Raw genomic sequence first — 115,343 nt, 5'->3', positions numbered from 1 at the left:
CTCGTCTCCGTGTCTTTTTATGACCTCATTACTACGTAATTTTGTCAGTAAAAAGACACTTCATCTCGCCCTGTGGGACCAAAAGCCATTTAACTGTTTTTTTAAGATATTGAAATATATTGTTATTCTTAAGATTATGCTTTTTTGGAGGTGCGTTACACTATAAAAAAACAGGCGTTACACTATAAAAAATGTGCATTACACGATAGAAAGCAGCGTTACACTATAAAGCTGTCTAAAACGTGTCATCTAGATGAGGTAATAGCATCTCGTTTGAGAGACTCGGCTAAGATGAGGTATCAAAATTTAAAAAATATATTTAGTGGTATAACCACTTTTTTGAATTTTTATTACATAATAAAACTGTTGTATTGTTTTTAAAATATATTAACTTTTTTATATATAAAAGAGTTAGTAAAATGTTTTATCTTGATTTAAGACATAATCGGAAAAAAGATAGGAAATCTTCTTATAATGCCTATTGCTATATAAGTAGGATTAAGCATTTTGAGCTTAATAAGGGTGATTTAAATGAAGAGTTAGAGTTTAAAATTTCAGGGAATATGCCTGAGTGGGCGAAAGATGATCCAGAGAAATTTTGGAGTGCAGTGGATAAATATGAAAAAAAAGAAATTAGGGCATCTTGTAGTATTACAGTTGCTTTACCTAAAGAATTATCTAAAGAACAAAGAATAGAATTATCAAAGAATTTAGTGAGTGCTTTTTTTTGTGATGAATTTAAGCTCCCTTATAGCTGGGCTATTCATAGTCATAAAGGTACTTTAGATGGTGAATCTGATCAACCGCATTTGCACCTAATATATTCTGAAAGAACAACACTTGGAAATATAGAAAGGCCACCAGCATTGTTTTTTGAGCAATACCGGCCTAAAAATCCTGAACGAGGTGGTGCTCAGAAGATTACAGCTGATGTGTTGGGGTTAGGACAAAATCAAATTAGACATTACCGCGAGTTGACAGAACAGTTGATAAACGAGTCACTAGAAAAGTATGCTCCGATGAAAACAGTTCGTATAAAGGGCATTGAAGTCCAAGTGCCTAGTCAAGTTTCATGCCTATCTAATGCTAGCTACAATAAGAAATTTGGCACAAAACTAAAAGATGTGCCTCAGATTGAACGTTGGAAGCTTTACAGTGCTGATCCCATAATTCAAATGGATATAAAGCCATTAATTGAAAAAGTGAAGAAAATTCGAGAAGAAAACTTATATGAGCTTTATAAAAATGAATATGAATTGGAACTCAAACGTATTCATAAAATGAAAGCAGAAATCAACAAGACCAAATCAAACAATAATGATTGGGATTATGGCATGTAGATATAGTATAAGTGTAAGAGTATCTATAGTCGGTAATGGTTATTTTACAAATATAATATTTAAGTTGAATCTATTAATAATTTTAAAATAGCCTGACCACAGTTACCACAGTTACCACAGTTACCACAGTTACCACAGTTACCACAGTTACCACAGTTACCACAGTTACCACAGTTACCACAGTTACCACAGTTACCACAGTTACCACAGTTACCACAGTTACCACAGTTACCACAGTTACCACAGTTACCACAGTTACCACAGTTACCACAGTTACCACAGTTACCACAGTTACCACAGTTACCACAGTTACCACAGTTACCACAGTTACCACAGTTACCACAGTTACCACAGTTACCACAGTTACCACAGTTACCACAGTTACCACAGTTACCACAGTTACCACAGTTACCACAGTTACCACAGTTACCACAGTTACCACAGTTAAAAATACCTGCAGATGCAGGTATTATTCAGAACAATGTTTTAGAAAGAGAAATTGCTCAGATACAGTCTTTCGGGCTGGCTTAATTCCTTTTTACCAAAATACTCAAGAATCAATTCTTTATATGATTCATCTTCATTAAAGAAGTCATATAAATGGTAATCCCCCCTAAAAATAAAAGGATCTAAAAGTAGAATTTTCTCTTAAGATACGAGCAGGAGATTCTGCATGAAAACATCTAAATTTACTGACAGCCAGATCATGTCCATTTTAAAACAGGCGGAGTCTGGCACACCTGTAGCCACCCTTTGCCGTGAACACGGCATGAGTAATGCTACCTTTTATAAATGGCGTGCCAAATATGGCGGTATGGATACCTCATTGATGGCTCGACTGAAAGAGCTGGAAGCAGAAAATACCAGACTAAAAAAAATGTATGCTGAAGAGCGATTAAAGGCAGAGATTGTTCAGGAAGCAATGTCAAAAAAGTGGTGAAGCCATCTTGCCGACGTCAGATGGCTCAACAAGCCGTTGCCCTGCATGCGGTTAGTATCCGTTTAGCTTGCTCTGCATTTGGCATTAGTGAAACCTGCTACCGTTATCAGGTTAAACTTTGCGATGACAATGCATTAATTGCTAAACAGCTCATTGAACTCACTGAGGAAAATTCCGATTGGGGATTTGGTCTGTGCTTCTCATATTTACGACATGTTGAGAATCACTGCTGGAATCACAAGCGGGTTTACCGCATTTACTGTGAGTTGGCACTAAATCTGCGTATTAAACCGAGAAGAAGACTAAAACGGCACGCGCCTGAACCATTGAAAGAACCAATCCGAGAAAATCAGGTCTGGTCATTAGATTTTATGCATGATCAGCTGATCGATGGTCGAAAGTTCCGATTATTAAATGTGATTGATGACTACCGTCGAGAAGGCTTAGCGATTGAAGCAGGATTCTCATTACCTACAATCCGAGTTATTCGTACGTTGAATCAGTTGCTGGAGTGGCGAGAAAAGCCGTTAGTTATTCGGTGTGACAATGGCCCGGAGTTTATCAGTCATGAATTTGTACGCTGGGCAACTGAACAAGGTATTCGTATTGAATATATTCAACCAGGTAAGCCACAGCAGAATGCGTATATTGAACGTTATAATCGGACTATACGTTATAGCTGGCTAAGCAAGCATCTATTTGACACACTGGAAGAAGTACAAGATTATGCAACGAGTTGGCTGTGGCATTACAACTATGAAAGACCACACCAAGCAAACAAAGGAAGGCCACCTCTAATGGCTGCTTAACCTCTACTTTTAACTTCGGTTATTTATGGGAGGATTACCCAATGTCCTGTGATCCACTCGTTAAAATAGAAATATTCCTATCTAAATTATCCCAGCCATTTTCTTTTAATACCTTGGCGATATTGGTAACTTTTTTAAATTTTTTCATGAGTCTCCGGAGTCATGATATTCGATTTGTAATTTTTAACCCAAGAATTTTAATTTGTATATATATTTATTTAATTCAATATCTTAGGTTATTTTTTCAAAAATCTTTTGATGGGATTATTTTGTGTTATAAAGAATTCAAATAATGACCTATTCTTAAGGATTTTACTATTGATTTATTCATCCTGAATAATAGGAAAATGGATAAAAGAATAGGACATGTTGATCAAATATTAACCATTTATTGGTGATCATTCGTTGTTTTTTTAGTCAGTTTATGTTTTTAGAAAGTTGTTTTTTTGGGTGGTAAATTGATCACCTATAGTCATTTTTTCATTTTTCTGCATCAAATTAATCATCCAAATTTTAAAACATGTAGTTTTCTGGTTTTTAAGCAAGCAGAAAAGACATGGATTCAAATACACCGACATTTGATCAACAGCGTACATATTCATCGCAAACTTTATCTTCATCAGCACAGGAAAGCCGTTATTCTTTAGATATTAATAAGAGAATATTCCCCGACAGTCGTGAAGTAAAAACATCATTAGACTGGCGTACTTCTAACCGCATATTTAAAGCTAAGCTCCAAGAAATCATTCAAAAAACACTTAAAAATAAGCAAGGAAATCAAATTCAGCAGTGTGGTAAAGCAGTAAAGTGGCTTAATTCAAATGTGGATGTTTTTTATCATGTAGATTCTAAGAAAGTCATATTCAGCAATATACTAGACTGTCGTAAGGGTTGGACATGTCCACGTTGTGCAAGTCGATTGGCTGCTCAAAAGAAAGCAGAATTATTACAACTTCAAAAAGTGGTGCGTAATGAGGGCTTACATGTTTATATGATGACATTAACGATTCCACACTCATTGAAAGATAATTTAAGTGATTTACTAGAACGTCTCAGCCGTGTTCAAAGTAAGTTTACAGATGCACTTCGGGGGAAAAAATGGAAACGCATATTTCCTAAAAATGGTCATATCACAGTGCTTGAAATTACCTATTCAGCGAGTTTTGGGTGGCATCCGCATTTGCATGTTCTAGTGATTTCTGAGCAATATTATACAGACAAAGAAATTAAAACGATTGAAAAAGAGTTATATGAAACCTGGTCTGCAAAATGCCAAATTAGTGGTGTTCAAAAACCGCATAAAAAATTTGGGGTTAAATTACAAAATTGTGCATCGGAAGCAGAGCGATTAGACACTAAAGTGATTCATTACTTGGTTAAGCATGGATTTATAAATGAAATTGATGAGAGGAGAATAGAGGAGAAGATGACCCACGGCGAAAGCCTAACCATTTGGGAAATTGCACTTTTATCTCAACATGTGGATCAACATATTGCTAGAAAATATGGATTGATTCTGCGGGAATATACTCGGTCAATGGTGAATAAACACTTTATAAGATGGTCAAAATTACTCACTGATTATCTCAAAAACAATGGATATGATTTTAAAGATAGGGTAGTTCAAAAATTAAAAAAACAAATACAAAAACAAGTATGGCTAGCAAGGAGGAAGTTGGTTGCTCAAATTGATCACCCTTTATGGCTAAGGATTTGTCGAAAGCCTTATGTGCTACAGCATCAACTTCTACAGAGTGTAGAGTTAGACCTCAAATATGGCATTGCTGAATGTCGTATATACCCAAGAACAGATCGATTACTTAAATATATTCGGCAATCAAAGCTCTATGATTGATGTCAATTGATGGCTTAAAAGTAAGATGCAAGGACTTATGTTGATAGCTAAATTAGGCTGTTGAATCGCTATTTCAAATAAAACCAAAGCCCATCAATTTTAGTATCAGGATCAATCTGAACATCGATAAAATGACTATATTTCATGTTCTCTGCATTACGTTCATGATGAGAAAAAAATGCACCTTGTAGCGCATCACAGTGATAACAGCCATTAGATAAATAGGCTTCGCCTCGTGTCTTACTAAAACGCTTTTTGAGCAGCCCGTACTGGTATGACTGAATAAGGCTAGGTTGATTTAAAATTTCGCTATGTGTATGTGAGAGGTCTTCTACATCTAAGCGGTATATTTTCGTAAATCCCTTGTCATGTGGAATAAAGTAATTAATTTCCATGATGGTATTGGTTGGCTTTTTACATTTCCAACATTGGATTGTATTCATTGCAAATTGCAGTGAGCGGGCTGCATTGGGTTTTAATGAATATTGAACGTCGCCAGACATCAAGGCTTTAAAAAAATCTATAAACTCAACTTCAACTAAATCCGAGTTATCCCAATTGTAAAATGCGCCACTTGTAATGAATTGATGATTTTCTCGATTAAGCCATATAGAAAAAACAGGCAGGTCATAGCTTTGATAATCTAAGACATCCCATTTATTTTTTTGTGTTGTACGTATAAACCAGACGGTACGGATACCTGAAGCAATATACTTTTCTTGACGGCGCTTGGTTTCTTCAATATTTTGCGGTGACCACTGAATCTCAATGGCGATTTTTGCTTTGTTTTTTTCAGCGTAAATGTCTGCAATCCAAATTTCACCTGATGGCGTTTGACCACGAAACTCAGGTGTGACAGTCCATCCATTCTCATATAAGTATTTTAAGATGAGATATTTACAGAACTGATGCTCACGGCTTTCACCAGTAGGGATGCTACAAGTACTAGAAGGATGATGAGCAAAATATTGTGTACCTAGTTTACTCTTTTTAGGTATGGCACGAGTCTGACAGCAAGGCATATGCATGCTTAGATTTTTATATTTATATTTGAGTCTATCCCACTGCTCATCGTTGAGCATAAAGCTAAAAATTTCTTTATTTTCAATAATACTTAAAAAACCCATATGTACTACTAATTAATATTCTTTTGCACAGTCTATCTCTAGCAAAACATGTTGTAAATCAGGCACAATCATCACTATAAATTTCAAGTTTTATAGCCTTAGGGCAAGCGGTATTTTTTAATGACAAATAATAATTTTTCACAGGTAGCAGCATTCATTTGGTCGGTAGCAGATTTACTGCGTGGTGACTTTAAACAATCCCAATATGGTCGTGTGATTTTACCTTTTACCTTACTGCGCCGTCTTGAGTGTGTGTTGGCGCCAACTAAAGCCGAAGTGCTTGCTGCGAATGAAAAAATAAAACAAATGCCTTTACCAGAAGAAGCCAAAGAAAAAATGCTTCTCAAGGCAACAGGTGGACTGTCATTCTTTAATACCTCTGAATTGGATTTAGGTAGTCTGGGGCAAAAAGACATCCGTGCCAACCTGAACAACTACATTCAGAACTTTTCTAAAGATGCCCGAGAAATCTTTGAACACTTCAAATTTGACGAATTTATTGGTCTACTGGATGATGCCAACTTACTTTATAAAGTGGTGCAAAAGTTTGCTGCAACCGATTTAAGTTATAGCGCCGTATCGAACCATGAAATGGGCTTGGTGTTTGAAGAATTAATTCGCCGTTTTGCTGAAAGCTCCAATGAAACTGCAGGGGAACATTTTACCCCACGTGACATCGTACGTTTAACGACTGGTTTGGTCTTTAGCAAAGATGATGATGCTTTGACTAAAGAAGGCATTATCCGCACCGTATATGATCCCACGGCGGGTACGGGTGGCTTTTTATCCTCGGGTTCAGAATATGTCTATGAGCATAACCCTGAAGCGGTAATGCGGGTTTTTGGTCAGGAACTCAACCCAGAGTCATACGCGATCTGTAAAGCGGATATGCTGATCAAGGGGCAGGATGTACGTAACATCAAACTGGGTAATACACTCTCCAATGACCAGCTTGCCAAAGAAAAGTTTGATTACATGCTGTCAAATCCACCATTTGGTGTGGATTGGAAGAAGATCGAACAAGACATCAAAGATGAGCATGAGCAAAAAGGTTTTGAAGGTCGTTTTGGTGCAGGCTTGCCACGTGTGTCGGATGGTTCTTTGCTGTTCCTGATGCATCTGATTAGCAAGATGCGTGATACTGACAGCAATGGCCAGGGGAGTCGTATCGGCATTATCCTGAATGGTTCGCCGTTGTTTACCGGAAGTGCAGGTAGTGGTGAAAGTGAAATCCGCCGTTATATCCTAGAAGCCGATTTGTTAGAAGCGATTATCGCGCTACCAACCGACATGTTCTATAACACTGGTATTGCGACCTATGTGTGGGTACTGAGCAATAAGAAAGATGCTGAGCGTAAAGGCAAAGTGCATTTGATTAATGCTACTAGCCTCAGTTCAAAAATGCGTAAGTCTTTAGGCTCGAAGCGTAATTATTTAACCGATGAAGAAATCCGTACCATTACCCAAAACTACGGCGCATTTGAAGCGGTAGATACCTTAGCTCATGATGGTGAAAGTGATCAGAAAAAGCCTTTCTCAAGTAAAATCTTTAACAGTTACGAATTTGGCTACCGCCGTGTGACCATCGAGCGTCCTTTGCGTTTATCGGCTCAGGTGAGTGATGCTGCTGTAGCATCCTTACGTTTTGCACCGAAGCCATTTAATGCCGTGATGCAAAAGCTGTATGAGCAATACGGCGCAACATGGACAGCAGACAGTTATGGTCAATTGACTGAGTATGAAGCCGAGATTCGTGCGCTGATTAAAGCTGAATTTAGCGAACTAAAAGAAAAAGACATTAAGACTGTACTTGAGCCAAAGCTTTGGTTAGAACAACGTCAGTTATTCAATAAAGCCCAAGCCTTACAAGCCAAAATTGGTACGGCGCAATGTGATGACTTTAATGCCTTTGATGATGTCCTCAAACAAGCACTCAAAGATGCCAATGTGAAGCTTGAGAGCAAAGAGAAGAAGCAATTTATTGATGCGATCACCTGGAAGAATGCCGAAGCTGAACCTGTCATCAATAAAGTGGTGAAAGGCTCAGAAAATCCGCTTTATGGTCAGTTTGCTTATAAAGGCAAAGTGGTTGAGTTTGTGCAGGATGGTGATTTGCGTGATGCAGAAAATATTGCCTTAAATCCAAATGTCAGCACCACCGATTTAATCGAGTCTTATTTTAAGCGTGAAGTTCAACCGCATGTGCCTGATGCGTGGATCAATGCCGATAAGCGTGATGCTCAGGATGGTGAAATTGGCATTGTGGGTTATGAGATTCCGTTTAACCGTCATTTTTATGTGTATGAACCGCCACGTGATTTAAGTGAGATTGATGCGGATTTAGATGCGGTGAGCCGTGAAATTATGGCACTTCTGCAAGAGGTGCATTCATAATGGCAAAGTATCAGAAATATGCTGAATATAAAGATTCAGGTGTTGAGTGGTTGGAGCAAGTTCCTAAAAATTGGGAAATCATCAAGATTAAGCACCTTAGTTCAGTGAAACGTGGAGCTAGTCCAAGACCAATTGATGATCCTAAATATTTTGATGATAATGGGGAGTATGCATGGGTCAGAATTGCTGATGTTTCAGCTTCAGATACTTACCTTTTAAATACTACTCAAACGATGTCTGATTTAGGTAGTTCTTTAAGCGTAAAGTTAGAGCCGAATGAATTATTTTTAAGTATCGCTGGTACAGTTGGAAAGCCATGTATTAATAAAATTAAGGCATGTATTCACGATGGTTTTGTTTATTTCCCTGATTTAAAAATTCCTAATAAGTTTTTGTTTTATGTGTTTGCAGGAGAACAAGCTTATAAAGGGCTTGGTAAAATGGGAACTCAATTAAATCTAAATACTGATACTGTTGGTGATATTAAAGTTGCTTTACTCAAATCTATTGAAGATATTCAAAATATTATTAATTTCCTCGACCATGAAACCGCAAAAATTGACAGCTTAATTGCCAAGCAAGAAAAGCTGATTGAACTGCTTAAAGAAAAGCGTCAAGCGGTGATTAGTCATACAGTGACCAAAGGTTTAAATCCTAATGTAGTAATGAAAGATTCAGGTGTGGAATGGTTAGGGCAAGTGCCTGAGCATTGGGAAGTTTCAAGATTTAAATTTGTATGTTCAAGCATTATTGCAGGACCATTCGGTTCTAGTATTACAAAGGATATGTATGTACCTAAGGGGTATAAAGTTTATGGTCAAGAACAAGTAATTCCAAATGACTTTGAAATTGGTGATTACTACATTTCTGAAAAAAACTACATAGAACTGAACCGTTATGCAGTATATCCAAAAGATATTTTGATTAGCTGTGTAGGTACGTTCGGCAAAATTGCTGTCTTTCCTGAAAATGCAGAAAAAGGGATTATTAATCCTCGACTAATAAAAGCAACAGTATCTAATAAATTTAATCCGTATTTCTTTCGAGAATATCTCAAAAGTGATGCTGTCTTTAAACAGTTCGAACAACTGTCTAGAGGTGGAACTATGGGGGTGATTAATATTGGTATTCTGAATGAGATTATTGCTGTAATTCCTCCAATAAAAGAACAGGATGATATTTATAATTTCATTCAGAAACAAAAACATAAATTCAATAACTTAATTAATAAAGCTGAATCAGCCATTCAACTGATGCAAGAACGCCGTACAGCCCTTATTTCTGCTGCGGTTACAGGCAAAATTGACGTTCGTAATTGGCAAAACCCCAACTATAACAACAATGAAGCGAATACGGAGCTTGGCGCATGAGAAAGGATGCAACTTTAGAAACCGAGTTCCAACAAGACATTATTCGCCAAATGCAGTCGCACGGTTGGCAACTTGGCTCAGGTATAGGCTATAACCGTGAAAAAGCTTTGTATGAACAGGATGTTTTAGACTTCGTACAAAAGACCCAAGACAAAGAGTGGCAGAAATTTAAAAACATCTTCCCCAATGATACCGAACGCCATTTTTTAGATACCGTGGAGGCTCAGCTTAAAAAAGCCGACATCAATGCCACCGATGTTGAATCTCGCAGTTATGGCACATTGGGCGTATTACGGCATGGTATCCGTACCCGTGGGGTACGTTTCTCATTTTGCCAGTTTAAACCTGAGCATGGCTTAAACCCTGAACTGAATCAACGCTATCAGCAAAACATCTGCCGTGTGGTGCCTGAGTTGGTCTATAGCCCATACGCCAGCAAAGCCGAACTAGAGGCAACAGGCAAACAAGCCAAAAAATGGCGCACTGATCTGGTCCTGTTTATCAATGGTTTTCCAGTGGCAACTCTAGAACTCAAGTCTGAGTTTAAACAGGCTGTGCAAAATGCCATGACACAGTATAGAAAGACTCGCTTACCCAAGGACCCTGAAACCAACAAGCCTGAACCCTTACTGATGTTTAAACGTGGGGCATTGGTGCATTTTGCCGTGAGTCAGTATGAAGTGTATATGGCGACACATTTAAATGGTGACAGTACCTATTTCCTGCCATTTAACAAAGGTACTTCAGCCCAGGGTGCAGGCAATGACATTCCTGATGATCCTAATCAGTATGCAGCAGGCTATTTATGGAATGAAGTACTCACACCTGATAGCTTGCTGAATATTGTTGGTAACTTTATCCATCTTCAGATTGAAGAAAAGGAAGACTGGGAAGGTCGTATATACAAAAAAGAGAGCCTGATATTCCCACGTTATCATCAGTGGAAAGTGGTCACCAAACTGGTTGAGGACTCATTAGCTGAAGGCACAGGACAGAAATACCTGATTCAGCACAGCGCAGGTTCGGGTAAATCTAACTCGATTGCATGGACGGCGCATCAGTTGTCCAGTCTGTATGATGCTCAGAATAAGAAGATGTTCGATTCTGTCATTGTGGTGACAGACCGAACCATTCTGGATGCACAGCTACAGGATACCATCTATCAGTTTGAACATGCAGATGGCGTCGTGGGGCGGATTAACAATAAAGAAGGTGATGGCTCTAAATCCGAGAAACTGGCAAAAGCCTTGGAAATGGCGCAGCCGATTATCATCGTCACCATTCAGACTTTCCCGTTTGTACTGCGTGCTATTGAAAACAGTACCAGCTTAAAAGAGCGTAAATACGCCGTCATTGCCGATGAGGCACATTCTTCACAAAGCGGTTCTACGGCGCGTCAGCTCAAAGAAACCCTAATGCTTGAAGAGCGTGAAGAAGATGAACAGCTTTCTTCGGAAGATGTACTTGATGCGGTGATGGCATCACGTAAGGGTAGTGCAAACCTAAGCTTCTATGCTTTTACTGCAACGCCTAAGGATAAAACCTTACAGCTGTTTGGTCGTGTGCCTGACCCGACTATGCCGCCGTCTAAGACCAACAAACCTGAAGCTTATCATGTCTATTCAATGCGCCAAGCCATTGAAGAAGGCTTTATTTTGGATGTACTGAAAAACTACACCAACTATAAAGTGGTCTATAAGCTTAAGCAGAAGATTGAAGAAAAAGACGATAGCGTAGATGCCAAAAAAGCCAAGATTAAGCTCAATCAATGGGTGCGCTTGCATGATTACAACATCTCGCAAAAAGTAGCGGTCATCATTGAGCATTTTAAAAAGAATGTCATGGGCTTACTCAACAATCAAGCTAAAGCCATGGTAGTGACCAGTTCACGTAAAGAGGCAGTACGCTATAAACAAGCCTTTGATAAATACATCACTGAGCAGAAATACCAAAACATTCAGGCGATGGTGGCCTTCTCAGGTGAAGTTGAATTTCATGAGAATGATTCGGATAGTAGTCATCTATTGGGTCAAAAGTTCACTGAAAGCAATATGAATCCAAACTTGAAAGGCCGTGAAATGCGTAAAGCATTCGATAGCGATGATTTTCAGGTGATGATTGTGGCAAACAAGTTCCAGACCGGCTTTGACCAGCCGAAGCTGTGCGCCATGTACGTAGATAAAAAGTTGGGTGGAGTTGAGTGCGTACAGACCTTATCTCGTTTGAATCGTACTTATCCGGGTAAAGCAGAAACAGGTACCTTTGTTCTGGATTTCTTTAATGAACCGCAAGATATTCTGGATGCCTTCCAGCCTTACTACCAAACGGCAGAACTGGCAGATGTGTCCAATCCTGATCAGGTGTACGATCTGGCCAACAAGTTGAAGTCAGCAGGTATTTTCCTTATGACTGAGGTAGAGCAGTTTACAGAAGCTTTCTATAGCAAGAACAAATCCAATGCAGCACTTGCCAATATCTGTAAGCCTGCGATGCAACGCTGGCAACATCGTTACACGGCAGCCGTGAATGATTATGATGTCACTAAGAATCGTTTAGAAATTACCAAGCGAACCAATGAGCCTGTACTCATTGCCAATGCCGAAAAAGAATTTACAGAAGCAAAAAAAGCACGTGATGCTTTAGAAATCTTTAAAAAGGATTTGGGGAGTTTTACCCGTTTCTATGAATTCATGTCTCAGATTGTCGAGTACGATGATAAAGATCTTGAAAAGTTGAGTCTGTTTGCACGTACCTTACGTCCAATGCTTCGTGAACAAGTAGCGGATGAAGATGTGATTGACCTGAGTAATGTGGAAATGACGCATTACCGTTTGTCTAAGCTCCGTCAGCAAGATATTCAGTTACAAGCGGATAGCACTGAACATAAGCTAGAACCTGCTAATGATGTAGGTACAGCAAAAGCAAAGGATAAGAAAGAAGATTTCTTATCGCAAATTTTGCGCCGTGTGAATGATCTCTTTGTGACAGATAATTTGACCGATCAAGACATGATTAATTATGCATATACGGTTGCAGATAAAATGGCTGAGAACACACGTATGATGACGCAAATTCACAATAACCCACGTGAACAAGCGATGTTAGGCGAGTTTGACACGGCGCTAGATGATGCAGTGCTAGATAGTAATGCTGCTCATATGGAGCAAATGACACAGCTTATGAGTGATCCTGCGAAAATGAAGCAATTTGCACATATTATTTACGATGTGTTGGTTAGTAGAAATCAATAGCAACTAAGTAAATCAAAAATATATTTAGAGTATAGAAATGAATTTTTGGCATATGCAGTTACATCCTAACGATAAATCTGCATTTAATCGTACTGAGATAAAAAACCTTCTCATCTCTAAGAAGGTTATTGGTTTGGGCAAAAAGTGGGATAATGATAGAGGACAACCGCAAAAGTTTTCCACAGTAATGCAGGTAGGGGACATTATCCTTATTAGAAGTGAGGGGCCTCTTGCATTAGTAAAGGTGATAGGTCAATGTTATGAAAATACAGATGATAGTATTTGGTTTGATCTAATTAGAGATGTCGAAATATTATCTTTGGATGGAAACATTTATAAAAATCAGTATAAGGCTGTATTTAGTTCCAGTTGGAACGATTCATTATATTTATCAACAACTATTGAAGTAGCAAATAGCTCAAAATTTATTAAATTTTGGTATCAAGATATATTTGGGAAAATTGAGATGGATAATGCAATTAATTTACTTTCTAGCAAGCATCAGATTGTATTACAAGGTCCTCCCGGTACTGGTAAAACTCGCTTAGCTAAATTGATTGCTGAAAAATTAATTCAACCATCGGTTATTGGTAGCCCAGAAGAAATTGTTGATAAACTACTAAGAGAATTTGATTCATCTAGTAATCAGGTTATAGCAGTTAGAGAGCAACATCGAAATATTCTCTCTGAATTCTTAGAGCAATTTCCTAAAGAACAATTAAATCAATTGTCATTAGATCAATATTGTACTGGGACAGGAGGGCGTAATAACTTTTGTTGGTGGATAGAAAGAGGGCTTCAGCCATTAGGATATTACTTCCCTGGCTCATCTCGTACATACCAAATATATTGGAAAAAAAGTACGCAGGAATATAGTAAACATGGATTTATTAAAAACGTCACTGATGATGACGTTGCTATGAAAGAAGTGGCACAAAAACTTCATAATTTGGTAAATCAGAGAAATCTTGATGAATTAGCAAAATATTTCGGTGATAGTTTCATGTTAAAAATTTTAAATACATACTATCCAACAGAGTATTTTCCTATAAATAGTGAAAAAATGATTAATCATGCTTTAAAAATTTTTAAAGTTGATTACTCAGCTCTAAATGTATTTGATAAAAATAAAAAACTATATGAGATTTATATAAATAAAAAAGAAAAATTTAATTTAGACATGACACCATTTGAATTTTCCAATTTGCTATCTTCTACGTTTAATTTAAAAGAAGGAAAGGATATTACTGAAAAAAATGAAGTGATAAGCCAAGGAGAGTATCAAATTGTACAATTCCATCCGGCGTATTCTTATGAGGATTTTGTCAGAGGGATTGTGGCGAAAACAGATGAAAATGGAAATATTGCTTATAACGTCGAAAACAAAGTTCTAGCGGCTTTTGCAAAGAAAGCTCAAGATAATCCAAATGGAAAATATGTATTAATTATTGATGAAATAAATCGAGCCAATTTGCCATCAGTACTTGGGGAGTTGATTTATGCTTTAGAGTATAGAGGCGAAGCTGTAACAACGATGTATGAGCTTGAGGAAGACAGACAAATAATTTTGCCAAAGAATTTATACATTATTGGTACTATGAATACGGCTGACCGATCGGTAGGTCATATTGATTATGCAATAAGAAGACGATTTGCATTTGTTGATGTACAACCTAATGAGACTATTATTGAAAATCAAAAAGCTAAAAATATTTTCAAATATTTAGATTTATTATTCAAAGAGCATCTATCACCCGACTTTAAAAAAGATGATGTCATGATTGGGCATAGTTATTTCTTAGTACAAGATGATAACCAACTAAGAATGAAATTAGATTATGAAATTAAACCAATTTTAAAAGAATATTTGAAAGATGGAATTTTACTAGATTCTGCTGAAGTGCATATTGACAATTTAAAGGTCTAAAGTGAATTTACATCAAACATTTGAACACTTACCTCTCAATATTACAGTAGATAATTTGGCAGATGCGAAAGAAATACATTTTTGTCATAACAAGGAAAAAAAGTGTATAGAGCTTGAATTTTCTCAAGCTGGGATTATCTTGCACACCAATTATTATATTGGTGTTGATTGGCTCAAAAAAAATGATACGGCAGTTTATGTAGCCCCAAAATTGAATGAGGCGACAAGAGAAACTGACTATTTTAAAATGTTATTCTCATGTTTGAAGCATTCAGAAATAGCAGAGCTTTCTAAGAGCTTGTATGATATTAAATTTGATGAACCATATATCGAGATTAATCAAAAACAGGATTTAATTACTCCACTATTAATGATTAAGTATTTGCAAATTCTCAAATCTATAGTACGTAAAGGGTTGAAAAAATCCTATTATCAAGTAGAGCAAAATTTAAGTTCTAGGATTAAAGGTAAGGTACTTGTTTCAAAGACTTTAAAGCAAAATATCTTAAAGAATAGACCAAATAAGACCATATGTAATTTCGAGGTTTATGGTGTTGATTCTATTGAAAATAAAATTCTAAAGTCTGCTTTGAAATTAACAGATAAATATTTAATGAATTATAGACAATTCTCTGAGTATTTTGTGCCGCTCTTAAATTTTTCTAAGCCAGCTTTTCATGAAGTAGATGATTCAAATTTTGATTTGAATATACTTAAAAAAACTAAACCGAATGCTTTTTATAAGGAATATAAAGATGCTCTTGATTTAGCGAAAATGATTATTAGGAGGTTTGGTTATAATCTTAAAAAGGTCGATGAAAAGGTGGTAAGCGTTCCACCTTTTTGGATTGATATGCCTAAACTTTTTGAATTTTATGTATTAGGGTTATTAAAAGAACGATATGGCAGTCAAATTAAATTCCAAGCCAAGGGTAATTATGGTGAGCCAGATTTTCTTTTGGTATCTCAATCTGAAAAGATGGTGATTGATACAAAATATAAAAAGATTTATCAAAATAATGAACAACAGCAAGATCGTTATAATTCTGATGATATACGACAAATAGCTGGGTACGCACGTGATAAAAAGATATTACAATGCCTTGGCTATAAAAATGAAGAAATACAAAATGTTGTTGTAGATTGTTTAATTATATATCCAGATCAGTACGCTGATGAAAAATTACCTGAGTCTTTAAAAGAACAGCCAATTGAGCAGTTCATAAAATTTTATAAAGTACCTGTAAAACTACCTACTTTATAAATCGGAAGAGATTTTTTGTACAATTAGGTTCAGAAAGGGCTCTTGAGCAATATAATTTACAGATGAAGAAGCCAGCGCCTAAAATGTACTAGCTTACAACCAATTGCTCCACAATTGTCAGTAACAAATACTCGTAAATGATCTGCCACACTTTATTTACACAGTATCATTATTCATCAAAGTAAAACAATAAAAATTTAAGTTAATTCATTGGTTTATGGTTAATGGGTTTTGGTAGGGTTGAACTCTAGCGAGTTCAACTCCCGCCATATTTTAAAGTGTAGAGAACAAAACTTTTTAGTTCGGTTTACTATCTATACATTCTAGTTGACTTGTCTGTTAAATATTCACGATTGAAAATAATATTTTTCACATCGTCAGAAAGAATATGATTTTCAATTTTCTGCATAGCATCCCTTAAGTCTTTCGCATCAATCTGTGTGTAATCAGCTGTAATATCTGAGTCATCTTGATAAGAATGATTGATCAAAGCCTTAACGGTATACATCCCAATACCACAACGGTTTGCAATAGACGTAAATGTGCGTCTTAAATCATGAAAGGTAAATGCTATTCCTGTAGTTTTGGTAATCTTATGACGAACATGCCTGCGATCTTTGATATGGTTTTGATTATTCGTTGCTGGGAAGACATACTTAGAGCCGTTCGAATATTTATTTCGTTGTTTAAAGATATGCAGTAGTGTTTCACCTAAAGGTAAGAGTAGGTCTTCTCCATTTTTGGGATTAATAATTTTTAAGGTCCCGTACTTTAAGTCAATATTAGCCCATGCAAGTTGCTCAACTTCAGTGCGCCTAAGACCAGTGAGTACAAATGTTAGAAGGAAGTCTTGATTCAAATACCCATATTCATTCGCTTTTTCATTTCCTCGCCATTGGGTTTGAACGATCGCTGATACCCAATCTGCTTGTTGTTCACTGTTGATATAATTTTTTCTAGGTTTTAATTTGTTAAAAAGGTCATTCTGATAAAGAATCTGAACTGGACTAAATTCTGTGATAAGTGGTTGGTTATTATTAGTCAGTCTTTTTCGGTGGTAGTTATAAATTGCAGAAAATAGCTTAAGGGTAATATTGGCATGAGACTTATTGGTTTGCGATATTTCAGCATGCTTACCAACCACCATTTGCATAGTTATCTCTGTAATTTTTAAATGGTGCCAATCTTTTAAGTACAGATTCATATCTCGATCATATATAGCAACTGTATTAGGCTTTAACTCTGATTTGGCTTCGATATAGTGCCTATACGCATCTATTACAGTCGGAATTTTTTGATGGTTTATACGTTCCTGAGAAGCTTTTTGACGTAGCTGTTCTTTTTTTTCATTAGGGTTTATGCCTTGGGACATCTCTAGAAGATACTCGGTCGCTTTTTGCCTTGCTGTTTCCGGTGTATAAAGACCATGGTCACCAATAGTCACACGACAGGGGGAACCATTTGGCATCTTCTTTTCCACAGTATAGACAAGAGAATGACGAGTTGCTCTGATGGCAAAGCCAACAAGTTTGTTATCTCGATAAAAGATTTGTTTCCCATTCGTGATATCAAAGCAATATTGTTTTGACTGTTTTAGTGTTTCATCCACATGTGGGTCGTTCAATTCTTTAATCAGATTTTTAACGAACGATAGGGTAATGAGAACTTTTTTGTTTGACACTTTTTCATTTCCTAACAGCACCAGCTGCATAAGTGATTAGATCTTTGGTATACATGGAGTATACAAAGCGCTAGAAAATGAAAATTGATTTGGTGGGGATTTTTGAAATTTTGTTCGTGGTTGTTATAAAACAATCACTTAAAAGCACTCCGAAGATGCCGCTGCATGTCGTTACCCTGAACCCGATGAGTTCAAGGTGGACGCGACGTATACTTGCTGGGCTTCCCACTCAGGGTGGGCATGCACTCTAAATATACAGAACGCAATCCATAAGTTTAAGTATCGGCAGGGGAATAGACCTGCTGGCGAACACCTCAGAGTTAGACTCAGTATAAAGGATTCAGCTTTAGACGCAAACCTATCGGCCTACAGAACTGTAAATTTAAGTGTCATTTGCACAGGCTTTATGCAAGTCAAAGCCTTATTCGGTCAGTGTTTCGACTTCTTCCAGAATTGTGGCCAGCAAGCGTTCACAATGGGCATATTCCTGCAGGGACTTGTTCATTGACAGCACTTCCTGCATCAGCTCTAAAGCCACCATAATAATCAGCTTGCTTGGTTCCATACGTGGTGCTTTACGACGGAATTCATCATATTTTTCATTCAGCAATTCTGCTGCACGTTCCAGATCCGGCCGTTTTTCAAGAGTCGTGGCCAGCTTGAAACTGTGTCCTAAAACGCGTAAATCTACAGGAATTTGTTCACTCATGCTTAAGCTTCCTCGCTGACATCAGTTGGATGGGCCAATTGCTGAATTTCCTGGGCATTCTGGTCTTGTGCAGTTCCTAAAATGGCCAGACGCTGAATAATTGCCTCAACTTTGGCTTTGGCATGCTCATTCTTCTGCAATAAACGCTCACGTTCTTGCTGCAAAGATTGCACATTCTGCAAAGTCTGACGCTGTTCATTCTGCAGTTTTTCTTTAATGACGCGTAGCTCGTTACGTTCGGCCAGCAATTCCTGAAAGCGGTTTTTAAGATCGGTGCAGCTTTTTTCCAGACGGCTATAACGGTCCGCCAATGCGGTCGCATCCTGATTTAACTGCTGAAATTGGGCCTGACTGGTGCTGAGCTGTTCACTTAAAGACTCAATTTCTTCTTGTTTTTGGGTAATCACCCCATTTCTTTGCACAATTTGTGCATGATGCTGCTCTTCAGCCTGTTGCTTGGCTTCAGCTAAAGATTGAGTTTCACTCTCATAATGCGCAAGTCGTGTTTTTAAAACACCAATATGCGCCTGTAGACGCTGTAATTCTTCTAACATATCGTGGTCGCACAGTCTTGCAAACAAAGGTAATATATACGAAGTATAGAGATTGGATAAGCGAATGCAAGACGATATTTCAGGTTGGTCCGAATGGTACCGCAATTTTTCTATGATTGAAGAAATTTCAAGTCCAAGTGAGTTACATGGTTTACTGACCGGTATAGTTTGTGTGACAAATGCACCAACTGAAGCCGAGTGGCAACAGATTCTGGCAACCCTGAATGTGCCCGAACTCAGCCCGGAAGCGCTGGATATTTTAACCGGTGAAGCGGAAGATGTAGCGCATGCTTTATCTGAAGATGAACTGGATTATCTGCCCCTGTTACCGGATGATGAACACGTATTACAAGAGCGGGTACAGGCGCTGGCTGACTGGTGTGCCGGCGTGGTACTGGGCTTTGGCCTGGCGTCCGGACATATCCGCAGCGATGAGCTGGAGCTGATTGAACATCTGCAAGATGTGGCAGCAGTCGAGTTTGAAGACTCGGACAATGACGAAGAAGGCGAAGAAAGCTATCAGGAATTATATGAATTTGTCCGCCTGATTCCGGTCAGCCTGTCGGTTGGCCGCAAGAAAATAGCGGTTGATGAAAGTTCTTTGTTACAAAACGTACATGCCAAGTCACGTCAGGTGGCTGCGCCAGAAAGCGGCAGTATTGTTGAAATGTTTACCCCACATCGTCCGAGCTGATTCGGGCGATACCATCCTCCCTTTATTTAGGCTGCGAAGAAAAATTAATGAAGAAACTGACCCAGGTAGAATTTAAAGAACGTCGTGACCGTCTGGCTGAACTGATGGGACCACACAGTATTGCCATTATTGCCACCAGTCCGGTGGCCATGCGTAACCGGGATGCTGACTATAAATATCGAACGGACAGCAGTTTCTTCTACTTGACCGGCTTTGCAGAACCTGAAGCGGTCGCGGTCATTGAAACCTATGAATCTATAGATGAAGGCTATACCTATAGCCTGTTTTGCCGCGAACGTAACCGGGAGATGGAAATCTGGAATGGCTATCGTGCTGGTATTGATGGTGCCATTGAACAGTATGAGGCCGATGAAGCCTATGCCATTGACCTGCTCGATGAAGAAATTCTGGAAAAACTGCTGGATAAAGACCAGCTCTTTTACCGTATTGGACAGAATGCCGAATTTGATGCGCGGGTGGCCAAATGGATTGCAGCTGCCAATGGCGAAAGCCGCCGTGGCACCTCGGCACCAGCGCAGGTGGTGCAGCTCGACCGTCTGGTCGATGAAATGCGTTTGCACAAAGACACCAAAGAGCTGGAACTGATGCAAATTGCGGCAGATATTTCTGCCGAAGCGCATACCCGGGCCATGCAAACGGTACGCCCCGGCATGATGGAATATGCGCTGGAAGCCGAACTGAACTATGTATTTGGCCGAAATGGCTGTGTTCCATCTTATAACAGTATTGTTGGCGGCGGTGAAAATGCCTGCATTCTGCACTATGTAGAGAACGACAAAGAACTGAAAGATGGCGATTTGGTGTTAATTGATGCCGCCTGTGAATATCAGTTCTATGCTTCAGATATTACCCGGACCTTTCCGGTGAATGGCAAATTCAGCCCCGAGCAAAAAGCGCTGTATAACCTTGTACTAGATGCTCAGCTTGCAGCAATTAATGCCGTACAGATTGGCAACTCCTATAAAGAACCGCATTATGTTGCGGTACGTATTCTGGTGCAGGGCCTGCTTGATTTAGGCATTATGCAGGGTGATCTGGACGAGATTATTGCGTCAGAAAGCTATCGTCAGTTCTATATGCATGGTACAGGCCACTGGCTGGGCATGGATGTGCATGATGTCGGAACTTATAAGGTTGATGGCGAATGGCGTGCTTATGAAGCCGGTATGGTGGTTACGGTTGAGCCGGGTCTATACATTGCCCCGGATGATGAAACGGTAGATCCAAAATGGCGTGGCATTGGCATCCGGATTGAAGATGATATTGTCGCGACCAAAAATGGACCACTGAACTTAACTGCGAAAGTAGTGAAAACTGTAGACGAGATTGAAGCGTTGATGGCTGCGACCAAATAAAAGCCGTACAGCTCAAAAGCCGGTCAGAAGATCGGCTTTTTTGATTTTGAATTAGCGTTAATGGATTAAATAGAGATAGACATCCAGACTAATTAACGAAAATATGCCAAACCCATTTAAAAATATTGCCAACGCTATGAGGAAATACATAGCCTAAAACAAAACAGCAAATGACTGTAAAAATTACAATATGGGTTGAGCTTATTGTAAGGCTGAGATAGAGGGATGAAAAAATTGCTAACCCTAGCCCCAAAAAAATCCCGGCGACAGCGTAGTAAAATGCTGTAATAAAACGTTCAGTATGATCCATTTATTATCCTAACATTCTAATTATTTTAAGAAATTATAGTATGGCTTTTAGATTGAATAATAGAAGACTTAACTTGCGGCCGGAAAGCCATGAAACATCCATTGTATGCCCCACAACAGAACCAAGATTAAAACGACTAAAAAGATAAGTTCTAATTTCTTCATGTTTTAAATTTTCTACAATGAATAGCATACAGCTGATACGAATTCTTTAATTTATTTTATCTACGTTAGGGCTGTCGCTTGCTCAGCTTAAGTCTAGCGCTCCAGGCTTTGTATAGGTGTTATATTGCATACCATTCCAGTGTCATCTTATGGAATAACATCTTTTAAACGGGATTTATGGTCAGAACACGCAAGCGCTGAAGCTCAGAAATTCCAGCCATCCACACGAATCATTATAAAAATCCAATCCCTTGATGTAATATAAAATCAATCATGATTAAGATGTATCTAAACTTTTGAGATACCACAAATAAGGATTCAAGCATGCAACAAGAAGTCATCATCGTGGGCGGCGGTATGGTGGGGCTGAGTTTGGCGCTCATGTTGGCCAAATCCAATATTGCGGTCAAACTGCTCGAAGCAATTCAATACCCGAATTATGATGATGCCAATCTTGCCCCGTATCACTCCAGTTTTGATGCACGAAACAGTGCGCTGTCGCGTCGTAGCGTACAGATTTATCAGGAACTGGGCCTATGGGATGCCTTGCAGGAACATGCTGTCCCGATTCTGGAAGTGCACATTACCGAGCAGGGCAGTTTTGGGAAAGCGCGTCTGCAAGCCGAACAGGAAAAAGTCGAAAGTTTTGGACAGGTGATTGAAAATGCCTGGTTAGGCCGGGTGTTGCTGACTCAGGTGCGCGCAGAGCCTTTAATTGAACTGATTGATGGGGTAAAAGTCACCTCGCTGACCCAAGATGCAGATCTGGCTTATCTGGAAGCGCAGCGTGGAAGTGAAGTCTTAAAACTGCAATCCAAACTGGTGATTGCTGCCGATGGCCGCGATTCATTCTGCCGTAAAGCCCTAGGCATTGGGGTGGATGAACATGATTATGATCAGGTCGCCATTGTAACCACCGTACAAACCTCTAAACCACACAATCATGTCGGTTTTGAGCGTTTCAGTCCTTTAGGTCCGCTGGCGTTATTGCCTTTGCCGGGCGAATATCGTCGTTCGGTGGTCTGGCCGGTGAAAAAAGGCACGGAACATGAATGGCTGGGGGAAGACAATGACCAGCATTTCCTCGATGCCTTGCAGCAGACTTATGGCGATCGGGCTGGAAAATTCCAGAAAACCGGGCGCCGTTTTAGCTTCCCGCTCTCGCAAGTGCTGGCAGAAAAACAGGCTGTGGGCCGAGTAGTACTGATGGGCAATGCGGCACATACTATTCACCCGGTGGCTGGACAGGGCTTTAACCTGTGTATGCGCGATGCTTATGTGTTGGTGCGTTATTTAAAAGAACAGCTGGCTCAACAGGCCGATTTGGGCGATGCCGCCATGCTGCAAGATTATGAAAAATCCCGTCTGACCGATCAGCAGCGCGTGATCAAATTCTGTGACAGCGTGGTGCGTGGCTTTAGTAACCAGAATCTGGTGCTGAAACTGCTCAGAAATACCGGTCTGATTGCCTTTGATACCATTCCGGGAATTAAACCACTTGTTGCCAACTATGCCATGGGACTAAAAGCATGAACCAGACAGCACACGTATTAGATGCCGTTATTGTGGGTGGTGGTTTGGTCGGTGGCTTAACTGCATTATTACTGGCCCAAGGTGGGGTGCAAGCCACGGTGCTGGATGCCGCCCCAATTCTGGATGCAGAAAAAACCTTAAGTATGGCCAATCCGCGCGTACTGGCTTTAAGTCAGGCCACCATCCATCTGCTAAAAACCGTCGGTGTTTGGGACAAACTGGCGCGTCAGCAGCCTTATACTGGCATGCAGGTCTGGAATAAAAATGGCTATGGCGAAATCAATTTTGGTCAGCCGGCAGAAAAAACACCCGGAGTGGACCAGGCGCTGGGTTCGATGGTGGAGCCGAGTATTTTAAATCTGGCCATTCAGCAAACCATGCTGACGCAGATTCAGGATTATCGCACCCAGGTCAAAGTGACCCGGATTGAGCAGGGCATTGGCGTCTGGCATATTTTCCTGGCCGATGGCACAAAACTGACGACCACACTGTTAATTGGCGCAGATGGGGCCAATTCCTTTGTCCGCGAACAGGCCTTTATTGATCTGGATGTGCTGGATTATCAGCAGGCAGGCATCAGTTGTGCCATCCGAACTGCCCAGCCGCATCAGCATGTGGCGCGCCAGATTTTTCTGGAAACCGGTCCGCTGGCATACCTGCCGATGAGCAGCCTCAAGCCTGAACAGGATGGCCATTGGCAATCTATTGTCTGGACGCTACCAGAGGATTATGCAGAAGAATATGCTGCATTATCCGATCAGGAATTTACCCAGCTGTTGACCCGTGAAAGCCATCATATGTTGGGTCAAGTACTGGAAGCTACACCACGTGCCCGTTTCCCTTTAAAAGCCCGTGCTGCGCAGCACTATGTCGCGCCGGGACTGGCACTCATTGGCGATGCGGCGCATGTGATTCATCCACTGGCCGGGCAGGGCGTCAATATTGGCTGTCTGGATGCCGCAGTCTTGTGTGATGTTCTGCTGCATGACCGGGCACGTGGGGTCTGGGCGCATGAGCAGACCTTGAAGCGTTATGAGCATCGTCGTAAAGGTCAAAATGATGCAATGATGCACAGCATGTCTGCAATAGGCTGGCTGGAAACCACCCAGTTATTCCCGCTGGTCTGGGGACGTAATTTTGGCTTGAAGCAGGTTGAACAGCTGCCGGTGTTAAAGGATGCTTTTATGGCGCAGGCCAATGGTTTGCATCTGCTGAAAGACACGCGGTATGCGGTCTAGCTAGAAATAGTTATTTTTTAAACATTCATTAATACATGATTACGAATTTGGTTAAAAAAGACACGATTTTTTTGTCTTTACCTCTAGGCGAAAGGCGCAGAGATTGATAAATTTCTTCCTAATTGCATGACAACGTTCACCAGGACTCAATTGAGGTCATTTGCGGGGAGATTAAAATGACGGATATGAACGATTATGATGATGTAGAAGATACCACCGTCGATGACGATGAGGCAAAAGCGGCTGAAAAAGGTGCACTGGACAGCGAAGATGCCGTAAACGATGGTGATGTGGCGGAAGCAGAAACCTTAACCGTAACCGCTAAACAGAAGCAACGCCAAGCGTTAGAAGATGAAATTGCGGCCTTCTTGGCACGTGGGGGAAAAATTACTGAAGTCCCACCAGATGAGGCTGCACGCCAATAAGAAAAAAGCATCACTCCGGTGATGCTTTTTTATTGCGAATCAACAGCCAGAATCAGTCATCATTGTTCTGGTTCAGTTCCAGCGCACGCTGATAGGCCACTTTTTTCTTGATCCCGGTTAAATCGGCGGCCAGCTGTGACGCTGCTTTCACCGATAAATCCTGTAGCAGTCGGGTGAGCAGCTGATCCAGCTTTTCCTGCTCCAGATCTTTTTCCGCGGTTGCACCACCCACCACCAGTACAATTTCACCTTTTTGCTGATGATGATCGGCTTCAATAAAACTGACCAGCTCACCCAGCGTCATCTTCTTGATGGTTTCAAAGGTTTTGGTAATTTCACGGGCAAAACCGACCGGGCGCTCGGCGCCAAAAATACTGGCCATATCTTTAACGCTGTCCAGAATCCGGTGTGGCGCTTCATAAAAAATCAGGGTCGCGGTTTGATCTTTAAGTTTTTCCAGACTCAAGATGCGCTGTGACTGCTTTGACGGTAAAAAGCCTTCAAAGCTAAAGCGGTCACTCGGTAAACCAACGGCACTGAGCGCTGCAATTGCGGCACAGGCTCCCGGAACCGGAATCACCCGGATATTATGTTCTTGTGCGGCGCGGACCAGTTTAAAACCGGGGTCGCTAATTAGTGGGGTACCGGCATCACTAATCAGGGCCATATTTTCGCCGTTCAGCAGGCGCTGAACCAATATATCAATTTTGTTACTTTCATTGTGTTCATGGCACGCCGTTAACGGAGTTGATATATTATAGTGCTTTAATAATTGAGCAGAGGTCCGAGTATCCTCTGCCGCAATAATATTTACAGACTTTAGAACATCAATCGCCCGATAGGTCATGTCGTCTAAGTGCCCAATTGGGGTGGCTACAACAAATAACTGAGCACTCATTAGGTTTCTCCATGTTTAGGCAAATTATTAATAACAATAAAAGACAGCTTCAAAAAGTAATTATCACCACGGCGCTGTTGGGCGCAGGACTTTCAGTTGCCCAGGCCGAGATTCTGGTCATTCTACCTGAATCGGGTCCTATGGCGCGAGCCGGTTTCAGTATTCAGCAGGGTTTTATGCACGCTTATCAGGCATCGGGTGAGAAAATGCCGGTTAAATTGATTAATTCCGAGCAGCGCAAAATTGGTCCCTTGCTGCGTCAGCATGTCAATGCCAAGACCCGGGTGGTGATTGGACCTTTGGCACGTGCCGATGTCGAACAGTTAGTTGCACTGCGGCCCAAAGTGCGTACACTGGCCTTAAACGAGGTGATCCAGCAGCATCCACGGGTGTTACAGTTTAGCCTGTCAAAAAAAGATGATGCGCAGACCTTAAAACAGCTGTTCCAGAAAGATCAGATCAATCATTTGTATATTCTGCGTGAACCCGGCACCGAAGCTGAACATGAGCTGTTATTGATGTCTCTGGTGTCGCAGCTGGATTATCCGGTGGAGGTGGTAGACAGTCCGCCTAGGTGGCTGAAACGTCAGCAGGGGGTGTTATTGCTGGGTTCGAATGGCTGGATCAATCGCCAGAACAGGTTGCCCAAAAAGCGCTTATACAGTCTGGCCAATGCCGTCGAGTCACAGCAGCAGTTACCGCAAGGCCTGCAGTTTTGTGATGCGCCGGCTTTATATCAGTCCCAATGGGCAGATGTACAGGCCGGGATTCAGGCGGCCAAGGCGGAACACTTTTCTTTTCAGCGGCTGGTGGCCTTTGGTGGAGATGCCTGGCAGATCGCCAATTATTATCTGAAACAGCCACAATTAAACCGCATCGAGTTTGAAGGGCGAACCGGTTTAATCCGGATTCAGGACAACCAGATTCAGCGTATTCCGAAATGTTATGTGCAGCAGAAACAGCTGGTGCAGATCCTGTAAATGGCCAGTCAGCGCGCGCGTCTAGGCCAGTGGGCCGAACAGCAGGCTGCAATGTTATTAGAGCAGCAGGGTTATCAGATTCTGGCGGCCAATTACCATTGCCGTTATGGTGAAATCGACCTGATTGCCCGGCAGGATCAGCAGCTGGTGTTTGTGGAGGTAAAGGCGCGATCTTTTAGCGATTATGGCCGGGCGGTGGAGGTGGTTTCCATCTCCAAGCAGCAAAAGCTGATAAAAACTGCGCTGACCTATTTGAGCAATTCTGCACAATTACAGGATTTTTATTGTCGATTTGATGTGATTTGTTTTGATTTTACTGAACAAATTGCAAAAACAGTACAGCAAGATTTTTCCAGTTTCACGTATGATCTGCAATGGATTGAAAATGCTTTTACTTTTGATTCAGAGTTCATTAATCTTTGAAGAGAATTGAAGCAAAGATGCTTGAAAACAGAAATGAATAAGTAATGAGGAGTCTTGCTGAGTGTTAAATCGTATCGCAATCACAGTGCTGTGTGTGGCAAGTTTATCCGGCTGTGCAAGTTTTATTTCCAGTGGTACGGGTTCTGCACCTGTAGGAACGGAAAGTGGCGCACGCTCACTTGGCCAGGTCTTTATTGATAACTCCATTGAACGTACAGCAAAAATTAATTTATATAAGCTGGATGCCCGTTTTAAACAGTCACGCGTTAATATTGAAAGTTTCCACGGCAATGTATTGCTGACCGGTCAGGTGCCAGATGCACATCTGAAGCAGTTGGCGGAAGACAATGTACGCGCCATGAGCGATGTCAAAACCGTACACAACTATATTACCGTGGGCAACCAGATTGGTTATAGCACCATCATGCAGGACACCACCGTGACCGCCAATACCCGTGGCCTGATTATGAAAGCGCCGGTGGTTTCTGACAGTAAAGTGCGAATTCACACCGAAGATGGCGTGCTGTATGTGATGGGCCGTTTGAATAATGCGGAAATCGCCGATTTAAATCAGGTGTTACAGCAGGTTGGTAATGTCACCAAAATTGTGACCTTAATTGACAATATTGAAGCCTCACAGGCCACATCTTCTGGTTTTGCCAGCCCGATGATGAATGTACAGCCGGATGTACAAACCCCGGTCGCCATTGATCCGGACCAAATCGAGCCAACGAATGCGCTCTAAGTTGTTCCAGTTTAAAACGCAGCTGCAATATCGTCTGGTTCAGGCCAAAAGTGTATATCAGGAATTCCGCCTGTATGATTTTGGCAGTTATGCCCTGAACCGGTTGACCCCACGCCAGGGCTATACCGTAGAGAACGATCTGGCTTATGGAACGAATGAACGCCATCAGCTGGACTTGTACCGGACTGCCCAGCCACGTCCCCAGCAGCCGTTAATTGTTTTTGTTCATGGTGGTGCCTGGTCACGGGGCGATAAAAAAGACTACCGCTTTGTTGGCGAAGCTTTTGCCCAGCAGGGTTTTGATGTTGCCGTCATTAATTATCAACTGGCGCCGCAGAATATTTTTCCGGTCTATATTGATGACCTGACTTTGGCACTAAACTATATGCATGATCAGCAGGCAGAGTTAAGGATTAACACTGATCAGATTATCCTGATGGGGCACTCGGCCGGTGCATTTAATATCATGTCGGTGCTGTATCATCCGCAGCCTTATGCGCTGAACTGCCGAGACAATATTCGGGCTGCGATTGGCTTGGCTGGTCCCTATCATTTTGACTATAAAGATGATCCGCTTTGTGCCGATGCATTTGATCAGACCATTCCTTATCATGATGTGATGCCGTATTACTTTGTGGAAAGTAATCACATTCGTCACTATTTGCTGGTGGCTGAGAATGACCAGATTGTGCATTTGAGTAATGCGGTTGATTTTGATCATGTGCTAAACAAGCATGGCAATCATAGTCAGCTGATCACCATTCCACGCACCGGGCATGTCAGTATTATGGGCTCGGTATCGAGTCTGTTTAGCCGTTATTTTAAGACCAAGCACACGATTATGCAGGCGCTGGAAGAAACGCTAAATTCCTGAGTAGTGTCTCTTTAGAGCCAGGCTTTGCTGTCGTCGGCGACGGCAGAGCCTTCGGTCACGTGTTTGATCATGGCATGGGCGATACTGCCTTTGAATGGAATATTCGGCAGCTGATCAAATTTAAAGAATTGTGCGTCGCTGATTTCTTCTTCCTGTAACTGCAGTTCACCACCGGCATATTCGGCTTTAAAGGCAATCATCAGGTTGCTTGGAAAAGGCCAGGGCTGACTGGCCAGATACTGAATATTCTTTAGCTGGATACCGACTTCTTCCGCGGTTTCACGGCGTACCGCTTCTTCCAAGGTTTCTCCCACCTCAACAAAACCGGCAATCAGGCCATACATATTGGTGGTGTTTCGCGCATTTTTGGCCAGCAGAATTTCATCTTCACCGCGGGTAATGACGGTAATGACACAGGGTTGTACACGTGGATATTGGCGATACTGGCAGACCGGGCAAACCATGGCATATTCGGTGGCATGCGCTTCGGTTGGATGGCCGCAGTGGCTGCAAAAACGGTGATTACGACGCCATTCTAGCAACTGGATTGAACGGCTGGCCTGTTCAAATTCGGCACTGTTCCAGAACTGTAACAGCTGGCGAATTGGCAATAATTGATAGCCTTCAGGAATGGGCTCATCGGGGAGTAAGTCGCGGGCAATCACCTGATTGCCCGTAGACAGGTCACTTGCTAATTTTTCAACTCGGGGCAGTTGAAACTGTTCATCGACCAGCAATTGCTGTTGGTGAAAAATATAGGCAAGTGAGAGTTCAGACATTAGGCTACAGCTTTCAGTTTTTCGCTACTTGCCAATGCTACATCAAACATCGACTGTAAAACAGGCTGTTTGTTTTTTAAATTGTCAATCAGCATGTCGGCACCGGCCAAGGTGTCTAACACGGCATTCAGCTCGTCACTACTGAGCGTTTCACCGGCTTCGCATTTACGATAGATAAAGTCAGCGGCAGTCAGCAGCGCCTGCTGGCCTTTTTCTTCATTCAGGAACAGCAGGGCACCGGCCACTTCACGCAGCTGGGTACAGGTGTTTTCCAATAAATGCACATCCTGATCCTGAACGTGCTGCACCAGAATCTGCTGAGCCAGATCAATTAAGGTTTTGGTTTCGCTCAGCAATACTTCATGCGCTTCATCTAAACGGTCCAGCGAAATGTGCATGTTGTTAACACGCAGCTGTAAACGGCTAGAAGTATGATGACGCTCCAGCACCCCAATCGAGTTCATCGCCGACAAAATGGTGTTCATCAGCTGCTGGGCAAAGCTTTCTTCTTTGAGCACTTCGGCCTGACTCAAGGCGTCGGCCTGAACCAGCAGATCACGGTGGGCTTCATTCAGGTTCAGTACTTTAAATATGTTGGCCAGATCTTTGAGCTTGGTTTGCAACTCCTGGGTTTTTTCAGGGGTCATGTTCTGGTAGTTGTATTCGATGTCATTGCGAATCTGCGCCATTTCGCTGGTCGCCAGAGCACTGATGGTCTGCATGGTTTCAAAATCCGGACCATACAGATGACGGCTGAAGACCTGTAACTGGGTGTCAGTCAGCAGGTCTTCACCAATATTCAGCTGTTCGCGGATGTGCTGGGCCACCTGATCTTCCTGGCTAATGCACAGGCTCAGGATGTTGGCCAGATCACTTAACTGGGCCTGGAAGCTGTCTGGTGCGGCAAAGTATTGACGCATATTCAGTTCAATACTGATTAAGGTGCGTAAACGTGGTTCATTCAGCAGCAGGTTATCAATCTGGTTTAACGCCACATAGACCAGATTCCAGTATTGTTGGCTTGGATGCTGGGCGGATAGACCGGCTAAATAGGTGCCGACCAGTTTCATGGCTTGCAGATCCAGCTCGGATTCTTCCTGCTTCAGCAGTTTGTACAGTGACAGTTTATACAGCTGATGCACATAGCCTGATTTTTCCAGACCGGGTGCTTGTGGCAATTTGAATTCCGGGTGAATACAGTCCAGCAGAGATTCAATATGCTGGCCTTCCTGGGTGAGTGGTTTACCCAAGGCACGTTCCAGACGGTTTAAGGTATCGAGCAGGAACTGTGGAATTTTAACTTCGCGCAGACAAATAAATTCGATGTAGCGCTTGAGCATGGTGGTGCCTTCACTTAAGGCAATCACGTCTTCAGTTTTAATTTGCGCCGGATTCCCCATAATCTTGCGCATTAATTCTGCTGAATATTGGGCAATTTTTGCCAGGCTCGACATATCAATCAGGGCCAGTACCTGGGCACATTGCTCAAACTGGTTAAGGGCATCATCAATCCCGAAAGGTAAAGTCTGATCTTCTGCCAAGGTGCTGACTGCGGATTCCACCAATTTGATTGAATTATCAACCTCATTTTTTATTATCAGTAACGCAGTCGGATCAAAATGAATAGAGGTTTGGTAAGACATGTATCTGCACCTTTCCTAGTGTTTTATCTGTTTATGGGCCTGCTGCAAAAACAGCAGACCTGTTTATCTTAACTATAACTGAACTAGGAACAGATTAAATACAAAAAATTACAATCGTCGGTTTTTTATTTGGCAAAAAAGCAGGGCTGTCCATGCTTTTCTTCAAATTGTTTGACCCAATTCTCATGTGCTTCCAGCTCTGCGGCAGAAGGCAGAATCACCGGCAATTCCATTTCAATGCTGCGACGACCCGATTCACCGCTTTGTTCTTCATGATGAGCTGACAGGGCATCCATATCAAAGGATACCTGGCCACCGGTCATGGCCAGATAGACATCGGCCAAAATTTCAGCATCGAGCAAGGCGCCGTGGAAGGTACGGTCACGCGCCGGAATTTCATAACGCTTCACTAAGGCATCGAGCGAGTTCTTTTGTCCCGGATGCTTGTTTTTGGCCATTACCAGGGTATCGGTGACTTCACACACCGCCGATAAATCGCCTAGACCACAGCGGTTAAACTCCATATCCAGGAAGTTCATATCGAAGGTGGCGTTATGCGCAATAATTTCCGCGCCTTTTAAATAGTCATACAGCACTGCAGCAATTTCGGCATACTTCGGCTTGTCTTTTAAAAACTCATCCGAAATACCGTGCACCACTTCCGATTCACCGACCGGTTTTTCCGGGTTGATATAAATATGAATCGAGCTGCCGGTCAGTTTGCGGTTGACCATTTCAATCGCGCCGACTTCAATAATCCGGTCACCATCCTGATAATAAAAACCGGTGGTTTCCGTATCCAGAATCAGCTGGCGTGGACCATAAGCCTGAACCGTGGCCGGGGTAATCACAATATGGGGATGCGATGACGTGTTTGCTGGCGCTGTTGCACTCTGGTTCTGGGTTTCATCTTGGATCAGGACTTCGTTCTGATTCGGGCTGTCATTTTGACTGAGGGTTTGCGTCACGGTAATGCTGTGCTGGGTCAGACTGAGATGATCCTCCTGCACCATTAGCAGTTCTTCTTCGACTTCAACGTCTAGTTGGCTGTCGTCTAGATCGAAGCCAAAAGGGTCGTCGAGCAACCAGTCAGATTCTGCTTTTTTTTTAGCCGTGCCCGGCGGGATGACTTCAGACTCAGCGCTTTTATCTTCAGTAATGATTTGTACCGGCGTCACTTTGACCTGCTGTGCAAATACTAGATCGGCCCCTTTGTTGGCCAGCTGATCGGCCATTTCATTGCCAGCATGGCCAGCGTGACCTTTAATCCAGTGCCATTCAATTTCACGACCCTGACAGATGGCATCCAGTTTTTGCCATAAGTCCGGGTTTTTCACATCTTTCCAGTTTTTCTTTTTCCAGCCGGAAATCCATTCGGTTATGCCGCGTTTGACATAGTTGGAATCGGTCCAGAGAATCAGTTTGGCCTCTGCCGGGCAGAACTGAATGCCTTCAATGGCTGCCGTCAGTTCCATACGGTTGTTGGTGGTTTCCAGTTCACCGCCATAAAGTTTGTGCTGCTGGGTTTCTGTAATGACATATGCACCCCAACCGCCCAAGCCAGGGTTTCCACGACAAGCACCATCCACATATAGTGTGATTGTTTGAGACATAAGCCAAATCCAAAAAGAGCCAAATAAAAACCGAGCCGCTATTGTATAACGCAATTGCAGATCAGAAACGCCGAAGACGTCAATTTTTTAATTTCTTGTAACATTTATATTAGAATCGCGCTAGAGTAAAACCTTGTGTCGTAGTGATGCTTCACTACAATGTCAAATCTAAAAAATAATTTATAGACGAGTTGTTTGGATTTCCTATGTATAAACCAACCACACGCATGTGGCAGCCTATGGTCCCGGCACTATTTAAAATTACAGTTTTGGGTTCAGCGCTGGCCGCGCTCGGCATCAGCACCGGCTGTACCTCTACACAAAGTGCCAGCAAAGCGTCAACGTCGAGTCAGGTTGGTTCAGGTTATCTGGACGCCAGCAGTTTAGATTCACTGGAAGATTTATTGTCGGCCACCGACATGCGCGCGGTAGAAGGCGACCGTTTACTGATTTTAAAACACGGTGATGTCTGGAAGCGTATGACCGTAGGTTTCAAAATGGATCTGGAACACTGGAATCCGCGTATTGAAGCGCAGCGCGGCTGGTTTATTTCACGTCAGCCGTATATTGACCGTTTAAGTGCGCGTGCTTCACGTTATCTGTATCACACAGTTAAAGAAGCCGAGCGCCGTGGCATGCCGACCGAACTGGCATTATTACCAGTCATTGAAAGTTCGTACGACCCGGCAGCAACCAGTAGCGCTGCTGCAGCCGGTTTATGGCAGTTTATTCCAAGTACCGGACGTATTTATGGTCTGAAACAGACCCCGCTGTATGATGGCCGCCGTGATGTGGTCGAATCGACCCGTGCTGCCTATGAATTCCTCGGTAGCCTGTATAACCAGTTTGGTTCCTGGGAGTTGGCTCTGGCCGCTTATAATGCCGGACCGGGCCGTATTCAGCAGGCGATTAACCGTAACAAGGCTGCCGGTTTACCGACCGATTACTGGTCACTGAAATTGCCACAGGAAACCATGAACTATGTGCCGCGTTTCCTGGCAGTGGCGCAAATTATTAAAAATCCAGGTGCCTACGGGGTGCGTTTGCCGCCAATTGCCAACCGTCCCCATTTCCGTGAAGTGACGGTCGGAGCGGTGAATTTAAATGATGTGGCCAATATTACTGGTCTTAGCCGTGCCGAGTTATATGCACTGAACCCGGGCCATCGTACTGACCGAATTGACAGTGCCAGCCCGATGCGGATTCTGATTCCAGCCGATTTAAGCCCAACAGTCGATGAACGTCTGAAAAACCTGCAAGGTGGTGGATTGCTGGCCAGCAACACTCGTCCTAGTGTGACGACGCAGACCACGACCAGTGCCCCAGCTACAAAAACCACCACACCCGCTTTGACGGCCAGTGTGACTCAGCGTACTGCTACGACTACACCAGCGAGCACAGCCAAAACTGCTAGCAGCACGACTACAATCAGCACCAAACGGATCAGTACGCCACGCGGTTCATCGGCTTTGGCCTCTTTTGCGGCCAATTCAGATATTCCAAGTGCTCCACGTATTCCGGTGGCCATTACCCCGGCACAGAATATTCAGCCGGTGAAGGTCGAACCGCCAATTTCAGCAGCAGAACGTGAACAGATTCTGGCGGCAGTGAAAACTGAAGACCAGAACAAAACGGTAGAAGAGGTGTTGCAGCCGGTGGCCTCTCAGGCTGAACAGGCGCAGGTGGTGGCCGAGTTAAAAGAAATTGCACCACAAGGCACTGAAATTGTCGATCCTTATGATGGCAAAATTAAGCTGACCGCGATTCAGACCAGTCTGTCGGTGGCCGAGCAGCAAGGCAAAGAGCTGACCAAAGGTTTTGCTTACCCGAAAAGTGTCGCGGATAGCACCCGTCCAGATTCAGATGAAGCCCAGCGGAACCAGGGCAAAAACGTAATCAAGACCGACACTGAAGTGGTGGTGGTGCCGCCAAAAGGCAAGCGCAGTACCTATACGGTACAGGCCGGCGATACCCTGGTGCTGATTGCCATGAAAAATGGGGTGAACTGGCGTGATGTGGCAAAATGGAACCAGATTGATCCAAACTCGACTTTATATGCCGGTACCACCATCTATTTATATGATGCCAAACCACAAGCTGCCGCGCCAGCCAAAGCCAAAGAGCAGCCGGAATCCTATGTGGTTAAAGCTAACGATACCTTAACCGGCGTGGCCAATCAGTTTGGTTTATCGGTCAAGCAACTGGCGGATTACAATAATCTGAACACAAGCAGTGGCCTGTTTGTCGGCCAGAAGCTGAATCTGCAAGAAACAGCAGAGATGCGTGCCAAGGCAGCTGAGCAGAAAGCGGCTGAAACCAAAGTGGCCACGCAAAGCTATACGGTGAAGCGCGGTGAATATCTGAAACTGATTGCGGACCGTCATGGCTTGTCCAATGCAGAACTGGCAGCCTTAACTCCGGGTCTGACTGCGGGCAGCAGTTTGCTGGTTGGACAGCGGATTAATGTGCCTGTAAGTGACTCAAAAGCCGAAGCAAAAACTGAAACGGCCGCAGAGAGTCGTCGTGCAGCGCCAAGTACGTCAACTGCTGAGATTAAAACAGAAAACTATACTGTCCAGCGTGGTGACACCTTATCGAGTGTGGCCGCACAAAGCAAAATGAGTCTGGCTGATCTGGCCGCCTTAAACCAGATTTCGACCAATACCGGCCTGCGAATTGGACAAACTTTAAAAATTCCCGCCGGTTCGACCATCCCGGATAGTTATACAGTACAGTCGGGAGATACCTTAACTGCCATTGCCAACCGCTATAACCTGAGTCTGGAGCAGATTGCCAGTTTAAATGGCATCAGCCGGACTGCCGGTTTACGTACCGGCCAGCGCCTGAAACTCAGCGGTGAGCCAGCGCTAGTGGAAGAAAGTAAGGTCAGCACAACTGCGGCAAACTCTGATATTCATATTGTAAAATCGGGTGAGACCTTAAATAGTATTGCGCGTAAATATCATTTGCAGCTGAACTATCTGGCCGCACTAAATGATCTGCCACGTACTGCTGCACTGCGGATTGGCCAGCGTTTAAAAATTGAAGGTGATCTGGACAGCAGTAGCAACCGTGCCGCGGAAAGTGCAGCGGTGAGCAGCGCCAGCACGGGTAAAGCAACCGAAGCCTATACCGTTAAAGCCGGTGAGTCCTTAAATGCCATTGCCAGCCGTACCGGTATTTCGGTCGCTGAACTGGCGGCCTTGAATGGCCTGAGTCCGCGTGCCGGTTTAAGAGTTGGCCAAACCCTGCAATTGCCGAAAACCATAACGGAATATAAGGTCAAGCGCGGTGATACCCTGATTGGGTTGGCCAGCCGTTATGGTCTGGAAACCAGTGAACTGGCCGATATGAACGAGATTAAACCGAATACGCAGCTGCGTATTGGAGAGATCATCAAGGTTCCGAATCTGTAATTGCCGGGCACAAGGAGTCGTGACCGCATGAACAGATCTTTATATCGCTTGAGTGCTGTGGCGACAGCACTGGCCTTGACCTCAAGCTGGAGCTGGGCTGCGCTGCAGACCACGCCGTATATCGCGCTGCACAGCAGTCCGAAATACAGCCAGCTTGCGGCCATGCCCTATGCCAATCCGCAAGCACCGAAAGGTGGCATACTGAGTCAGTCCAGCAATGGCACTTTTGACAACCTGAACAGCATGAACGGTAAGGGCAGTGCGACCGATGGGGTGAATTATCTGTTTGATTCGCTCATGACCAGCTCGCTAGATGAGCCGGGGGTGATGTATCCACTGCTGGCAGAAAAAGTGACTTATGACCCGAAGCAGACTAAATTTGTCATTTTTCATCTGAATCCAAAAGCGCGTTTTAGCGATGGCACCCCGGTTACCGCGGCTGATGTCAAATTCAGTTTTGATACCTTCCAGAGCAAATCTAATCCGGGTTTGCAGATGTATATTGCCGATTTGGATAAAACCGAGGTCTTGTCCAGACATCAGGTCAAAATGACCTTTAAATCCGATAACAACAGTGAAATGCCGCTGATTTTATCGGCCTTACCGATTTATTCCCAGAAAGACTGGCAGGGCAAGGACTTTAGCCGGATTACCTTGCAGCCGATGCTGGGGTCAGGCCCGTATCTGATTGAACGGATTGATGCCGGACGCAGTATTACTTATAAGCGCAATCCGAACTATTGGGGCAAAGATCTGCCGGTAAATAAGGGCCGTTATAACTTTGACCGGCTTAAATTTGTCTATTACCGCAATATGGATGTGGCCTTTGAAGGCTTTAAGTCGGGCCAATACACGCTGCATGAAGAATATACCGCGCGCAAATGGGTGACGGAATATCAGTTCCCGGCAGTGAAAGCGGGGATGGTGGTGAAATATAAGTTCCGGCATGAAAACCCGGTGCCAACACAAAGTTTTGTGTTTAATACCCGGCGTGCACCGATGCAGGATATTCATTTCCGTCAGGCGCTCAGCCATGCCTATGATTTTGAATGGCAGAATAAAGCCCTGTTTTACGGACAGTATCAGCGTTTGCAAAGTTATTTTAGTAATAGCGAACTGGAAGCCAAAGGTCGTCCAAGCGCGGCGGAGCTGGCACTGTTAAAGCCGTATTTAAAACAGTTGCATCCGGTGCAGCGTCAGGGGGTGCTGGCCAACTGGAAATTCCCGGTCAGTGATGCCAGCGGTTTTAACCGCAGCGGTCTGCTCAAAGCCCGGCAGATCCTGCTGAATGCCGGCTATCGCTTCAAGGATGGCCGTTTGCTTGATCCGAAAGGCAACACCATCCAGCTGGAATTTTTAATTCATCAGGATGGCTTGCAGCGTACTTTAATGCCTTTTGTGCGCAATTTAAAACGTCTGGGGATTGTGGTGAATATCCGTCAGGTCGATGTGCCGCAATATATTGAACGGATGCGCCGGGCAGAATTTGACTTAAGCACCATGGTCTTGCCACAGTCCTTAAGTCCGGGCAATGAACAGGCGCAATTCTGGAGCAGTGCCGCGGCAGATCAGCCGGGCAATTATAATTATGCCGGCATCAAGAATCCGGTCATTGATGACATCATTCAGAAAATTATTTACGCGCCTGACCGCCAGCAGCTGATTGTCCGGACCAAAGTGCTGGACCGCTTATTACGCGCTGGTTATTACCAGATTCCGACCTATGGCAAAGGCGAGCACTGGCTGGCCTACTGGAATATGTACCAACAACCGAAAATAAAACCAAAACTTTCCATTGGACTTGATTACTGGTGGAGTGATGCAGCCGGGGCGCAAAAAGTAGCCCAGTATCTGCGTAAACAATAAGCTGGCTTTGCCACAAGGATGCTGAGCGCATGGGAACCTATATCCTGAAACGTGTGTTGCTGATTATTCCCACACTGTTTCTGATTTTGCTGATTAACTTTATTGTGATCCAGATTGCCCCGGGCGGTCCGGTCGAGCAGGCAATTCAGCAGGCAGAAGCCTTTCAGGGCATGGGCGGGAGTGGCAGTGCCGAAACTGCTGCGGCCGGTTCAACGCCCTATCAGGGCGCCAAAGGTCTAAGTGATGAAATGGTGGCTAAAATTGAAGCGCAATATGGGTTTGATAAACCAATTCATGAGCGTTTCTGGCTAATGCTGAGCAGCTATCTGCAATTTGATTTTGGCACCAGCTTTTTTAAAGACAAGCCGGTGACCCAGCTGCTGTGGGAAAAACTGCCGGTATCGCTGTCTTTAGGATTGTGGAGCACCTTGCTGATTTATCTGGTGTCTATTCCACTCGGGATAAAAAAAGCCCGTCAGCATGGTCTGATCTTTGATAAAGCCACGTCTATTTTGCTGGCCATTGGCTATGCCATTCCGGCCTTTGCTTTTGCGATTTTATTGATTGTATTTTTTGCCGGTGGTTCCTATTTTCAGTGGTTCCCGCTACAGGGATTGGTCTCGGAAAACTTCGATCAGCTGAGTCTGCTGGGTAAAATCAAAGACTATTTCTGGCATATGACCTTGCCGCTGCTGGCGATGGTGATTGGTGGATTTGCCGGGTTGACCTACTTAACCAAATACTCGTTTATGGAAGAACTGAATAAACAGTATGTGCTGGCGGCACGCTCCAAAGGCCTGACCGAATCGCGGGTGCTGTATGGCCATGTTTTTCGTAACGCCATGCTAATTGTGATTGCTGGCCTGCCGGAAGCATTAATTGGGATTTTCTTTGTCGGTAACCTGTTTATTGAAATTATTTTTAACCTCGATGGTCTGGGATTGCTGGGCTTTGAAGCGATTGTACAGCGTGATTATCCAGTAATTTTTGGCACCCTGTTTATTTTTACCTTGTTAGGATTAGTCCTCAGACTGATCAGCGATGTGCTGTATCAGGTCATTGATCCACGGATTAATTTTGAATCACGGGGGGCCAAATAATGTCTCCCTTAATGCAGGCGCGGCTCCAGCGTTTTAAACAGAACCGGTTGGGATTTGGCTGTTTTATCGCCTTTGCCCTGATTTTTATCTTGTCCTTAGCAGCCGAGCTGATCGCCAATGACAAGCCGCTGCTGGTCAAATATGAAAACAGCTTATATATGCCGGTGTTCAAGGCTTATCCTGAAACCACTTTTGGCGGGGTCTTTGAAACCGAAGCAGAATATAAGGACCCGGCCGTGCAGCAACTGATTCAGGACAAGGGCTGGGCCATCTGGCCACTGATTGAATATTCTTATCAATCGCCGAATTTAGAGCTGGCTGTGCCGGTGCCGTCACCACCGACCAGCGATAACTGGCTCGGGACCGATGATCAGGGCCGAGATGTACTAGCGCGGATTCTCTATGGCCTGCGGGTATCACTGCTATTCGGATTTGCCTTAACGCTGGCCTCTGCTGCACTTGGCATTATCGTCGGGGCGATACAGGGCTATTATGGCGGCTGGGTCGATTTGCTGGGACAGCGGATTCTGGAAGTCTGGGGTGGTTTACCAATGCTGTTCATGGTAATGATTCTGGTCAGTATGTTTAGCCCAAGCGTGTACTGGCTGTTTCTGATTATGCTGCTGTTTGGCTGGCCAACCTTGGTCGGACTGGTCCGGGCCGAATTTTTAAGGGCACGTAATTTTGATTATGTCCGTGCTGCCCGCAGCCTGGGTGTGAGCGACCGTACCATCATGTTCCGGCACATCTTGCCCAATGCCATGAGTTCAAGTCTGTCGCAACTGCCCTTTATGCTGACTGCGAATATTACCGCGCTGACTGCACTGGATTTCCTCGGCTATGGTTTGCCGCCCGATGCCGCATCGTTAGGCGAACTGCTGTTACAGGGCAAAAATAATTTAAATGCGCCGTGGCTGGCATTGTCGGGCTTTTTTACCCTGGCGATTGTTTTATCTTTACTGATTTATATTGGAGAGGCGACCCGTGATGCATTCGATCCAAGACGCCAGTAAGCGCACGCCGGTGCTGACGGTACAGCAGCTCCAGATTCAGCATCAACAGCAGCTATTGGTGCACAATTTAAGTTTTGAATTGCACGCTGGCGAAACGCTGGCGCTGGTCGGCGAGAGTGGTTCGGGCAAATCGGTCAGTAGTCTGGCCTTGCTGGGCTTGTTGCCGAGTCAGCTACAGATTCAGGGGCAGGCACTGTTTCAGGGGCAGGATCTGCTACAGCTGAATCCGGTACAACTACGCCAGATTCGCGGCCAGCGCATTGCCATGATTTTTCAGGAGCCGATGACGGCATTAAATCCGCTGCATCGGGTAGAAAAAATTATTGGCGAAAGCCTGCTGTTACAGGGGCATTCCAAGGCGGAAACCCGGCAACGCGTGCTGCAATTGCTGCAAGATGTTGGCATTCCCCAGCCGGAAGATAAACTGAAGCGTTATCCGCATGAACTGTCTGGCGGGCAGCGCCAGCGGGTGATGATTGCCATGGCCTTGGCGCTTGATCCGGACATCCTGATTGCCGATGAACCGACCACTGCGCTGGATGTAACTTTACAGGCGCAAATTCTGGATCTGCTGCAAAGCTTACAGCGCAGCCTGCAGATGGCCATGATTTTAATCAGCCATGATTTGAATCTGGTGCGGCATTATGCCGATCAGGTCGTTGTCATGAACAAAGGCCAGGTCGAGGAGCAGGGGCCGGTTGAACAGGTCTTTCATGCGCCGCAGCAGGCCTATACCCGGGAACTGCTGCATCATGATTTTGGTCAGGCTTTACAGGTAGAGGCGACTCAGCCTTTATTGCAACTGCAACAACTGGGTGTGAAGTTTCCCATTAAGCAGGGTTTACTCAATCGGGTCAAAAATTATTTTGTCGCGGTGGAGCCGCTGGATTTAAATCTGGCCCAAGGCGAATCCATCGGTATTGTCGGGGAAAGTGGTTCCGGTAAAAGCTCGCTGGCACTGGCGATTTCACGTTTAACTGCCAGTGAGGGCAAAATTGATTTGCTGGGGCAGGACCTGAACCGGCTTTCGGAAAAGCAGCTGCGGCCATTACGCAGTGAATTTCAGATTGTATTTCAGGACCCGTTTAGCAGTCTGAATCCGCGTTTAAATGTCGAGCAGACCATTGGCGAAGGGCTGGCCTTACAAAAGCTGTCAGCATCCGAAATTCAGCAGCGTATTGATCTGGCACTGGAAAAAGTTGAATTGCCGGTCAGTTTTAAAACCCGTTATCCGCATGAACTATCCGGTGGACAGCGGCAACGGATTGCACTGGCACGTGCGCTGGTGCTGAAACCGAAACTGCTGATTCTGGATGAGCCGACCTCGGCGCTGGACCGCACCACACAACGCGCCATCGTTAAACTGTTGCGGCGTTTGCAGCAGCAGGAGCAGATGAGCTATCTGTTTATCAGCCATGATTTGCAGGTGGTCAAGGCCTTGTGTCAGAAGGTATTGGTGCTGAAACATGCCAAGGTGATGGAATTCCAGCGTACTGAAGATCTGTTTGCACAGCCACAAACTGACTATACCCGGCAGCTGATTCAGGCCAGTCAATATTGATCTGTGACTATTTTTGACAATACGAGTTGTCAAAATTTGCTTGACCATTGGGGTAATTCAATGGAGTATTTGCTCTAGACCACAATGTCAGGATTGACCAATGAGCCAGATTGCAGATCAGCTTCAAATTAGAAAGACCACATTTAAAAACCGCATCATTAAAGGCGCTATGAGTGAGGCGCTGGCCAATACGGCTGGTCAGCCGAACCAGTTACATTTGGGCTTATATGAGGCCTGGGCCAAGGGTGGGCTGGGCTGTGCCATTACCGGCAATGTCATGGTGGATATTCGTGCCAAAAATGAACCGGGCGTGGTGGCCATTGAATCAGAACGTGATCTGGCCAAGTTGCAACAGTGGGCACAGATTGGCAAGCAGTATGGCATGGTGCAACTGGTGCAGCTGTCGCATCCGGGACGGCAATGTCCGAAAGGCCTGAACAAAGAAACCGTCGCGCCTTCCGCCGTACCGTTTAGCCCGGCCTTGGCCACCACCTTTGGCACACCGCGTGAACTGCGTGAAGATGAGATTCTTGATATTATCCAGCGCTTTGCCCGTGCAGCGCAGATCTGTGAGCAGGCCGGTTTTGAAGGGGTGCAGCTGCATGGAGCACATGGCTACTTAATCAGCCAGTTTTTATCACCGCTAACCAATAAACGCCAAGATCGTTGGGGTGGCTCGATTGACAACCGGATGCGCTTTTTGCTGGAAATTTATCAGGCGGTGCGCGCTGCGACCTCTGAAGATTTTATCATCTCAGTCAAGCTGAACTCGGCGGATTTCCAGCGCGGTGGTATTAGTGAGGAAGATGTGATTCAGGTCTTTAAAGCGATTGATGCTGCCGGAATTGACCTGATTGAAGTATCGGGGGGGACTTATGAAGCACCGGCCATGGCCGGAGTAAAAGCGGAAAAACGCAAAGCCTCGACTTTAGCGCGTGAAGCCTACTTCTTGGAGTTTGCGGAGCGGATCCGCCAGGAAGTTCGTTGTCATTTAATGGTGACCGGCGGTTTCCGGACCGTACAAGGCATGAATACGGCACTGGCCAGCGGCGCCTGTGATTTTATCGGGATTGCTCGCCCATTTGCGGTAGAGCCAGATCTGGCACATCGTTTGCTGGCAGGGCAAGACGTGCGTTATGGTGTCGATAAAATTAAGACCGGCATTCCACTGGTTGATAAAATGGCAATTATGGAAATTATCTGGTATGCCGCGCAGTTCAAGGACATTGCCCAAGGCAAACAGCCGAATCCAAAACTCTCGCCTTTAAAAGTATTTTTTAAATATTTAAAAGGCAATTTGACTGCAGTCATTAAAGGACAGATTAACTCGCGTAAATCGGCCTAAACAGAAATGGGGAATGAGGGTGATCCATCCCGATTCCCCATCTACGCTTTATTCAGCCTTTTTGAGCATTTCCATCCATATTCACAGGAGATTGTATGAAGTGGATGAGGATCTGGGTGCAGGTGGTATGACTGTTTTAAACGGGTGATAGTATTTTTCCTAGCTCCCGTTCTGTACAAATAAAAAGTTGCAGCAATAAAAAAGCCCAAGTCGCAATGCTTGGGCTTTTTTATGAATCACGTGTGTGACCCGAATATGGCGTCCCTACGGGGATTCGAACCCCGGTTACCGCCGTGAAAGGGCGATGTCCTAGGCCTCTAGACGATAGGGACAGTGCAGAAGAATATTTTAAACCGCTTCTTTTGATTGTAAGAAGTGGCGTCCCTACGGGGATTCGAACCCCGGTTACCGCCGTGAAAGGGCGATGTCCTAGGCCTCTAGACGATAGGGACTTAATAAAATATTACTTCTGAAATTGGCGTCCCTACGGGGATTCGAACCCCGGTTACCGCCGTGAAAGGGCGATGTCCTAGGCCTCTAGACGATAGGGACGTTTCAGAGGTGGGCGTATATTAGGGTGAAAAAAGGAGGGTGTCAAACGCTTTTCTACAATTTTCTGGCTGCAAGGCTTTTAAGCGAATAAATTTAGAACAATTTGCATAAATCAGGTGAAAATTCCCTCAATTTAAGCACTTTCTGGCAGTAACTCGACCAAGGCCTCTAAGACTTGGGGATGCTGTAAATAGCCATAGACTTCATGAGGACGATCTACCGGAGTTTGTACCTGCTGGTTCAGAATGGCCGGTTTAAAAACGGTGGTTCCGACAGTGGAAAGGCGGTCAGAAAATCATCCGGAGAATAAAAATTAATCCAGTCGCCATGCAGGGCAGTGGGGCGCTGAATCGGCTGTTGTAAATGCTTCTGAATCACCCGAAAGGCCAGCGGCGAACCGAGGGTAATAAAGCGTGCAATATTCAGTTCCGGATGCTGAATTAACAGATTATAGGCAATTACCGTGCCTAAGGAATGCGCCAGAATAATATGGGTGTTATCCTGACAGAGCTGGGCATAAATCCGGCTGTGTACCTGTTCCTTAAAATGTAGTCAAACATAGTCAAGGAGTAATTCGCACTCTGTTAATGTCTTGTTGCCAAGCGTGTAACTAGAGCCTGAGTCGGTCAGTTCCGACTTGTAGCGGTCAGTCCGTTCTTGCAATATACGCTTTACAGTTTTGTAAGGCGTATAACGACTTATCTCATTGTCGTTTAATCTTGCAAGCACGTTTCTCGCAGCATTCCAATCAGCTTGCACAACTTCCCCATTGAAACGGTGAAAACGATCTCCCTTACGTGTACCTATTAAAAGGCCATGCAAGAAAGAATCACTTTGCGAAGTATATGCAGAATTGACTAGATGCACCGTAGAACCTCTACGGTGAGATATAGAAGTTAGGGCATTAGCTAACAAACCTTTAGCCCATGTATTTAAGCGTCTATTGGTGTTTTTGCCATAGTTGCGTTTACTTTGAATTGGGGATGTTAAATCTTCCGCAACAATCACTTTGGCTTTATCAACCAACTTGTGAGTTGCTGTAAATATTAATGTTTTGAGCTTTGCTTTTTGAGTATCTTGTCGCTTATCTAGTTTTTTTCGACCTAGATTATTTAACTCAATTTTCTGTTTCTTGTGCGGTTTGAACCGTACCGGGTTTGTCGGAGACTTTTTTATTTAAGTTAGGCCACCTGACCTAACGGGTTAATCTTATCATAGTACATTGCTTCAAACTCAAAAGGCGATACATAACCCAGTGCACTGTGTACACGCTTTTTATTGAACCAATCTACCCAGTTTAGTGTCGCAAGTTGTACATCTGCTAAACCTTGCCAATCTGCTTTTAAATATTCAATCACCTCTGTTTTGTATAAGCCATTCACCGTTTCAGCCAAAGCATTATCGTATGAATCACCAGTCGTACCGACTGATGCTCGTAAATTTGCAGCTTCTAAACGATTGGTATAGCGAATAGAAAGATATTGAACACCTCTATCGGAATGATGAATCACATTCTTTGGCATGCCTCGATCATGCAATGCTTGCTCAAGTGCATCGAGCACCATATCTGTATTCATCCGTGTAGATACTTTCCATCCAACAATTGCTCGTGAGAACACATCAATAATAAAGGCGGTATAGACCCAGCCTGAATGAGTTTGAATATACGTAAAGTCACTCACCCACAGTTGGTCAGGATGATCAGCATTAAAATTACGTTTCACTAAATCATCTGCTCTTTTTTGATCATCTCGGCTACGGGTGGTTTGTTTATTCTTACCACGCCAAACACCTTGTATAGCTAGCTTCTGCATCAATCGAGCAACTGTACAACGTGCGATAACATAACCTTCACGTTTCAATTGTTGCCAGACCTTACGCACACCATATCGACCTGAACTTTCTTTCCAAATTCGTTGAATTTGTTCAGCATGATGCTCATCATGTAGATCTCGTTTCGCTCGATGTTCTGGATTGTCAGCGAGATCTAAAGTTCGGTAATAGGTTGAAGCTGCGATCGGTAAAATCCTACAAATCGCATCAACACCATATCGATCTTTATTGTTATGGATAAAATCCACCATTATTTGTGTGGGCGGTCGAGCTCCGCCTGGGCGAAAAAAGCGGCTGCTTTACGTAGAATCTCATTGGCGCGTTGCAGTTCTTTATTTTCGCGTTCGAGTTGTTTGATACGTTCTTGGTCTGAAAGCTGCTGTACTTTAACTGGATTTTGTTTATCTAAATATTTTTGATACCAAACACGAAGTGTTTCAGGAGTACAACCAATCTTAGGCGCAATTGCTGTGATCGCAGCCCAATTCGATGGATAATCTTTTTCGGATTCAATCAATAATTGAACCGCTCTTTCTCTGATTTCAGGGGTATATTTTGGTTTTGTCATTGGAACATTCTCTCAAGAAAGTTGGTCTCCGACAAACCCGGTACGGTTCAGTTTGGCTTTAGAAATCGCTCTGAGCTTATTTCTACGTTTGTACTTTTGATTTAGGTAGTCTGATTCACTTGAGATCAATTTACCTAAACCATTGCCATATACTTCACCATCAGAATCCACAAAGGCTTCTGAATAACCTTTATCAACACCTACGGTTTCCTGACCACAATCCTGTGTTTCAACTGCATCATAAGTTGAGTGAACTTCAACATTACCGTTTTTTAGAATGATTCTAAGTGTGCCTTGTGGCGCAAAATCAACAGTGGTGTTTAGTGGAATTTTAATGGTTTGTCGAGGGACTAGACTCGGCACTTTAAGCCAACATTGACCATTTAACTCAAAAGTTTTACACATATCCGCACGAACAATAATTTGATTATGTGTGTGATTAACACCATGCTTAAAGTGATTACGCATTTGACGATGGAGGAAATTATCAGTCATCCATTCATCTTTTTTAAGCAAGGTGTATAGTCTTTTTTGTTCATTATTACAGGAGGTGCGTTTTCGGATCGCCTGCTTTACTTTGTCTTTTGATGCTTCTCGATAGGCTTTAATATCACCTATGCAATCACGTAGCGTTTCTTTCCACGCATTTGCAGAAACACCAAAGTCACGACTTTCTTTCATCCACGCATCACGAATAGCTCTGTCACTGATATTCAAACCTGAAATAGCACCATATTTAGCCCACACCTCGCTACGAATACGACCAAGTAAAACAGCTTGTTTCTCAAGCTGTTTGTACTTTTGCACATTCAAGTTTTTACAATGGTGGATGCGTGTTAGTTTCAAAAGTTATTCCTTGATGTTCACTAATTCTTTAACTTTTTCTTTGTATTTTCTTAATCCGTAAAGTCGAGAGGAAAAACAATGAATAATCGCTAACAAGTCTTGTGTTACTTCTTCCGTTGGGGAAAGAGATTCTTGATTCATAATAATAACTTTACAACCATGTCTTTCAGCAAAAGATTCAAACCACTCAAAACCAAAACGCACCAAACGGTCTTTGTGAGCGATGACAAGCATTGAAACTTTACCCATTTCAATATCAAGAAAAAGCTGATTGAATTTCTTTCTTTTATAATTCAAACCACTTCCAACCTCTGACACCCAATCATCAACAGCATAGCCATTTACAGTACAAAAAGTTTCTAAAGCTGACACCTGATTAGCTAAATCGGGCTTTTGAGCAACACTAGATACCCTTGAATAAACAATTACTGATGATTTAGCTTCCGTTGCTTTTATACCGATATATTCAAGGTATTGATCGTGCGTGTAGTATCTGCGATTTTTAGGATTTCGACATGCAACCAAAATACCTTCGGCATCCCATCTTTGTAGAGTTTTAACCGACTTCCCAATCATTTCACCGAATTTAGCAGGAGAATACATTATTTAATCTCCGTTAGTTTCTTAAAGTCCTCCAATGTGTAGTTTTTAAATATTTTATCCTGATAGATGTATTCACCATTATGATCAACAGCGCATATAGGACATGAGTATTGTTCACTCTCATCTCCAAGATAGCCATATTTTACCAAAATGCTGTCGCACACTTCATAAAGCTCAAAATCTTCACGATGATCAACCCATTCACCAAAAATCATTTCACGAATATTGTCGCCATATTTTTTATATTTCTCAGGCACTTCCAATTTGTATTGCTCAGCTAATTCATCTAGTTTTTTAGCACAAGCATCTCCAAAAATCTCTCCAAGTTTTTCCGAGTATTCTTCACAGCCCATCCCATGACCTGAAATGTGAGTACATACCGACACACCTGTATTTGCATTAATAAATTCTGCATAGGTGGGGCATTTATCGGAGAGCGATTGATTTGTTTTTTCAGGGTGCGAAGAACAATCATAGCCTAAATCTACTATATCGGTTTCATAGAAATCATTCTTTGACCACTCACCATAGACCCATGATGCAAATTCCTTAATAAACCCATCTTTATTTTCAGGGGATACAAAATAAGCAAGGTCTTGCTCTACTTTCTTTAAGCTTTCAGTCAAGTATTTCATTGCAAGTTTTTTTAAAATTTAATACCTAAATTGTATATGTTTGACTATATTTGTCAATATAATTATTTTCTATAAATCACTCTTGAATAAAATGCGGATCGGCCAGGTATAAATAGGCTTCGACCAGAAATTTATGCAACAAGCTGGCATGCAGTTTGGGAAAATAATTGATCAGCCGGGCAAAATCACGCAGTGCAATATCCCGGCTTAAAGCACTAAGCCATTTCAGTTTCTGGTTAAAGTTAAGTGCATCATAGACTTGCAGATGCGGAATATTGCAATCGCCGGGGCGATGTTCTTCCACCACTGTGGTCGGTTTTTGAATTTTGACTGGATGCAGCAGTGGAAAATGCGGCCAGTGCTGCGGCATCAGGGTGCTGGCATTTAAAGTGTTTTGCAGATGATGTTTGGAGAGCAAATCGCCATAAAACGGCATACAGATGGCCTGTTTTAAATCGGCAAAAAATGGGACTGCTGGCTGCGTTTTAAACCCTGCTCCAGTATTGATAACCACAGTCGACGCAGTGAATCGGCAGTCTGGTGTTACTGATTCATCCCATGAATGCAAATAATATTCATTGTAGGGCCAGCATGTGAATAAGAATGGCTTTATTTAACAGTATAGATAAAAAAAGAGCGGCCGGGGCCGCTCTTTACTGCAAATCCTGATCAGATTTTTTTATGATAAAAACGGTAATAGCTGATATAGCAGGCTGCAATAAAGATTAAACAGCCAAAGAAACTGATGCGCATGGATGGATCAAATACCATACTCAAACAGGTAATCAGACAGAATACAAAGCCCAGAATTGGCACAATCGGGAACAATGGTGCGGCAAAGCCCAGCTCTTTCACGCTACGACCCTGTTTATACCATTCACGGCGGAAGTTGAAATGACTTAAGCAGATACTCATCCAGACCACCACCATGGTAAAGGCCGCAATACCGAGCAGGTTGGTAAAAATCAGCTCAGGTGCAAACTGCTCAGACAGCAAGCCTGGCATTGCGCCCAGCATGGTGACCATCACTGCCACATAAGGAATACCACGCGAGTTGACCTTGGAGAAAACCTGCGGCAACTGCTTCTGATACGACAATGACCACATCATCCGCGATGCTGCAAACAAACCTGAGTTGGCGGCAGACAGTAAGGCGGTAATGATCACGAAGCGGATAATATCTTCTGCGTATGGAATCCCGATGTGCTGGAACACGGTCACAAATGGACTGCTACTCACGCCCTCAGCGGCCAGACCGGCTTCCTGATGCGGCAATAACGCAGTCACCACCAGAATGGTTCCGACAAAGAAAATCAGCAGGCGGAAAATCGCGGTGTTGATGGCTTTTGGAACGTTTTTGGCCGGGTCTTTGGTTTCACCAGCGGCCACACCAATCAGTTCGGTGCCAGAGAAGGCAAAGTTCACAATCAGCATGGTGGTGAAAATCGGGAATAAACCTTCCGGGAACCAGCCCTGTGCGGTTAAATTGCTAAACAGCGGCGCAGATTCATAGCCCTGATAGCCGATCACGCCGAAAATGGCCAGCAGACCGAGCAGAATAAAGGCCACCACGGTCACGACTTTGACCAGTGCCAGCCAGAATTCCGATTCAGCAAACCAGCGGCTAGACACCATATTTAAGGTAAAGACAAATACCCCAAAAATAATGGTCCATAACCACATCGAGATGTGCGGGAACCACTCCTGCATCAGTAGGGCGGCTGCGGTAAATTCAGTCCCCAGGGTGATTGACCAGGTTAGCCAGTACAGCCAGGTGACGGTATAGCCTGTTCCGGGTCCAATATAACGTTTGGCATAAGCACCAAAAGAACCGGATTCAGGCATATGGACAGCCAGTTCGCCCAAACACAGCATAACCATGTAAGCGATCACGCCGCCCAGAAAATAAGCAAGAATGGCACCTACAGGCCCCGTTTGTGCAATGACTTCACCCGAACCTAAAAATAAACCGGTTCCGATTGCACCACCAAGTGAAATCATAACCAGATGTCGAGTACTCATAGCGCGTTTTAAAGGCGCAGAATTGCCCTGATGCGTAGCATCATTCGGAGAATGAGATGTCTGCATAAGAGTAGGAGAATAAAAGAATAGAGAAGCAGGCTATTGTAGAGAAAAACTACAAATCTGCAATCAATAATCAAAACAATTGGGTTAGAAGTAATCGTCTGGCGCGATTTAGATGGCGTCCCTACGGGGATTCGAACCCCGGTTACCGCCGTGAAAGGGCGATGTCCTAGGCCTCTAGACGATAGGGACGTTGCGAGGTGAGGGCTATATTAGGGATTTGCCCCAAAGATGTCAATTTGATGACGGGAATAATTCCATGATTTGGATTTATTTGTCTAAAAAGTATCTGTTTAGGCTGTTGGAAAATTTATCGTTTGATGATGGCCGCCTGGTTTTTAATAAGCACTTCAATCTGCACCGGATTTTAACCCATGAGCATCTGCACGACCCACCGCACCGGAGATAAAAAAGACCACGTTTAGTGGTCCGGGGTTTGGTACTCAGGTGCTTGTGGTTGCGGCGCGGCCTGTTCAGCCGGTGCGGGCGCTTGCGGTGCTTTGCTATCACGCGACACAATGTACAGATAAAGCACCGAAGGCAGCAAAATAATCAGGACCAGAAAAATCTTTTTTAACATTGTCTTATAAAAAAAGCATGGGAAATTACTGCAATTATAGCGGATGCACAGTCTAAAAGTGCAAGCCTGTGCATATTTCCACGCTAGAATTTAAAGGTCACATCGGCAATAAACTGCCGGCCAATGTCGGGCTGGGCGCTGCCGCTGCTGTCAATAAAGCTGTTGGCGCGGTTGGTGACATTGTTAATAGTCAGACCCAAAATGGTTTGAGTATTTTTAAAAGATGGAATCCGGTAGCTGGCTTTTAAGTCCCAATAAAACTTGTTCTGGGTGGTGTACGGCGTATAGGCATCATGCTGCACGCCCTGTGCGTCGGTATAGCCTTTGGCCTCACGTTTTAGGGCATCAACTTTACCCTGATAACTCAGGAAATGGCTGAGCGTTAGCGGCAGGCGGTCAAACTGCATCTCCCAGTTCAGACGCACGGTCCACGGCACATGAAACTCATGGGCAGGGCGATCCTCGGCATCAATCAGTTGCCCCTTATAATAGACTTGCGGGGTGGCGGTCAGAATATCGGTACTGTCGTAATGATCAAAATTGCGCGTGGTTTCGGTATAGTCTGCATTCAGGGCCAGACGATGTTGTGCGCCTAAAAATGCCAGTGGCGCCAGATTACGGATGGAAAGCGAATAAATATCGGATGCAGAGCGCCCGCGATTGTCATAGCTATAACTCAGATCTTCCAGATTCATTTTGGTTTTACGTAACTGGTCCTGATTGTCACGGTTGACCCATTTCAGGCTGAATGCGGTATTGTTCAGTTTGGAACTCAGGCCAAGTACGGTTTCATCGCTATACGGGGTTTTTAGCTCGGAACGATAGGTGAAACTGGTGTTTCCTGCGGTTTTGGGTGTCCAGCCTTGTTCCAGCTGCGCGCGTGTATATTTTTGCTCAAACTGGTCAATCCGGTCATTCAGTTCATTCACAAACGCATTTAGCCCGTAATAGCGGTTCCAGCCACCCAAAAGGATCAGGCGTTCATTGCCCAAAGGACGGATTTCTAGTGCAGTTCTGGGGGCAACATTGTTCTGTTTATGGATGGAGTCATAGTCATTCCGGAAGCCCAGGGTCGCGGTCAGATAGTGATTCCAGTGAATCTGGTCTTCAATAAAGGCATGCCAGCGATCCTGACGGATATCCAGTTGACCGGCATAATAGCTGGTTTTGCTACTTAAATACTGGCCCTGATATTTACCATCCAGACTCGGTGCAGTATCACAGGCATCATAACTTGTACCATTATCAGACTGGCAGTCGGCACCGTTTAAATTTAAAGGCGTAGCATATACGTGGGCAGTTTCAGGACGTTGCCAGTAGGCTTTATAATGGCCATAGCCGGCCCCGATTTTAAACTGATGCCGTAAAGATGCGGTTTCAATCGGCTCAAACAGGGCTTTAATGGTGTATTCCAGCCGGCTTTCTTGCTGGTTTAAGGCGCCCATATGACCTTCAAAGCTATATTTGTCCTTGCCCCAGTTTTTGCTGCTCGAGTTGAGCCAGCTATAGTGATTCTGGGCAGCCTGACGTCCCGCTTGCTGGCGTTGATAGTTCAGCTGCTGGGTCAGCAAGACACTGTCGAGCTGGTTGTTCAGATTAAAATACAGGTTCTGGCTGTTCGAGTGCTGGGTCGATTCAGAATCACGGATATTGGATTTAAAATACAGTCCATCATTTTCCAAAAAGCTCGCACCCAGCTTAAACGAAGTACGTTCAGAGGGATCATAAAATAATTCCACACCGGCATTGCGGGCCTGACGCTGCTGTTCAAATTGCCCTGATTCGGCAAAATCTGTTTTTAAGGGAATGGCTGAATGCCGGTATGAAGCAAAGGCATTAAAACCCCATTGTTCACTGAGCCGGCCATAATTGTTCAGGCTGATGCCCTGTTTGGTGAAGTAGGGCTGTGCCGATTCATCGCTCGAATCTTCAAAAGCATCACGGCTGTCCTGAGAGGGGAAATTGACTTTTGACCAGGCATCCGAGGTGTAGTCATAACTGAGCGAACCGTGAATTTTACCAATTTCGGTTTGCGGAGCGCAGGTTTCGGCAGAAATCACGCCACCGGTAAATTCTCCATATTCCGCCCCGATATTACTGTCTAACACGGTCAGTTTGCACAGCAGGTCGGTATTGATGGCAGCGGCCTGTGAATTGCCCATCAGCTGGTTAGGATGATTGGATTGCTGTGCGCCCACCGGATTAATCGTATTGTTGATGGAGAGGCCATTGATCAGAATCTTGTTATCGTAAGCCAATCCGCCATTAATACTGATATCGGCCGCGTTCAGTTCACCTTGCTGCAAGCTGCTGCGAAAGCGGTGACCGAGCTGCACGTTCGGATTCACCTTTAAAAATTCGGTGATGTTCTTGCTGCTATTCGGGCTTTTCTTTAAATCTTCCTGATTATAGACCGTTTTTCCCAGCGCATTTTCATCTTTGGCCTCGACCACAATGGTCGACAGTTTGAGCGAGGGAGAGAGGGTGATAGGTTCTGATTCTTGAATCTGTTCAGCAAAACTAAGGGAGCTGAAGCTGCTTAAAATGGCCACAGACAAGCTGGAATAGGCAAAACGCATGAGATGTGTTTTTTGTAAAAGATAATGCAAGCGATTATCATTAACTTGATGGGCTTAATCAATAGAAATGAGAATTATTTGCAATAATAGCTTAAATAAACAACAGTGCTGTGCAAAGAAGAATAAATAAAAGAGGAGGAGGAGAGAAATGTAGATGGCGTCCCTACGGGGATTCGAACCCCGGTTACCGCCGTGAAAGGGCGATGTCCTAGGCCTCTAGACGATAGGGACGTTTAGAAGATGGCGGTATCTTATTGATCCGCCACCAAGGTGTCAAGTAGATGCGGGGTGAGTTTGTTTAAAATATAACAGAACAGTTCCGCGGTCTTTTGTGTGTCGTACAGGGCAGAGTGCGCTTCTTTGCCATCAAATTCAATGCCGGCCTGAATACAGGATTTGGCCAGTACCGTTTGACCGAACATCACTGCGCTTAAGGTTACGGTATCGAGTACGGAAAAGCTATGAAACGGATTCTGGTTTTTGGTACTGGTACGGGCAATGGCCGCCTGTAAAAAGCCCAGATCAAAATGCGCATTGTGGCCGACCAGCACTGCATGAGTACAGTTTTGCTGGCGACGCACTTCATTCACGGATTTAAAAATACGTTTCAGCGCCGTTTTTTCATCTTCAGCCATGGCCATACGCATCGGGTTGAACGGATCAATCCCGATAAAGTCGAGTGAACGACGGTCCAGATTGGCCCCTTCAAACGGATTAATATGCGCATGATAGGCCTGACCCGGAACAAAATGGCCTTCCGCATTAAACACAATCGGAATGGCGGCTATTTCAAGTAAGGCATCGGTTTGCGAATTAAAACCTGCTGTTTCGACATCGACCACAACAGGTAAGAATCCACGGAAACGCTGACCAATTAAAGGTAGAGTTTCGTCTGTCACACTTTTCTCCATTGGATGGTTTGACCGGCATATAGCGGAACAATTTGTTCACCATCCAAATAGTCTAAACTTGCAGGAATCACTTGGTCTTCTTTAACCAGGGTAATCGTACCAGTATTACGCGGCAAACCATAGAAGTCTGCGCCAAAGTGGCTGGCAAAACCTTCTAGGCGGTCCAGTTTACCGACCTGGTCAAAGGCTTGCGCATACAGCTCAATGGCGGTTGGTGCGCTATAGCAGCCGGCACAGCCGCAGGCATTTTCTTTGGCATTTTTAGAATGCGGCGCGCTGTCGGTTCCGAGGAAGAATTTCGGATTGCCACTGGTCGCCACTTCCAGCAAAGTCTGCTGATGGGTTTGACGTTTTAAAATAGGCAGGCAGTAGAAGTGTGGTTTAACCCCACCAACCAGCATGTCATTGCGGTTAAACAGCAAATGTTGCGGAGTAATGGTAGCGGCCACGTTGCGGTCCTGCTCCAGAACAAAGTGCGCTGCTTCGCTGGTGGTGATGTGTTCTAGCACCAGTTTCAGTTTCGGGAACTGTTTTAATAAAGGTGCCAACACTTCATCGAGGAAGCGTTTTTCACGGTCAAAAATATCGACATGCTGATGGGTTACTTCGCCGTGTAACAGCAGCGGCACCTGATGTTCTTCTAACTGTTCAATCACCGCATAGACTTTACGGATGTCGCTGACCCCATTGTCCGAGTTGGTGGTTGCACCGGCCGGATACAGCTTGATGGCATTGACATGCTCGGAGTCTTTAATTTTTTTCACTTCGGCTGGCGAAGTCTGATCGGTGAAATACAGTACCATGCGCGGATCAAACGCCACGCCTTCTGGCACATGCGCCATAATGCGTTCACGATAGCTGATCGCTTCTTCCACGGTTTTTACAGGCGGGACAAGATTCGGCATACAGATCGCACGTGCAAACTGTTTGGCAAGATCTGGAACTGTACGTTTTAATGCTAAACCGTCACGTAAGTGAGCATGCCAGTCATCTGGCTGTAAAAGAGTAATCGTATTCAAGGTGATGCCGATCGAAAAATAAATGGAATGATAATCTATAAACCTGACAATGATAACGTCAAATCTAGACAAAAGATGCCTTATATTGAATTAATTTTTATCATTTTGTGTTATTTTTGAGCGACTATAAAAATTATATTTTATGTCAATGGAATACAAATATAAGCTTGTCCAATTGCAATACGACAAGGAAAAAATAGAGGCACTGATTACCCGGCAACGACGCAGCGCGGGTCAGGTGTTTCCGAAACAGCTGGAACAGGAATTCTGGCAGCAGTATTTGGAGCGGGCCCGGCATAATATTAACCAGTATTTCTGGTCGGGGGTGCTGGTCTATTTTATTCTGACCATGCTGGTCATTCCCGGGGATTACTGGATTATCCAGCCGCAACATTTCTGGCATGATTTTATCCGCTGTCTGCTCGGGCTACTCAATGGTGGCCTGTGTCTGCTGACGCTGTTTTTCTTTGCCCATTATAAAATCCTGCGGCGCTATTTTGCCTATGCCGCCATGGCGCTGGTGTTCTGGGCCATCCTGTCGATGACCTGGCTCACCATGACCGTGTATACCGAAGCACTGAAATATCAGGCCATGATGATCATCTGTATCATTTACATCATGGGCTATGTGCTGACCGGGGTAAAACCATTTCATATGCTGCTGACCGGATTAATGGCGGCAGTCATGACCATGGTCATGCTGTTTACCTTTTACATTCCAATTGATGTGATGGTGATGGCGCGGGTGCTCATCGGCAGCGTAGTGATGGGTTTTTTAATGAGTAAAATGCTGTGTACCCGAGAGCGGATGATCTTTCTGGTGATGCAGCAGGCGAAACTCGGCGAGAAAATTAACCGGATTAACAGTGAAGAATTGCTGCATTTAAGCCAGCATGATGCACTGACCAAAGTGTCGAACCGGCGCAACTTTGATGAAATGCTGAACAGCTATTATGAGCAGGCGCGGCATGATGAACGGCCCTTGTCCTTGCTATTTATTGATGTCGATTTCTTTAAGCTGTTTAATGATTTTTATGGCCATCAAAAAGGTGATGAAGTCATTTCATCAGTGGCCAAATCCATTAAAGACGCGATCCGGCATATGGATTTTGTGGCGCGCTATGGTGGCGAAGAATTTGTGGTGTTGCTGCCTGAAACCGATGCGCATGGTGCTTATGCGGTGGCGTCAAATATTTTTAGGGCAATTGAACGGCTGGCCATTCCGCATGAAAAATCCAGTGTATCCGATATTATTACCATCAGCCTGGGTTTTACCGTGTATAAAGGCGAGCTCGAGATTTCCAAGGATGATCTGATTAGCCGTGCCGACCAGGCGCTGTACCGGGCGAAAAAACTCGGCCGGAACCAGATTTATTATCAGACCGCGCAGGTCAGCGATATTCTGCAAGGTTTAGAATAAATCCCAAACAGCAAGTACAAAAAAACCGCCCCGAAGGCGGTTTTTTCATAGAGACAACTTATTTCTTGTCTTTTAATTGTGGAACAGCAGAACCTGTACCCACGGCCAGTAAACCAGCACCGGTATAAATGCCAAGTTTTTGACGGGTATCGGTAATGTCCAGGTTACGCATGGTTAACTGACCAATACGATCCATTGGCGTGAACATTGAATCACCTTTTTCCATGGTCAAACGCTCAGCTTCATAGGTGAGGTTTTCAGATTCAGTGTTCATAATCGTGTAGTCATTACCACGACGCAGTTCTAAAGTCACTGTACCAGTAATGGCTTTTGCAACCCAACGCTGTGCAGTTTCACGCAGCATCAGTGCTTGAGAATCGAACCAGCGGCCTTGATACAGTAAACGGCCTAAACGTAAACCGTTAATACGGTATTGTTCGATGGTGTCTTCGTTATGAATACCTGTCACTAAACGCTCGTAAGCGATGTGCAGCAGCGCCATACCCGGAGCCTCGTAAATACCACGAGATTTCGCTTCAATGATACGGTTTTCGATCTGATCCGACATCCCCAGACCGTGACGGCCACCAATGCGGTTGGCTTCCAGAATGAACTCTACCGGATCTTCGATACGACGGCCATTCAGTGCAACCGGGAAACCTTCTTCAAAGGTAATTGAAACTTCTTCAGGTGCAATTTCAACGTCATCTTTCCAGAACGCAACGCCCATGATTGGCTCAACAATCTTGATACCGGCATTCAGGTATTCCAGATCTTTGGCTTCGTGCGTTGCACCCAGCATGTTCGAGTCAGTCGAGTAGGCTTTTTCTTTTGACATTTTATAGTCGAAGCCGTTGTCGATCAGGAACTGTGACATTTCTGCACGGCCGCCTAGCTCATCAATAAAGGTCTGGTCTAACCACGGCTTGTAAATTTTGAGCGCCGGGTTGGTCAGTAAGCCGTAACGGTAGAAACGCTCGATGTCGTTACCTTTATAGGTTGAACCATCACCCCAGATGTTCACGTCATCTTCTTTCATCGCTGTAACCAGCATGGTACCAGTAACTGCACGGCCTAGTGGTGTGGTGTTGAAGTAAGGCACACCACCTGTTGAAATGTGGAACGCGCCACACTGAATTGCAGCAATACCTTCAAGTGCAAGCTGTAAACGGCAGTCGATTAAGCGTGCTTTTACTGCGCCATAGGCTTCTGCTTTCTTCGGAATAGCATCGTAATCATCTTCATCTGGCTGACCCAAGTTTGCTGTGTAGGCATAAGGTTCAGCGCCTTTTTGTTTCATCCACAATAAAGCAGCAGAAGTATCTAGACCACCAGAGAAGGCGATACCCACTTTTTTGCCTACTGGTACGCTTTGCAAGATCGTTGCATTATCAGTCATTGCGAGTCCTAACTTATGAATATAGGCAACCAAAATGGTGGCCAAGGAGAATTCGAAAATGGCGCTATTGTAGCACTTTTCCGAAACGATGTTTTCTGAAAAATTTGCTTTCTGAAAAAAGTTAGACTTTTTTCATCGGTTTCAGTTTATTTTCGGCCACAGCAGCCCATTCCTGGCTTGAGTATGATAGAACAATTCATAACCCTAGAGAGGAAATGCCGATGCAGCCCAATGTCACACCGCCCCCATTGATCCCCAACAATAACCGCAATGAAACCCTGGCGCTGGTTCATGGTATTTATGCCGGTTTACTCAGTTTTAGTGCGGTGGTGTTCCTGTATCTGGAATATCAGCAGCGCAGTATTGCCACAGTCAATTTAGTGATTGTGATGGCCTTGATGCTGCTGTTGATTTATCTGAATATCAGCGCCTGTTTAAAAGTGAAACGGGGCAATGGTGAAGGACGCACACTGTCGCGTATTTTGGCCGTGCTAATGTTATTAAGCTTTCCAATTGGCACGGTGCTCGGTGCAATTGCGCTATGGAAAAGCAGCAGCAAGCAGTGGCAGAACTGACATTGGCAGTTTGTCATGATAATTTTTTGAAAATGCCATAAACAAATAATAAAAAATCGCTACAGTATTATGCAACAAGTTGCAAAGCCAGCGTACAGGAATACATGATGACAACAAGCTATGCACATCTGCTCAGTCCATTACATTTAGGTTTTACTACCCTGAAAAACCGGGTGGTGATGGGGTCCATGCATACCGGTCTGGAAGACCGTTTTTATAATTATCCGAAACTGGCGGCCTATTTTGGTGAGCGTGCCAAAGGCGGCGTTGGCCTGATTATTACGGGCGGGATTTCCCCGAACCGTCAGGGCTGGTTATTACCGGCCGGCGGCACCATGAATACCTTGGGGGATATTGCACCGCATCGACTGGTGACACATGCGGTACATAAGCATGGCGCCAAAATCCTGTTGCAGATTCTGCATGCCGGCCGTTATGGCTATCAGCCTTTTGTGGTGTCGGCTAGCCCGATTAAATCGCCAATTTCACCATTTAAACCGCGCCAACTCAGCGATAAACAGATTTTAAACACCATTCAGGACTATGTGAAAACCGCCAGTCTGGCCAAAAAAGCCGGTTATGATGGCGTGGAAATCATGGGTTCTGAAGGCTATTTGCTAAACCAGTTTTTAAGCCGTCATGTCAATCAGCGCAATGACCGTTGGGGTGGCCCGATTGAAAACCGAATGCGCTTTGCTGTGGAAATTGTCAAAGCCATTCGTGCAGAAATTGGCGATAAGTTTATTATCTGTTTCCGTCTGTCGATGCTGGATCTGGTACATGATGGCAACACTATGGATGAAGTCATCACGGTAGCCAAAGCTTTGGAACAGGCCGGTGTGACTTTACTGAATACCGGTATTGGCTGGCATGAAGCGCGTATTCCGACCATTGTGACTTCGGTGCCGCGCGCGGCGTTTGTCGATTACACTGCAGCCGTGAAACAGCAAGTGTCGATTCCGGTGATTGCTTCTAACCGGATTAATATGCCAGATACGGCCGAAGAAATTCTGGCAGCGGGCAAAGCCGACATGATTCAGATGGCGCGTCCTTTACTGGCCGATGCTTTCTGGGTCAATAAAACAGCCACCAACCGGGTCGATGAAATCAATACCTGTATTGCCTGTAATCAGGCCTGTCTGGATCATACCTTTAAAAACCAGCGCGCGACCTGTCTGGTCAATCCGCGTGCAGGTTATGAAACCGAACTGGTCTATGTTAAAACCAAACAGCCAAAACGAATTGCCGTGGTGGGCGGTGGAGTCGCTGGTATGTCTGCTGCAACGGTGGCTGCAGGCCGTGGTCATCAGGTGACATTATTTGAAGCTAATGCCGATGTCGGCGGGCAGTTTAATCTGGCCAAAGTGATTCCGGGCAAAGAAGAATTCCACGAAACCATCCGCTATTTTAAGGTGCAGCTGGAAAAAACTGGCGTAGATGTACGTCTGAATACCAAAGTTAACCGCGAGCAGCTGGAACGTGAAGGTTTTGAGGAGGTGATTGTTGCCACTGGTGTGGTGCCACGTACACTCAATATTCCGGGCAGCGATTTACCCCAAGTTCTGTCTTATGCCGAAGTGCTGAATGGCGCGCCTGTCGGTCATAAAGTGGCGGTAATTGGCGCTGGCGGCATTGGCTTTGATGTGTCCGAGTTTTTATTAAAACCGGAGCAGCAGCCACAGCCGCAACCTGTGGAGGACTGGAAACGCGAGTGGGGCGTCGATTTAAATCCACACTATGTATCTGAAGGCGGTATGCAGGCACCGGAAATTCATCCCCCTGTGCGTGAAATTTATTTGTTGCAGCGTAAAACCACGCCATTGGGTGCCGGCTTAGGTAAAACCACCGGCTGGGTGCATCGTGCACAACTGAAAAAGCACGGCGTACGCATGTTACGCGGGGTGCAATATAAAGCCATTGGTGATGAAGGCTTATGGGTAGAAATGGATGGCCATGACCAGTTATTGCGAGTCGATACCGTGGTGGTCTGTGCCGGGCAGGAATCGGTCAAAGAGATTATGCCGGAAAATGGCCAGCAGACCTTGGCGCAGTATCACATTATTGGCGGGGCAAAACTGGCGGCGGAACTGGATGCCAAGCGCGCCATTCGCGAAGGTGCTGAATTGGCCGCCAAACTTTAAACATTTGATGAAACAATATTCATTTGAGTCACTTGAATGTAATTTTTACTTGTCAGATGGAAAAAAGCTTCGTATTATGGCGCACATGGAAGCGTGGCAGAGCGGTTTAATGCACCGGTCTTGAAAACCGACGAGGGTGTGAGTCCTCCGTGAGTTCGAATCTCACCGCTTCCGCCAAATTCAAAAAGCCCTGACAATGTCAGGGCTTTTTTTATGCATATTGATTCTGGTTGGATTAATCAATATCTTCGTTTGCGGTATTTCGGCAGATAAATTTCCAGATGTTGAGCACGTCAAACATTATTAAACTATAGACTGCCCAGTGACATAACCACCATTCATCCCCCGCATTGCATCCTTTACACTTAAAAGAAGAAAGACAACACAGGGCGGTATGATGAAATTCGATCCTCAATTGCTGCAGCAGAAATATGAACAATGGCGTAACTTGATGGAGCAGCTGGAGCAGACCCAGCAGCAATTACAGCAAGCAGAGCAGCTCTGGTCACAGTTGCAGGAATATTATCAGAGTGAACAGTGGCTGCAGGATGTAGAGCAGGATCTAAAAATTAAGTGTGGCGAAGGGCATTATTCTATTTTGGGTCAAGATACCTTGTGGAACGGCCTGGATGAGCGTAAACAGCTGGCTTTGCAACTGATGCGACTCAGTTTAAAAATACTGGAAAGCTAATTTTATTTTTAAAGCCGCCCTATCAAGGGATTTACGTAGTGTATCCAAATAGTCTATTGCCATTAAAAGCAAAAAACGTTGCAAACTGACTCCTGAGCTAAAGCTTTACAATCAAGAAATTAATAAAAGAAGAATTGGCATTGAGCATGTATTTGGTAGTTTAAAAACCTTCAAAATCCTTACCGAGCGATATCGCAACCGAGGTAAAAGACTTGGTTTGAGATTCAATTTAATTGCGGGAATCTATAATATGGAACTGAGTAAAAAATGACTTATGAAAGAATTCTAATATATTAGTCATAATTTAGCTGCAATTTGTTTAATGGCAATATATTAATTAAAAAATCTATTTGATAGAAAATGATTTGAAAGAAAAATAGAATAGAGTTGAGTATTTGGATAATTATATACATGATCATTAAATAAATCATGATTTAAATAGAATGTTATATCAATGATAACCAGTAACGCTGATCAATCAATGCCTTGAACAATTCAAACTAAGGGATTATTCCATTTGGCTAGATGTGATGAAATCATTTGAATCTATTGGAAAAGTCTTAGAAGATAAGGTAAAGAAGAGCTTAAAAATGGTTGACACATTTGGGGGAATTGGAAAGAATTATGAAATCCATCAAACTTTTACAGCCATCGCATACTTTTATGGAATTTACGGGCTTAAATACCGGGGATGTCTTGAATCATTTATCTACTCATTTTGTCACGTATGAACAAGTGTAAAGTGTTTGCAAAACAGATTGGTGGAGATGCTGCAAAGATTCTTTTCACCGCATTGTGTTTGAGTTCCCTTGCCCAGGCTGCAGAGCTGCAAACGATTTTAAAAATGGCTTTACAGCAAGATCCGCTAATCATTGAGGCACAAGCCAATGAGCAGGCCGCTATCAGTAAAGTCAAAGAATCGCAGGCCTTGCATTATCCTGTTCTGGCTGTCACGGCCAATCAGATCCTTGGTCAATCTCATGAAAACCGTGTTGATTACACCAGTGAAGATTTGACTCCGGGATTGCGAGGAACTTTAAACTTGTACTCGTTTGGAGCAATTCGTGCCCAGGTCGAGCGAGATAAAAATAAATCTGTTTACTATCAGCAAAAAACGGGTGAAACAGCAGAAGAACTGGGTTACACCATTGGCAGTGAATATATTAAAGCCTTGCGTGCCCAGGAATCTTTAGCGGTACAAAACCGCAGTTTGGAGCGCCATAATAAATTTACCCGCGATATTGGCATTATTGTGCAATATGACCAGGGACGCCGTTCTGAACTTATTCAAGCCAAAGCACGACAAATGCAGGTCGAGCATATGATTAGTGGTTTGCAGCGTGAGCTTGGTTTTGCTTTAAGCAATTTAAAAAAATATACCCCGAATATTAATCCCGAAGGTTTAAGTGATCCTTTTGCCCATTTTAGTGTGACAGATGTGGTGGAGCGTTATAGCCTGAGCGATAGCAGTCAACATCCTTCATTTCAGGCACAACAAGCGGAATTAGACAGTCTTCGCTCAGAACATAAATATCGTCAAACTAAACGCTACCCAAGTATTAATCTGGAAGGTAATGTCACCACTGAAGACCGAGAGATCTATTTGAGTATGGCTTGGGATGTGTTTAATCAGGGCGCCAAATATTCAGTAGAGCAGGGTGGGCAGTCGATTGTGGCTGCACAGGCACGATTAGGACAAATTCAACGTGATATTGAAGAGCGTGCCCGCACTGCAGAAATTGATATGTTTCAAAGCAAGCAAAAAATGGACATTAGCCGGCAACAAATTGCAGCATCACGTGATGTAGTCGTGGCCAATGAAAAACAATTTAAGATTGCACGTAAAACCTTGGTTGATGTTTTAAATGCTTATAATGAACTGTCGGCGGTAGAAATGGCCTATGTGACGGCACAAAATGATTTCCGTATGGCTGCTTTGGCGTATTTACGTGCGCAAGGCAAAATTTCAAGCTGGACGATGGCTGCACCTCATTCAAACTGGAAGGCACAGCCTTAATTTTAATCCCACTCTTGTCACAGCAGAAGGGTTGTTAAAACGATCATGAAATCCATCATTGAACATATTGCCTTGGTTACTCAGCTTTTGGGAACGCCTATTTCTGTAGCGACCTTAATGGCACAGGTGACCCATGATCAGAACCTGCAGGTGAATTATCATTCGCTGAGTGAGGTTTTAAAAACCCATGGTTTTGACAACACTTTGGCGCAACGCAGTTTGCAGGATATTCCATCTTTAGCAATGCCTGTAGTGATTGTATTACACGATGAAAATGCAGCTGTCATTACCAAAATTGAAGGGGTGGGTGATGAGCGGGTGTATCAAATTCAGCAGACTGATGGCTTAAAACAACAGCTGACACAAGCCCAACTAAGTGAATTGTATTTGGGATATTGCTGGTTTATTAAGCCCAAATTGGCCAGTGATTTGCGTTCAGAGCTACCTGAATATCACATGCCGAAAGCCTGGTTCTGGAAAGTCATCTGGCGTTTCCGTTTCTATTATTATCAGGTGATTTTAGCAACTTTTATTATCAACTTTTTGGCCTTGGTCAGTTCATTGTATGTGATGAATGTCTATGACCGTGTGATTCCGAATAAATCCTATGAAACGTTATGGGTACTCAGTATTGGGGTAGTTTTAGCCATTCTGTTTGAGTTTGTGGCTAAAATGATTCGTGGGCATTTAACCGATATTGCCGGTAAAAAAGCCGACCTGATCATTAGTTCTGCTATTTTTAGACGGGTGATGAGTCTGGATTTATCGGAAAAGCCTGCGTCATCGGGGGCCTATGCCAATAACTTGCGTGAATTTGAGTCGGTACGTGATTTTATGACCAGCGCCAGTTTATTGGTGTTGGTGGATTTACCGTTCTTATTGCTGTTCATTACGGTCATTTGGCTCATCGCTGGTAAGTTGGCTTTGGTGCCATTAATTCTGATTCCTATTGTGATGCTGGTTGGTTTTTTAGCCCAAGGTCCATTGGCACGTTTTATTAATGAATCAATGCGTGAAGGTGCACAGCGTCAAGGTCTAGCAGTTGAAGCAATTGAAGGGATTGAAACCTTAAAAACCAATAATGCCGCCAGCTGGGCACAAGAAAAGTGGGATTTTTATACCGCCCGTAGTGCAGCATCCAGTATTAAAACCCGTGATTTAAGCAACTTTGTGGTGAATTTCTCTGTCGGGGTTCAACAATTGAATACGGTACTGCTGGTGATTGTCGGTACCTATTTAATTCATAGTCCAGATGCTAATTCTAAAATCACCATGGGTGCCTTGATTGCTGCAGTAATCCTCTCAGGGCGTGCACTGGCACCACTGGCACAAATTGCCAATCTGGCCATTCGCTTCCAGCAAGCCAAAGTCGGCATGCAAGGTTTGCAAAGTATTATTGACCGTAAAATTGAGCGTGACCCAGAACGTGAATACATTAGTCTGGAGCATGTGGCCGGTGAGTTAAATCTGCAACAGGTGAGCTTTAAATATCAGGATGATACGCCAGAGGTGGTCAAAGGCGTGCAATTGCAGCTGAAACCGGGTGAGAAAGTCGGGGTTTTGGGCAAAATTGGCAGTGGTAAAACCACCTTGCTTAAACTGGCCAGTGGTTTGTTAGAGCCGAGTCAGGGCAATATCACTTTGGATGGGGTGGATTTACGCCAACTTGATCCGAATTTTGTGCGTAATCAAATTGCCATGCTGGGACAATCTCCACGGTTGTTTTTAGGCAGTTTACGTGAAAATTTAGATTTGGCACGTCAAGATGGCTTTACAGGCAATCAGGATTTACTCAATGCACTGAAATGCTTTGGTTTAGAGCAGGTGATCCAAAACCATCCTAAAGGTCTGGATATGCCATTGGGTGAAGATGGGCAAGGCTTATCCGGCGGACAAAAACAAATTATTGCGCTGGCCCGTTTAACTTTACGCCATCCTAAAGTGGTGCTGTTAGATGAACCAACCACAGGATTGGATCAGGGCACCGAGCAGAAAGCCCTGAAAGCATTAGGGCAATGGTGTAAAGACAAAACCCTGTTGGTGGTGACACATCGTATGCAGGTGCTGAGTATTGTAGATCGGATTGTGGTGGTGGATCAGGGCAAAATTGTGATGGATGGTCCTCGTGATGCTGTGCTGAAAAAGCTGGCGCACAACGAACAAAAAGCGCGTATGACTGCACCACGCGTGATTCGACCTGCAGGGGCGAGCAGTTCTGCTCAAGTGAGCCAGGCAGTGACCCCAAATTCCGATACTGTAGCCACCTCTGAAAATGGTTAAGCCAACAGTGTGAAGCAAAATACCCCTGTGACATCGCCTGCAATAATTGAGAAAGATGTATGAAAGATAAACAAGCTCCGTCATCTGAGCAGATACATTCCAAAGACCTGAAGCTGGTTAATGATCTGAATGCAGCTTTGCAAAAAGAAAAGCATACAGGGCTGTTTTGGGTGATTGGTTTGCTGTTCGTGTTTTTAGTGGTCTTTGTGATTTGGGCCTATAACAGCACGGTCGAAGAAGTCACGCGTGGACAAGGCAGTGTAATTCCGACTAGCCGTGAACAGATTGTACAAAGTCTTGATCCTGGCACCATTAAAGAGATGCGGGTGCGTGAAGGGGATGTAGTTGAAAAAGGGCAAATTTTATTAACCTTGGACGATACAAGAAGTGCCGCGGTATTACGTGAAAGTGAAGCCAAGGTTGCTAACCTAGAAGCCATGGCGGCACGTTTACGTGCGGAATCTTATGGTACTGCGATACAGTTTCCCGCAGGGATTAGTTTAGACTTACAGCGCCGTGAGCGTGCTGCCTATGAAGCACGACGCCGTGCGGTAGAAGATGCAGTGTCTGGCCTAAGAACCAGCAAGTCGATGCTAGACCGTGAGATAGCTATTACTGCACCAATGGTGGCAGAAGGAGTAATGTCCGAGGTTGAATTGTTACGTATGCGTCGCCAGTCTTCGGACCTGGCCCTGCAAATAGATGACAAACGCAATCAGTATGCAGCAGAAGCCAACAATGAACTGGTACGGATTGAATCTGAACTGGCACAGGCCAAAGAAAATATGGCGATGCGAGCCGACCCGGTAGACCGTAGTTTAATACGCGCACCATTACGGGGGATTGTGAAAAACATTAAAATCAATACGGTCGGTGGTGTGGTTCAGGCGGGACAGGATATTATGGAAATTGTTCCGCTGGATGATAAATTGCTGGTAGAAGCTTATATTCGCCCTCAGGATGTTGCTTTTGTACGTCCAGGTTTAGATGCGATTGTAAAAATTACTGCTTATGACTATTCACTTTATGGTGGACTTGAAGGCAAAGTCACTTTAATCAGTCCAGATACCTTACGTGATAAAACCCGTCCAAGTGAGCTGAATTTGAATCCAGATGAAGCTTACTACCGGATTTTGGTCGAAACTAGCCAGAATGCTTTGACCGATAAAAATGGTCAACCAATGCCGATTATTCCAGGCATGATTGCGAGTGTGGATGTTAAAACTGGTGAAAAAACCATTCTGCAATACCTGATTAAACCGATCACACGAATGAAGCAAGCATTACAGGAGCGCTAAGGCATTATCCTTTCTGTTCCTTAAAATGTATTCAAACATACTCAAGGACTAATTCGCACTCTGTTAATGTCTTGTTGCCAAGCGTGTAACTAGAGCCTGAGTCGGTCAGTTCCGACTTGTAGCGGTCAGTCCGTTCTTGCAATATACGCTTTACAGTTTTGTAAGGCGTATAACGACTTATCTCATTGTCGTTTAATCTTGCAAGCACGTTTCTCGCAGCATTCCAATCAGCTTGCACAACTTCCCCATTGAAACGGTGAAAACGATCTCCCTTACGTGTACCTATTAAAAGGCCATGCAAGAAAGAATCACTTTGCGAAGTATATGCAGAATTGACTAGATGCACCGTAGAACCTCTACGGTGAGATATAGAAGTTAGGGCATTAGCTAACAAACCTTTAGCCCATGTATTTAAGCGTCTATTGGTGTTTTTGCCATAGTTGCGTTTACTTTGAATTGGGGATGTTAAATCTTCCGCAACAATCACTTTGGCTTTATCAACCAACTTGTGAGTTGCTGTAAATATTAATGTTTTGAGCTTTGCTTTTTGAGTATCTTGTCGCTTATCTAGTTTTTTTCGACCTAGATTATTTAACTCAATTTTCTGTTTCTTGTGCGGTTTGGCTTTAGAAATCCCTCTGAGCTTATTTCTACGTTTGTACTTTTGATTTAGGTAGTCTGATTCACTTGAGATCAATTTACTTAAACCATTGCCATATACTTCACCATCAGAATCCACAAAGGCTTCTGAATAACCTTTATCAACACCTACGGTTTCCTGACCACAATCCTGTGTTTCAACTGCATCATAAGTTGAGTGAACTTCAACATTACCGTTTTTTAGAATGATTCTAAGTGTGCCTTGTGGCGCAAAATCAACAGTGGTGTTTAGTGGAATTTTAATGGTTTGTCGAGGGACTAGACTCGGCACTTTAAGCCAACATTGACCATTTAACTCAAAAGTTTTACACATATCCGCACGAACAATAATTTGATTATGTGTGTGATTAACACCATGCTTAAAGTGATTACGCATTTGACGATGGAGGAAATTATCAGTCATCCATTCATCTTTTTTAAGCAAGGTGTATAGTCTTTTTTGTTCATTATTACAGGAGGTGCGTTTTCGGATCGCCTGCTTTACTTTGTCTTTTGATGCTTCTCGATAGGCTTTAATATCACCTATGCAATCACGTAGCGTTTCTTTCCACGCATTTGCAGAAACACCAAAGTCACGACTTTCTTTCATCCACGCATCACGAATAGCTCTGTCACTGATATTCAAACCTGAAATAGCACCATATTTAGCCCACACCTCGCTACGAATACGACCAAGTAAAACAGCTTGTTTCTCAAGCTGTTTGTACTTTTGCACATTCAAGTTTTTACAGTGATGAATGCGTGTTAATTTCACAAAGTCATGCCTAGGTTAAGGGATTGGATAATCAATAGATATGGATGCTAATATACCAAGACACTCACCTAAAATACAAAAGATAATCATTTAAATCTCTAATAAATACCCACCTTGCCACTACTGAGTCGACATAGACAAAATGAGCACTTATGAAAATATTTGTCTATATTTTTAGTTATAGTTAATTACTCTTCTATCATTATGAAGTATATCTAAAATAAGTCAGGTTTTAAGCCTGGCTTTTTTTTATTGACTATTTGTTAATTATTTTATTTTTATAGGACTTACGCACTATTATTTAAAGATTCTCTGTGGTAACAGATGATTTTTATCGAGAATAAAGTCATCAATGAAGCTTTTGATAATTGGTCTAAATAATTTCTTCTGCCAACGATATACATTTTCAAAGATCCGCTCAAACTGGTTCTTTTGTATCTCAACGTAGGCCATCAAGGCTGAAAAAATATGATTCAAAATCAGTTTAGATCGTCTTACCTGAAACTTTTCAATATGACAAACCTGTTTAATAACCAGGTGATATTGCTCTATTTTCCAATGACTTGAATGTAATTCATGAAAACCCTCAAAGGACAATAAATCATCTTCATCTTGATGTACAATATAAAACCTCTGCTGTTCTTTTAACTGAGTCTTAAATAATTGTACAAAGCCAAAATCTTTGAGCCAAACCACTTGACCCTGATGGAAATCTGGCAATAAACGCAGTTGAAACCATTGTCCTTTTTCTGGGGAAACCTTACGGTTACAGTCGATACCAAACATAAATCGAATACCATATTTTCTTATGGTTTTTAGATTTCCAGTCGATGAATACCAACTATCACCTGTAATAAATTGAATCTTTGCACCCCAACTGAGTACTTCACTTAACATATCTATAAAGTAATCATTCTTGGTTTTACTTTCAGATTTGTCATAAATTCGGAAATTAATTGGAATATTTTGACCATTTTGATCTGTCGCATACAAGGTAATGAGATTAATACCCTTGACGGATCGGTGGTGTTTGCCTGACCAAAAATAGCTAACTAAGTCCATATGTTGACTATATGGTTTATCTAAAACAGTATCATCAATACTGACTATAAGTTTATTATTATCAATATGTTGAATTGATTCTTGATATAGGTCGTGAGGTGTGTAGTCTTCACGCTCTAGAAAGCGATACCACACTATCATGCGAGATATTATAAGTCTCGGTAAGTTGTGTGCAGCTAATAGAGTTCGGTTCTGTCATGAGAAAGCCCATATAAATGGGTAATGTACAAGTTGCTGTAGAAGCATGTTTAATTCGTCTGATCACAGATACTTTATAAAGTATTTTAATACTTTTTTTGAATCCGTCAATGCGTAAGTCCTATATAAGATTAAAAAAATTATTCAGTGCTTTTGCATTGATATTCCTGCTTCTAAAACAGCCTTATTGCTTAACTTGAACCGTAATACCATCAACTATTGGTACATGCTTTTTAGAGAAGCAATCTACGATCATCAAACAGATTTAAGAGCAAAGTTTGTAGGTTCTATTGAAGTTGATGAGAGCTATTTTGGAGCAAAAAGACAACGTGGTTTTCATGGGAAATTGAAGCGAGGTCGAGGTACTTTAAAACAACCTGTATTTGGAATATTTGAAAGGAATGGTCGAGTTTATACAGAAATAGTCCCTGATTGTAAAAAGACTACATTACAACAAGTTATCTTAGGTAAAGTTGCACTTGAAAGTGTAATTTATAGTGATGGTTGGCGTGGATACAATGGTTTGGTAGATGTTGGTTACTCAAAGCATTTTAGAGTAAATCATGGAGCGAATGAATTTGCCAGAGGACAATGTCATATAAATGGAATAGAATCATTCTGGAGCTTTTGTAAAAGAAGGCTAGCAAAGTTCAACGGTATATCAAAAGAGTATTTTGATTATCATCTTAAAGAAACAGAATGGCGTTGGATGAGGGAGCCTAATGAGCTAGCAACAGAGTTGTGGGACCTCATTAGGTAAAACTAAGTGCAAATCTGCTAGTCTAGAGCCATATTTAAAAATACAAAAATCTTGAAGAAATTATATTTAATCCTCGATTTTTGTTAGATTTTTATTGTTTTATTTACTATTATGAAAGAGTAATTGTTAATTCTGTCTCAGAAATTATATTTTTGTGGCTTTTGTTTGCAAAACTTAAATCTAGGTTTTAGTAAACTTGTGAAATTCGTGGGGTTTGACGATGGGTGCAAAGAAGCTGGTTAGTATTTTAGGTCTCTCATTGCTGGCAGTCGGTTGTAGTTCAACTGGACAGTTATCTTCTAATGAAAAATGGCGTAACTTCATTCCAAATGCCGCAATTGCAACTGAAAGTTTGACTTCAGAGCAGGTAATGGCAGTATTCATTCGTGAGCCAGGTGCTGTAGAAGGTACGGCAGCGAATATTTTTGTGGAGGGGAAATACCTGACCTCTTTACAATCGGGTGGTTATAAAGCAATTCCGTTATGTGCAATGCCAACCAATATCACTGTGGCATATACTGATATCAACCTAAATTATCCAATCCTGCGTGAGCAAAAAAACACCTTTGATTTGACCAACAATCGCATACATTATTTTTCGGTCATTCAAGCCGATGATCATCAACTGGCTCTTAAGCCTTTAACCGAGCAGCAAGCTCAGCAAGCTCTACAGCATACACAAGAACAAACTCATACTCTGCCTCGCCTAGAACAAAGCAGTATTTGTCCGAAAATAGTGTATCAGCAGGCTCAAGCCCCTCAGCCTGTTGTGAAAAAATACACTTTAGCTGCAAGTGCATTATTTGCCTATGGCAAGGCAGATTCACAAAACCTGTTACCGCAAGGACAGCGCGAGATTGCAGTCATTGCAGCTGAAATCAAAAAAAATGCAGTTCATATTGGACAAATTGCGGTAATTGGTTACACCGATCCTGTTGGTTCAGAAGAATATAACCAGAGACTTTCCTTACAACGTGCACAGACAGTAAGACATCTATTGATTCAGCAAGGTGTGACGAATTCAAATATTTTGGTAGAAGGTCGTGGTGAGCACGAGCTTGTGGTGAGTGATTGTGATGCTCGCTTTGCAAATAATAAAACAGCCAGAGATGAATGTAACTTGCCGAACCGCCGTGTAGAGGTTGTGACATATGGTTTTAAAGCGCAATAAACCAACTTTTCCAGATTTAAATTTTTAAAAACATATTGATGCTTCTTGTTGTAACAAGATTGGGATGATGATTATGCAAAATCAAAATATTACTGTTAAGTTGCACAATGCCAACAAAGTGATTTCAACATTTCAGGCAACAAAAGGACCTGATCAGCCTGTGATTATTGAGGCAAAGAAAAATGTAAACTATGAATTTATTGATGCTGCTACCCAGTTTGCGCCAGAAAATATCAAAACAAAACGTGTCGGCAATGACCTGCATGTGGCTTTTGAAGATGATAGAAAGCATCCATTTGAGACGGATCTGATCATTGAAGATTATTACAATCAAGATGGAACAAGCACCAATTTATTAATTGGTTTGCATGAAAATGGTAGTTATTACGCCTATGTACCAGAAAGTGGTTTACAGGAACATGCGGTCAGTTTGCTCGCAGATGAAGTAGCTGCTGGGCAGGCACTCGGAGGAGAGCCATTGGTTGATGCTGCTTACACTTTTAATCCGTATTGGTTATTAGCACTCATTCCTTTAGCTGGACTGGCCGCGGTTGTAAATAAGGATTCTTCTAAAGGCGATAAGGGGGCAACAGGTGCAGACGGGAAATCTATACTTGATGTACTCATAGAAGCTGGCAAATTGCCACCAAATGCCACTGTCACGGACTTAATTGACTATCTAAAAGGTGCTGATGGCCAGTCTGCATTTGAAGTATGGCAGTCTATCGAAGGCAACGAAGATAAGACTGTTGAAGACTTTATCGAATCTATTACAGGTAAAGACGGTAAAGATGGTCTAAAAGGCGAAGACGGTAAGTCTGCCCTAGAGATCTGGCAATCAATTGAGGGTAACGAGAACAAAACCCTAGAAGACTTCATCGCTTCACTGAAAGGTGAAAAAGGCGATAAGGGTGACAAGGGTGATGCTGGTTTGTCTGCATTTGAAGTATGGCAGTCTATCGAAGGCAACGAAGATAAGACTGTTGAAGACTTTATCGAATCTATTACAGGTAAAGACGGTAAAGATGGTCTAAAAGGCGAAGACGGTAAGTCTGCCCTAGAGATCTGGCAATCAATTGAGGGTAACGAGAACAAAACCCTAGAAGACTTCATCGCTTCACTGAAAGGTGAAAAAGGCGATAAGGGTGACAAGGGTGATGCTGGTTTGTCTGCATTTGAAGTATGGCAGTCTATCGAAGGCAACGAAGATAAGACCTTAGAAGACTTCCTACAATCAATTACTGGTAAAGACGGTGCTGATGGCCAGTCTGCATTTGAAGTATGGCAGTCTATCGAAGGCAACGAAGATAAGACTGTTGAAGACTTTATCGAATCTATTACAGGTAAAGACGGTAAAGATGGTCTAAAAGGCGAAGACGGTAAGTCTGCCCTAGAGATCTGGCAATCAATTGAGGGTAACGAGAACAAAACCCTAGAAGACTTCATCGCTTCACTGAAAGGTGAAAAAGGCGATAAGGGTGACAAGGGTGATGCTGGTTTGTCTGCATTTGAAGTATGGCAGTCTATCGAAGGCAACGAAGATAAGACCTTAGAAGACTTCCTACAATCAATTACTGGTAAAGACGGTGCTGATGGCCAGTCTGCATTTGAAGTATGGCAGTCTATCGAAGGCAACGAAGATAAGACTGTTGAAGACTTTATCGAATCTATTACAGGTAAGACGGTAAAGATGGTCTAAAAGGCGAAGACGGTAAGTCTGCCCTAGAGATCTGGCAATCAATTGAGGGTAACGAGAACAAAACCCTAGAAGACTTCATCGCTTCACTGAAAGGTGAAAAAGGCGATAAGGGTGACAAGGGTGATGCTGGTTTGTCTGCATTTGAAGTATGGCAGTCTATCGAAGGCAACGAAGATAAGACCTTAGAAGACTTCCTACAATCAATTACTGGTAAAGACGGTGCTGATGGCCAGTCTGCATTTGAAGTATGGCAGTCTATCGAAGGCAACGAAGATAAGACTGTTGAAGACTTTATCGAATCTATTACAGGTAAAGACGGTAAAGATGGTCTAAAAGGCGAAGACGGTAAGTCTGCCCTAGAGATCTGGCAATCAATTGAGGGTAACGAGAACAAAACCCTAGAAGACTTCATCGCTTCACTGAAAGGTGAAAAAGGCGATAAGGGTGACAAGGGTGATGCTGGTTTGTCTGCATTTGAAGTATGGCAGTCTATCGAAGGCAACGAAGATAAGACCTTAGAAGACTTCCTACAATCAATTACTGGTAAAGACGGTGCTGATGGCCAGTCTGCATTTGAAGTATGGCAGTCTATCGAAGGCAACGAAGATAAGACTGTTGAAGACTTTATCGAATCTATTACAGGTAAAGACGGTAAAGATGGTCTAAAAGGCGAAGACGGTAAGTCTGCCCTAGAGATCTGGCAATCAATTGAGGGTAACGAGAACAAAACCCTAGAAGACTTCATCGCTTCACTGAAAGGTGAAAAAGGCGATAAGGGTGACAAGGGTGATGCTGGTTTGTCTGCATTTGAAGTATGGCAGTCTATCGAAGGCAACGAAGATAAGACCTTAGAAGACTTCCTACAATCAATTACTGGTAAAGACGGTGCTGATGGCCAGTCTGCATTTGAAGTATGGCAGTCTATCGAAGGCAACGAAGATAAGACTGTTGAAGACTTTATCGAATCTATTACAGGTAAAGACGGTAAAGATGGTCTAAAAGGCGAAGACGGTAAGTCTGCCCTAGAGATCTGGCAATCAATTGAGGGTAACGAGAACAAAACCCTAGAAGACTTCATCGCTTCACTGAAAGGTGAAAAAGGCGATAAGGGTGACAAGGGTGATGCTGGTTTGTCTGCATTTGAAGTATGGCAGTCTATCGAAGGCAACGAAGATAAGACCTTAGAAGACTTCCTACAATCAATTACTGGTAAAGACGGTGCTGATGGCCAGTCTGCATTTGAAGTATGGCAGTCTATCGAAGGCAACGAAGATAAGACTGTTGAAGACTTTATCGAATCTATTACAGGTAAAGACGGTAAAGATGGTCTAAAAGGCGAAGACGGTAAGTCTGCCCTAGAGATCTGGCAATCAATTGAGGGTAACGAGAACAAAACCCTAGAAGACTTCATCGCTTCACTGAAAGGTGAAAAAGGCGATAAGGGTGACAAGGGTGATGCTGGTTTGTCTGCATTTGAAGTATGGCAGTCTATCGAAGGCAACGAAGATAAGACCTTAGAAGACTTCCTACAATCAATTACTGGTAAAGACGGTGCTGATGGCCAGTCTGCATTTGAAGTATGGCAGTCTATCGAAGGCAACGAAGATAAGACTGTTGAAGACTTTATCGAATCTATTACAGGTAAAGACGGTAAAGATGGTCTAAAAGGCGAAGACGGTAAGTCTGCCCTAGAGATCTGGCAATCAATTGAGGGTAACGAGAACAAAACCCTAGAAGACTTCATCGCTTCACTGAAAGGTGAAAAAGGCGATAAGGGTGACAAGGGTGATGCTGGTTTGTCTGCATTTGAAGTATGGCAGTCTATCGAAGGCAACGAAGATAAGACCTTAGAAGACTTCCTACAATCAATTACTGGTAAAGACGGTGCTGATGGCCAGTCTGCATTTGAAGTATGGCAGTCTATCGAAGGCAACGAAGATAAGACTGTTGAAGACTTTATCGAATCTATTACAGGTAAAGACGGTAAAGATGGTCTAAAAGGCGAAGACGGTAAGTCTGCCCTAGAGATCTGGCAATCAATTGAGGGTAACGAGAACAAAACCCTAGAAGACTTCATCGCTTCACTGAAAGGTGAAAAAGGCGATAAGGGTGACAAGGGTGATGCTGGTTTGTCTGCATTTGAAGTATGGCAGTCTATCGAAGGCAACGAAGATAAGACCTTAGAAGACTTCCTACAATCAATTACTGGTAAAGACGGTGCTGATGGCCAGTCTGCATTTGAAGTATGGCAGTCTATCGAAGGCAACGAAGATAAGACTGTTGAAGACTTTATCGAATCTATTACAGGTAAAGACGGTAAAGATGGTCTAAAAGGCGAAGACGGTAAGTCTGCCCTAGAGATCTGGCAATCAATTGAGGGTAACGAGAACAAAACCCTAGAAGACTTCATCGCTTCACTGAAAGGTGAAAAAGGCGATAAGGGTGACAAGGGTGATGCTGGTTTGTCTGCATTTGAAGTATGGCAGTCTATCGAAGGCAACGAAGATAAGACCTTAGAAGACTTCCTACAATCAATTACTGGTAAAGACGGTGCTGATGGCCAGTCTGCATTTGAAGTATGGCAGTCTATCGAAGGCAACGAAGATAAGACTGTTGAAGACTTTATCGAATCTATTACAGGTAAAGACGGTAAAGATGGTCTAAAAGGCGAAGACGGTAAGTCTGCCCTAGAGATCTGGCAATCAATTGAGGGTAACGAGAACAAAACCCTAGAAGACTTCATCGCTTCACTGAAAGGTGAAAAAGGCGATAAGGGTGACAAGGGTGATGCTGGTTTGTCTGCATTTGAAGTATGGCAGTCTATCGAAGGCAACGAAGATAAGACCTTAGAAGACTTCCTACAATCAATTACTGGTAAAGACGGTGCTGATGGCCAGTCTGCATTTGAAGTATGGCAGTCTATCGAAGGCAACGAAGATAAGACTGTTGAAGACTTTATCGAATCTATTACAGGTAAAGACGGTAAAGATGGTCTAAAAGGCGAAGACGGTAAGTCTGCCCTAGAGATCTGGCAATCAATTGAGGGTAACGAGAACAAAACCCTAGAAGACTTCATCGCTTCACTGAAAGGTGAAAAAGGCGATAAGGGTGACAAGGGTGATGCTGGTTTGTCTGCATTTGAAGTATGGCAGTCTATCGAAGGCAACGAAGATAAGACTGTTGAAGACTTTATCGAATCTATTACAGGTAAAGACGGTAAAGATGGTCTAAAAGGCGAAGACGGTAAGTCTGCCCTAGAGATCTGGCAATCAATTGAGGGTAACGAGAACAAAACCCTAGAAGACTTCATCGCTTCACTGAAAGGTGAAAAAGGCGATAAGGGTGACAAGGGTGATGCTGGTTTGTCTGCATTTGAAGTATGGCAGTCTATCGAAGGCAACGAAGATAAGACCTTAGAAGACTTCCTACAATCAATTACTGGTAAAGACGGTGCTGATGGCCAGTCTGCATTTGAAGTATGGCAGTCTATCGAAGGCAACGAAGATAAGACTGTTGAAGACTTTATCGAATCTATTACAGGTAAAGACGGTAAAGATGGTCTAAAAGGCGAAGACGGTAAGTCTGCCCTAGAGATCTGGCAATCAATTGAGGGTAACGAGAACAAAACCCTAGAAGACTTCATCGCTTCACTGAAAGGTGAAAAAGGCGATAAGGGTGACAAGGGTGATGCTGGTTTGTCTGCATTTGAAGTATGGCAGTCTATCGAAGGCAACGAAGATAAGACCTTAGAAGACTTCCTACAATCAATTACTGGTAAAGACGGTGCTGATGGCCAGTCTGCATTTGAAGTATGGCAGTCTATCGAAGGCAACGAAGATAAGACTGTTGAAGACTTTATCGAATCTATTACAGGTAAAGACGGTAAAGATGGTCTAAAAGGCGAAGACGGTAAGTCTGCCCTAGAGATCTGGCAATCAATTGAGGGTAACGAGAACAAAACCCTAGAAGACTTCATCGCTTCACTGAAAGGTGAAAAAGGCGATAAGGGTGACAAGGGTGATGCTGGTTTGTCTGCATTTGAAGTATGGCAGTCTATCGAAGGCAACGAAGATAAGACCTTAGAAGACTTCCTACAATCAATTACTGGTAAAGACGGTGCTGATGGCCAGTCTGCATTTGAAGTATGGCAGTCTATCGAAGGCAACGAAGATAAGACTGTTGAAGACTTTATCGAATCTATTACAGGTAAAGACGGTAAAGATGGTCTAAAAGGCGAAGACGGTAAGTCTGCCCTAGAGATCTGGCAATCAATTGAGGGTAACGAGAACAAAACCCTAGAAGACTTCATCGCTTCACTGAAAGGTGAAAAAGGCGATAAGGGTGACAAGGGTGATGCTGGTTTGTCTGCATTTGAAGTATGGCAGTCTATCGAAGGCAACGAAGATAAGACCTTAGAAGACTTCCTACAATCAATTACTGGTAAAGACGGTGCTGATGGCCAGTCTGCATTTGAAGTATGGCAGTCTATCGAAGGCAACGAAGATAAGACTGTTGAAGACTTTATCGAATCTATTACAGGTAAAGACGGTAAAGATGGTCTAAAAGGCGAAGACGGTAAGTCTGCCCTAGAGATCTGGCAATCAATTGAGGGTAACGAGAACAAAACCCTAGAAGACTTCATCGCTTCACTGAAAGGTGAAAAAGGCGATAAGGGTGACAAGGGTGATGCTGGTTTGTCTGCATTTGAAGTATGGCAGTCTATCGAAGGCAACGAAGATAAGACCTTAGAAGACTTCCTACAATCAATTACTGGTAAAGACGGTGCTGATGGCCAGTCTGCATTTGAAGTATGGCAGTCTATCGAAGGCAACGAAGATAAGACTGTTGAAGACTTTATCGAATCTATTACAGGTAAAGACGGTAAAGATGGTCTAAAAGGCGAAGACGGTAAGTCTGCCCTAGAGATCTGGCAATCAATTGAGGGTAACGAGAACAAAACCCTAGAAGACTTCATCGCTTCACTGAAAGGTGAAAAAGGCGATAAGGGTGACAAGGGTGATGCTGGTTTGTCTGCATTTGAAGTATGGCAGTCTATCGAAGGCAACGAAGATAAGACCTTAGAAGACTTCCTACAATCAATTACTGGTAAAGACGGTGCTGATGGCCAGTCTGCATTTGAAGTATGGCAGTCTATCGAAGGCAACGAAGATAAGACTGTTGAAGACTTTATCGAATCTATTACAGGTAAAGACGGTAAAGATGGTCTAAAAGGCGAAGACGGTAAGTCTGCCCTAGAGATCTGGCAATCAATTGAGGGTAACGAGAACAAAACCCTAGAAGACTTCATCGCTTCACTGAAAGGTGAAAAAGGCGATAAGGGTGACAAGGGTGATGCTGGTTTGTCTGCATTTGAAGTATGGCAGTCTATCGAAGGCAACGAAGATAAGACCTTAGAAGACTTCCTACAATCAATTACTGGTAAAGACGGTGCTGATGGCCAGTCTGCATTTGAAGTATGGCAGTCTATCGAAGGCAACGAAGATAAGACTGTTGAAGACTTTATCGAATCTATTACAGGTAAAGACGGTAAAGATGGTCTAAAAGGCGAAGACGGTAAGTCTGCCCTAGAGATCTGGCAATCAATTGAGGGTAACGAGAACAAAACCCTAGAAGACTTCATCGCTTCACTGAAAGGTGAAAAAGGCGATAAGGGTGACAAGGGTGATGCTGGTTTGTCTGCATTTGAAGTATGGCAGTCTATCGAAGGCAACGAAGATAAGACCTTAGAAGACTTCCTACAATCAATTACTGGTAAAGACGGTGCTGATGGCCAGTCTGCATTTGAAGTATGGCAGTCTATCGAAGGCAACGAAGATAAGACTGTTGAAGACTTTATCGAATCTATTACAGGTAAAGACGGTAAAGATGGTCTAAAAGGCGAAGACGGTAAGTCTGCCCTAGAGATCTGGCAATCAATTGAGGGTAACGAGAACAAAACCCTAGAAGACTTCATCGCTTCACTGAAAGGTGAAAAAGGCGATAAGGGTGACAAGGGTGATGCTGGTTTGTCTGCATTTGAAGTATGGCAGTCTATCGAAGGCAACGAAGATAAGACCTTAGAAGACTTCCTACAATCAATTACTGGTAAAGACGGTGCTGATGGCCAGTCTGCATTTGAAGTATGGCAGTCTATCGAAGGCAACGAAGATAAGACTGTTGAAGACTTTATCGAATCTATTACAGGTAAAGACGGTAAAGATGGTCTAAAAGGCGAAGACGGTAAGTCTGCCCTAGAGATCTGGCAATCAATTGAGGGTAACGAGAACAAAACCCTAGAAGACTTCATCGCTTCACTGAAAGGTGAAAAAGGCGATAAGGGTGACAAGGGTGATGCTGGTTTGTCTGCATTTGAAGTATGGCAGTCTATCGAAGGCAACGAAGATAAGACCTTAGAAGACTTCCTACAATCAATTACTGGTAAAGACGGTGCTGATGGCCAGTCTGCATTTGAAGTATGGCAGTCTATCGAAGGCAACGAAGATAAGACTGTTGAAGACTTTATCGAATCTATTACAGGTAAAGACGGTAAAGATGGTCTAAAAGGCGAAGACGGTAAGTCTGCCCTAGAGATCTGGCAATCAATTGAGGGTAACGAGAACAAAACCCTAGAAGACTTCATCGCTTCACTGAAAGGTGAAAAAGGCGATAAGGGTGACAAGGGTGATGCTGGTTTGTCTGCATTTGAAGTATGGCAGTCTATCGAAGGCAACGAAGATAAGACCTTAGAAGACTTCCTACAATCAATTACTGGTAAAGACGGTGCTGATGGCCAGTCTGCATTTGAAGTATGGCAGTCTATCGAAGGCAACGAAGATAAGACTGTTGAAGACTTTATCGAATCTATTACAGGTAAAGACGGTAAAGATGGTCTAAAAGGCGAAGACGGTAAGTCTGCCCTAGAGATCTGGCAATCAATTGAGGGTAACGAGAACAAAACCCTAGAAGACTTCATCGCTTCACTGAAAGGTGAAAAAGGCGATAAGGGTGACAAGGGTGATGCTGGTTTGTCTGCATTTGAAGTATGGCAGTCTATCGAAGGCAACGAAGATAAGACCTTAGAAGACTTCCTACAATCAATTACTGGTAAAGACGGTGCTGATGGCCAGTCTGCATTTGAAGTATGGCAGTCTATCGAAGGCAACGAAGATAAGACTGTTGAAGACTTTATCGAATCTATTACAGGTAAAGACGGTAAAGATGGTCTAAAAGGCGAAGACGGTAAGTCTGCCCTAGAGATCTGGCAATCAATTGAGGGTAACGAGAACAAAACCCTAGAAGACTTCATCGCTTCACTGAAAGGTGAAAAAGGCGATAAGGGTGACAAGGGTGATGCTGGTTTGTCTGCATTTGAAGTATGGCAGTCTATCGAAGGCAACGAAGATAAGACCTTAGAAGACTTCCTACAATCAATTACTGGTAAAGACGGTGCTGATGGCCAGTCTGCATTTGAAGTATGGCAGTCTATCGAAGGCAACGAAGATAAGACTGTTGAAGACTTTATCGAATCTATTACAGGTAAAGACGGTAAAGATGGTCTAAAAGGCGAAGACGGTAAGTCTGCCCTAGAGATCTGGCAATCAATTGAGGGTAACGAGAACAAAACCCTAGAAGACTTCATCGCTTCACTGAAAGGTGAAAAAGGCGATAAGGGTGACAAGGGTGATGCTGGTTTGTCTGCATTTGAAGTATGGCAGTCTATCGAAGGCAACGAAGATAAGACCTTAGAAGACTTCCTACAATCAATTACTGGTAAAGACGGTGCTGATGGCCAGTCTGCATTTGAAGTATGGCAGTCTATCGAAGGCAACGAAGATAAGACTGTTGAAGACTTTATCGAATCTATTACAGGTAAAGACGGTAAAGATGGTCTAAAAGGCGAAGACGGTAAGTCTGCCCTAGAGATCTGGCAATCAATTGAGGGTAACGAGAACAAAACCCTAGAAGACTTCATCGCTTCACTGAAAGGTGAAAAAGGCGATAAGGGTGACAAGGGTGATGCTGGTTTGTCTGCATTTGAAGTATGGCAGTCTATCGAAGGCAACGAAGATAAGACCTTAGAAGACTTCCTACAATCAATTACTGGTAAAGACGGTGCTGATGGCCAGTCTGCATTTGAAGTATGGCAGTCTATCGAAGGCAACGAAGATAAGACTGTTGAAGACTTTATCGAATCTATTACAGGTAAAGACGGTAAAGATGGTCTAAAAGGCGAAGACGGTAAGTCTGCCCTAGAGATCTGGCAATCAATTGAGGGTAACGAGAACAAAACCCTAGAAGACTTCATCGCTTCACTGAAAGGTGAAAAAGGCGATAAGGGTGACAAGGGTGATGCTGGTTTGTCTGCATTTGAAGTATGGCAGTCTATCGAAGGCAACGAAGATAAGACCTTAGAAGACTTCCTACAATCAATTACTGGTAAAGACGGTGCTGATGGCCAGTCTGCATTTGAAGTATGGCAGTCTATCGAAGGCAACGAAGATAAGACTGTTGAAGACTTTATCGAATCTATTACAGGTAAAGACGGTAAAGATGGTCTAAAAGGCGAAGACGGTAAGTCTGCCCTAGAGATCTGGCAATCAATTGAGGGTAACGAGAACAAAACCCTAGAAGACTTCATCGCTTCACTGAAAGGTGAAAAAGGCGATAAGGGTGACAAGGGTGATGCTGGTTTGTCTGCATTTGAAGTATGGCAGTCTATCGAAGGCAACGAAGATAAGACCTTAGAAGACTTCCTACAATCAATTACTGGTAAAGACGGTGCTGATGGCCAGTCTGCATTTGAAGTATGGCAGTCTATCGAAGGCAACGAAGATAAGACTGTTGAAGACTTTATCGAATCTATTACAGGTAAAGACGGTAAAGATGGTCTAAAAGGCGAAGACGGTAAGTCTGCCCTAGAGATCTGGCAATCAATTGAGGGTAACGAGAACAAAACCCTAGAAGACTTCATCGCTTCACTGAAAGGTGAAAAAGGCGATAAGGGTGACAAGGGTGATGCTGGTTTGTCTGCATTTGAAGTATGGCAGTCTATCGAAGGCAACGAAGATAAGACCTTAGAAGACTTCCTACAATCAATTACTGGTAAAGACGGTGCTGATGGCCAGTCTGCATTTGAAGTATGGCAGTCTATCGAAGGCAACGAAGATAAGACTGTTGAAGACTTTATCGAATCTATTACAGGTAAAGACGGTAAAGATGGTCTAAAAGGCGAAGACGGTAAGTCTGCCCTAGAGATCTGGCAATCAATTGAGGGTAACGAGAACAAAACCCTAGAAGACTTCATCGCTTCACTGAAAGGTGAAAAAGGCGATAAGGGTGACAAGGGTGATGCTGGTTTGTCTGCATTTGAAGTATGGCAGTCTATCGAAGGCAACGAAGATAAGACCTTAGAAGACTTCCTACAATCAATTACTGGTAAAGACGGTGCTGATGGCCAGTCTGCATTTGAAGTATGGCAGTCTATCGAAGGCAACGAAGATAAGACTGTTGAAGACTTTATCGAATCTATTACAGGTAAAGACGGTAAAGATGGTCTAAAAGGCGAAGACGGTAAGTCTGCCCTAGAGATCTGGCAATCAATTGAGGGTAACGAGAACAAAACCCTAGAAGACTTCATCGCTTCACTGAAAGGTGAAAAAGGCGATAAGGGTGACAAGGGTGATGCTGGTTTGTCTGCATTTGAAGTATGGCAGTCTATCGAAGGCAACGAAGATAAGACCTTAGAAGACTTCCTACAATCAATTACTGGTAAAGACGGTGCTGATGGCCAGTCTGCATTTGAAGTATGGCAGTCTATCGAAGGCAACGAAGATAAGACTGTTGAAGACTTTATCGAATCTATTACAGGTAAAGACGGTAAAGATGGTCTAAAAGGCGAAGACGGTAAGTCTGCCCTAGAGATCTGGCAATCAATTGAGGGTAACGAGAACAAAACCCTAGAAGACTTCATCGCTTCACTGAAAGGTGAAAAAGGCGATAAGGGTGACAAGGGTGATGCTGGTTTGTCTGCATTTGAAGTATGGCAGTCTATCGAAGGCAACGAAGATAAGACCTTAGAAGACTTCCTACAATCAATTACTGGTAAAGACGGTGCTGATGGCGTAGATGGACTATCTGCGTATGACGTTTATGTGATAAATGCAGGTGGTTTAACTGAAGCACAGTGGTCAGCCCAGGATCCAGCACCGACAGGCACATATGCGGATTACTTGGCAGCTGAATCGTTGATGGACGAAGCGGCATGGCTGGCTTCATTAAACGGTAGCGATGGCAAAGACGCCTACGTCCTTACAAAACCAGTAATCACAGAAAACTCTGAAATGACCTTAGCTGGTACAGCAAAAGTTGGAGAAACTGTTGTAATTCTTGATGGGTCAGGAAATGTGATTGAGCAAATTCTTGTTGAAGATGGCACATTCACAATTTCACCAAATCCTTTAGCAGGGGAAATCGGTTCAATTTATGTAACAAATGCACTAGGTGAAATTTCTGATAGCTTTACGTTAGTGGGAGCCGCTGATACGACAGCACCAGATTTACCAGTCATTTTGCTAAATGATGAAACGCAGTTAAGTGGTACAGCAGAACCAAACGCGAAAGTTATTGTGATTGCAGATGGTCAGGCATATGAAACAACTGTTGGTCCAGATGGTACTTGGAGTTTTGCGGACATAAATGGACCATTTAATCCTCTAGTAAAAGAAGGTGTAAGTGCAGCTATCATTTATGCTGAAGACAGTGCAGGTAATGATAGTGATCCATCACTTGTATTTATTTCAGAAAATACAGCCTTAGTCGATCTAATTGAATCCGTGGTTGTAGTAGATGACTTGAATGCTGATGATGTCATTAATGCATTTGAATTAGGCAATGATGGTCAAATTCAGCTTGATGTTAAGCTGGGAATTGATGCTGCTGTAGGTGACTTGATTTCAGTCAATGGTTATAACTATGTCTTGAATCAAACAGATATAGATGCCACGAAAATCACAGTATCAGTCAATGCACGTGAAGGTGAAAATATTCTTGTGGTAACGGGCATTAATGCTACGGGTCAAACAGAACGTCTTCAAGATAGTATCTTGGTGGATACTACAGCAGGTACAGTTACCTTAGACAGCGTTCAGCCTTTAGATACACTTCTTTTAAGCGAAATTTTGCTTAATGACATGTTCATCAATGTGCTTGAGTCTACAGAGACTGTCAAACTTATAGGCACCGCAGAACCTGGCTCAACACTCAATATTAAAGTTGAGGGGATTACATCACCATTCACAACAACTGCTGATTCAACTGGTCAATGGTCAATTGATTTAACTCCTGAACAATTGGCTGCGTTAACTGATGGTGAAATTTCAGTGACGGGTACGGCAACCGATCTAGCAGGTAATACTGCTGAACTTGTGGATAATGTGACTTTAGATACACAAGCTCCAAGTGTAGCCATTACTATCTTAGAAAATGGCATTGTAACCGTTACACCTACAGAGCCATTGTATTTAAATAATACACAAGCAACGTTAAATGATATTGCGGCAAAATTGGGAGCTTCGGTTGAAGGTAATTTTGACGTTGTAGGTGGTCAAATTCAGTTCACACCAACTGACGCTTATTATGGTGATATCACAGTAACTTTACCTGCTGATGCATTTACTGATTTGGCGGGGAACCCTGCCGGAGCTGCTACGGCTACGGACTTAATCAATTTTGCTGATGCTCCGACTGTGCTCATTACTTCAGATAACTATTCGGTTGTCGCAGGTCAAACAACTTTAATTACCTTTACTTTCTCAGAGTTGGTGAATGGTTTTGAGTTGTCTGATGCTAGTACAAATGGCGCAGGTACACTGTCTAATCTGACTCAGGATTTAAATAATCCACGAGTGTATACGGCGATTTTTACACCGACTGTAACTGATGCCTTAGAGGCAAATATTACTGTTGCTGCGGGCAGTTATGTCAGTGCAACGACAGGTAAACTGGGTGAAGCAGGCCAGCTGCAACAACTTGTGGGTGGTGTATACGAAAATACGAACATTACGGGCGATACGCAAGTTCCAGATGCTCCGACAGTAAGTCTTGCAACTGATACTGGAGTATCAGGTAGCGATGGTATTACTTCCGATGCAACTGTAAATGTAGGTATTACAGCGGGTAATACGTGGCGTTATAGTACTGATGGTGGGAATACTTGGTCTGCTACATGGCTTGATTCAACTACAAACTCATTTGAATTACCAAATGATCGTTTCTATCCTGTGGATAGCATTATTGTTGAACAACGTGATTCTGCGGGTAATGTCAGTCAAGGTGTTTTAGCGCAAGATGTGACTTTGGATACCTCTACTAGTATCACAGTCACAAGTCCAACACAGATCACAAGCTATGACAAAGCAAATGGTTATGTAGTTCAAGGTACAGCTGAACCAAATAGTACAGTTACTTTTACAGTCGAGGGTATTGCTAAAACCTTTGAGACAACCACAGACGTAACTGGTCATTGGACTCAATTAATTAGTCCACCAGATTCTACAACTACAGCGGATGGGGATGCAGATACAACCATCACGATTACAGCGACAGCAACGGATATTGCAGGTAATACAGCGACTGTTACGGAAACGAATATTGCTTCCTTAACAGTAGCCGATGCGATTTATGTAATTGCAGGTGATGACATTATTAATGGGCAAGAAGCAAGCGATGGAGAGTCGATTATTGGTATATCTGATATAACAGCATTTGCTGATATAACAGATTATGGGGTTATTTACAGTCTTGATGAAAATGGTGCTCGTGTAAATAGTCCTGTATATACGTTTACAACTGGTTCTGGAGGTACGTCTCAAAATTGGACAGCATCGTTGACTCTGGGTCAAATCGAAGAGTGGGGTAATGGCCAATATGAAGTTGTATTATTTGATAACCGTAGTGGGCTAGGAACTACATCAAGTCCTTTTACTTACAGTAATGAGGTTGCTTCACGTAAGTTTACGATAGACCTTGGTTTAGACCCTCTCGCATATATTGTTTCAGATGATGATGGTGCGCTTACTCCTATCGGAACTGCTTATACCACCAATGACTCAACACCAACTTGGTCGGGTACAGCTGAACCAGATTCAGCTATTGAGATTTTAATTGAGGGAGAAATAGTTGCCTCTGCTATAGCTGATGCAGAGGGTAACTGGACAGCTGCAGCAAATCAGACACTTGCAGATGGCATCCATAACGTTAGCATCAAGAATACCGATTTAGCAGAGAATACTCGTACAGATAGTCAACATACAATCAAGGTTGATACTGTTGCACCAGTCATCAGCATTGATCAGCCAATCGCAGGGGACAATGTCTTAACCGCTATTGAAGCAGATCAAGGTCTGACAATTACAGGTACAGCAGAAGGTGCAGAAGTCGGTGAAACAGTGACTGTTACGGTGGAAGATGAAACGCTTACCACAACGGTAGCGCTTGATCCTGAAACAGCATTACCTATTTGGAGCTTAACTTTAACACCAGAACAATTATCTTCACTGCCATTAACAGATCTTCAGGTACTAGATATTAGTGCCACTGTTACTGACAAAGCAGGCAATGTTTCTGAACCAGATACTGCAACAGTGACTTATAAACTTGCAGATACGGATGTTCTAAATACAGTTGTTGAACTTTCAGAAGCTGGCTTATTAAATACTGACACAATTTCTGCATCAGGTGAAATTATTGGCTGGCCAAGTGGTACTAGTACTGCATATTTAGAAGCACCTGCGACTGAATTGTATGTCAATGGCACACCGATTAGCTGGACCGGTCAAAATACTCAGGAATTAATTGGTAGCGCGGATGGTGTAGAAGTTATTCGTATTACCCTCAATGATGCGGGTGAATACACAGTAACCATAAGTCAAGCGATTGAACATGGTGAACCAAGCACAGTAACTGATGATAAGTTAGCCTTTGATGTCCGGGTGAACTTTGCTAACGCACGTGGTGATGTGACTCAGTCACAATACATTACGGTGAATGTGACAGATGATGTGCCAGTTCTTGCTGCAGATCGTACTGAAGCGTTAAGCAATGCGTATGTTGTTGAAGGTAACGCCCTTGTTAAAACCAGTGCAGATGGTATTACAACTGCTGAAATTAATGTAGATGGCACAATCTTCAAAATTGATTATGAGAATCAGAGTATTACTCAAACAGCAACGGGCACTGCAGACAAAGTCTTGGCATATAACCATATTCCTGCAGTAGAGGGTGCGGGTCAGATTTTAATTACTACAGAGCGTGGTGAATTAATTAAGTTTGACTTAGATACAGGCGCTTACCAATACAGTATTTTTGCACCATTACCAGGAGATTATTTAACCGCTGTACATGTTGCGGTGAGCTTAGGTGGTTCAAATACCTTGTTAGGTGCACTCAATGTTGACGTTGCAGGCTTGCTTGAGTTTGAAAATAGCCAACTGTTTGCTGTACAAGGTGATGGTATTTATGCTGTTAAAATTGCTTTGGGTGATGTTGTTAATGTAGGCGGTTTATTAGGTAGTTTACTCGCTGATCCGAAAAAGTTCAGCTATAACACAATTTTGGCAAATGAATTCGGTTTCAATATCACTTTAACATCCGCTGTTTTAGGTATTGGTCAGGCGACATTAGAGATTAAAGCTCAGAATAATCAGCCATTAGATACCTTTAAAGTTAATCAACTACTTAGTACGGTGGGTATTCAAGGTGGTCTTTCAGAACTATTAAATGTTGGTATTCTTCCTTGGACTTCTATTACAGCTTATGCTCAGGATGGAGCTACGCTTGCTACGAAAGAATCAGTGGAATTAGCAAATGTTGGCTTACTCAATGATTTGTTATCTGGTGAAACGGTTTCTACCATTTTGGTTGATAGTGCTGGACGTGGTTCAACCTTAACTAAAGATGGTGCATTAGAAGCGTGGTCTATTTATGGCTTAGACGGTGCCGATAAAATCTATGGTGGAAATGAAGGTGACCACTTATATGGTGGGAACGGTAATGACCTCATAATGGGTAACGAAGGCGACGACTATATCATTGGTGGTCGTGGTCACGATATTTTATATGGTGGTGAAGGGTCGGATACTTTCCGTTGGGAAAAAGGTGATCAGGTCATGACCATTGGTATTGCGACAGACATCATTAAAGACTTCAATGCAGACTCAGCAGTATTGGGCGGTGACATTCTGGACCTGAAAGGTCTGCTCAATGGTGGTGGTCGTTTAGGATTTATGCCAGGTAACCTGACCAATTATTTACATTTCAGTTATGACGAAGTTAATGATCAAACTATTATTCAGATTAGTACTGAAGGAGAGTTTGTCGGTGGTTATCAGGAAGCATCACATACTCACTTAGTGGATCAAGTAATCGTGCTTGAGGGTGTTAATTTATTTAAATCGACTCCTTCACAAACTACTGCCGACTTACACTCAGATTATGAGGTGATTCAAAATCTGATTGCACAAGGCAAGTTGGATGTGGCATTGGTTGATCAAGTGATTGGTAGTAATTCAACTGACATTGATCTAAGTGTGACCGATACAGATGGTGATAGCGACACTACAGCAATCACATTTGATACAACTGAGTTAGTGCCGTTTGGCTATAACCCAGACAACCAAGCGCCATGGGTATTTGGTAAAAATACCTCTTTACTTGGTTTGGTTGGTCTAGATGTATTAAGTGTGATTAACTTAGGTGAGCAAGATATTTTTGTGTATGACATCAATAATGATTTACGCAAAGTAGAACTTGAGTTCCAACAAATTGTAGCGGTCAATGTAACGAAACCAACATTTGGCTGGTCAGCAAGACTTGCACAAGAGCTGGGTCTAAAAGTTGAAGTCATCGAAAATGAAGGTGTTCTAGGGCTTATTGCGCCAACAACGACCTTACGTATCACTAGTGCGAGTACAGAACTAAATATTAGCAATAGTGCGATTAACCAGCTTTTAGCCACTGTTAAAATTGGGGTTCAAGAGGGTGATCTTGGAATTGTAAATGGCGATCTACTCAGCTTAGACGTTATTAATACCATGCAAATCCGTGCAACAGACAGCCATGATTTGACCACAACAGAAACGATGGGCAAGTTACTCGACTTAGATTTGGCGACAACCAGCTATCGTTTAAATGGTGACGTGAATTTGGTTGAAGGAACCGATGAAAGCGACACAAATCTGGATCAGTCAGCAGCAAGTGGGTCAGTATTAATCTATGGTTACAATGGCGATGATACAATCACAGGCAGTGCATATAATGATGTGATTTACGGTGGCATAGGCAATGATGTCATTCATGGCGGTGCTGGCAATGACCTGATTTATGGTGGTGCAGGTGATGACACGATTCATGGTGGTTCTGGACTTAACATCTTAAATGGCGGTGCGGGTGCAGATACATTTGTATCTACAAGCGGCGCTCAAGATGTAGTGATCTACGATTTACAGGCGAATGATGCAACAGGTGGACATGGTCAAGATACCTGGAATGGCTTTAAAGTCGCTAATGTGGCTTTTGACACAGATGCAGATATGCTTGATCTTTCAGAATTGATTGCAGATTCATTTGATGAGGCGCACGCTCAGTCGCTTTTAGAAAATGACGCAACTGCTTATTTCAGTTATATGGCACAGTTCATTCAGTTAGAACAGGTTGCTGATGGTAGTACAATCAATACGTTAGTGAAGGTCGATCGTGATGGAAGTGGAGAGGCATTCTCTGCTACATCACTAGTAACTTTAACGGGTGTCGCTACTAATCTTGAGCAATTACTGCAAAATGGACAAATTTTGTATTAAGTTTTAAAAATCTGACCAAACCCAGGAAGTATGCGTTTACTTCCTGGGTTTTTTGTATATATGGATAAATGGAAAACTATTAAACAGGACACTCAATCTTCAGCTGGTCCTAATATTTACTGAAATTTTAAACCATCTGATATTTCTTTAACCGGTAATCCAGTGTTGCCCGACTAATCCCCAGTAAACGTGCCGCTTCAGAAATATTCTGCTGGCTATGTCAACGGCATTCTAAAATTGACCCCTTTTACCTTACAAATGGCAAAGTAAAATTGACCCCTTTGATCTCGTATTAAGTTTCAACCTGGGGCTGAATCCCAATTCTTTTTTTATCCTTCAAACGATAACTCTCACCCGATATTTGTACCACATGACAGTGATGTAATAGCCGATCTAACATCGCAGCGGTCAACGTGACATCATCCGCAAATGACTTAGACCATTTGCTAAAGGGTAAGTTACTCGTCAATATCGTACTGCCTTTTTCATAACGCTTGGCAATCACGTTAAAGAACAGATTCGCTTCTTCACGTCCAAACGGTAAATAACCAATTTCATCGATAATCAGTAACTTTGGTCCCAGTACCGCACGCTGCATATAGGTTTTCAATTTACCTTGCTGATAGGCTGTACTCAGTTGCAGCATTAAATCCGCTGCAGTAATGAACTTGATCTTAATGTTGTTCATGATGGCCTTATAGCCTAATGCCATAGATAAATGCGTTTTTCCTACTCCGCTAGCCCCCAGAAACACCACATTTTCTGCTCTAGCAATAAAGCTCAGATTGAACAGTTCAATCACCTGTGATTTAGGGGCCCCTAGGGCATAATTAAAATCATAGTCTTCCAGGGTTTTGACTTGAGGCAGGCCTGAGAGTTTCATCAGTACCTGCTGACTGCGCTGTTGCCTGACAGCATATTCATGCGTCAAGATAGCTTCAACAAAGTCGGCATAACTTCCATCCTGACCTAATGTTTGTTGTGCATGATGTGACCATTGTGATGCGATGGCAGGCAGATTGAGCTTTTGGCAAAGCTGCTCTATACGGTCGTATTGCAGATTCATCAGGAAACTCCCAGCAACTGGTCATATACAGATAAAGGATGCTGCAAACTCTCGTAGGGCATGACATGCTGTGCTGCTGCAACAGGTACAGTGCTAGAACCCGTATCTGATTGCGGTAATGGCGTAAATTTTTGCTGCTCTTGTTGTAGTCGAACAGCCGGTTTTTCTTGCGTGGTGGCATGAATCCGCTGATTGGCGGTTTCATGCAGCCACCGGCCAATGTGGGCATTGGCGACATCAACATCTAACAGTAAACCCGAAGTCTTCAGGCTTGCTTTCAATGGCACAATAAAGCTTGATTTGAGGTATCCATTAAAGCGTTCAACTTTGCCTTTGGTCTGTGCACGGTAGGGCTTACATACGCGAGGACGAAAGCTGTATTTCTTGGCGCAGTCGAGCAGTTTGGGATTCCATTTATGCTGCCCCTCCTGATAGGCATCCCGTTCAATCATGATCGTTTTAGCGTTATCAAACAGGATTTCCTGAGGTACTCCTGCAAAGAACTGAAATGCATTTTCCAGACCATCGATCCATGCATCCGTACGTTCATGATCATAAAATTTCACGAAAGTCGCTCTGGAATACCCTAATGTTGCGACAAAGGCTTTTAAAGTCGTGTTGTTGCGTCGAATCGTGGTGAAATCCACCTGCATTTGTTGGCCAGGTTGGGTTTCAAAACGAATGATCGGTTCTGGTTGAGCAACTGGTTTTAATGTTGCAAGATATTCCCTCAAGATCCTGATCTTTCCTGGATATCCCAACCCTAAAATTTCCTGGTAGAGCACAACAGCAGGAATCCATTCAGGATGAGCTGCGTTTACACGTTGGAGTAAATAAGGTTTATATGGGTCAAGGATACTTATTCTAGGCTGTATACGCTGATACTGAGGTGTGGTGTTTTGCCGTAAATATTTACGTACGGTATTTCTGGATACCCCCAGTTCACGACTAATGGCTTTAATAGATTTACCTTGTTGATGAAGTATTTGGATTGTCACTGCTTGCTCCAAAGTTAACATGTTGAGCAGTCCAAAATGACCGCTATATTAACCAAGGGGGTCAGTTTTTAAATGCCATTAGGGGGTCATTTTTACACTGCCGCTAACAGCTACGCTGCATGGCGGTTAGAATAATTTCCTGCTCATGCCGTTCCAAAGAAAAATCCTCAGTCAACAGGGTTTCAATTGAATTGGGGGAGGTTGAATTTTTAGCCTGCTGCTTTAACTGCGGAAACAGGCAGCTTAGTTTAATTTCCTGCTGGTCATCGGTCAGTAAGGTGGCGCGTTCCAGCAGGTTTTCCAGTTCACGGATATTACCGGGCCACTCATAACTCATCACATAATTTTTGGCTTTGTCACTCAGGCCAGGCAGGGTTTTGCCATACAGGTTTTCAAAGCGTTTCAGAAAATGATTGACCAGTAGCGGAATATCTTCACGGCGCTCGCGCAGTGGCGGAATCTGTACCGGAAAAATATTCAGCCGATAAAATAAATCGGCACGGAAACGTCCGGCTTTGACTGCCTGTTCCAGATCTTCGTTGGTGGCGGCGACAATACGCACATCTACTTTGCGGGTCTGATAATCACCAACCCGTTCAAATTCGCCTTCCTGTAACATGCGTAACAGAGCGGCCTGCGCACGAGGTGACAGCTCAATCACTTCATCTAAAAAAATGGTGCCGCCATCTGCGCGTTCAAACTTGCCTGCACGTGACTGGTTGGCGCCGGTATAGGCACCTTTTTCCACCCCGAACAGTTCGGCTTCAATCAGGTCGGGAGGAATACAGGCACAGTTGACTGCGACAAACGGTTGCTGGCGGCGCTGGCTGGCCTGATGAATCCCGCGGGCAAAGGCTTCTTTACCGACCCCGGTTTCGCCCTGTAGCAGGACTGCGACTTTACTGCCTGCGGCCTTTTTCAGGAGGTCGCAGACCTTGCGATAGGCCGCCGATTCACCGATAGCATTAAACATGGTGTAGTCGGCTTCAGCATCGGTGTAGATGGTCTGTTTCAGCTGGTTCAGCTCTGCCTGCAAGGCAATAATCTTGTCCGACACCGGATCGGGTGACATAAAGCGGATCAGTTCATTGGCATTTTCCCAGTCGGCCAGCGGTTTGCCGATAATCCGGCAGCAGTCATCGCCTTTGGCCACGCAATGGGTTTCCTGATAAATAATGGTTTGACCCATCACATAGCTGCTATAGCCGCAGGCATAACCGAGCAGCATCCAGCAGGCCGGTTCATCGGCTGCACCAAATTCAGATAAATGCACCTCGGCTTCAAAAGAGTTAAGCCAGTTAAAATCGGCATAAAACTGATGCTGGTCATGACTTAAACGCAGGTCATTGACTGTAACCTGGACCATGCCGCGAATACCGTGCATCTGCGGGCCGGCCATAAAGGCTTCTACTTCATTTAAATTTGGGCGTAGCCGTGAGGTGACTTCGGCATCGCGCATCCCGGCCTGATAACCGCAGCGGATAAAAAAGTGTTTGGTGCGTTCATAGCCCAGCATCTGATACAGGTCTTTGCGCAAATAGCCCATGATGCCGCTATGAATCAGCAGCATACGGTTTTCTTCAAACCAGATCTGACCGTGTTCGGTATCAAACTGGATTTTGTCGAGTAGATCCTGAATATCCTGATTGTGTTCCAGCAGCTGTTTGTAGTGTTTAAGGTCCTGGGTATGGGGCATAGCCAATCATCCATTTTGGCAAGTCACAAGCATGGATTGATCTTAACCAATTCCGACCATCGAGGTGAGGATTAAAAGCGCATAATCTTATACCTTTTAAATATAGTGCTCATAAATCAATAAGTTGAAATTTTAGCAATATACAAATGTCTAAAACTTCAGTATGCGTTTAAGTTCATCAAATGCTGAAATTCAGCAAAATATCTTTCAGCAAAACATGAAATTTCTCGTCCATCTCATCTCTGTATTTTTAAGCCAATTTAAATAAAAATATAAATATCAATAATTTATAAAAGTTGGCACGCCTTTTGAAATGCTTTAAGTAAATAAAGCTGCAAGCTCCGTGCTTGCCACACTGAAATGATTTTGGTGGCAATGAAAAAGGAAGGTCATGATGACGCACACTGCACGCCTAACGGCATTGACCAAATACATCCGGATTACCGGTGATCCACAGGCCAAATTTGTCGAATTTGATTTTGCCATTCAGGACCCGACGCTATTTGTCGAGCTGGTTCTGCCCCAGCAGGCTTTCCAGGAATTTTGTGCCATGCATCAGGTGGTGGAAATGAGCGCCGCACAACAGGCCTGGAATGATGCCCAGGAAGATAAATGGCGTTATGGCGTAGAACCGAGCATGGTGCGCCCGACACAGTATCTGTCAGATCAAGAAGATCAGTCTTAAGTCGATAAGGAGATAATGATGACTTTAGAAATTAAAACGTCCAGCGTTGAACCCATCCGCCAGACCTATGCCTATATTGAACGCCGTTTTGGCAACAAGCCGGCCACACGTTATCAGGAAGTCAGCTTTGATGTGCAGGCGGCGGCCAATTTCCATTATCGTCCGCTATGGAAACCGGAAAAAACCTTAAATGATCCAACCCATACCGCACTGCTGATGCAGGACTGGTATGCCTTTAAAGATCCGCGCCAGTTTTATTATGGTGCCTATGTGCAGCATCGCGCACGTTTGCAGGATATTGCCGAAAGCAATTATGCCTTTTTTGAAAAGCGTGAGCTGGTGGCGAACCTGTCCGAGGCAGTCCAGCAAAAACTGATGCAGTGCCTGTTGCCATTTCGTTATGTCGAACAGACTGCTAATCTGCACATGATGTCGGGCAGTGCCTATGGCTATGGCACGGTTATCACCCAGGCCTGTATTTTTGCCGCAATGGACCGTTTGGGCATGGCGCAGTATCTGTCACGAATTGGTTTGCTGCTCGATGGCAATCGTGGTGAGGCTTTGCAGCACGCCAAAACTGCCTGGATGGAAGATGCCGCCTGGCAGCCGCTGCGCCGTTTATGTGAAGTCAGCCTGACCGAGCAGGACTGGTTCAAACTGTTTTTATTACAAAACCTGATGATCGACAGCATGTTGCAGCAGCTGGTGTATGGCGAGCTGGATCAATGGCTGGTCGAGCAGGGCGCACGCGATATTGCCATGCTGACCGAGTTTATGCAGGACTGCCTGAACGATTTACGTAAATGGTCTGACAGTGTGTTTAAAACTGCAGTCGCAGAATCGGAGCATAACCAGCAGCTGATTCAGGGCTGGATTGAAGAACTGCTGCCCCAAGTGGAACAGGCCTTTTCTAGCTGGGCCACGCTCGCACTGGGTAGTGCATCGGTGGAATCCGCCATGAACCTGATTCAGGAACGTTGCAAGAAAGCCGGTTTACAGATTCAACACGCCTCAGCCGCATAAGGAGATGCCTCATGAGCTCAAAAGTTTATTTAGCCCTGCAAGATAACGACACTTCACGCTATATCGTCGAAGCGATTGAACAGGATAACCCGGATGCCAGCATCCAGTATTTACCGGCCATGATCCGCATTGAAAGCGAAACCGGTCTGATTGTACGGGCTGAAACCGTGTCGGAAAAACTGGGTCAGGATTGGGACATCCAGGAATTACAGCTCAACATGATTACTCTGGGCGGCAATGTCGAGGAAGATGATGACAGCTTCCAGCTGAAATGGAATTAAACAGACAACATGCCAAGGCCTGAGTGCCTGCACTGGAAAAATTGAACAGGATGATCAAGATGAATACACAAGCCAAAACTGCACAGAAAAAACTGAATGCCAAAGACCGTTACCGGATGCTGACCCGTGATCTGGACTGGGATTTTTCCTATGCCGACCGTAAAGCCGCATTTCCGTATGAAGAATTTGAAGGCATTAAAATTACCGACTGGTCAAAATGGGAAGATCCGTTCCGTTTAACCATGGATGCCTACTGGAAATATCAGGCCGAAAAAGAGAAAAAACTCTACGCCATTTTTGATGCATTCGCGCAGAACAACGGTCAGATGAATGTCTCCAATGAACGTTATTTAAATGCCATTAAACTGTTTTTAACTGCGGTTACACCGCTGGAATATCAGGCTTATCAGGGTTATGCCCATGTAGGCCGTCAGTTCAGTGGCATTGGTGCGCGGATTGCTTCGCAAATGCAGTCGATTGATGAGCTGCGTCATGTACAGACCCAGATTCATGCCATGAGCCATTACAACAAGTTCTTTGATGGCTTTCAGGACTGGGCGCATATGCATGACCGGGTCTGGTATTTATCTGTGCCTAAATCATTCTTTGAAGATGCGCGTTCAGCCGGGCCATTTGAATTCCTGTTGGCGATCAGCTTTGCCTTTGAATATGTGCTGACCAACCTGCTGTTTGTGCCGTTTATGTCTGGCGCGGCCTATAACGGTGATATGGCCACCGTGACTTTTGGTTTTAGTGCCCAGTCCGATGAAGCACGTCACATGACCCTGGGCCTGGAAATTGTCAAATTCCTGCTGGAACAGCATGAAGATAACGTACCAATTGTGCAGGAATGGATTGATAAATGGTTCTGGCGCGGCACACGCTTATTATCAATTGTCGGCATGATGATGGACTACATGCTGCCAAATAAAGTCATGTCCTGGAAAGAAGCCTGGGAAACCTACTTTGAAGAAGCCGGCGGGGCGCTGTTTAAAGATCTGGCCCGTTATGGCATCCGTATGCCGAAATATTCGGAAGTGATTGAGAAAGAAAAAGAGCATGTGTCGCATCAGGCCTGGTGGATTTTCTATAACTTTGGCCATGCAGCCGGTTTCCACACCTGGATTCCAACCGATGAGGAAATGGACTGGCTGTCGGCCAAATATCCGGACACCTTTGACAAATATTATCGTCCACGCTGGGAACTGGCCCGCAAGATGGAAGCCGAAGGCAAACGCTTCTATAGCGCCGGTTTACCTCAATTGTGTCAGGTCTGCCAGATTCCAATGACCTTTACTGAAATGGGCGGCGACCCGACCATGTTCAGCTATCGCGACAGCATCTATCAGGGCGAGCGTTATCACACCTGTTCCGATGGCTGCCACGACATCTTTGAACGTGAACCGGAAAAATATATTCAGGCCTGGCTGCCAGTGAACCAGATTTTACAGGGCAACTGTGGCGGGCCAGATCTGGAGAGCATCCTGCGTGATTATTATCACTTCAATGTCGGTGCAGACAACCTGGACATTGAAGGCTCGCCAGATCAGCAGCGCTGGAAAAAATGGAAAGGCGACGCCGCATAAAAAATGGAATTGGGTCATTGCTGCCAATGACCCGCTCAAGGAATTAGGAGATTTCTCATGACTGTACGTGCAATTCAAGACCATTATCAATTCGAACCGCGCGATGCCCAGCATCACTATGGCGACAACATGCTGTTGTATATTGGCTGGGATCATCACACCTTATATTGTGCGGCTCATGCCTTTGTGGTGTCACCGCAGCAGACCTTGCAGGATCTGATCGATCAGCAGATTCAGGCCGGTTTTCATCAGCATCCCGACTTTGAGCAGCTGGACTGGTCAACGGTGCAGTTTGTGTTAAACCATGAACCTTTACAGACCGATTTTTCCAAAACACTGGCCGAGCTAGGCTTTGACCACAAATCCCTGCTGCGTTTTGTCAGCCCGGAACTAAAAGGCTATCAGGATGCCCACGTTTAAGGAGAATGCGCATGAGTTATCAAGTTACCATTGAACCGATTGGCACCACCATTGACGTGGAAGAAGACCAGACCATTCTCGATGCCGCTTTACGTCAAGGCGTGTGGTTACCCTTTGCCTGCGGGCATGGCACCTGCGGCACCTGCAAAGTCCAGGTCACGGACGGTTTTTATGATGTTGGAGAGGCATCGCCGTTTGCCTTAATGGATATCGAACGTGAAGAAAACAAGGTGCTGGCCTGCTGCTGCAAACCGGAATCTGACATGATTATTGAAGCTGATGTCGATGAAGATGAAGATTTCATGGGCTATCTGGTGGAAGATTATCAGGCCACGGTGCTGGAAATAAAAGACCTGTCACCGACTATTAAAGGTCTGCGTTTGCAGATTGACCGTCCAATGCAGTTTCAGGCCGGGCAATACATCAATATCCAGTTTCCGGGTGTTGAGGGCACGCGCGCTTTCTCGATTGCCAATGCGCCAAGTGAAGCCGGTATTATCGAACTGCATATCCGTAAGGTCGAAGGTGGCACCGCCACCAGTTATGTGCATGAGGAACTGAGTGTGGGTGAAGAACTGCAATTGTCCGGGCCGTATGGACAATTCTTTGTACGTAAATCCGATGATCAGGATGTAATCTTTATTGCTGGCGGTTCGGGTTTATCCAGCCCACAATCCATGATTCTGGACTTGCTGGAACAGGGCGATAGCCGGATTATTTACCTGTTCCAGGGCGCGCGAGATTTAAGCGAACTGTATAACCGCGAACTGTTTGAGCAGCTGGTCAAGGACTATCCGAACTTCCGTTATATTCCGGCGCTGAATGCCGCGCAGGCGGAAGATCAATGGACTGGCTTTAACGGCTATGTACATGAAGCAGTGGCGGATTATTTTGAACACAAATGCAGTGGTCACAAAGCCTATTTATGCGGTCCACCGGTGATGATTGATGCCGCGATTTCAACCTTAATGCAAAGCCGCCTGTTTGAACGTGACATCCACACCGAGCGCTTCCTGAGTGCGGCCGATGGGGCATCCGGTTCGGCCCGTTCGGCGCTGTTTAAGCATATTTAAGTTTAAGCGTGTTTTGTTTTTTTGTCCGGTTTAGAATGACCTATTGCATGTCCCGTTGTCCGTTATAGGTCATTCGTCTTTTGCCGCCTCCCTGATGCCCGCATCACGGAGGCGATTTTATTTGACGCTAGCAGTGTATTGGACAGTAGCGGTTTTGAGAGTGCCTGGAAATTATTGCACTTCTGGCGGGAAACCATCTTCATTCAGCGCCGCCACCAGCTGATCTACGCTGGCACTGCTGTCAACGGTCACGATTTTACTGTCCAGATCAATGTCAACTTTGGCATTCGGGTCCACATCCTGAATGGTGGCTGTCACACCGCGGGCGCAGCCGCCGCAAGTCATATTGGCAATATGCAGTTTCATTAAGATGCTCCATGAGTCATGTGAAGATGCTTTCAGTTTAAAGCTTGTCATGATGGGAAGGTCAAGCCAAATTTTTATGCGCAGAGACTTGACCTTCCCATGATGTCAATCTGTATGCTGTAGGGAAATCCGGGTATTGGCCGAGGTAGGGCATGAGCATCTCAAATTCATCTGCTGTTTTTCGTGAAACATTGTCTATTCAGGGCATGACCTGTGCTTCATGCGTAGGCCGGGTGGAAAAAGCCTTAAAAAAAGTGGATGGGGTCGAGCAGGCCAATGTCAATCTGGCCACCGAACAGGCCGTGGTGGAATCTTCCGCACCACTTGACCGGGCCGCTTTGGTCAAAGCCATTGAGCGTGCCGGTTATGATGTGGTCGTCGCGGCACCCATCGAATTGTCAATTGACGGTATGACCTGTGCCTCCTGCGTGGCGCGGGTAGAAAAAGCCCTGAAAAAAGTGCCGGGTGTGCAGCAAGCCAATGTCAATCTGGCCACTGAGCAGGCCTGGGTCGAAGCCGATACTACGGTCAGTGCCGATAAACTGATTCAGGCCATCCGTAAGGCTGGTTATGATGCCCAGCTGCAGACCACGACCACCACTGAACAGGCGGATCAGAAAGCCAGCGAGCAGCAGCAACTAAAACGTGATCTGTTAATTTCCCTGGTGCTGGCCATTCCGGTATTTGTGCTGGAAATGGGCTCGCATTTAATTCCGGCTTTTCATATGTGGGTCATGCATCAGATCGGGCAGATGCCGAGCTGGCTGTTGCAGTTCGTGTTGACCACGCTGGTATTGCTATTTCCGGGCCGGCGTTTTTATCAAAAAGGCATTCCGGCCTTGCTGCGTTTCGCGCCGGATATGAACTCGCTGGTGGCAGTCGGAACCCTGGCCGCATACAGCTTTTCGGTGGTGGCGACTTTTATGCCACAGCTGTTACCGGAAGGCACGGTCAATGTCTATTTTGAAGCTGCCGCGGTGATTGTCAGCCTGATTTTGCTGGGACGCTATTTTGAAGCCAAAGCCAAAGGCCGCACCTCGCAGGCAATTCAGCACCTGATCGGCATGCAGCCAAAAACCGCCCGCATTGTACGTAATGGCCAAAGTGTGGAAGTGCCGCTGGCTGAAGTCAGCTCGGGTATGCAGGTCGATATCCGCCCAGGAGAGCGGATTCCGGTGGATGGGGAAGTGCTGGACGGCCGCAGTTATGTCGATGAATCGATGATTAGCGGAGAGCCGCTGCCAGTAGAAAAAATGGCAGGCAGCGCCGTGGTGGGCGGCACCATCAACCAGAATGGCAGCCTGAGCATCCGCGCAACTGCGGTGGGGGCAGATTCGGTGCTGGCGCAAATTATCCGCATGGTCGAGCAGGCGCAAGGCTCCAAACTGCCCATTCAGGCGCTGGTCGATAAAGTCACCATGTGGTTTGTGCCAGCCGTAATGCTAATGGCTGTGCTGACCTTTCTGGTCTGGCTGATTTTTGGTCCTGAACCGGCGCTGACCTTTGGTCTGGTCAATGCTGTAGCGGTGCTGATTATTGCCTGTCCATGTGCTATGGGGCTGGCCACTCCAACCTCGATTATGGTCGGCACTGGACGTGGGGCAGAAATGGGCATTCTGTTCCGTAAAGGCGAAGCCTTGCAGCTGTTACAGGAAGCGCAGGTGGTGGCGGTGGATAAAACCGGCACCTTAACCGAAGGCAAGCCGCAACTGACCGATTTTCATGTACAGGCCGGTTTTGAGCAGACGCAATTATTAAGCTGGGTGGCGGCGGTAGAAGCCAAGTCGGAGCATCCGATTGCCTTTGCTATTGTCGAAGCCGCGCAGCAACAAGGCTTATCTTTACCAGCTGTGAGCGATTTTGATTCGATTGTCGGGTCCGGCGTGAAAGGGCAGGTCAATGGTCAATGGCTGTATATCGGGGCCGACCGTTATATGCATCAGCTGGGTTTAAGTACCACAGCCTTTGATCAGGTTGCGGTACGTTTGGGGCAGGAGGGAAAAACACCACTGTATGTGGCGGTAGAGGATCAACTGGCGGCCATCATTGCCGTGGCCGATCCAATCAAAGACAGCACCTTTGCCGCGATTGAAGCCTTGCATCAGTTGGGCGTAAAAGTGGCAATGATCACCGGCGATAACCGGCATACCGCCGAAGCGATTGCCCGGCAGCTAAAAATTGATACTGTGGTTGCCGAAGTTCTGCCGGAAGGCAAAGTCGATAGCGTACGTGAATTGCAGCAGCAATATGGCCGTCTGGCCTTTGTCGGCGATGGGATTAATGATGCCCCGGCGCTGGCACAGGCCGATGTCGGGCTGGCCATTGGCACCGGTACCGATGTAGCCATTGAAGCCGCCGATGTGGTGCTGATGTCCGGCAGTTTAAAAGGCATTCCCAATGCGATTGCTTTAAGTCAGGCCACTATCCGCAATATCCGCCAGAACCTGTTTTGGGCCTTTGTTTATAACGTGGCCTTAATTCCGATTGCCGCCGGCGTGCTGTATCCGCTGTGGGGCATTTTACTGTCGCCGATGTTTGCTGCAGGCGCAATGGCACTGTCATCCGTGTTTGTGCTGGGCAATGCTTTACGCCTGAAGCGCTTTGCCGCGCCGCTGCAATAGCCGTTGGCGTCAGGACATTTTCGGTTTAAGATCGGAGGCAGGTCTTAAACCGCCGTATTGAGCGAGAAGCATGTGAATATTGGTCAAGCCGCAAAGCAGTCGGGCATCTCTGCCAAAATGATCCGTTATTATGAAAGTATCGGCCTGCTCACGGCTGCCCAGCGCAGTGCTGCTGGTTATCGGGTCTATTCCGAGCAGGATTTAAAAACCCTGAATTTTATTCGTCATGCCCGCGAGCTGGGCTTTTCTACCGAGCAAATGAAAGAACTGATTTCATTGTGGAAAAATAGCGGCCGCCAGAGTGCAGAAGTGAAAGCGCTGACCTTAAAACATATTGATGAGCTGAACCAGAAAATCCAGCGTTTACAGGACATGGTCAATTTGTTGCAGCAATCTGCGCAGCATTGTCAGGGCAATCACAGCGCGGAATGTGCCATTCTGGACCAGATTGAAAAAGGCGGATAAGCCAGTAAGCAGCAGGAATCGAATTGCAGGAGGATGAATCAATGCAGATTCATCCTCCTTTTTTATGCTTTATTTACGGATTTGAATGGCAAACTGAATCACATGCGACTTCCCCTGATGCAGCTGTCCTTCATGACGTTCCACTTCACCGACAAAGAAATGCAGCAGATGATCTTGCTGGAAGATCTCTAGAAAATCACGTGGATCATACAGCATGTCAGGATTGCCCGGGCCACCGGTGGCATAGGCCAGTTGTGCTTTGGAATAGACCTCGCCAATGAACCAGCCACCGGATTTCAGGCTATGACGCACGCCGTGCAGTAATTTCTGCTGGGTCGGCTGATTGACATGACCAAACACGCAAATCGCATGCTGAAACTGGTTTTCCGGCCATTCTACCTGACTTAAATCCACCACGGCGGTGTCCAAGGTCAGCTGTTTGGCCTGGGCATGTTTTTGGGCTTTTTCAAGCGCAACAGTCGAATAATCCCAGAGTAGTCCGGCAAACGGCAGTTGCTGTTCACGGGCGCGCTCGGCCAGATAAATCAGGTTACGGCCTTCACCTTCAGCAATGCCCAGCGTAGCGCCAGAAATCGCTAACTGCTGGGCCATCTGCTGAATAAAAACGTTGGCCGCTTCGCCATATAAATGATCGGTGCTGTGGTAGCGTTCATCCCATGGATTGCTAAAGCGAGGTGTCATATGCAGGCCCTTCATTGGTTAAAAATAAACGGGGGAGAAGATTAAGACTGGCCTTGACTATAACATATTATAAAAACATATATTGTTTTATTCGGCTTCGGCAAGTTGTATTTGGGTGAAGCCTGATGGGCCGGCTTTGCTGCGGTTAATATTCAGTGTATTTACTGCAATAGCGCTTCATCCGCAGGGCCTTCAGGCGTTATCATGGACAGATCAAAGCATTGGATTGCCTTATGAAAATTATTGCCGATGAAAATCTGGCCTTTACCGATTATTTTTTTGCCGAGTTTGGTGAAATCTCCCATCGTCCGGGCCGGACCTTAACTGCGCAGGACCTGCACGATACCGAAGCCTTACTGGTGCGCTCGGTAACCAAGGTCAATGCCGAACTGATCCAGCACAGCAAGCTGCGTTTTGTGGGCAGTGCCACCATTGGTACCGATCATCTGGATATTGCCGCGCTGGAACAGCAGCAGATTCGCTGGTCCAATGCCGCCGGCTGTAATGCACAGGCGGTTGCCGAATATGTGATTACCGCCTTACTGCATGTGCGTCCAGCCTTACTGGAAGCAGGCCAGCAGTTCTGTCTGGGCATTATCGGACTGGGCAATGTCGGTTCGCGTCTGGCGGTAATGGCGGAACTGCTGGGCTGGAAAGTGGTGGCTTATGATCCTTTGGTGCAACGTGAAAGTGTGCAGCAACTGGCATTGGCAGACGTATTGGCTCAGGCCGATGCCATTTCGATTCATGTGCCGCTGACCAAAACCGGTCCGTATCCGACCTATCATCTGTTCAATGCCGAAACCCTGGCCCAGATGAAGCCGGAGGCAATTTTAATTAATTCAGCGCGTGGTCCGGTGGTGGCAGAGCAGGCATTAATGGCCGATATCCAGCAGACCGGGCGTGCGGTGGTGCTGGATGTATTTGAGCATGAACCGGAAATTTCTGCCGAATTATTAAATCTGGTCACGTTGGTAACGCCGCATATTGCCGGTTACAGTCTGGAAGGCAAAGCCCGCGGCACACAAATGATTTATGCCGCTTTTTGTGAAGTCTTTGGACAAGTGGCGCACAAACGTTTTGAAAGCCAGTTGCCGCCGTGCAACGATTATTTTAGTGGTCAGCCGTTAAAAGCCGCAATGCAACAGCATCTGCCACAGATGTATGATATTGCCGCCGATGATGCCAAATTACGTGCCTGCTTAAAAGACGGCAAGGTCGATCAGCAGGCCTTTGACCATTTACGCAAGACTTATCCGCTGCGCCGTGAATGGGCTGCGCATGGAGGGCCGGCCGCATGAGCCTGAACTATCAGCCGACCTGTAGCCTTGAGGCCATGCGCGCCCGCGCCAAGATGTACGCCCAGATTCGCCAGTTTTTTGCTGAGCGCGAAGTGCTGGAAGTGGAAACGCCTATTTTGTCGCAGGCCGGTGTCACCGATGTACATTTAAGCTCGGTACAGGCCAAGCGTCATGTATTGGGCCAGCAGCAGACGCATTATCTGCAAACTTCGCCTGAATTTGCCATGAAACGCCTGCTGGCCAGTGGCAGTGGCCCGATTTACCAGATCTGCAAGGTGTTTCGTGATGATGAGCATGGCCGCAAACACAATAGCGAATTTACCATGCTGGAATGGTATCGCCCGGGTTTTAGCCTGAAAGAGCTGATGTTTGAAGTCACCGATTTACTCAATCTGACCTTGGCACAGCGTTTTGGTGAAGTACGTCCAACGGTACTGAGTTATAAACATGCTTTTATGGACCGGCTGGATCTGAATCCGCTGCAAGCGACATTATCTGAATTGAAAGCCTGCTGTCAGCGTGTCGGGCTAAGCCTCGATTTAGGTGATGATCGTCTGGGCTATATCGACCTGTTGTTCTCGCATATGGTTGAGCCTAGTCTGGGCTTTGACACGCCGGTATTCCTGACTGATTTCCCGCCGGAACTGGCCTCACTGGCCAAAACTCGTGTCGATGAAGAGGGCGAACTGGTTGCCGCCCGTTTTGAGCTGTACATTGAAGGGCTGGAACTGGCCAATGCCTATGATGAACTGGCTGATGCCGAGGTGCTCCGTGGCCGTTTTAAAGCCGACAATCAGGAGCGGGAAAAACTGGGCTTGCATGTGATGCCACTTGATGAATATCTGCTCAGTGCCTTGCCTCAGATGCCGCCATGTTCAGGTATTGCGCTGGGTATTGACCGTTTATTGATGATTGCCACCCAGCAGATGCGTTTGGAACAGGTAATTACTTTTCCGGCCGAACGGTCTTAAGGCGGCTTCATCCAGATCAGCACAGGGGGATGATTCATCCCTGATCAACAAAAATACCCGTGCACGACACGGGTATTTTAAATTTTATGACTCAATTTTAGCTTGCGGCGGTATATTCTGCTTTCAGCACTTCAATCGCTTTAATGCGGCGCTGAATCAGCATTTCACCAATATCGGGGCCTTTAATCTCAGGCGGTAAATCCTGCGCTTTAATGCCGCGCACCACCTGCATGGCTTTTAGCACATAATCGGCCTGCGGATAGTCCCGATCTTCCATACCTAAACGGCCACGCGAATCACATTCACAGGCCTGAACAAAGGCTTCTACCCGTTCCGGGCGACGCAATACATCCAGACGCTGTAGCAGACGCCATAAGGTGCCCGGTTTTAAGGTCAGGGCCTGATGGCATTTTAAATGTTCCTTGCACACCGCCAGCGCCAGCTGTTTGGTATAGGTCGGCACTTTCAGGCGGTCACACAGGTCAGTAACCGGCTGAATACCACGTTCTTCATGCATGATATGACGCGGTAATTCATCGGCTGGGGTCAGGGCCTTGCCCAAGTCGTGCACCAGCACGGCAAAACGCACATCCAGACTGTAATTCTGGCGGCAGGCCTGTTGCAGGGACATTAAGGTATGCACGCCGCAGTCAATTTCCGGATGATATTCCGGGCGCTGTGGAATCCCAAACAGGGCATCAATTTCCGGGAACAAGGCTTTTAAGGCACCGCAGCGACGCAGCACTTCAAAGTATTCATCGGCATGATCTTCCTGCAAGGCGCGTGCAGTTTCTTTCCAGACCCGTTCCGGGGTTAAGGTATCCAGCTCGCCAGATGCTGCCAGCGTGCGCATCAGGGTCAGGGTGTCATCGGCCACACGAAAGCCCAGCGCTTTATAACGCGCAGCAAAACGGGCAATTCTGAGTACACGTAATGGGTCTTCAACAAAGGCGTCGGAAACATGACGCAGCACTTTTTGCGCCAGATCCTGCTGTCCACCATAAGGATCATAGACCTGGCCGTTTTCATCCATGGCCATGGCATTAATGGTCAGGTCACGACGGATTAAATCTTCTTCCAGCGTGACATTGGGTGCAGTATAAAACTCGAAACCATGATAGCCCTGACCGGCTTTACGTTCGGTACGGGCCAGTGCATATTCTTCTTTTGATTCAGGATGTAAAAACACAGGGAAGTCTTTGCCCACGGGCTGATAGCCTTGGGCCAGAAGCTGTTCGGGTGTTGCCCCGACAACCACATAATCTTTTTCGTGATAGGGGTGCCCCAGCAAATGATCTCGCACCGCACCGCCTACTAAATAAACTTGCATGAAAAAACCTCTATTCTTGAGGTCATCATGCAACAGAATAGAGGTTTTCTCAAGTCAGAATGCCGAGCTTTTCACTCGGCATTCAGTTTTTATAGCGCGTCTTGTTCCGCTTGCTGAATTTCTGCCACGGTTAACGCAGTCATATTCACCACACGACGGGTGGTCGCTGTTGGCGTTAAAATATGTACCGGTTTCGCTGCGCCCAGCAAGATTGGACCAATGGTCACGTTGCTGCCTGAAGTCGATTTCAACAGGTTAAACGAAATATTGGCTGCATCCAGGTTCGGCATAATCAGCAGGTTAGCTGAACCTTTGAAGCGTGAGTTCGGGAATGCGAAATGGCGAATATTTTCGTCCAGTGCCGCATCACCATGCATTTCACCTTCCACTTCAAGTTCTGGTGCAATCTCAGACAGAATATCAAACACTTTACGCATTTTTTGCGCGCTGGCATCGTTCTGGTCTGAACCAAAGCTTGAATGCGACAGCAGGGCAATACGTGGTGTTACACCAAAACGGCGTACTTCTTCAGCGGCCAGAATGGTCATTTCAGCCAGCTGTTCAGCTGTCGGATTACGGTTGATGTAAGTGTCGGCAATAAACAGGTTACGATCTTCCAGCATCAGCGCATTCAGAGTGAAGAAAGTATTGTGACCTTCTTTCAGACCAATAATATTGCTGACGAAGTCTAAGTGAATGTCGTAGCTTGAATAAGTACCACATAACATACCGTCAGCCAGACCGTGTTTCACCAGCATTGCGGCAATTAGAGTCGAACGGCGACGTGCTTCACGCTGCGCATATTCAGGCGTTACACCTTTACGCTGCATGATGCTGTAGTAATCATCAGCGAATTTTTCGTAATCCGGGTTTTTCTCCTGATCAACAATAGTGATATTCACACCATGTTCCAGACGTAAGCCCAGTTTCTTGATATTCGCTTCAATAACCGCGGTACGACCCACCAGAATCGGTTGTGCCAGACCTTCGTCCACTGCAATTTGTACTGCACGTAAAACGCGTAAGTCTTCGCCTTCTGCATAGGCAATGCGTTTCGGATCGGTTTTCGCCTGCGCAAAAATTGGTTTCATCATAAACGCAGAGTTATATACAAACTCTGACAGACGTTGATGATAAGCCGAGAAGTCCTGAATTGGACGTGTTGCCACGCCTGAATCCATCGCTGCTTTGGCAACCGCTGGAGCAATTTCAAGAATCAGACGCTGATCAAGCGGACGTGGAATTAAATAGTCACGACCAAATGAAGCAGATTTCTCACCATAGGATGCCGCATCTGCTTCTATGTGCGCCATACGTGCAATCGCGTGTACGCAGGCAATTTTCATTTCTTCGTTAATGGTGGTTGCACCGACATCTAGCGCACCACGGAAGATGTACGGGAAGCACAGCGCGTTATTCACCTGGTTCGGATAGTCAGAACGTCCAGTTGCCATAATCACATCATCACGTACTTCGTGGGCATGTTCAGGCAGAATTTCCGGATCCGGGTTAGCCAGAGCGAAGATGATTGGATTAGCCGCCATCTGCTTGACCATTTCTTTGGTCAGAATACCGGCAGCAGAGAGACCGAGGAACATATCGGCACCGGCAATTACATCGGCCAGTTGGGTTGCTTCAATATCCTGTACGTAGCGTTTTTTCGACTCGTCCAGACCTTCACGTTTGGTGGTCAATAGACCGCGTGAGTCCGCCACAATAATATTTTCTTTTTTCGCACCCAGGGCACAAAGCAGGTCCAGGCACGACAGGGCAGCAGCACCGGCACCTGAAGCCACAATCTTGATTTCGGCAATGTTTTTGCCGTTCAGTTGTAGCGCATTCAGCAGCGCAGAACCGACGATAATTGACGTACCATGCTGGTCATCATGGAACACCGGAATGTTCATGCGTTCACGCAGTTTTTGCTCAATGTAGAAGCATTCTGGTGCCTTGATGTCTTCAAGGTTAATCCCGCCAAAGGTTGGTTCGAGTGCAGCAACGATATCAACGATTTTGTCTGGATCATTTTCAGCGATTTCGATGTCAAATACATCGACGCCGGCGAATTTCTTGAACAGAACGCCTTTACCTTCCATAACCGGTTTAGACGCTAAAGGACCGATGTTCCCTAAACCTAGTACAGCGGTACCGTTACTCACCACGGCAACCAGGTTGCCACGTGCTGTATACAGTGCTGCAGTAGAAGGATCTCGTTCAATCTCTAAACATGGTGCCGCGACACCAGGTGAGTATGCAAGCGCTAAGTCACGTTGGTTGACCAGCTGCTTACTTGGGGTAACGCTGATTTTACCTGGAGTAGGAAATTCGTGATAATACAAAGCCTGCTGTTTTAATGATTGATCGTCCATCTGAATCTCGTATGTTACTGTGTCCAGCGATGCTGGCGGTTTGTGCTAAATCTGCTCGAATATACCATTACTTACGCACTAAGCACAGTCAAAGCTGCGCATTTTTAGAACAAACTTAGAAGTTTAAGCTATAGATTAAGATTCACTAACAATAAGTGGTGTCTGCATTTTTTCACTCAGGAAGCGGGTCGCATCCTGTTGTGGCAGCGGTTTGGAGAATAAAAAGCCCTGGGCGATGTCGCAATCGAGCTTTCTGAGGTACTGAAGTTGATGTTCAGTTTCAATACCTTCAGCGACAATGGTCATGCCCATGGCTTTGCCCATGGCAATCATGGCACTGACAATGGCTTCCTGCTTGCTGTGGCCAATCTTGGACACAAAGCTGCGGTCGATCTTTAAAACATCTATAGGAAAATCGGTTAAGTAAGAGAGGGAAGAATAACCGGTACCAAAATCATCCAGCGAAATATGAATATGGCGCTTCTTGATTTCTTCCAGAATATATTTGACCTCGTCGGTATTTTCCAGCAACGACGATTCAGTAATTTCCAGTTCCAGGCTTTCACCGGAAATATGATAGGTATTGAGCGCCTCATCAATATCTTCCAGCAAATGTCCGCGTTGTAGCTGCTGCGCCACAATATTGACCGAAACCCGGATGTTATCAAAGCCCAGTGCCTGCCAGTCCCGAATCTGCTTGGCGGTTTGCTGAATTACGATATGGCCAATCTCTGAAATCAGGCTGGTTTGCTCGGCAATTGGAATAAATAAGCCGGGTGGAATCAGGCCTTTTTCCGGATGGTTCCAGCGTACCAAGGCTTCAAAACCGGAGACCTGCTGATCATGGAAATTGATTTTTGGCTGGTAATAGACGATCAGCTCATCATTTTTAATGGCCTGACGTAAATCGCGCTCAATGTGCACGTCCTGCTCTAACAGCTTGGTGGTTTCCAGCGAATAGTATTTGGTGGTATTGCCACCCAGACGCTTGGCTTCCGACAGCGCCTGTTCGGCACAGTTGTTTAAATAATCCAGCTGCCGGCCATGTTCAGGATATAAAGACACGCCCATCGACAGGGTAATAATATGGTCCTGACCCTGGATATTAAACGGCGCCGAGAAGGCTTTGGTAATACGTTCGCAATGCTGCTGCACCGATGGGCGAATATGTGACAGCTCATAAATAATGGCAAAGTCATCGCCATTTAAATGCGCCACCAACAGCGCTTCGGCATTAATGAGGCGTAAACGCTGTGCCACCTGTCTTAGCAGTTCATCGCCGCCATTATGGCTTAAATATTCATTCAGCACCCGGAACCGGTCGATGTTCAGACGAATCACCGCCAGTTGTTTAATCGAATCCTGATGGGACACCAGATACTGATGCAGCTGATAGTTATAATAAAACCGGTTAGGCAGATCGGTCAGCGTGTCATAATTTTCCAGATAGGACAGGCGCTGTTCCTGCCGGCGGCGCTCGGTTAAATCCGAGACAATCCCGACATAATGGGTAGAGCGGTTCTGCTCATTGCTGACGGTATTCATGTGCAGGCGGATGGTCAGCTCTTTGCCCGACAGGTATTTTTCATCCATTTCGCCATCATATTCACCTTCTTTGAGCAGTTGCTTGACAATGGCCTTGTGCATACTGCGCTGCCGTGATTTGTAATTGCTGGCAATATCAAACAGATGTTTGCCAATAATCTGCTCGCGACTAAAGCCGGTCAGCTGTTCAAAGCACGGATTGACCTCAATATAACGCAGGTCCTCATTCAGAATAAAAATCCCTTCTGCTGCCTGCTGTAGTACGCTGGCGGTCAGTTTCAGGCGTTCCTGATCAGTTTTTTCCTGATGGATGTCACGGCGGATACCGACCATGCGTAATGGACGCCGGGTTTCGGGGTCACGCTCAATCACACGGCCAACATCATGTACCCAGACCCATTTGCCATTGCTTTGCTGTACCCGGTAGGTCACTTCATAGCGGTCGGTCTGGCCACGCAGATGCTGCTTCATGGTGTTACGAAAATGCGCCAGATCATCCGGGTGAATCAGTTGCTGCAGTTTGTGATGATGGGCTTTGGAGCCGGACATTTTCAGCTGCTGGTGTTCATTGGTCAGGGTAATCAGGCGATGCTTGATGTCCCAATCCCATGGTTTTAACCCGGCCACTTCATGCGCCAGCACCAGATTGGCCTGTTGATCTTGTAGGGCTTTATGGATTTGCTCCAGATCAAAGGTCCGTTCTTTCACTTTCTGTTCCAGCATCTGGTTATTAAACTGCAGCTGCTGCTCAATATCCTTGGAACGGTTCATTTCCGTTTGCAGTTGCTGGCAAAGCTGGTCGGTCCAGGCCACTTGCTGTTCGGCCTGTTTTTTCAGCTGATTATTCTTGAAATAGACGCTAGATAGCCGGCGATGCATGTGCATGGAGGTATTGGCACAAATCAGCAGACAGATTAAGGCAAAGTTGGTGGCCAGATAAAACAGCGGTTCGGTGTTGCTGTTAAAGAACAGCGGGGAAATTAAATACGGCACAATGGCCGGAATAAATACCAGCGAAAAATAGCTCAGGCGCTGGGTTAAAAAGGTGAGGGCAAAGGTCTGGCTAATAATCACCAGCAAAGCCGCCAGAATAATGGCCTGATAGGTGCTCATCTCCAGACTGTACTTCGGCAGGAAATAGTACAGCAGGGCAATGCCAATACCAAGGCTAATACCAACCAGCAGGCATACCAGCTTGATCCAGCGATGTGCCATTTGAATACTGTATTGACCGGGCTTAAAGCGCATTTCATTAAAGAACAGGCAGCCGGCCAGCCCCAGTTCACTCAGCAGGAACCAGGCATTAAACGCGAAAGTTGAAAAATTAAAAGAGTAGTGAAAAATAAAATAAATATAAAAACAGAGAATGAGGATGCTCAGCAAAAAGAAGCGCATCAGCCGGATTGTATTGGTGATTTGGGCAGCATACAAATGCTGCTCCATGAGCTCATCCTGATGGTCTGACATATATCCCCAAAACCCTATAAATTACAGAGTATGTAAAAATCTATTTTATTTTATGAATAACCTGATATTAGGTGAAATTGTAAAATAATATTTTGAGATTAGTCAGTAAACTTTAAAAAAGCAATCATCTGACTCAGCATTCAGCTAAAAATAAGACGAATTACACGCTGAAGTTAAAATTTAAAATAGAAAGTGCGACCACAGGCGCAGTTTCAGTTCTTAACACGCGCTCGCCTATACACCAGTTCACAAAACCTTTCGTATTTGCGCTACTGATTTCAGCCTCGCTCAGGCCGCCTTCAGGCCCAATTAACAGGGCAAGTTCTGGCGTGGCATTGTGTAAGACATTCACTTCATCTTTGTTGGGTGCTAATACCAGTTTGGTGGCTGGCAGATCGGTATCGAGCCATTTTTCCAGCGACATCGGCGGGAGAATTTTAGGCACAATATTCAGACCACATTGCTCACAAGCAGCAATGGCGATACCTTGCCAGTGATCCAGTTTTTTCTGGTCACGGTCGTATTTCAGACGCATTTCGCAGCGTTCAGAGGTGAGGAGCTGAATCTCGGAAACGCCGAGTTCCACCGCTTTTTGAATGGCATAATCCATCCGGTCGCCCTTACTCATGACCTGACCGAGCAGGGCCTTGAATTTAGGTGTACGGTTGCCCGGATTAAAGCTGTTGACCATCACCGTTGCTGTTTTTTTCTGGACGTCGGTAAGGGTCACTTCATATTCGCCACCTTGTCCATTGAACAGGGTGGCTGTGTCGCCCACTTGTGCGCGCAGTACTTTACACCAATGGTGAAACACGGTTTCGGTCAGCGCGAGCTGCGTCTCAACCGTTAATTCAGCTTCAATATAAAAACGTGGCATAAAGTACAACTCGCAAAAAGAAAATTAGGCTAAACCAAGATCAGTCACAAGCTGACGGGTAGGCTCGGTATTGTTCATGGTGTAGAAGTGCAGACTTGGCGCACCACCTGCAATCAGGCGTTCACAGAATTTCAGCACCACTTCATGACCGAAGGCTTTAATCGATGCCGTGTCATCACCATATGTCGCCAGTTGCTTGCGAATCCAGCGTGGAATTTCAGCACCAGTACTATCGGCAAAGCGAATCAGGTTGCTGGCATTGGTAATTGGCATAATACCCGGCGCCACCGGAATATTGACACCGGCTTGCTGAATACGCTCAACAAAGTAGAAGTAGGCATCCGGATTGAAAAAGAATTGCGTTAAGGCTGCATTGGCGCCGGCATTTACTTTTTCAACAAAATGCTGAATATCTTTATCAAAGCTTTCCGCTTGTGGGTGCATTTCCGGATAGGCAGCCACTTCAATATGGAAATGATCACCGGAATGTTCACGAATAAAGCGGACTAGATCCTGTGCATATGGCAATTCACCCAAGCCAACCTGACCGGATGGCAAGTCACCACGCAGTGCCACAATACGGTCAATACCTTGTGATTTGTACAGGTCCAGCAATTCGGCAATACGCGCTTTGTCATCACCAATACAAGACAGGTGAGGCGCAACCGGTGTGCCTTTGCCATTGAAGTCGTTAATGGTCGATAAGGTACGTTCACGAGTTGAACCACCAGCGCCATAGGTCACCGAGAAAAATTCTGGATTTAAAAGCTGAAGCTCTTGGTGTACGGTCTTGAGTTTTTCTGCACCGGCATCAGTTTTGGTTGGGAAGAACTCGAATGAAATCGGAATCTGTTTTGACATGTTGAAATCCTTTTTATAAATACTTTTTATTCACCCTCTCCCTGACCTCTCCCAAAGGGAGAGGAGTATTCATTACTGAATAACGCAGAGTCTTGGCTCAAATTACTTAAATTTCACAAGTAAAACTCGTAATGTAAATGATTTGAGAGTTCACCCTCTCCCTATGGGAGAGGGATGGGGTGAGGGCTAATTAATATTTATAAGCATCCGATTTAAACGGACCTTCAACCGCTACACCTAAGTAGTCCGCTTGTTCTTGCGTCAATTGCGTCAGAACGCCGCCAAAACCTGCAACCATTGCAGCTGCAACTTCTTCGTCCAATTTCTTCGGAAGCAGTTCAACGCGAATCGCGGCTTGTTTTTGATCTTCAGGAAGATCAGCAAATTTCTCAGCGAACAAGTGCATTTGACCTAAAACCTGGTTGGCAAATGAACCGTCCATCACGCGTGATGGGTGACCTGTTGCGTTACCCAGGTTCACTAAACGACCTTCAGACAGCAGGATCAGGTAATCATTTTCATTTTCTGAACGATACACCTGGTGAACTTGAGGTTTCACTTCAACCCACTTGTAACCACGTAGGTAGTTAGTGTCGATTTCAGTGTCAAAGTGACCGATGTTACATACAACAGCACCTGCTTTTAATGTATCCAGCATGGCAGCGTCACAAACGTGGTAGTTACCCGTTGTTGTTACGATCAGGTCAGTGTTTAAAAGAAGGTCAGCGTTAACGTCTTCTTTCTTGCCGGTTTGAACACCATTTTTGTATGGAGAAACCACTTCATAACCGTCCATGCAGGCTTGCATTGCACAGATAGGATCGATTTCAGAAACACGTACGATCATGCCTTCTTGACGAAGTGATTGCGCAGAACCTTTACCTACGTCACCGTAACCAATGACCAGCGCACGACGACCAGATAAAAGCATATCGGTTGCACGTTTGATGGCATCGTTGAGTGAGTGACGGCAACCGTATTTGTTGTCGTTTTTAGACTTGGTTACTGAATCGTTTACATTGATTGCAGGTACTTTCAGAGAACCGTCTTTCCACATTTCAAGCAGACGTTGTACACCTGTGGTGGTTTCTTCAGTAATACCGTGGATTTTCGCCAAAACTTCTGGGTATTTTTCGTGAACAAGTGCAGTTAAGTCACCGCCATCGTCCAGAATCATGTTGGCATCCCAAGGCGTGCCATTCACGTTAATTTGTTGCTCTAAGCACCACACGTA

At 44.5% G+C, this 115,343-nt stretch carries 79 protein-coding genes, 6 tRNA genes, 1 other RNA gene, 3 pseudogenes and 1 other annotated feature (1 of these 90 only partly in view); of the genes and pseudogenes, 46 read left to right on the top strand and 43 right to left on the bottom strand.

What is annotated here, in order from left to right; translation table 11 throughout:
* Positions 1 to 419 precede the first annotated feature (419 nt).
* Positions 420 to 1,340, top strand: a complete 921-nt coding sequence (locus ACVLR6_RS09955; RefSeq protein ID WP_321121079.1) for a MobA/MobL family protein — start codon at positions 420 to 422, stop codon at positions 1,338 to 1,340.
* An 82-nt stretch (positions 1,341 to 1,422) separates the two neighbouring features.
* Here the strand turns inward: ACVLR6_RS09955 and ACVLR6_RS09950 are convergent, their stop codons facing one another.
* On the bottom strand, positions 1,423 to 1,782 hold the full coding sequence (locus ACVLR6_RS09950; RefSeq protein ID WP_455995115.1) for a hypothetical protein: 360 nt from the start codon (positions 1,780 to 1,782) through the stop codon (positions 1,423 to 1,425).
* 231 nt (positions 1,783 to 2,013) lie between these two features.
* On the opposite strand from ACVLR6_RS09950, the gene ACVLR6_RS09945 reads away from it, so the two are divergent.
* Positions 2,014 to 3,089 (top strand): IS3 family transposase gene (locus ACVLR6_RS09945; RefSeq protein WP_455995114.1). Its coding sequence is split into 2 segments (ribosomal slippage): positions 2,014 to 2,266 and positions 2,266 to 3,089, totalling 1,077 coding nucleotides; the frame shifts between segments, so codons are not numbered across the junction.
* Positions 3,090 to 3,645: 556 nt separating this feature from the next.
* On the top strand, positions 3,646 to 4,944 hold the full coding sequence (locus ACVLR6_RS09940; protein WP_455995113.1) for a protein rep: 1,299 nt from the start codon (positions 3,646 to 3,648) through the stop codon (positions 4,942 to 4,944).
* A gap of 68 nt (positions 4,945 to 5,012) precedes the next feature.
* Here the strand turns inward: ACVLR6_RS09940 and ACVLR6_RS09935 are convergent, their stop codons facing one another.
* Positions 5,013 to 6,071 carry a competence protein CoiA gene (locus tag ACVLR6_RS09935; RefSeq protein ID WP_455995112.1) on the bottom strand — a complete coding sequence of 353 codons (1,059 nt, stop codon included), beginning with the start codon at positions 6,069 to 6,071 and terminating at the stop codon, positions 5,013 to 5,015.
* 120 nt (positions 6,072 to 6,191) lie between these two features.
* Here ACVLR6_RS09935 and ACVLR6_RS09930 point away from each other — a divergent pair, with 120 nt between their 5' ends.
* Genes ACVLR6_RS09930 through ACVLR6_RS09910 form a run of 5 tightly spaced genes read left to right on the top strand, consistent with a single transcriptional unit; the run spans position 6,192 to position 16,277 of the window.
* Positions 6,192 to 8,465: a type I restriction-modification system subunit M gene (locus ACVLR6_RS09930; RefSeq protein WP_455995111.1), complete on the top strand. Its 2,274-nt coding sequence runs from the start codon at positions 6,192 to 6,194 to the stop codon at positions 8,463 to 8,465.
* A complete protein-coding gene (locus ACVLR6_RS09925) occupies positions 8,465 to 9,835 on the top strand; it encodes a restriction endonuclease subunit S (protein WP_455995110.1) in 1,371 nt (456 codons plus the stop codon). Before ACVLR6_RS09930 ends, ACVLR6_RS09925 begins: the two co-directional genes overlap by 1 nt.
* Complete coding sequence (locus ACVLR6_RS09920) at positions 9,832 to 13,086, top strand: type I restriction endonuclease subunit R (RefSeq protein ID WP_455995109.1); 3,255 nt, start codon at positions 9,832 to 9,834, stop codon at positions 13,084 to 13,086. Before ACVLR6_RS09925 ends, ACVLR6_RS09920 begins: the two co-directional genes overlap by 4 nt.
* 52 nt (positions 13,087 to 13,138) lie before the next feature.
* On the top strand, positions 13,139 to 15,013 hold the full coding sequence (locus ACVLR6_RS09915; RefSeq protein ID WP_228279168.1) for an AAA family ATPase: 1,875 nt from the start codon (positions 13,139 to 13,141) through the stop codon (positions 15,011 to 15,013).
* 1 nt (position 15,014) lies between these two features.
* Positions 15,015 to 16,277 carry an McrC family protein gene (locus ACVLR6_RS09910; RefSeq protein ID WP_253097204.1) on the top strand — a complete coding sequence of 421 codons (1,263 nt, stop codon included), beginning with the start codon at positions 15,015 to 15,017 and terminating at the stop codon, positions 16,275 to 16,277.
* A gap of 310 nt (positions 16,278 to 16,587) precedes the next feature.
* Here the strand turns inward: ACVLR6_RS09910 and ACVLR6_RS09905 are convergent, their stop codons facing one another.
* From ACVLR6_RS09905 to ACVLR6_RS09890, 4 genes are all read right to left on the bottom strand, one after another.
* Positions 16,588 to 17,988, bottom strand: coding sequence for a tyrosine-type recombinase/integrase (locus ACVLR6_RS09905; protein ID WP_455995108.1), 1,401 nt, complete (start codon positions 17,986 to 17,988; stop codon positions 16,588 to 16,590).
* A gap of 112 nt (positions 17,989 to 18,100) precedes the next feature.
* Positions 18,101 to 18,282, bottom strand: a non-coding RNA gene (gene ssrS, locus ACVLR6_RS09900) — 6S RNA.
* A gap of 97 nt (positions 18,283 to 18,379) precedes the next feature.
* On the bottom strand, positions 18,380 to 18,667 hold the full coding sequence (locus ACVLR6_RS09895; protein ID WP_160241133.1) for a cell division protein ZapA: 288 nt from the start codon (positions 18,665 to 18,667) through the stop codon (positions 18,380 to 18,382).
* A 2-nt stretch (positions 18,668 to 18,669) separates the two neighbouring features.
* Positions 18,670 to 19,221: a hypothetical protein gene (locus tag ACVLR6_RS09890; RefSeq protein WP_005179239.1), complete on the bottom strand. Its 552-nt coding sequence runs from the start codon at positions 19,219 to 19,221 to the stop codon at positions 18,670 to 18,672.
* Between the two features lie 64 nt (positions 19,222 to 19,285).
* Here ACVLR6_RS09890 and ACVLR6_RS09885 point away from each other — a divergent pair, with 64 nt between their 5' ends.
* Positions 19,286 to 19,915, top strand: coding sequence for a UPF0149 family protein (locus tag ACVLR6_RS09885; protein ID WP_127798882.1), 630 nt, complete (start codon positions 19,286 to 19,288; stop codon positions 19,913 to 19,915).
* Between the two features lie 47 nt (positions 19,916 to 19,962).
* Complete coding sequence (gene pepP / locus ACVLR6_RS09880; protein WP_160241135.1) at positions 19,963 to 21,291, top strand: Xaa-Pro aminopeptidase; 1,329 nt, start codon at positions 19,963 to 19,965, stop codon at positions 21,289 to 21,291.
* Positions 21,292 to 21,379: 88 nt separating this feature from the next.
* On the opposite strand, the gene ACVLR6_RS09875 is transcribed toward pepP, so the two are convergent.
* Positions 21,380 to 21,601, bottom strand: a complete 222-nt coding sequence (locus tag ACVLR6_RS09875; protein WP_455995107.1) for a hypothetical protein — start codon at positions 21,599 to 21,601, stop codon at positions 21,380 to 21,382.
* 488 nt (positions 21,602 to 22,089) lie between these two features.
* Here ACVLR6_RS09875 and ubiH point away from each other — a divergent pair, with 488 nt between their 5' ends.
* The 3 genes from ubiH to ACVLR6_RS09860 all read left to right on the top strand — a co-directional run bounded on the left by ubiH (position 22,090) and on the right by ACVLR6_RS09860 (position 24,961).
* Positions 22,090 to 23,298: a 2-octaprenyl-6-methoxyphenyl hydroxylase gene (ubiH, locus tag ACVLR6_RS09870; RefSeq protein WP_455995106.1), complete on the top strand. Its 1,209-nt coding sequence runs from the start codon at positions 22,090 to 22,092 to the stop codon at positions 23,296 to 23,298.
* A complete protein-coding gene (locus ACVLR6_RS09865; RefSeq protein ID WP_455995105.1) occupies positions 23,295 to 24,536 on the top strand; it encodes an FAD-dependent monooxygenase in 1,242 nt (413 codons plus the stop codon). Before ubiH ends, ACVLR6_RS09865 begins: the two co-directional genes overlap by 4 nt.
* A gap of 176 nt (positions 24,537 to 24,712) precedes the next feature.
* On the top strand, positions 24,713 to 24,961 hold the full coding sequence (locus ACVLR6_RS09860; RefSeq protein WP_005179228.1) for a hypothetical protein: 249 nt from the start codon (positions 24,713 to 24,715) through the stop codon (positions 24,959 to 24,961).
* A gap of 52 nt (positions 24,962 to 25,013) precedes the next feature.
* Here the strand turns inward: ACVLR6_RS09860 and rsmI are convergent, their stop codons facing one another.
* Positions 25,014 to 25,859, bottom strand: a complete 846-nt coding sequence (rsmI, locus tag ACVLR6_RS09855; RefSeq protein WP_005179227.1) for a 16S rRNA (cytidine(1402)-2'-O)-methyltransferase — start codon at positions 25,857 to 25,859, stop codon at positions 25,014 to 25,016.
* 11 nt (positions 25,860 to 25,870) lie between these two features.
* Here rsmI and ACVLR6_RS09850 point away from each other — a divergent pair, with 11 nt between their 5' ends.
* The 4 genes from ACVLR6_RS09850 to ACVLR6_RS09835 all read left to right on the top strand — a co-directional run bounded on the left by ACVLR6_RS09850 (position 25,871) and on the right by ACVLR6_RS09835 (position 28,881).
* Positions 25,871 to 26,839, top strand: a complete 969-nt coding sequence (locus ACVLR6_RS09850; protein ID WP_160242956.1) for a penicillin-binding protein activator — start codon at positions 25,871 to 25,873, stop codon at positions 26,837 to 26,839.
* Positions 26,840 to 27,262: a YraN family protein gene (locus tag ACVLR6_RS09845; RefSeq protein WP_455995104.1), complete on the top strand. Its 423-nt coding sequence runs from the start codon at positions 26,840 to 26,842 to the stop codon at positions 27,260 to 27,262.
* A 61-nt stretch (positions 27,263 to 27,323) separates the two neighbouring features.
* Positions 27,324 to 28,007: a BON domain-containing protein gene (locus tag ACVLR6_RS09840; RefSeq protein ID WP_016659235.1), complete on the top strand. Its 684-nt coding sequence runs from the start codon at positions 27,324 to 27,326 to the stop codon at positions 28,005 to 28,007.
* Complete coding sequence (locus ACVLR6_RS09835; RefSeq protein WP_168407933.1) at positions 27,997 to 28,881, top strand: alpha/beta hydrolase; 885 nt, start codon at positions 27,997 to 27,999, stop codon at positions 28,879 to 28,881. Before ACVLR6_RS09840 ends, ACVLR6_RS09835 begins: the two co-directional genes overlap by 11 nt.
* 11 nt (positions 28,882 to 28,892) lie before the next feature.
* Here the strand turns inward: ACVLR6_RS09835 and nudC are convergent, their stop codons facing one another.
* From nudC to dnaQ, 3 genes are all read right to left on the bottom strand, one after another.
* Positions 28,893 to 29,660: an NAD(+) diphosphatase gene (nudC, locus tag ACVLR6_RS09830; RefSeq protein ID WP_455995103.1), complete on the bottom strand. Its 768-nt coding sequence runs from the start codon at positions 29,658 to 29,660 to the stop codon at positions 28,893 to 28,895.
* Positions 29,660 to 31,303 (bottom strand): chemotaxis protein, encoded by a 1,644-nt coding sequence (locus ACVLR6_RS09825; RefSeq protein ID WP_455995102.1) that lies wholly within the window; start codon positions 31,301 to 31,303, stop codon positions 29,660 to 29,662. The genes nudC and ACVLR6_RS09825 overlap by 1 nt, the downstream gene beginning before the upstream one ends.
* A 125-nt stretch (positions 31,304 to 31,428) precedes the next feature.
* Positions 31,429 to 32,916 carry a DNA polymerase III subunit epsilon gene (dnaQ, locus tag ACVLR6_RS09820; RefSeq protein WP_455995101.1) on the bottom strand — a complete coding sequence of 496 codons (1,488 nt, stop codon included), beginning with the start codon at positions 32,914 to 32,916 and terminating at the stop codon, positions 31,429 to 31,431.
* A 206-nt stretch (positions 32,917 to 33,122) separates the two neighbouring features.
* On the opposite strand from dnaQ, the gene ACVLR6_RS09815 reads away from it, so the two are divergent.
* The 6 genes from ACVLR6_RS09815 (at position 33,123) to ACVLR6_RS09790 (ending at position 43,217) form a co-directional block, all read left to right on the top strand.
* Complete coding sequence (locus tag ACVLR6_RS09815; protein WP_455995100.1) at positions 33,123 to 36,332, top strand: LysM peptidoglycan-binding domain-containing protein; 3,210 nt, start codon at positions 33,123 to 33,125, stop codon at positions 36,330 to 36,332.
* A 27-nt stretch (positions 36,333 to 36,359) separates the two neighbouring features.
* The gene (locus tag ACVLR6_RS09810; protein WP_180192082.1) at positions 36,360 to 38,198 is read left to right on the top strand and encodes an extracellular solute-binding protein; all 1,839 of its coding nucleotides are present in this window, start codon (positions 36,360 to 36,362) and stop codon (positions 38,196 to 38,198) included.
* 29 nt (positions 38,199 to 38,227) lie between these two features.
* Positions 38,228 to 39,298: a microcin C ABC transporter permease YejB gene (locus tag ACVLR6_RS09805; protein ID WP_005179212.1), complete on the top strand. Its 1,071-nt coding sequence runs from the start codon at positions 38,228 to 38,230 to the stop codon at positions 39,296 to 39,298.
* Positions 39,298 to 40,311: an ABC transporter permease gene (locus ACVLR6_RS09800; protein ID WP_104489770.1), complete on the top strand. Its 1,014-nt coding sequence runs from the start codon at positions 39,298 to 39,300 to the stop codon at positions 40,309 to 40,311. Before ACVLR6_RS09805 ends, ACVLR6_RS09800 begins: the two co-directional genes overlap by 1 nt.
* A complete protein-coding gene (locus ACVLR6_RS09795) occupies positions 40,286 to 41,872 on the top strand; it encodes an ABC transporter ATP-binding protein (protein ID WP_455996176.1) in 1,587 nt (528 codons plus the stop codon). Before ACVLR6_RS09800 ends, ACVLR6_RS09795 begins: the two co-directional genes overlap by 26 nt.
* A gap of 100 nt (positions 41,873 to 41,972) precedes the next feature.
* Positions 41,973 to 43,217 (top strand): NADH:flavin oxidoreductase/NADH oxidase family protein, encoded by a 1,245-nt coding sequence (locus ACVLR6_RS09790; protein ID WP_075174999.1) that lies wholly within the window; start codon positions 41,973 to 41,975, stop codon positions 43,215 to 43,217.
* A 256-nt stretch (positions 43,218 to 43,473) separates the two neighbouring features.
* Here the strand turns inward: ACVLR6_RS09790 and ACVLR6_RS09785 are convergent.
* The 17 genes and pseudogenes from ACVLR6_RS09785 to pyrC all read right to left on the bottom strand — a co-directional run bounded on the left by ACVLR6_RS09785 (position 43,474) and on the right by pyrC (position 55,428).
* Positions 43,474 to 43,549, bottom strand: a tRNA-Glu gene (locus ACVLR6_RS09785).
* 44 nt (positions 43,550 to 43,593) lie between these two features.
* Positions 43,594 to 43,669 (bottom strand) — tRNA-Glu (locus ACVLR6_RS09780).
* A 24-nt stretch (positions 43,670 to 43,693) separates the two neighbouring features.
* Positions 43,694 to 43,769 (bottom strand) — tRNA-Glu (locus ACVLR6_RS09775).
* Positions 43,770 to 43,902: 133 nt separating this feature from the next.
* Positions 43,903 to 44,315, bottom strand: a pseudogene (locus tag ACVLR6_RS09770) (alpha/beta fold hydrolase); the annotation flags it as partial.
* Between the two features lie 6 nt (positions 44,316 to 44,321).
* On the bottom strand, positions 44,322 to 44,795 hold the full coding sequence (locus ACVLR6_RS09765) for an IS200/IS605 family accessory protein TnpB-related protein (protein ID WP_267313269.1): 474 nt from the start codon (positions 44,793 to 44,795) through the stop codon (positions 44,322 to 44,324).
* A 155-nt stretch (positions 44,796 to 44,950) separates the two neighbouring features.
* Positions 44,951 to 46,170, bottom strand: a protein-coding gene (locus ACVLR6_RS09760; RefSeq protein WP_455995099.1) for an IS3 family transposase whose coding sequence is annotated in 2 segments (ribosomal slippage) — positions 44,951 to 45,894 and positions 45,894 to 46,170 — 1,221 coding nt in all. Because the reading frame shifts where the segments join, the coding sequence is not laid out codon by codon here.
* Positions 45,779 to 45,895: a sequence feature (AL1L pseudoknot), on the bottom strand. (Overlaps the previous gene by 117 nt.)
* A 12-nt stretch (positions 46,171 to 46,182) precedes the next feature.
* The gene (locus ACVLR6_RS09755) at positions 46,183 to 47,016 is read right to left on the bottom strand and encodes a hypothetical protein (RefSeq protein WP_455995098.1); all 834 of its coding nucleotides are present in this window, start codon (positions 47,014 to 47,016) and stop codon (positions 46,183 to 46,185) included.
* Positions 47,017 to 47,019: 3 nt separating this feature from the next.
* Positions 47,020 to 47,619 (bottom strand): IS607 family transposase, encoded by a 600-nt coding sequence (locus ACVLR6_RS09750; protein ID WP_016659757.1) that lies wholly within the window; start codon positions 47,617 to 47,619, stop codon positions 47,020 to 47,022.
* The gene (locus ACVLR6_RS09745) at positions 47,619 to 48,254 is read right to left on the bottom strand and encodes a hypothetical protein (protein ID WP_160242963.1); all 636 of its coding nucleotides are present in this window, start codon (positions 48,252 to 48,254) and stop codon (positions 47,619 to 47,621) included. The genes ACVLR6_RS09750 and ACVLR6_RS09745 overlap by 1 nt, the downstream gene beginning before the upstream one ends.
* 76 nt (positions 48,255 to 48,330) lie before the next feature.
* A complete protein-coding gene (locus tag ACVLR6_RS09740) occupies positions 48,331 to 48,768 on the bottom strand; it encodes a hypothetical protein (protein ID WP_216075269.1) in 438 nt (145 codons plus the stop codon).
* A 155-nt stretch (positions 48,769 to 48,923) separates the two neighbouring features.
* Entirely contained in the window at positions 48,924 to 50,342 is a 1,419-nt protein-coding gene (locus ACVLR6_RS09735; RefSeq protein WP_455995097.1) for an amino acid permease, read from the bottom strand.
* 113 nt (positions 50,343 to 50,455) lie between these two features.
* A tRNA-Glu gene (locus tag ACVLR6_RS09730) sits at positions 50,456 to 50,531 on the bottom strand.
* A 229-nt stretch (positions 50,532 to 50,760) separates the two neighbouring features.
* Positions 50,761 to 50,919, bottom strand: coding sequence for a hypothetical protein (locus ACVLR6_RS09725; protein ID WP_168382599.1), 159 nt, complete (start codon positions 50,917 to 50,919; stop codon positions 50,761 to 50,763).
* 83 nt (positions 50,920 to 51,002) lie between these two features.
* Positions 51,003 to 53,498: a TonB-dependent receptor plug domain-containing protein gene (locus ACVLR6_RS09720; protein WP_455995096.1), complete on the bottom strand. Its 2,496-nt coding sequence runs from the start codon at positions 53,496 to 53,498 to the stop codon at positions 51,003 to 51,005.
* Between the two features lie 155 nt (positions 53,499 to 53,653).
* Positions 53,654 to 53,729, bottom strand: a tRNA-Glu gene (locus tag ACVLR6_RS09715).
* A 20-nt stretch (positions 53,730 to 53,749) separates the two neighbouring features.
* Positions 53,750 to 54,409 (bottom strand): ribonuclease T, encoded by a 660-nt coding sequence (rnt, locus tag ACVLR6_RS09710; RefSeq protein WP_075167718.1) that lies wholly within the window; start codon positions 54,407 to 54,409, stop codon positions 53,750 to 53,752.
* Positions 54,394 to 55,428 carry a dihydroorotase gene (gene pyrC / locus ACVLR6_RS09705; protein ID WP_034597856.1) on the bottom strand — a complete coding sequence of 345 codons (1,035 nt, stop codon included), beginning with the start codon at positions 55,426 to 55,428 and terminating at the stop codon, positions 54,394 to 54,396. The genes rnt and pyrC overlap by 16 nt, the downstream gene beginning before the upstream one ends.
* A 148-nt stretch (positions 55,429 to 55,576) precedes the next feature.
* Here pyrC and ACVLR6_RS09700 point away from each other — a divergent pair, with 148 nt between their 5' ends.
* A complete protein-coding gene (locus ACVLR6_RS09700) occupies positions 55,577 to 56,848 on the top strand; it encodes a GGDEF domain-containing protein (protein ID WP_168398808.1) in 1,272 nt (423 codons plus the stop codon).
* A 58-nt stretch (positions 56,849 to 56,906) separates the two neighbouring features.
* Here the strand turns inward: ACVLR6_RS09700 and argG are convergent, their stop codons facing one another.
* On the bottom strand, positions 56,907 to 58,247 hold the full coding sequence (gene argG / locus ACVLR6_RS09695; protein WP_005179184.1) for an argininosuccinate synthase: 1,341 nt from the start codon (positions 58,245 to 58,247) through the stop codon (positions 56,907 to 56,909).
* Between the two features lie 221 nt (positions 58,248 to 58,468).
* Here argG and ACVLR6_RS09690 point away from each other — a divergent pair, with 221 nt between their 5' ends.
* The 8 genes from ACVLR6_RS09690 to ACVLR6_RS09655 all read left to right on the top strand — a co-directional run bounded on the left by ACVLR6_RS09690 (position 58,469) and on the right by ACVLR6_RS09655 (position 67,249).
* On the top strand, positions 58,469 to 58,822 hold the full coding sequence (locus ACVLR6_RS09690; RefSeq protein WP_455995095.1) for a hypothetical protein: 354 nt from the start codon (positions 58,469 to 58,471) through the stop codon (positions 58,820 to 58,822).
* A 104-nt stretch (positions 58,823 to 58,926) separates the two neighbouring features.
* The gene (locus ACVLR6_RS09685; protein ID WP_171503178.1) at positions 58,927 to 60,963 is read left to right on the top strand and encodes an NADPH-dependent 2,4-dienoyl-CoA reductase; all 2,037 of its coding nucleotides are present in this window, start codon (positions 58,927 to 58,929) and stop codon (positions 60,961 to 60,963) included.
* Between the two features lie 87 nt (positions 60,964 to 61,050).
* Positions 61,051 to 61,140: transfer RNA gene (locus ACVLR6_RS09680), tRNA-Ser, on the top strand.
* Between the two features lie 220 nt (positions 61,141 to 61,360).
* The gene (locus ACVLR6_RS09675) at positions 61,361 to 61,654 is read left to right on the top strand and encodes a DUF4298 domain-containing protein (RefSeq protein ID WP_228151496.1); all 294 of its coding nucleotides are present in this window, start codon (positions 61,361 to 61,363) and stop codon (positions 61,652 to 61,654) included.
* A gap of 55 nt (positions 61,655 to 61,709) precedes the next feature.
* Positions 61,710 to 61,925 (top strand): transposase family protein, encoded by a 216-nt coding sequence (locus ACVLR6_RS09670; protein WP_455996174.1) that lies wholly within the window; start codon positions 61,710 to 61,712, stop codon positions 61,923 to 61,925.
* A gap of 528 nt (positions 61,926 to 62,453) precedes the next feature.
* Positions 62,454 to 63,671, top strand: a complete 1,218-nt coding sequence (locus ACVLR6_RS09665; RefSeq protein WP_455995094.1) for a TolC family protein — start codon at positions 62,454 to 62,456, stop codon at positions 63,669 to 63,671.
* A 45-nt stretch (positions 63,672 to 63,716) separates the two neighbouring features.
* The gene (locus ACVLR6_RS09660) at positions 63,717 to 65,951 is read left to right on the top strand and encodes a type I secretion system permease/ATPase (RefSeq protein ID WP_455995093.1); all 2,235 of its coding nucleotides are present in this window, start codon (positions 63,717 to 63,719) and stop codon (positions 65,949 to 65,951) included.
* 59 nt (positions 65,952 to 66,010) lie between these two features.
* The gene (locus ACVLR6_RS09655) at positions 66,011 to 67,249 is read left to right on the top strand and encodes an HlyD family type I secretion periplasmic adaptor subunit (RefSeq protein ID WP_075167724.1); all 1,239 of its coding nucleotides are present in this window, start codon (positions 66,011 to 66,013) and stop codon (positions 67,247 to 67,249) included.
* Positions 67,250 to 67,280: 31 nt separating this feature from the next.
* On the opposite strand, the gene ACVLR6_RS09650 is transcribed toward ACVLR6_RS09655, so the two are convergent.
* Positions 67,281 to 68,663 carry an IS200/IS605 family accessory protein TnpB-related protein gene (locus ACVLR6_RS09650; RefSeq protein WP_455995092.1) on the bottom strand — a complete coding sequence of 461 codons (1,383 nt, stop codon included), beginning with the start codon at positions 68,661 to 68,663 and terminating at the stop codon, positions 67,281 to 67,283.
* A gap of 297 nt (positions 68,664 to 68,960) precedes the next feature.
* Positions 68,961 to 69,990 (bottom strand): annotated as a pseudogene (locus ACVLR6_RS09645) (IS701 family transposase).
* 63 nt (positions 69,991 to 70,053) lie between these two features.
* Between ACVLR6_RS09645 and ACVLR6_RS09640 the strand changes: the two are divergent.
* The 4 genes from ACVLR6_RS09640 to ACVLR6_RS09625 all read left to right on the top strand — a co-directional run bounded on the left by ACVLR6_RS09640 (position 70,054) and on the right by ACVLR6_RS09625 (position 90,406).
* The gene (locus ACVLR6_RS09640) at positions 70,054 to 70,683 is read left to right on the top strand and encodes an IS1595 family transposase (protein WP_311918438.1); all 630 of its coding nucleotides are present in this window, start codon (positions 70,054 to 70,056) and stop codon (positions 70,681 to 70,683) included.
* Positions 70,684 to 70,903: 220 nt separating this feature from the next.
* A complete protein-coding gene (locus ACVLR6_RS09635; RefSeq protein WP_455995091.1) occupies positions 70,904 to 71,854 on the top strand; it encodes an OmpA family protein in 951 nt (316 codons plus the stop codon).
* A gap of 73 nt (positions 71,855 to 71,927) precedes the next feature.
* A complete protein-coding gene (locus ACVLR6_RS09630) occupies positions 71,928 to 73,553 on the top strand; it encodes a hypothetical protein (protein WP_455995090.1) in 1,626 nt (541 codons plus the stop codon).
* Between the two features lie 131 nt (positions 73,554 to 73,684).
* Positions 73,685 to 90,406: an Ig-like domain-containing protein gene (locus ACVLR6_RS09625; RefSeq protein ID WP_455995089.1), complete on the top strand. Its 16,722-nt coding sequence runs from the start codon at positions 73,685 to 73,687 to the stop codon at positions 90,404 to 90,406.
* A gap of 127 nt (positions 90,407 to 90,533) precedes the next feature.
* Here the strand turns inward: ACVLR6_RS09625 and ACVLR6_RS09620 are convergent.
* The 4 genes and pseudogenes from ACVLR6_RS09620 to mobR form a co-directional block, all read right to left on the bottom strand.
* Positions 90,534 to 90,623, bottom strand: a pseudogene (locus ACVLR6_RS09620) (helix-turn-helix domain-containing protein); the annotation flags it as partial.
* 75 nt (positions 90,624 to 90,698) lie between these two features.
* On the bottom strand, positions 90,699 to 91,472 hold the full coding sequence (istB, locus tag ACVLR6_RS09615; protein ID WP_411687961.1) for an IS21-like element ISAba8 family helper ATPase IstB: 774 nt from the start codon (positions 91,470 to 91,472) through the stop codon (positions 90,699 to 90,701).
* Positions 91,472 to 92,491 (bottom strand): IS21-like element ISAba8 family transposase, encoded by a 1,020-nt coding sequence (gene istA, locus ACVLR6_RS09610; RefSeq protein WP_159153814.1) that lies wholly within the window; start codon positions 92,489 to 92,491, stop codon positions 91,472 to 91,474. Before istA ends, istB begins: the two co-directional genes overlap by 1 nt.
* A gap of 82 nt (positions 92,492 to 92,573) precedes the next feature.
* A complete protein-coding gene (gene mobR / locus ACVLR6_RS09605) occupies positions 92,574 to 94,166 on the bottom strand; it encodes a phenol degradation transcriptional regulator MobR (RefSeq protein ID WP_455995088.1) in 1,593 nt (530 codons plus the stop codon).
* 394 nt (positions 94,167 to 94,560) lie between these two features.
* On the opposite strand from mobR, the gene ACVLR6_RS09600 reads away from it, so the two are divergent.
* The 6 genes from ACVLR6_RS09600 to ACVLR6_RS09575 are packed head-to-tail and all read left to right on the top strand — an operon-like array spanning position 94,561 to position 99,234.
* The gene (locus ACVLR6_RS09600; protein WP_455996172.1) at positions 94,561 to 94,851 is read left to right on the top strand and encodes a phenol hydroxylase subunit; all 291 of its coding nucleotides are present in this window, start codon (positions 94,561 to 94,563) and stop codon (positions 94,849 to 94,851) included.
* 18 nt (positions 94,852 to 94,869) lie between these two features.
* A complete protein-coding gene (locus ACVLR6_RS09595; protein WP_163170272.1) occupies positions 94,870 to 95,874 on the top strand; it encodes an aromatic/alkene monooxygenase hydroxylase subunit beta in 1,005 nt (334 codons plus the stop codon).
* A gap of 11 nt (positions 95,875 to 95,885) precedes the next feature.
* Positions 95,886 to 96,155, top strand: a complete 270-nt coding sequence (locus ACVLR6_RS09590) for an MmoB/DmpM family protein (protein WP_075168171.1) — start codon at positions 95,886 to 95,888, stop codon at positions 96,153 to 96,155.
* A gap of 59 nt (positions 96,156 to 96,214) precedes the next feature.
* Entirely contained in the window at positions 96,215 to 97,741 is a 1,527-nt protein-coding gene (locus ACVLR6_RS09585; protein ID WP_168397837.1) for an aromatic/alkene/methane monooxygenase hydroxylase/oxygenase subunit alpha, read from the top strand.
* 57 nt (positions 97,742 to 97,798) lie between these two features.
* Positions 97,799 to 98,161, top strand: a complete 363-nt coding sequence (locus ACVLR6_RS09580; protein ID WP_104511304.1) for a phenol hydroxylase subunit P4 — start codon at positions 97,799 to 97,801, stop codon at positions 98,159 to 98,161.
* Between the two features lie 11 nt (positions 98,162 to 98,172).
* On the top strand, positions 98,173 to 99,234 hold the full coding sequence (locus ACVLR6_RS09575) for an NADH:ubiquinone reductase (Na(+)-transporting) subunit F (protein WP_168384576.1): 1,062 nt from the start codon (positions 98,173 to 98,175) through the stop codon (positions 99,232 to 99,234).
* 171 nt (positions 99,235 to 99,405) lie between these two features.
* Here ACVLR6_RS09575 and ACVLR6_RS09570 read toward each other — a convergent pair whose 3' ends face one another.
* A complete protein-coding gene (locus tag ACVLR6_RS09570) occupies positions 99,406 to 99,600 on the bottom strand; it encodes a heavy-metal-associated domain-containing protein (RefSeq protein WP_005179178.1) in 195 nt (64 codons plus the stop codon).
* Between the two features lie 152 nt (positions 99,601 to 99,752).
* On the opposite strand from ACVLR6_RS09570, the gene ACVLR6_RS09565 reads away from it, so the two are divergent.
* Complete coding sequence (locus ACVLR6_RS09565; RefSeq protein ID WP_368775814.1) at positions 99,753 to 102,221, top strand: heavy metal translocating P-type ATPase; 2,469 nt, start codon at positions 99,753 to 99,755, stop codon at positions 102,219 to 102,221.
* 72 nt (positions 102,222 to 102,293) lie between these two features.
* Entirely contained in the window at positions 102,294 to 102,686 is a 393-nt protein-coding gene (gene cueR / locus ACVLR6_RS09560; RefSeq protein WP_005179173.1) for a Cu(I)-responsive transcriptional regulator, read from the top strand.
* 69 nt (positions 102,687 to 102,755) lie between these two features.
* Here cueR and ACVLR6_RS09555 read toward each other — a convergent pair whose 3' ends face one another.
* On the bottom strand, positions 102,756 to 103,388 hold the full coding sequence (locus ACVLR6_RS09555; RefSeq protein WP_455995087.1) for a class I SAM-dependent methyltransferase: 633 nt from the start codon (positions 103,386 to 103,388) through the stop codon (positions 102,756 to 102,758).
* A 233-nt stretch (positions 103,389 to 103,621) separates the two neighbouring features.
* On the opposite strand from ACVLR6_RS09555, the gene ACVLR6_RS09550 reads away from it, so the two are divergent.
* Positions 103,622 to 104,689, top strand: coding sequence for a 4-phosphoerythronate dehydrogenase (locus tag ACVLR6_RS09550; RefSeq protein ID WP_180074314.1), 1,068 nt, complete (start codon positions 103,622 to 103,624; stop codon positions 104,687 to 104,689).
* Positions 104,686 to 105,660 (top strand): EF-P lysine aminoacylase EpmA, encoded by a 975-nt coding sequence (gene epmA / locus ACVLR6_RS09545; protein WP_455995086.1) that lies wholly within the window; start codon positions 104,686 to 104,688, stop codon positions 105,658 to 105,660. Before ACVLR6_RS09550 ends, epmA begins: the two co-directional genes overlap by 4 nt.
* Positions 105,661 to 105,757: 97 nt before the next feature.
* Here the strand turns inward: epmA and ACVLR6_RS09540 are convergent, their stop codons facing one another.
* The 6 genes from ACVLR6_RS09540 to ahcY form a co-directional block, all read right to left on the bottom strand.
* A complete protein-coding gene (locus ACVLR6_RS09540) occupies positions 105,758 to 106,990 on the bottom strand; it encodes a multifunctional CCA addition/repair protein (RefSeq protein ID WP_104488290.1) in 1,233 nt (410 codons plus the stop codon).
* Positions 106,991 to 107,079: 89 nt separating this feature from the next.
* A complete protein-coding gene (locus tag ACVLR6_RS09535) occupies positions 107,080 to 109,359 on the bottom strand; it encodes an NADP-dependent malic enzyme (RefSeq protein WP_104488292.1) in 2,280 nt (759 codons plus the stop codon).
* A 135-nt stretch (positions 109,360 to 109,494) separates the two neighbouring features.
* On the bottom strand, positions 109,495 to 112,371 hold the full coding sequence (locus ACVLR6_RS09530; protein ID WP_455995085.1) for an EAL domain-containing protein: 2,877 nt from the start codon (positions 112,369 to 112,371) through the stop codon (positions 109,495 to 109,497).
* Positions 112,372 to 112,531: 160 nt separating this feature from the next.
* Positions 112,532 to 113,248 carry a 16S rRNA (uracil(1498)-N(3))-methyltransferase gene (locus ACVLR6_RS09525; RefSeq protein WP_005179155.1) on the bottom strand — a complete coding sequence of 239 codons (717 nt, stop codon included), beginning with the start codon at positions 113,246 to 113,248 and terminating at the stop codon, positions 112,532 to 112,534.
* A 24-nt stretch (positions 113,249 to 113,272) separates the two neighbouring features.
* Complete coding sequence (gene metF, locus ACVLR6_RS09520) at positions 113,273 to 114,109, bottom strand: methylenetetrahydrofolate reductase [NAD(P)H] (protein ID WP_016659212.1); 837 nt, start codon at positions 114,107 to 114,109, stop codon at positions 113,273 to 113,275.
* Between the two features lie 190 nt (positions 114,110 to 114,299).
* On the bottom strand, positions 114,300 to 115,343 hold the 3' portion of the coding sequence (gene ahcY, locus ACVLR6_RS09515; RefSeq protein WP_005179150.1) for an adenosylhomocysteinase. It continues 339 nt past the right edge of the window; the window shows 1,044 of its 1,383 coding nt (coding positions 340-1,383); its start codon lies off the right edge, out of view — the gene reads right to left on this strand; its stop codon occupies positions 114,300 to 114,302.

The organism is Acinetobacter sp. T63, from assembly GCF_053852345.1.
The sequence above is the reverse complement of the archived record's forward strand: the minus strand, read 5'-3'. Positions and strand labels throughout refer to the sequence as shown.

Excerpts from the sequence above, each read along its gene's own strand:
- ACVLR6_RS09565 (WP_368775814.1), top strand. The coding sequence starts at position 99,753 with ATGAGCATCTCAAATTCATCTGCTGTTTTTCGTGAAACATTGTCTATT.
- ACVLR6_RS09925 (WP_455995110.1), top strand. The coding sequence starts at position 8,465 with ATGGCAAAGTATCAGAAATATGCTGAATATAAAGATTCAGGTGTTGAG.
- ACVLR6_RS09750 (WP_016659757.1), bottom strand. The coding sequence starts at position 47,619 with ATGTATTCTCCTGCTAAATTCGGTGAAATGATTGGGAAGTCGGTTAAA.
- ACVLR6_RS09540 (WP_104488290.1), bottom strand. The coding sequence starts at position 106,990 with ATGCAAGTTTATTTAGTAGGCGGTGCGGTGCGAGATCATTTGCTGGGG.
- ACVLR6_RS09585 (WP_168397837.1), top strand. The coding sequence starts at position 96,215 with ATGAATACACAAGCCAAAACTGCACAGAAAAAACTGAATGCCAAAGAC.
- ACVLR6_RS09825 (WP_455995102.1), bottom strand. The coding sequence starts at position 31,303 with ATGTCTTACCAAACCTCTATTCATTTTGATCCGACTGCGTTACTGATA.
- istA (WP_159153814.1), bottom strand. The coding sequence starts at position 92,491 with ATGTTAACTTTGGAGCAAGCAGTGACAATCCAAATACTTCATCAACAA.
- ACVLR6_RS09675 (WP_228151496.1), top strand. The coding sequence starts at position 61,361 with ATGAAATTCGATCCTCAATTGCTGCAGCAGAAATATGAACAATGGCGT.
- ACVLR6_RS09570 (WP_005179178.1), bottom strand. The coding sequence starts at position 99,600 with ATGAAACTGCATATTGCCAATATGACTTGCGGCGGCTGCGCCCGCGGT.
- ACVLR6_RS09915 (WP_228279168.1), top strand. The coding sequence starts at position 13,139 with ATGCAGTTACATCCTAACGATAAATCTGCATTTAATCGTACTGAGATA.
- ACVLR6_RS09555 (WP_455995087.1), bottom strand. The coding sequence starts at position 103,388 with ATGACACCTCGCTTTAGCAATCCATGGGATGAACGCTACCACAGCACC.
- nudC (WP_455995103.1), bottom strand. The coding sequence starts at position 29,660 with ATGTCTGAACTCTCACTTGCCTATATTTTTCACCAACAGCAATTGCTG.
- ACVLR6_RS09600 (WP_455996172.1), top strand. The coding sequence starts at position 94,561 with ATGACGCACACTGCACGCCTAACGGCATTGACCAAATACATCCGGATT.
- ACVLR6_RS09845 (WP_455995104.1), top strand. The coding sequence starts at position 26,840 with ATGGCCAGTCAGCGCGCGCGTCTAGGCCAGTGGGCCGAACAGCAGGCT.
- ACVLR6_RS09720 (WP_455995096.1), bottom strand. The coding sequence starts at position 53,498 with ATGCGTTTTGCCTATTCCAGCTTGTCTGTGGCCATTTTAAGCAGCTTC.
- ACVLR6_RS09860 (WP_005179228.1), top strand. The coding sequence starts at position 24,713 with ATGACGGATATGAACGATTATGATGATGTAGAAGATACCACCGTCGAT.
- ACVLR6_RS09690 (WP_455995095.1), top strand. The coding sequence starts at position 58,469 with ATGCAGCCCAATGTCACACCGCCCCCATTGATCCCCAACAATAACCGC.
- dnaQ (WP_455995101.1), bottom strand. The coding sequence starts at position 32,916 with ATGTCTCAAACAATCACACTATATGTGGATGGTGCTTGTCGTGGAAAC.
- ACVLR6_RS09630 (WP_455995090.1), top strand. The coding sequence starts at position 71,928 with ATGCAAAATCAAAATATTACTGTTAAGTTGCACAATGCCAACAAAGTG.
- ACVLR6_RS09700 (WP_168398808.1), top strand. The coding sequence starts at position 55,577 with ATGGAATACAAATATAAGCTTGTCCAATTGCAATACGACAAGGAAAAA.
- argG (WP_005179184.1), bottom strand. The coding sequence starts at position 58,247 with ATGACTGATAATGCAACGATCTTGCAAAGCGTACCAGTAGGCAAAAAA.
- ACVLR6_RS09835 (WP_168407933.1), top strand. The coding sequence starts at position 27,997 with ATGCGCTCTAAGTTGTTCCAGTTTAAAACGCAGCTGCAATATCGTCTG.
- ACVLR6_RS09890 (WP_005179239.1), bottom strand. The coding sequence starts at position 19,221 with ATGTTAGAAGAATTACAGCGTCTACAGGCGCATATTGGTGTTTTAAAA.
- ACVLR6_RS09660 (WP_455995093.1), top strand. The coding sequence starts at position 63,717 with ATGAAATCCATCATTGAACATATTGCCTTGGTTACTCAGCTTTTGGGA.
- ACVLR6_RS09800 (WP_104489770.1), top strand. The coding sequence starts at position 39,298 with ATGTCTCCCTTAATGCAGGCGCGGCTCCAGCGTTTTAAACAGAACCGG.
- ACVLR6_RS09790 (WP_075174999.1), top strand. The coding sequence starts at position 41,973 with ATGAGCCAGATTGCAGATCAGCTTCAAATTAGAAAGACCACATTTAAA.
- ACVLR6_RS09810 (WP_180192082.1), top strand. The coding sequence starts at position 36,360 with ATGAACAGATCTTTATATCGCTTGAGTGCTGTGGCGACAGCACTGGCC.
- ubiH (WP_455995106.1), top strand. The coding sequence starts at position 22,090 with ATGCAACAAGAAGTCATCATCGTGGGCGGCGGTATGGTGGGGCTGAGT.
- pepP (WP_160241135.1), top strand. The coding sequence starts at position 19,963 with ATGAAGAAACTGACCCAGGTAGAATTTAAAGAACGTCGTGACCGTCTG.
- mobR (WP_455995088.1), bottom strand. The coding sequence starts at position 94,166 with ATGCCCCATACCCAGGACCTTAAACACTACAAACAGCTGCTGGAACAC.
- ACVLR6_RS09905 (WP_455995108.1), bottom strand. The coding sequence starts at position 17,988 with ATGCAGCTGGTGCTGTTAGGAAATGAAAAAGTGTCAAACAAAAAAGTT.
- ACVLR6_RS09590 (WP_075168171.1), top strand. The coding sequence starts at position 95,886 with ATGAGCTCAAAAGTTTATTTAGCCCTGCAAGATAACGACACTTCACGC.
- ACVLR6_RS09940 (WP_455995113.1), top strand. The coding sequence starts at position 3,646 with ATGGATTCAAATACACCGACATTTGATCAACAGCGTACATATTCATCG.
- ACVLR6_RS09580 (WP_104511304.1), top strand. The coding sequence starts at position 97,799 with ATGACTGTACGTGCAATTCAAGACCATTATCAATTCGAACCGCGCGAT.
- metF (WP_016659212.1), bottom strand. The coding sequence starts at position 114,109 with ATGTCAAAACAGATTCCGATTTCATTCGAGTTCTTCCCAACCAAAACT.
- ACVLR6_RS09955 (WP_321121079.1), top strand. The coding sequence starts at position 420 with ATGTTTTATCTTGATTTAAGACATAATCGGAAAAAAGATAGGAAATCT.
- ACVLR6_RS09920 (WP_455995109.1), top strand. The coding sequence starts at position 9,832 with ATGAGAAAGGATGCAACTTTAGAAACCGAGTTCCAACAAGACATTATT.
- ACVLR6_RS09815 (WP_455995100.1), top strand. The coding sequence starts at position 33,123 with ATGTATAAACCAACCACACGCATGTGGCAGCCTATGGTCCCGGCACTA.
- ACVLR6_RS09575 (WP_168384576.1), top strand. The coding sequence starts at position 98,173 with ATGAGTTATCAAGTTACCATTGAACCGATTGGCACCACCATTGACGTG.
- epmA (WP_455995086.1), top strand. The coding sequence starts at position 104,686 with ATGAGCCTGAACTATCAGCCGACCTGTAGCCTTGAGGCCATGCGCGCC.
- ACVLR6_RS09875 (WP_455995107.1), bottom strand. The coding sequence starts at position 21,601 with ATGGATCATACTGAACGTTTTATTACAGCATTTTACTACGCTGTCGCC.
- ACVLR6_RS09795 (WP_455996176.1), top strand. The coding sequence starts at position 40,286 with ATGCATTCGATCCAAGACGCCAGTAAGCGCACGCCGGTGCTGACGGTA.
- ACVLR6_RS09935 (WP_455995112.1), bottom strand. The coding sequence starts at position 6,071 with ATGGGTTTTTTAAGTATTATTGAAAATAAAGAAATTTTTAGCTTTATG.
- istB (WP_411687961.1), bottom strand. The coding sequence starts at position 91,472 with ATGAATCTGCAATACGACCGTATAGAGCAGCTTTGCCAAAAGCTCAAT.
- ACVLR6_RS09885 (WP_127798882.1), top strand. The coding sequence starts at position 19,286 with ATGCAAGACGATATTTCAGGTTGGTCCGAATGGTACCGCAATTTTTCT.
- ACVLR6_RS09850 (WP_160242956.1), top strand. The coding sequence starts at position 25,871 with ATGTTTAGGCAAATTATTAATAACAATAAAAGACAGCTTCAAAAAGTA.
- ACVLR6_RS09805 (WP_005179212.1), top strand. The coding sequence starts at position 38,228 with ATGGGAACCTATATCCTGAAACGTGTGTTGCTGATTATTCCCACACTG.
- ACVLR6_RS09525 (WP_005179155.1), bottom strand. The coding sequence starts at position 113,248 with ATGCCACGTTTTTATATTGAAGCTGAATTAACGGTTGAGACGCAGCTC.
- rsmI (WP_005179227.1), bottom strand. The coding sequence starts at position 25,859 with ATGAGTGCTCAGTTATTTGTTGTAGCCACCCCAATTGGGCACTTAGAC.
- ACVLR6_RS09550 (WP_180074314.1), top strand. The coding sequence starts at position 103,622 with ATGAAAATTATTGCCGATGAAAATCTGGCCTTTACCGATTATTTTTTT.
- ACVLR6_RS09655 (WP_075167724.1), top strand. The coding sequence starts at position 66,011 with ATGAAAGATAAACAAGCTCCGTCATCTGAGCAGATACATTCCAAAGAC.
- ACVLR6_RS09530 (WP_455995085.1), bottom strand. The coding sequence starts at position 112,371 with ATGTCAGACCATCAGGATGAGCTCATGGAGCAGCATTTGTATGCTGCC.
- ACVLR6_RS09595 (WP_163170272.1), top strand. The coding sequence starts at position 94,870 with ATGACTTTAGAAATTAAAACGTCCAGCGTTGAACCCATCCGCCAGACC.
- ACVLR6_RS09865 (WP_455995105.1), top strand. The coding sequence starts at position 23,295 with ATGAACCAGACAGCACACGTATTAGATGCCGTTATTGTGGGTGGTGGT.
- rnt (WP_075167718.1), bottom strand. The coding sequence starts at position 54,409 with ATGGAGAAAAGTGTGACAGACGAAACTCTACCTTTAATTGGTCAGCGT.
- ACVLR6_RS09895 (WP_160241133.1), bottom strand. The coding sequence starts at position 18,667 with ATGAGTGAACAAATTCCTGTAGATTTACGCGTTTTAGGACACAGTTTC.
- ACVLR6_RS09930 (WP_455995111.1), top strand. The coding sequence starts at position 6,192 with ATGACAAATAATAATTTTTCACAGGTAGCAGCATTCATTTGGTCGGTA.
- ACVLR6_RS09685 (WP_171503178.1), top strand. The coding sequence starts at position 58,927 with ATGATGACAACAAGCTATGCACATCTGCTCAGTCCATTACATTTAGGT.
- ACVLR6_RS09745 (WP_160242963.1), bottom strand. The coding sequence starts at position 48,254 with ATGAAATACTTGACTGAAAGCTTAAAGAAAGTAGAGCAAGACCTTGCT.
- ACVLR6_RS09735 (WP_455995097.1), bottom strand. The coding sequence starts at position 50,342 with ATGCAGACATCTCATTCTCCGAATGATGCTACGCATCAGGGCAATTCT.
- ACVLR6_RS09635 (WP_455995091.1), top strand. The coding sequence starts at position 70,904 with ATGGGTGCAAAGAAGCTGGTTAGTATTTTAGGTCTCTCATTGCTGGCA.
- ACVLR6_RS09725 (WP_168382599.1), bottom strand. The coding sequence starts at position 50,919 with ATGTTAAAAAAGATTTTTCTGGTCCTGATTATTTTGCTGCCTTCGGTG.
- ACVLR6_RS09535 (WP_104488292.1), bottom strand. The coding sequence starts at position 109,359 with ATGGACGATCAATCATTAAAACAGCAGGCTTTGTATTATCACGAATTT.